We start from the raw sequence: 85,471 nt of genomic DNA, 5'->3' as shown, positions 1-85,471 counted from the left end.
ACACACGCAAGTTCTATAATGTATCAGATTTCCTTTCATACATATAGTATATCATATTGAAGTGTAATACGCAATTATTATTCGAACATATTTTCGTTTTTATTGTATGCCGGTTACGGCATTACTATCAAAGGATGAGAATTATTATACTATTTGCATTGTGCAGATATGCACACTCCTGCGCTTTCATCTCGGTAATTGAATTGCCGAGGATTCCCGCTTATTGTCCTAAAAATATTGATACCTCCTTCTCTTCGCCACCAAAAAGATAACTGACACCGTCACGGACATACATTCCGCCACGATAATTGCACCCCAGATTCCGTTCAAGCCCAGGAGCAGCGGCAGAATGATAACCGATGCACTTTCAAACACAAGAGTACGCAAAAATGCTATCAGCGCCGAGGTCAGTCCATCTCCCAGCGCCGTAAAAAAGGCGGAACTGAAAATGGAGAAACCGCAGAATAAGAACGAAACCGCATAAATGGAATACGCATGTACCGTCATGTCCAGAAGCCCGGCATCATATCCTACGAAAATAGCTGCCAACGGTGCCGCCATCACCTCGGACAGCAGCAGCATGCTCAGAGACGCCGCCGCGATCAGAAGCACACTGCGCTTTAGCAGGTTATTTAACTCCTTTTTATTTCCTGCGCCGTAGTGATAGCTGATAACCGGAGCTACGCCGGTCGCATAACCGATGAAAATCGCAAGGAAAATAAAGTCCACATACATGATGGTTCCGTAAGCTGCGACTCCGTTTTCTCCCGCGTAGCGCATCAGCTGCGCGTTATACAGCATGCCGACAATGGACATGGAAATACTGCTCATCAATTCCGATACACCGTTGGTGCAGGCACGTCTGAGCGCTCCTCCATCCCACTTTGGTCTGCGAAGGCGGAGGCTGCTGCTGTTCTTCCGCAGGAAATAAACCAGCGGTATCGTTCCTCCTATGATCTGTCCCATCGCAGTCGCCATCGCCGCTCCGGCAATTCCCCAATGGAACACTCCCATGAACAGAACATCTCCCGTCATATTAAGCACACCCGAAATGATCGTTACAATCAGCCCCAGCTTCGGCTTCTCCGCCGTCACGGAAAGGCTGCCAAACGCATACTGCAACATTAAAAACGGAAGCGCCACCAGAATGATCCGTCCATACCGGATGCAGTCCGCCAGCATCTCTCCCTTCGCGCCAAGAAAGGCAGCGATCTGCGGTAAAAACAGAATACTGATAACCGCAATTACCAGACCAGAAACAAAGGTCGCAGCGATCAGAAGGGAAAAAATCTCCTGCGCCTTCTCACGCCTGCCCTCGCCCATAATCCGGGCGATCAGGGCACTTCCACCCGTGCCGAACATAAATCCCATGGCACCTACGACCATCAGAAACGGCATAATGAAATTGACCGCCGCAAACGGCGTTTTTCCTACAAAATTCGATACAAAATATCCATCTACCACTCCGTAAATGGAGGTAAAAATCATCATTAAAATAGATGGAATTGTAAACCGGATCAATCTCCCAAAACCGAAATGATCCGATAACTGAATCCTCTGTTCCATAACATTCTCCTGTCAAATTTTTAAGTAATTCTGCCATTATATCATAATTCTTCACATCACGGAACATCACCTGCACCTCTTCTCCCTTGAGCCAAATAAATATTATTCCTACGGTTGATTTTTTCGGAATTATTCTGTATAATGAAAATAAATTTACAATTTAACGCGTTAAACCTCAACGCATTAAATTCAAAAAAGCACGACTTTCACATTAGGGAGGAACTATGTTATGAGCGAAGACAAAAAATTAAACATGCCTCAGTCGCTTCTGCTTCTGCTCCTGATCATCGGAGCGGTTGCAGTCTGCATCCGGCTGAAAACGGGCGGACCGATGATTGGACTATTTATGAGCTGGATCATCATCTATCTGTTTTGTAAGGTATTACGCATAAATTATGAGCATGTTGTAAACGGCGCTTACGACGCGATCCGGGTTGTCGTTCCTACCTTGTGCCTGCTCATGGCAATCGGCGTCATGATCGGTACCTGGCTGCAAAGCGGCACGATTGCAACCATCATTGTCGGCGGTTTAAAACTGATCAACCCGACCTGGCTGCTGCCTCTGACCCTGATTTTCTGTGCCGTATTAAGCCTTGTGACCGGAACCTCCTACGGTTCCGTCGGCAGTGCCGGTGTTGCCATGATGGCGATCGGCAACGCGATGGGCATCCATCCTGGCATGGTGGCAGGTGCTGTCATCTGCGGCGCGATGTTCGGTGACAAATTAAGCCCGCTTTCCGACACAACCAACCTGGCTCCAGCGGTTGCTGGCTCTAAATTAAACGACCACGTGCGTTCCATGCTCTGGACCACGCTTCCGACCTTTGTCATCAGCCTGGTTCTCTTTGTAATTCTTGGCATCAGCCAGACTTCAGGAAACTATGAAAATGGAAATCTTCTGACATACATCGATGCCCTGCAAGGTGAGTTTAAACTTGGCTTCATCACTCTGCTGCCAGCCATCGCAATCATTATTCTGCTTTTATGCAAAGTAAACGCGGTTGTCTCCCTTGGTCTTTCCGCCATCTGCGCCGGAGCTGTCTCTTTCTTCTATCAGGGCGCAACTTTGCAGAGTATCATCCGTGTTGCTTACAACGGATACAGTACCAGCATTGAGGAAGGTATTTTACAGACCATCTTAAACCGCGGCGGTATGAGCAGCATGCTTCAGTATGTGGCAATCATCTGCTTTGCAGTTGGTATGGGCGGTATGCTGGATCGCCTCGGCGTTCTCGGCAATCTCTTAAACGCCATCGTAAATCACATCAACAGCGATGGCAGCCTGATTGCAGCAAGCCTTTTAGTCGGCTATGTAACCAGCTTAATCAGCTGTTCCCAGCCGATGTCCCACGTCCTGACTGGAAATATGATGAAACCGCTGTTCAAATCCAGAAAAATCGCACCAGAAATCCTTTCTCGTACCCTTGAGGACGCAGGTACTTTATCCGGTCCGATGATTCCGTGGCACGGTTACTGTGTATACATGTCTGGAACCCTCGGCGTTGCCTGGTCAATATTCTTCCCATACCTGTTCTTACTGTACTTAACACCTTTGTTCAGTATTTTCTATGGATTTACGGGAATCTCCATCCGGCATACAGACGGCGCTCAAAATTAAACCTTTCTCTTGATGAAAACAAAAGGATCGAAACATATATTCAGCCTTTGACACAGTGTTTACCTGTGCAAAGGCTGAACACATCTAATTTGCCCGAACTTTTTTCATGATTTCGCGCAAAATATATTACATATGAATTTAGGAGATGAATATTTATGATGGAAACAAAGCTTGTACTTCTCGGAACCGGTACCCCGAATGCCTGCCCGAATGCCAGCGGTCCTTCTTCTGCAGTTGTCGTAGGCGACCGCGCTTATCTTGTAGATTTTGGTCCTGGCGTTGTCCGTCAGGCGGCGAAAGCATACCAACAGGGAATTGATGCCCTGCGCCCGGACCGGCTGATGATCGCATTCTGCACACATCTGCACACCGACCACACGGCCGGCTATCCGGATCTCATTTTTACCCCGTGGGTGCTGGAACGCCCGAAGCCGCTGAAAGTATTCGGTCCAAAAGGCATCCAGAACATGACCGAACATATTTTAAAAGCATATGAAACGGACATCGACTTCCGTATCCACGGCTTTGAAAAAGCCAACGAAAATGGCTACAAAGTCGAAACTACCGATATCCAGCCTGGTATCATTTATCAGGATGACCGCGTGACGGTTGAGGCATTTCCAGTCAGCCACGGTACGCTTGAAAGCTACGGATTTAAGTTTACAACACCGGATAAGGTGATCGTGATCAGCGGTGACACGGCTCCGCTTGAGATCGTGGCGCAGAAAGCGGAAGGCTGCGATATTCTCCTCCATGAGGTCGAGTACACCGCCGGACTCTCCGCCAGAGAGCCAAAATGGCAGAAATACCACCAGGAAGTTCACACTCTCAGCGTTGATCTGGCAAAGATTGCCGCCAAAGCGCACCCGCGGCTTCTGGTTACCTACCACCGTATCTATCACATGGAAATCCAGGACAACACCCGCGATGTCGAGGCTGAGATGGCGCGCAGAAACACCGCCATTTTGCAGGAAATCCGTGATGCCGGATATGAAGGTGCCGTTGTAAATGGACAGGATTTAGATGTATTCTAAGAAAAATTTAAGGGGCTGTGAAATAAGTCCCTAACCAAAATGGGGATGTAAAAACTTAATCGAATTTTTTTACATCCCCATTTCGTTTTATCTTCTACGCCAGCATCATCCGGTCATTATCAAATGCCTTCTTCTTTTTCTCCGCATAGCAGTCTAAAAGGTCATTCACCCCCATTTTCGCTCTCTCCTCACCGCCCAGATCCAGGATGATCCGCCCTTCATCGAGCATGATCGTCCGATTTCCGGTCGTGAGCGCCTGCGACAGATTGTGGGTGATCATCAGCGTCGTCAGATGGTTTTCCGACACAACCGACCGCGTGATCTCCATGACCTTATCCGCCGTCGCCGGGTCAAGCGCTGCCGTGTGCTCATCCAGAAGAAGGAGTTTTGGCATGACAAGCGTACACATGAGAAGCGTCACAACCTGTCTCTGACCACCTGACAGAAGCCCTACCTTCGTCTTCATACGATTTTCCAGATCCATATGGTACTTCTCAAGCTCTGTCCGGAATAGATCCTTTTCCTGTTTGCGGACCGCACTTCGAAATGGCTTCCGATCCTTCCGGGTATATGCCAGCGCCAGATTTTCCTCGATCGTCAGATGTGGCGCCGTTCCTTTCATCGGATCCTGGAACACGCGCCCGATCTGGCGCGCCCTACGATGCTCCGACAGAAAAGTGATATCCTGACCATCCAGGAAAATCTGTCCCTGATCCAGCCAGTAATTGCCGCAGATCGCATTAAAAAGCGTCGATTTTCCCGCTCCGTTGGAACCGATGATCGTCACAAACTCCCCATCATCCAGATGCAGGTCCAGTCCGTTCAAAGCATGGTGCTCGCTCGCCGTACCAGCGGAAAATACTTTGGTTGCCTGTTTTACATCTAACATAGTACATCTCCATCTTTTATCCCTGTTTGTAACTGCTTTCCAGGTTATTGTTCACACATATCTCTTTCTCTCGTCCGCTTCATCTTTGAAAGCCCCATCTGATAACGGATCGCCGGAAGCGCCAGCGCCGCCGCTACGATGCACGCTGATACCAGTTTTAACGCATATGCCGGAAAAATCTGGCTCTTGGTTGCCGCTGCGATGATATAACGGTAGATGATCGAACCGAAAATCGAGGAAAAAAATCCGATTTCCAGACCTCTTTTTCCAACAATCACTTCGCCAATGATGACCGATGCCAGACCTACGACCAGCATACCGGAACCGGAGTTTACATCTGCAAATCCCTGATACTGGGCAATCAGACCGCCGCTGACCGCTACCAGTGCATTGCTGAATGCCAGCGTCGTGATTTTCATCGCGTCTACATTGATGGAGGACGCGCTCACCATCGCCTCATTATCGCCCGTCGCCCGGATGCAGAGTCCCAGATGCGTCCGGAAGAAAAGAATCAGCAGCACCAGGCAGACTGCTGCTGCCGCGATCGCAATCACGAGTCTTGCCGCCTCTTTTGAAAGTCCCAGGCTTTCTGCCGCTTTAAATATGGTCGGAACATTGATGAGGGAAATATTCGGGCTGCTTCCCATCACAATCAGGTTGATGGTGTAAAGCCCGCACATTGTGAGGATGCCAGCTAATACCGCATGAATCCCCATCTTCGTCTGGAGTACGCCTGTCACACAGCCTGCCAGCGCCCCGGCCACAGCTGCTGCCACGATCCCGGCAACCGGATGCCCCGCCAGCGTGCAGACCGCCGAGGCTGCCAGTCCCAGCGTAAAGCTCCCCTCCGCCGTCAGATCCGGAATATTTAAAATGCGGAATGTGACGTATATTCCAAGCGCCAGTATTCCATATAAAAATCCCAACTGCAGGGATCCGATCACCAGTGTCATGTGTGCTTCCTCCTATTTTCAAGTTCGTTTGTAATTACTCCGCAAATTTCCACAATCAATGAATGTGCGTACCAGCCAGATTGCTATATATCTTACTCCACATCCTTTACAAAGGTTGCCTCGTTCTGCACCTCATCCGAGAATGTGATTCCCAGTGCATCCGCTGTATCCTGGTTAATTACCATATTGGAAGCCGGTACCACAACAGCTGCAATGTCCTCAATCGCAGTTCCGTTTAAGTATTCCAGCGCCATATCCGCGGTCTGTGCGCCGATCTCGGTGTCGCTGATTGCAATCGTTGCAAATGCGCCAGAATCAACCATAACAGCAGAACTTCCGTATACCGGAATCTTCGCATCTCTTGCCACTTCCGTTACCATCGGCATTGCACTCTGGATGACACTGTCATTCGGTACGAAAATCGCGTCAACCTCGCCCGCTAAAGACTGTGCCGCCTGCTGTACTTCAGATGAGTTCGTAACAACCGCCTCTTTATAGGAAAGTCCCTGATCGTCTAAATATTTTTTTGCATTCTCCACGGTGCTGACGGAATTGATCTCGCTTGTATTATACAACATTCCGTAGGTCTTACAATCTGGTGTCAGCTTATCGCTCAGTGCGAAAATATCCTCAACCGGAATCGCATTGGAAGTACCGGTTGCATTCTTATCCGGCTTTTCCATATCGGTAATGACACCCGCGCCGACCGGATTGGAAACAGCGATAAAGAATACCGGAATATCCGTCTCCAGGTTTACCATCGCTTGGGTCGCCGGAGTCGCAATCGTTGCAATCAGGTCAACACCGCTGTCTGCCATCTCCTGGCAGATGGTATTCAGCGCTGCCGCATCGCCCTGTGCATTTTTGTAAACAATATCGACTTTACCACCTGTATATTTTTCAGTCAGCTCCTCCGAGAAACCATCGCGCATATCTGCAAATGCACCGTTATCAATCATCTGGATCACGCCAACCTTGATATCGCCCTTTGCTTCGCTGGCCGCTGCCTCCGATGCATCTCCATTTTCAGAAGCCGCCTCAGAATCCGCCACTGCTGTCGTCTCTGCCGCATTCGAGCCGCCACAGCCTGCCATCGTCAGTGCCATTGCCGCTGCCATCGCTGCTGCTGTGCCTCTTTTTGCCATCATTCCAAATCCATTCATTTTTCTCATAATACTCTCCCTTTCCGCCATCCTGGCTCTCGCTGATTTTGATTCCCAACGAAATATAAAATCCCCGGCGCAGACAAACTCCTGCGCCGGGGACGAATAAACAAATATCGTGGTGCCACCCCTGTTCTCAGACCTTCAAACTTTATATATAAAAAGCAGATATTCTCACACAATGGAAAATATCTGCCATCCAGTCTGACTCATTCTACGGTACGGAAAACATAGACGTGATTGATAATGCGAAATCAGATATGCTCTCGATACCCTACCCTTTAACGCAGAGCTACGGCTGCAGCTACTCGAATCACTCTTTCACCTCGCATCTCCCAAATCCATTCCATACAGCCCTTCATACCGGTTTCCACCAAGCCCGGCTCTCTGTGATGTACCTCTGTATGTACTCGTTTTGTTCATTGACTTTATAGTGTCGTATTTAATTTTTTCATAGTTTACCACTATGTTTTTAAGTTGTCAATCCTATTTTCGAATTTTTCTTTATCATCGGCAAAATCGGGTTACTGTTCACAGGTAGGCACTTTTGGAACCGAAAGTGCCGTAAGAAAACGTGGTGGCAGCAGGAATTTGCCGTATTTAAATGCGAAGCCACGGCAAATTCCGTTACTGGGCACGTATGCGTGAACAGTAACAAAATCGGCTGCCCGCGCGTTGCTGTACGGCACTTGCAGTTTCAAACGTGCCAATTTGTGAGGATATATTAGAACAATACTTCTCCGATAATCTCCACCGCATCGCTGATGCAGTCTGGACAGGCACGCAGCACATTTCCTGTTTCCACACCCTTCAAATCCCTACAGACCACGCTCTGGTTCTTCTCAAGGAAACGCGCGATGCACTCTCTGGCATCCTTATAAGAAACCGCCTTCGAATTCGCCAGCTCCAGATCCCCGGTACTATCCTTCAGCCCCGCCAGCACAGCCGCCGCCGAAATGGCCCCACAGGTACCATTCATGCCGCCCATGCCAAGACCAAGCCCCTCCGTCACCTTAAACAGCGCCACCTTGTCCAAATCCACCTTATCCGCAAACGCACACGCCACCGACTGGGCACAATTATACCCCATTCCATGAAACTGAGCCGCCTGCTGCTGACGCGCTGAAATCTCCTCTTTTGTCATACTGATACCTCCTAAAATTTTCTTAATCTGCTAAATTTTTTATATTGTACTATTTATGCCAATTATAACATACATTTCCACCTTTTAAACACCCCAAAAAGCATACAACATACAGCGCCAGAAGCCAAATGCCCTCCGTTGCATTTGCAGGAGTCTTGGTAACTCTTGGCTCGCAGAGATTTGTGTTAGAGTTCAAAATACACCTGTCTGAGCGAAGCGAGTTTGTATTTTGGACTCTGCTTTTAACAAATCTATGCAAGCCTAGTGTTACCGGCTCCGAAACCGCAACGGAGGGCATTTGGCTTCTGGCGCGTCACCTTGCCATTTTTATGCATTTCTATATATTTCTATTTCATCAGCGTAACCATAACCGCCTTCTGGGCATGCAACCGGTTTTCCGCCTCTTCAAAGATCTCAGACGCATGTTCTTCAAAGATCTTCTCGGTAATCTCCTGTCCACGGTAAGCCGGCAGACAGTGCATTACCATCGCCCCCGGTTTTGCCGCAGCCATCAGTTCATCATTGATCTGATATCCCTGGAATGCCTGCTGGCGGATCTTCTTCTCTTCTTCCTGACCCATGGAAGTCCATGTATCTGTGATGACAACGTCTGCATTTTCCACTGCCTTGATCGGATCATTTACCAGTGTAAATGCGTCATTGCCAGCTGCGAAATCCAGCACTTCTTTCGCCGGACGGTAATTATCCGGAGTTGCGATAGATACCTGCATATCCGATTTCAGACCGCCTACGATCAGGGAGTTCGCCATGTTGTTGCCGTCGCCGATGTAACACATCTTGAGCCCTTTCAGTACGCCGTATTTCTCACGGATCGTCATCAGGTCAGCCAGTACCTGGCACGGATGGCAGAAATCAGTCAGACCGTTGATGATCGGGATAGAACCGTATTTTGCCAGATCCTCCACTTCTTTCTGCTCATAGGTACGGATCATGATGCCGTCCAGATAACGGGACAGTACGCGTGCGGTATCCTGTACCGGCTCACCGCGTCCGATCTGTAAGTCGCGGGAGGAAAGGAACAGTGCCTGTCCGCCGAGCTGGAACATACCTGTCTCAAAGGAAACTCTGGTACGGGTGGATGACTTCTGGAAAATCAGGCCGATAGATTTGCCCTCCAGAAGACGATGTGAAATGTGATGTTTTCGTTCATATTTTAACTGATCTGCCAGATCCAGGATCGAGGTAATCTCCTCCGGTGTGCAGTCTAACAGCTTTAATAAATGCTTCATGTCTAAAATACCTCCCTCATAGCAGCGATTGCCTCGTCCATCTCCTCTTTCGTGATGACAAGCGGCGGAAGCAGACGGATCGCCTCTGTACCGGCTGTCAGGACCAGGACGCCTTTTTCCATCAACTGACTGACCATCGCAGCTCTCTCATCTTTGTCCACTACGATGCCTAACATCAATCCCATGCCGCGAACAGTCTTTACCTTTGGAGAACCGATCGCTAAAATCTCCTTTTTCAGGTACTCGCCCTTTTCCTGAACCGATTTCAGGAATTCCGGCTTATTTACGATATCTAATACGGTATTGGCAGCCGCACAGCAGAGCGGATTGCCGCCGAAGGTTGTACCGTGCGTACCGGCGCCCAGTACATCCTGGCATTTCTTATCCGCCATGACAGCACCGATCGGAACACCGCCGCCGAGTCCCTTGGCCATACTGATGATGTTCGGCTGAACGCCGTACTGCTCATAGCAGAACAGGCTTCCGGTACGTCCGATGCCCGTCTGAACCTCGTCAATCAGAAGCAGGATGTCCTTCTCCTTGCAGATCTCGGCAGTTGCCTGTACAAATTTCTTATCAAGCGGAAGGACGCCGCCCTCGCCCTGAATCATCTCCATCATGACAGCGCAGGTCGTATCATCAATCTTGCGCTTCATGTCTTCGATATCATTGGCTGCCGCATAATCAAATCCTTCCGTGAATGGGAAGAAATACTGATGAAACTTGTCCTGTCCGGTTGCCTTTAATGTTGTCACGGTACGTCCGTGGAAGGACTGTTTCAGCGTGATAATCTTATTTCTTCCCTCGCCGTATTTGTCAAAGGAATACTTTCTTGCCAGCTTGATCATACCCTCGTTGGCTTCCGCACCGGAGTTTGCAAAAAAGATTTTTCCCATTCCGGCTGCATCGACCAACTTCTTTGCTGCCTGCACCATCGGCTCGGTGTAATACAGGTTGCAGGCGTGCATCAGCTTATGTGCCTGCTCCGATACCGCAGTCGTCAGCGCATCGTTGTCATGACCAAGACTGTTGACACCGATGCCGGAGGTCAGATCAATGTATTTCTTTCCCTCCGTATCCCACAGCGTCGCGCCTTTTCCGTGATCCAGCGCAATCGGAAAGCGGCCGTATGTATGCATAATATAAGTTTCTTCGCCCTGTTTGATTTCTTCAAATGTCATAAAAATCCTCCATGCATCTTTCAAACTTTGTTTACGAGAACATGGTTCCTACACCGTCATCGCTCAAAAGCTCGACCAGAATCGAGTGCGGCACACGACCATCCTGGATATTGGCACGTTCTACACCCTGGCGTACTGCCTCAACACAGCAGTCTACCTTCGGAATCATGCCGCCGGAGATCACACCCTCTTTGATAAGCGCCGGAACCTCAGAAACTTTCAGTCTCGGAATCAGTGTCGAATCGTCTTTCGGATCGCGCATCAGACCGCATACATCCGTCAGAAGAATCAGTTTTTTCGCTTTCAGTGCCACCGCCAGCTTCTCCGCTGCCGTATCTGCATTGATGTTATAGTTTGTCTCCTCGTCCATGCCTGCTGCCACGGAGGAAACAACCGGGATAAAGCCCTCATTTAAAACATCGAGAACGACTTGCTCATTGACTTCTTTAATATCTCCCACATAGCCGTATTCCGTTCCATCCGGATCGACTAACTGGATCGCCTTGAAGAGTCCGCCGTCCATGCCGCCCAGACCAACGGCATGTCCGCCTGCTTTCTCAAACAGGGAAACAAGGTTTTTGTTAACCTTGCCGCAGAGAATCATCTGGACAATATCCATCGTCTCGCGGTCTGTGTAGCGCAGACCTTTGACAAATTTAGACTCTTTTCCGGTTTTTTTGAGCATCTCCGAAATCTCCGGACCGCCGCCGTGTACCAGCACGACCTTGATTCCTACCAGATTTAAAAGGACGATATCCTCGATCACCGCCTGCTTTAAATCTTCATTAATCATGGCGTTTCCGCCGTATTTTACAACGATAATTTTACCTGCATATTCCTGAATATAAGGCAGTGCCTCTACCAGGACTTCTGCGCTCATTTTTGATCCTGTTTTCATCACGTCCGATAATCTCCATTAATCTTCACATAATCATAGGTCAAATCGCATCCCCAGCAGGTAGCTCTTCCGCTGCCTTCCTGAAGTGTTACATTGATCTCCACTTCATCCTGGCTTAAGATTTTCTTTGCCAGATCTTCATCAAAATCAAGTCCTCTGCCGTCCTCACAGACCGCAATGCTGCCCTCTTTGGAAGCAAACTCGACTAACACTTTCTCCGTGTTAAACTCAGCTCCGGAATAGCCCATCGCGCAGAGAACGCGTCCCCAGTTCGCATCGGAACCGAACATTGCTGCTTTGGTCAGGGAAGAACCGGCGATGGATTTTGCCAGTACCTCGGCTGTCTCCTCGTCCTTCGCTCCCTTCACGGTACAGGTCATCAGCTTGCTTGCGCCCTCGCCGTCTGCCGCAATCTTACGAGCCAGATCCTGCATAACCGTCTGCAATGCCTCGCGGAATGCCTCGTATGCCGGATCTTCTGCAGTAATCTCCGCATTGCCAGCCATACCATTTGCCAGAACGGTACACATATCGTTGGTGGAAGTATCGCCGTCAACAGTCACACGGTTGAAGGTACGTTTTACATTGAATAACAGCGCCTTGCGGATCATCTCGCTGCTGACTGCACAATCGGTTGTGATGAAGCACAGCATCGTTCCCATATTCGGGTGAATCATGCCGGAACCTTTGCAGATACCGCCGATGTGGCAGGTTGTTCCATCTACATCAAATTCAACAGCGATCGTCTTCACTTTTGTATCGGTCGTCATGATCGCTTCTGCAGCTACCAGGGAGTTGTCATATTTCATCTCCATCTCGCCTGCATGAGCCTCGATCGCCTCAACCGGAAGCGTCTGACCGATGACGCCGGTCGATGCTACGATTACATTTTCCTCCGAAACGCCCAGCGCTCGCGCGCCTGCCTTTGCCTGTCTTCTTGCATTCTCCATGCCAAACGGAGCGCACGCATTCGCATTACCGGAATTGACAATAACCGCCTGTGCCTTTCCGTCAGCCAGATGTTCCTTTGTCAGTAAAATCGGCGATGCCTTGACGCGGTTGGTCGTATAAACCGCCGATGCGTTGCAGACACAGTCCGAAAGGATCATCGCCAGATCCTTTTTTGTATGAGATTTGCGGATTCCACAGCGCATCGCGCCCGCTTTAAATCCTTTTGCAGCACAAACACCGCCTTCGATTATCTTCATATGACATTCCTCCTGTCATTTTTAATGTACTCTCGGAATCTTTCTGTGCTTGATTTTGTGAGATGTTTTTTTGTCAGTTGTGCCCAAATTTCTGAGGCGTACGCGGCGCGTACGTTGATGAAATTCGGGTGCGGCTGGCGGAAAATCAGCCACAAAAGCAAGTGCAGAAAGACTCCGAGAGTACATTTTTATATAACTTCGTGTCTATAGTCCCCCGCAGCTATTTTATGATTTTATCTCTCAACCCCTCTATAGTGCCAGTCCAGTTGTCTCCTCAAATCCGAGCATCAGGTTCATGTTCTGAACGGCTGCGCCTGAAGCACCCTTTCCAAGATTATCAAAGAGCGCCGTCACCATGGTCTGTTCCCCGTGACCATTGACAATCAGCTCCAGACTGTCTCGGCCTGCCATATCTGCCGCCGCGATCATACCGTCATATCCAAACGGATGTACCTTAATGAGCTTCTGTCCGTCATACCAGCCAGCCAGCTTCTCGTAGATATCTTCCGCGGTCGGCTTCCCCGGAAGCAGGCGGTTCTGAAGCTGAATCGTGACTGCCATTCCTTTATAGTAGTCATCCACGATCGGACTGAATACCGGCGGGAAGTCCAGTCCGCAGATTTTCTGCATTTCCGGCAGATGTTTATGTTTCAGAGTCAGGCCATAGATACGGGGTGCAAAATAACTCTGCGGCTTCTCTGGGGATTCATACTCGGCAATCATCTTTTTGCCGCCGCCCGAATAGCCAGTCAGCGAAAATACCGTCATCGGATAATTCTTCGGAATCACGCCCTGTGCAACCAGCGGATACGTTGAAGTGATAAATCCGGTCGCATGACAGCCTGGATTCGCTACGCGGTTCGATTTCTGAATTGCCTCGCGATGTGCATTCGAAAGCTCTGCCATACCATACGTCCATCCGGCTGCCGTCCGGTGTGCGGTAGAGGCATCGATGATACGTGCCTTGGAACCTTCTGCCAGCGCAACCGCATCGATCGCCGCCATATCCGGCAGACACAAGAATACAATATCTGCTGCGTGAATCAGTTTCCGCCGTTCTTCACTGTCTTTCCGCTTTTCTTCATCAATCAGAAGCAGTTCGATATCCTCTCTCCCGGCCAGACGATCATAAATCTGCAGTCCGGTTGTTCCTTCTTTTCCGTCTATATAAATCTTCGGTTTCGCCATTGTTCGTCCCCCGTTTCCTATCCGTCTTTCTTATGTCACATTTCCAACGCCCGTCATTGCTTACGCAGCCATCACCATCCGCATCCGGCGCTGACCAGAATGCACTAAACCGTTTCGTGCTCGCTCACAAACTTCTCAATCACCGAAATCTGGCGGGTTACTTCTTCCGGAGCCGGTCCGCCGATTACCTTACGTCCACGTACACAGGTCTTCAAATCAATCGCTTCATATACGTCATTTTCAAAGACATCGGAATGTGTCTTGTACTCTTCCAGTGTCAGATCGGCTAAGGACTTGTCCTCACGTACACACTGGGCTACCAGCTGTCCGACGGTCTTGTATGCGTCACGGAACGGCATTCCCTTCTTGGTCAGGTAATCTGCACAGTCCGTTGCGTTGATGAAGCCTTTCAGAGCCGCTTTCTTCATATTGTCTTTCAGGATCTGCATCGTGGAGAACATTGGAGTCAGCACGCGCAGGCACTGTTTTACGGTGTCAATCGCATCAAAGACTGCCTCTTTGTCTTCCTGCATATCCTTGTTGTATGCCAGCGGAATACCCTTTAACATGGTAAGAAGGGTAAACAGATCGCCGTACACGCGACCGGTCTTGCCGCGGACCAGCTCGCAGACATCCGGATTCTTCTTCTGCGGCATGATGGAGGAACCGGTTGAAAATGCGTCATCCAGCTCTACAAACTTGAACTCCCAGGAACACCAGGAAATAATTTCCTCAGAAAAACGGGACAGATGCATCATCAGGATGGATAAAGCGGCTGTCAGCTCCACGCAGTAATCGCGGTCAGAAACACCATCCAGGGAGTTATTGGTCACTCTGGCAAAACCAAGCTGCTGGCGTACAAAATCACGGTCAATCGGATATGTGGTGGAAGCCAGTGCGCCTGAGCCGAGCGGCATATCATCCATGCCCTCTAAGCAGTTTTCCAGACGGATTACATCACGGCGCATCATATTGGCATATGCCATCATATAATGTCCAAATGTAACCGGCTGTGCACGCTGCAGATGTGTATAACCCGGCATAACAGTTTCCAGATTGTTCTTTGCGCTCTCGCAGAGTGCTTCCATGAAATCGAGAATTTCCTTTTTGATCGCCACGATCTCTTTCTTCACGTAAAGACGCATATCCAGTGCAACCTGATCATTTCTGGATCTCGCCGTGTGAAGACGTTTTCCGGCATCGCCGATGCGCTCGGTCAGAATCTGCTCTACATTCATATGAATATCCTCATAATCCTGTGAGAAATGAATCTTACCTGCCTCAATATCCGCTAAGATACCTTTCAGTCCTTCGATAATCTTGTCTGATTCTTCCTTCGCAATGATGCCCTGCTTGCCCAGCATAGCCGCATGGGCCATGGAGCCTGTGATATCTTCCTTATAAAGACGACAGTCAAAGGAAATCGATGAGTTAAAATCATTTACCTCCAGATCTGTCTCTTTTCCGAATCGTCCTGCCCATAACTTTGCCATAAGTGTAAACTCCTTTTTATTCTCTGATTTAGAACCAATGCGACCATTGGAACCGGCAGATACCGGAAAACCAATGGTCACCATCGGCTGCGGGCTTGTCGCCTGCAGATTATTTATTATTTTCCTAAATTATTCTACGCTCGGAAAATGCTCGCCGGTCTTTGCTGCCAGAACTTCGTCGTTCAGGGCGCGAACCTTGATCGGAAGTCCGAACAGGTTGATGAATCCAGCGGAATCTGCCTGGTTGTAGCAGTCATCCTCATCAAATGTAGCCATGCCTGCGGAATACAGGGTGTATGGAGATGTAACAGATGCCGGAATGATGTTGCCCTTGTAAAGTTTCAGTTTTACATCACCGGTTACGGTCTCCTGTGTGGAATCAACAAACGCGCTCATTGCTTTGCGCAGCGGTGTGTACCACTGACCATTGTATACTAACTCAGCGAACTTGAGAGCCAGCTGCTGTTTGTAGTGCTGTGTCTCTTTGTCCAGAGTGATTTCTTCCAGTTTCTCATGAGCCTTGTAAAGGATAGCTCCACCAGGAGTCTCATATACACCACGGCTCTTCATGCCAACCAGACGGTTCTCTACAATATCCAGAAGTCCGCAGCCGTTCTCACCGCCTACCTTGTTCAGAACCTCGATTACCTTCTCTGCATCCATCTCCTCGCCGTTTACACTGGTCGGAACACCTTTCTCGAAGTGGATGGTTACATAAGTAGCTTTATCCGGTGCATTCTCCGGAGATACGCCTAACTCAAGGAATCCAGGTTTGTTGATCGGAGCCTCGTTTGCCGGATCCTCCAGATCCAGACCCTCATGGGACAGATGCCACAGGTTCTTATCCTTGGAGTAGTTGGTCTCTTTCGTAATCTTTAACGGAATGTTGTGAGCCTCTGCGTACTCGATCTCTTTTTCACGGGAATTCAGTTCCCAGAAACGCCACGGAGCGATAACATCCATCTGCGGAGCAAATGCCTTGATAGCCAGTTCGAAACGAACCTGATCGTTTCCTTTACCGGTACAGCCGTGGCAGATAGCGTCTGCGCCCTCTTTCTTCGCAATTTCAACGATTCTCTTAGCGATAATCGGACGAGCGAAAGAAGTACCTAACAGGTAATGCTCATAAGTAGCGCCAGCCTTCATAGTCGGGATGATGTACTCATCTACGAACTCTTTCTTCAGATCCTCGATGTACAGCTTGGAAGCACCTGTCTTTAATGCCTTCTCTTCCAGACCATCCAGCTCCGCACCCTGACCTACGTCAGCGGAAACTGCGATAACCTCACAGCCATAGTTTTCTTTCAGCCACGGGATTAAAACCGATGTGTCCAGACCGCCTGAATATGCAAGAACAATTTTATTATATTTCTTAGCCATTTTTCATTTCCTCCAATCATTTGCCTGCGTGATGCTTTTTTCTTTGTCCATCCAGTCAACTAAGACCGGCAGATTTATATGCCTCACATGAAATTACCCAGATTATACCTCCTTGATCCTAATTATGCAATACTTTTTTTGCATTTTTATGAATAATTTTTGTATAAAAACGTGTTTTATGCATTTTTCATGTGTTTTATGCATAAAAATAACATTTACGGACTTCATTTATATGCTATGCTACATGATAGGTATAAGTATTATAAATAAGTGGTACTGTGTGTGTACAGTAACATGGTACTGCCCTTCCTGCATTCTAAAATATGCATCTTGATTTAAAATGTCAAAATTGCTATTATAATGTAAGAATAAAATGAAAGCATTCGAAAGGATAAAAACCATGACGATCAATGAAAAAGCACTCGAACTTCATGAAAAATGGAACGGCAAGCTCGATACCGTCTCCAAAGTACAGGTAAAAACCAGAGAGGATCTGGCTCTGGCATACACACCGGGCGTTGCAGAACCATGTAAGGTAATTGCAAAAGATCCGGAAGCTGCATACCGCTACACCATCAAGTCCAACACTGTAGCCGTTGTCTCCGACGGAAGCGCCGTTCTGGGACTTGGCAATATCGGACCGTTAGCAGCTATGCCGGTTATGGAAGGAAAAGCCGTTCTGTTTAAAGAGTTCGGCGGCATCAATGCATTCCCGATCTGCCTCGACACACAGGACACCGAGGAGATCATCGAGACAGTTGTCCGCATTGCCCCGGCATTCGGCGGTATCAACCTGGAGGACATCTCCGCACCGCGCTGCTTTGAGATCGAGGAACGTTTAAAGAAACTGTTAAACATTCCGGTTTTCCACGATGATCAGCACGGAACCGCCATCGTCGTACTGGCAGGCATCATCAACGCCCTGAAAGTAACCGGCAAGAAGAAGGAAGACTGCCGCGTCGTTGTCAACGGCGCCGGAAGCGCAGGCGTTGCCATCACCAAACTGCTCTTAAACTACGGATTCCCGCATATCACCATGTGTGATAAGACCGGTATGCTCTGCAAGGGCATGGAAGGGCTTAACTGGATGCAGGAAAAGATGGTCGAAGTTACCAACTTAGAGCACAAGACGGGCACACTTGCCGATGCATTAAAAGGCGCTGACATCTTCGTAGGCGTGTCTGCTCCGGGCATCGTTTCCCAGGAGATGGTTGCTTCCATGAATAAGGATTCCATTCTCTTCGCAATGGCAAACCCGGTACCGGAGATCATGCCGGATCTGGCAAAAGCTGCTGGTGCAAGAGTCGTAGGAACCGGACGTTCCGATTTCCCGAACCAGGTCAACAACGTTCTCATCTTCCCAGGCATCTTCCGCGGCGCTCTGGAAGGACGCGCAACCGCTATCACCGAAGAAATGAAACTGGCTGCTGCCAACGCAATTGCTGCTCTGGTTGATGACAGCGAATTGAGCGACGAGAACATTCTTCCGGCAGCATTTGATCCGCGTGTAGCTGACGCTGTTTCCAAGGCTGTGAAGGAACACATTAAGAAATAAACGTAACAATTCAAGCGATTCTCGCATTTACCGTAAGAACCGCACAAAATTTGCACAGTTACGAAATAATAATAAAGGAGTTTTTCCATGCTGGCTGAACCGATGACACTTTACAAACTGATGAATCTCTATATGCTGCACCAGGTCAATTTTCCGCTGACCAACGCGCAGCTCTCCAATTTTTTCCTGGATCGTGAGTACACCACGTATTTCACACTCCAGCAGGCTTTGAACGAGCTTCTGGATGCAGGTCTGGTAAAAAAGGAGACGATGCGGAACAGCTCCCGCTATGAGATCACTAAGGAGGGCGAGGAAACGCTGGAATTTTTCGGCAAAAACATCTCTCCTGCCATCGTCAGCGACATGGATGAATACCTGAAACAGAACCGCTTCCGCATGCGAAACGAGGTAGGACTGATCTCCGATTTCTATAAATCGACCAATCAGGACTACATCGTTCACTGCGAGGTGCGGGAAGGAAAAGCCGTTCTTGTCAATCTCGATATCTCCGTTCCGGATAAGGAGCAGGCGGAAATCATGTGCAATCACTGGAAGGATCGAAGCCAAGAGATTTATGCTTATGTGATGAAATCTTTGATGAGTGAGCATGGAGTGGAGAGAAAAAAAGGACGATAAAAAATCGCATACGAGACGAAAAAGAGAGTCCTCCGCGTGATTGCAAAATCACACGGAGGACTCTCTTTTTCTGTTTAGTTTCAAGCAAAAAACAAGGTCTGCGTCTGACATTTTATGCCTTTTGCAAACCTTGTCTTTTCTTTCCATTTATATTACTTTTCTAGATCTATAACAACACCATAAAAAGCTCTATTACTCTACCGTAACACTCTTCGCCAGGTTTCTAGGCTTATCTACATCCAGTCCCTTCGAAACACTTACATAATATCCCAGCAGCTGCAGCGGCACAACCGCTAAGCTCGGTGTGAAGTGCTCGTCAGTCTTCGGTACATAGACTGCGAAATCGACGGTGTCTTCAATATTGTAGTTGCCTGCAGTTGTGAGTCCCATGAGGTAAGCGCCGCGGCATTTTACTTCTACCATGTTGCTGATCATCTTCTCATACAGGGCTTCCTGGGTCAGGATGCTGACTACGAGGATACCATCCTCAATCAGGCTGATGGTTCCGTGTTTTAATTCTCCAGCTGCATATGCTTCGGAATGGATGTAGCTGATCTCTTTTAATTTCAGGCTGCCTTCCATGCTGACTGCGTAGTCGATGCCGCGGCCGATGAAGAACACGTCTTTTGCATTGGCATATTTCGCTGCGAACCACTGGATGCGTTCTTTGTCATCTTCGAGCAGCTTCGCGATCTGATCCGGCAGTTCCTGCAGGGCTGCAAGGAGTTCTTCATATTTTTCTTCTGTGATCGTACCGCGCACATGGGCGAACTGTACGCCCAGAAGATATCCGGCAACCAGCTGTGTGCTATATGCCTTGGTGGTCGCCACCGCGATCTCCGGTCCTGCCAGTGTGTAGAAAATATGATCTGCCTCACGTGCAATCGTGGAACCTACCACATTGACAATCGCCATCGTAGGAACGCCCTGGCTCTTTGCCAGACGCAGGGCTGCCAGGCTGTCGGCTGTCTCGCCCGACTGGCTGATGATGATAACCAGACTGTTCTCTTCCAGAATCGGGTTCCGATAACGGAACTCGGAAGCCAGCTCGACGCGGACCGGAATACGCGCCAGATCTTCGATCACATACTGCGCTGCCACGCCTGCATGGTAAGCAGAACCACACGCTACGATATAAATACGCTTTAACGAACGAATGACGTCATCGGAAAGTCCCGCCTCGGTCAGGTCAATATGACCATCGCGGATGACTGAATTTAATGTATCCCGAACCGCACGCGGCTGTTCATGGATCTCCTTAATCATGAAATGCTCATAACCTCCCTTTTCAGCAGCTTCTGCATCCCACTCAATCGTCACAAGCTCCTTCTGAATCTCTTCCTGATCAATATTATAGAAAGTAACCTCTCCCTTATGTAAGCGTCCCAATTCCTGGTTGCCGATATAGTATACCTTGCGGGTATATGGAAGCAGGGGCGGAACATCCGACGCGATAAAGGATTCACCCTCGCCTACTCCGATGATCATCGGGTTATCCTGACGGGCTACAAAGATCTCCTCCGGATAATCCTTAAACATAACCGCCAATGCATACGTGCCACGGATACGCATCATCGCACGCGCCATCGCATCGAGCGGTCCCTCGTTGTATTTCTTATAATAATGATCGATCAGCTTTACAGCCACCTCTGTATCAGTATCTGAATAAAACGTATATCCATTTTTAATCAGTTTTTCGCGAATTTCCTGATAGTTTTCGATAATACCATTGTGAACTGCTACCACGCTGCGGTCATCCGTGCAGTGCGGATGTGCATTGTTCTCAGACGGCTCCCCGTGTGTCGCCCAGCGGGTATGACCGATACCGCAGTTGCCCCGCATTGCGCGTCCATTGTCTGTCTTCTCTGCCAGCGCGCGCAGACGTCCCTTCGCCTTTACAACCTCTGGTACACCTTCTCCGTCTCTGACTGCCAGACCTGCTGAATCGTATCCACGATATTCAAGCTTCTCCAGACCCGCTAATAAGATCGGAGCCGCCTGCTGGTCTCCTGTATATCCTACGATACCACACATATAATTATTCCTCCTTTTTTCAACCAAGCGAGCCGCTGCCATCATATCGCCTCAGACACTCCCGCCTTCGTATCTCTATCTCAAGAATATGATAAATCTATTGATTCTTCAAAATAGAATCTTCTATAAAATATGTCGTTTATCCCTAAATAGCGCCTGACCGGCACCTTCGATATAGACCTTCTTCTCAGTCATGTACATATTCTGTCTCATTATACCAAAAAAGAATCTTCTTGTCAGCATTTGCTGTAATATTTTCGTCAGTCATCATATAGACACATCTCATTTTAAAACCCTCCGCCATAAGCAGTCACATATTTCTTCTGCATATCTGCCTGTAAAATAACGATTGTCCACGACAACTATTTTTTATACAGGAGGTTTCATCATGAAAAACGAAACAATGTACTTTAACGATCTTCTTTCCATCTGGCTGGAAAAGCAGAAACAGGCGCGAGCCCTGTCTACCTATGTGAAATACCGGCATCTGGCAGACCGTTATATCTCCCCTTATTTTAGATCCATCCAGCTTTCAAAGATCGATCTGCCTATGCTTCAGACATTCCGCAATTCCCTTTTATCCCCGGATTCCCTGCATCCGCTTGGGAACGGAACTATCCGCTGTATTCTTCTGCTCGTCAACTCCATTCTGCGTCTTTCCTATGAAACCGGGCAGACAAACGGCATTCTCTATCTCCCGCCCCGTCTTCCAAAAAAGCGCCCGGAAGTACCTGTTTTTACCCTTCAGGAACAGGAACAGCTCGAACACTATCTAACTGCCCATACAGGAATCTCCGAAGCCGTCATCTATCTGGGACTCTATACAGGGCTGCGGGTTGGAGAACTCTGCGCCCTGCGTTGGGAAAATATTCATTTTTCCGATCGCTATCTCCATGTCCGACACACGGTGCAGCGCCTGACGCGCCTTGACACAACCCATAAATCAGAACTCATTTTATCCGGTCCCAAAAGCATCTCCTCCAACCGTTTGGTTCCCCTGCCCGCTTTCCTTCTGTCGATCCTACAGCCCTATTCTCATCCGGAACACCCGGATTATTTTCTGCTGTCACAATCTGCCAGCTCCCCGATGGATCCGCGAACCTTCCAGAATCACTACCAGCGCATTCTATCACAAGCCGGACTGCGCTATCTGAATTTTCATGCAATCCGGCACACGTTTGCCACCCGCTGTATCACAAATGGCATGGATCCCAAAACGCTCAGCGAAATTCTGGGACACTCCGATTTGAAAGTCACGCTTGAATACTATTTTCATTCCTCTCTGGAATTCAAGAAAGAACAGATCGACCGCCTTACTGCTCTTTCTCCGGCCGTCCATACTTCTCTTCCAGATATGCCACATAATATGACGGATTAAAATCTTCCCCCGTCATATCGCGCAGGATCTGACGGCTGTCCTTCAATTTGCCATACTGGTGAATATTTTTCCGCAGATATTCGCGGATTTCTCCCAGGTTTCCAGCCTCCAGTAGTTTTTCTACCGGCAATTCCTTCTTCATCTGGTGATAAATCTGCGCGCCAAAGGCATTTCCTAATGCATAGGACGGAAAATAGCCGATCGATCCCTGTGACCAGTGAATATCCTGCAGTACGCCCTCCCGATCCGTGGATGGGCGTACTCCCAGGTATTCTTCATACTTATCATTCCAGATCTGCGGCAGTTTCTCGACCTCCAGATCCTCCTCAATCAGCATTTTCTCAATTTCATAGCGCACCAGCACATGCAGCGGATAAGAAAGCTCATCCGCTTCCGTCCGGATCAGCCCCGGAACGGTTCTATTAACCGCCGCCAGAAAATCCTCCAGACTCGTCTCCGTCAGCGGGCTTCCAAACATCTGCGCCACTTTTCCATAAATCGGTTTCCAGAATGCATGGCTGCGCCCCACGATATTTTCAAAGAAACGGGACTGGCATTCATGCATTCCCATCGAAGTTCCCTGCCCCACCAGCGTCTGTGTCAGGTCATCCCGGATGCCAAATTCATAGATAGCATGTCCCGTCTCATGCAGCACGGAAAAAATCGAAGAATCAATTCGTTTCTGATAATGCGTCGTGATCCGTACATCATGATTGTGCAGATTCGTCGTAAACGGATGGGCGCTGAGTGCCAGTACTCCCCGGTCAAAATCAAAGCCCTCATATTCTGCTAGGAAACGCGCCGCCTCTGCCTGCGCCGCCTCCGGATAATCTGCGGATAAAAAGGCGTCCGGAACCATCTTCGAGCGCTCTGCCGATTCTTTCAAAAGCGGCACGATTTTCCCTTTCATCAGCTCAAAAAATGGATCTAACATCTCCATATTAAAACCTTTTTCGTAGGTATCCAGCATCACATCGTAAAGCTTCTGTCCCGGCTTTGCCCGGTACGCCGCAAATTTCTTCTGATAGGAAATAATCTCCTTCAAAACAGGGGCAAATGAAGCAAAATCATTTTTCTCTCGCGCACGCGTCCAGATTCCCGTCGCACGCGCCGTAAGTTCTGCATACGCACGGTATTCCTCCGGCGGAATGCAGGAAAGCCGCTCCTGCTCCTCGGCTGCTTCCCGGAGAATTGCCGACTGCACCTCATCAAATACGCCCGCATTCTCTTTTTCTGCCTTCTGGCAGACATCCAGCAGCTCCTTAAAACGCATTGACGCCAGAATCTCCTGATACTGCTCCGAAAGTGAACCTATCACCCGCGCGGTATGCTCCGCTGCACCCTTCGGCGCCAGCGTCTCATCATCCCACTCAAACAAAACCATCGACGTCTGAAGCGCCATCGCCCGCTCCAAAAGAGACTGCAGCTCCTCAAACTGTTTTTTTACATTCTGATTCTTCTGTTCTGTCTGTGCCATTTTCCTGCCTCCTGTCTTTTTTTCGTAATTCTATCATCCAAATTCTGTGTATTTTTTAGGTTCCGCTGCACATATGCCTGCATTCTTTTGTAATATGAGCCATTTCCATCTTCATCATACCAGATTTTCTTTCTTCTGTTTCTTATATCTTTCTTATGATTTTTTACAGTCCACACATTGTGCAAACTGTAACAGGATTTTCTCATGATGCCTTATGTGACTTTCCAATCTTGCATAATCATGCAAAACGCGGTATACTAAAACCAGTATAAATCATATGCATAAAGCTGGTTCCCGGCACACGGATATACGCCACGAATCAACTTCCATGCACACACCAGGACAGGAGGGATTGCAGATGATCGAAGCAACGAGCTGCGGCGGTGTGGTTATATTTCGGGGAAAATTACTCGTTCTTTACAAAAACTACCGGAACAAATACGAAGGCTGGGTTCTTCCCAAAGGAACCGTAGAACCGGGCGAAGACTTCAAGCAGACCGCCCTCCGGGAGGTTCATGAGGAGACTGGCGTCGCCGCCTCCATCATCAAGTACATTGGCAAAAGCCAGTACACCTTCAACACCCCTCAGGATACCATCGAAAAGACCGTGCACTGGTATCTGATGATGGCGGACAGCTACTACAGCAAGCCGCAGCGCGAAGAATACTTCGTCGATTCCGGCTACTACAAATTTTACGAAGCCTACCACCTTCTGAAATTTTCCAACGAAAAACAGATCCTGGAAAAAGCCTACAATGAGTATCTGGATCTGAAAAAGGCAAATTTGTGGGGGAATCGGAAATACTTTTAATCACAAGAACAAAGAGGCTGTTGCAAAATCATTATCAAAAATAGATGATTGAGCGGCAGCTTCCATTTCTCTGCAAGCTAATCTGGGTTAAAATTCGCGGTTTTCCTGTTAAAAAAGGCTTTTCGGTAATTTCCTATGAAACAAAAAAACACCCCGTCCGCTGCACAAAGCCAACGAACAGGGTATTAAAAAGGGGAGGATAAGTATTCAAAAATTTCTCTTTTGTGATACTAACAGTATGACCCGTTTCTGTTATTCTATACATCAATCTCCAAATTTTTATACGCCTTTTATCTGCTTCCGAGTATCCGGTTTTCATATTATTTATCATACATACCTTTTTCCCTTGCTTTCTTCCTCTCTTTCCGTTACAATAGATACGTTTTGAGTTGTACTTTTTAATTTATTTTTACCTCTATGAAAAATACAACTCCAGCAAATCATTTTATGTACATTTTTATATTGATTTGAAACTTTTTATATCATAAACCTTGTACTTACCTCACAAAAAGGAGATTTACCTTATGAACAAGAAAAACATCTTAGTCGGACAGTCCGGCGGACCGACCGCGGTTATCAATGGGAGCCTTTACGGCGTTATCTGCGAAGGTGCGCGCCACAGCGATGCGGTTGGCTGCGTCTACGGTATGATCAATGGAATCGAGGGCTTTCTCGCGGATTCTTATATGAACCTTTCAGAAACACTCTCCGATGACGATCTGGAACTTCTTCGCCTGACTCCGGCGGCGTATCTGGGTTCCTGCCGTTTTAAACTCCCTGAGAACCTCTCCGACAGCTTCTACCGCGTCCTCTTTGAAAAACTGGAGCGGCTGGACATCGGCTATTTCTTTTACATCGGCGGCAACGACTCGATGGACACCGTCAGCAAGCTTTCCCGCTATGCGGCGCAGATCAAAAGCCCGATCCGCTTTATCGGCATTCCCAAGACGATCGACAACGATCTCGTCCTGACCGATCACACGCCGGGATACGGCAGCGCTGCCCGCTATGTCGCTGCATCCGTCCGTGAAATTGCGCTGGACGCCTCTGTCTATCAGCAGAAATCGGTCACCATCGTTGAGATCATGGGACGCCATGCCGGATGGCTGACGGCTGCCTCTGCCTTAGCACGCAAGGAAGCCGGTGACAATCCGCTCTTAATCTATCTGCCGGAAGCTCCATTTGAGCTGGCACAATTTAATGACGACTTAAAGAAAGCGTTTGAAAAGACAGCGAATGTCATCGTCTGCGTCTCCGAGGGCATCCGCGACCACGGCGGTCGTTTTATCTGCGAATATTCAACCGAAGCCCAGGTCGACACCTTCGGTCACAAAATGTTAGCCGGATGCGGAAAAATTCTGGAAAATTATGTCCGCAACCAGTTCGGCGTCAAGGTGCGCTCGGTCGAGCTCAACGTCAACCAGCGCTGCTCCGGTCTCACCGTTTCCGCTACTGATCTGAATGAGGCCGAGATGGCAGGTCGTTTCGGCGTCCAGGCAGCCCTGGACGGTCACACTGGGCAGATGGTGGCATTTGAGCGTGAGACTGATACAGCTGCTTCTGAACCTGTTCATGCAGCTGCTGCCGTTTCAAACGCTGCAGACTTAGGCGCAGCATCCGCTTCATGCGTAAAACATCGTAACACTGTATATAAAATTCATCCAGTTCTCAAGGATGTCAATCTGATCTGCAATCAGGAAAAGAAAGTACCTGCTGAGTGGATCACGAAAAACGGTACCGATGTCAGCGATGATTTCCTGGCTTACTCGCAGCCGCTGATCCAAGGGGACGTTTCCCATATTATGGAAAACGGACTTCCAAAATATTTGTACCGCAAATAGTCCGTCACGCAGTATAACTGCTTCATCCTTGAATCCATACAAGTAGCAGAAAAAGAGACGCTTCTTTCATTTTACGGATGCGTCTCTTTTCTACTTAATTATACATAATACCTGAATTTTTTCTAATTTACCCCAATCACACACTCTTATCATTTGGGGAGGAATCCTGACCGTGCCCTTTCAGCGCAGCCATCTTCTAAATCTAATCTTCCTCACAATCCCGAATTTCAACCCCATCATAAAAGAACATCAGAATCTCTTCATAATTCTTGCCTTCGCGCGCCATCTCCTGTGCGCCGTTCTGGCTCATGCCGACTCCGTGACCGTAGCCGCCGCCCCAGATGGTAAATGTGCGGATGTCTTTTTCCTCATCCCTGGCAGTTTCATCCACCGAGAAAAAGGCACTCGGTAGCGTACTCCATCCTGTCAGTTCGGTTCCGTCATTTTTCTTATAAACGAGTGATTCCGAGCCGAGGACACTCCGGATCTGACTCTGACCTTTCAGTGTCTTGGTTCCCTCGCTTCCGACGATCTGCACCGTCTGGGCGATGCCACCCGTACCGCGGGAAGTCACAAAAATACCCTGAATCTCGCCGATGGTATCTACCTTCTGCTGCAGCTTCTTATTCGTGATCGTTGTTTTCCAGCGGTACATCGGGAACGAGGAATCATAATTCTGCTCACCCTGTCCCTGGATAAACTTGAGAAATGTGTCGTTGTCCGTCAAATCCGGAATCTTCTTCTTTTCCGTCAAACCGATCCCTTTCAGATACGGAACCTCGTCTTTGCTGGCGCCCCAGATCGTTCCATCGGTCGAATATCCGCAGGAAGTTGAAAAATAATACGTCTCCGCCGGAGTATCGTTGTAATATACAATCTTCCCGTCCGTCTCCTTGACTGCCAGATTCGTCCGCTCACTGCTCTCTGTATTATTGTACACCTGATAGTTCGTGCTGTCATCAACGTGTGCGCCGTAACGGCTGTAGGCATTCGCCTTGATCTGCCGGTAGGCATACGTCCGTGCGCAAACTGCCTGCGCCTTGAGCGCCTCCAGCTCATAATTGGATGGCATCTCGCTCGGCACTACGCGTGTCAGGTAATCTTCGACGTCCAGCTCATTGATCAGAAGCAGCCCATCCGACTCCTCGCTCAACTCGAAGCTGCCGAAATACGACGGCGTTCCCTGCGCCCGCTTGGTGCTCAGGATGCGGATCTCCTTCTGCGGATCTTCCAGCGTGATCGTCATGCGCCCTTCTTTCAGACGGTCATCGCCAGGACTCACGGACAATTTCGTTCCCGGGCTCAAAGTCTCCTCTGATTCGCCCCAGGTCACATGCATCGTGCTGTCCGACTGGAGTACCACTTTCGTGTGAAACAAGGAGGAATAATCATCATTCATGATCAGCACGCGGATGTTCGTCGCTGAAAAATCATGATTTAAGAGTGCTGCGCAAACCTTTTTGCCAGCCACGACAAATTTTCCCAGATCATAGCCGACCAGCACATCCCGCTTTTTCTGCTCCTTGACGACTCCATATGTTTTATACACTTTAAAATCATCGTCCAGTTTCAGCGTTCCGTACCCGTCAATCTCGATCGTATCATCCTTGACCGAGAGCACCTTTCCTTCGATCATGTCTTCCTTGAGCGACAGCTTGCGGATCTTGCCCTTATCCAGCTCGACATCCGCCAGCACGCCATCGGTACGATCCTTGAGCTTTTCTTCCTCTGGAAATGTCCGGACGATCGTGCCAATATACACATTCATCCCACCCGATTCTCCCGGAACGATCCAGACATTCTTATATGTAACTTTTTCAGACTGTACGCCGCACAGCTTGATGATCGAACCATCACGCTCATAGACCTCGATCTTCCGATCGATGCAGGCATCCAGCGACACGCCCTCAAAATTCATCGTTCCCTGATCCGTATATGCCGTCCATGCCGCTGCTTCCTTCACATTTTTCGGTGTTCCATAAAGCACCAGCTTCTGTTTTTTGACCGCGTTTTCCGAATCTGCCTTTTTTAAGAATGACTCATAAAACAGCCACCATTCTTCCTTCGGCATTGCCTTTTTATATTTATTTTTAGATACATTCAGGGCGCTCGAAAGCCCTTTGGAAACACAATCCGCCGCATATGCCGCTTCGCCATAGGTCAGTGCGCCCATCGCGTAGCTTTTACTTATCTTCTCGTCTCCCGGCTCCAGATAGCCTTCCTCAATCATATAGTCAATATATTTGGCATACCATTCATCCTGATCCGGCGTTCCAAAATGGCTTCCGTGTTCTCCCTGCGACGCAACGATGTCGTCCCGGTCTGCAAATGATAACGCCATAGCTTTCGATGCCATGGCGCGTGAAATATCATTATCCGAGTGATCCAAAAATACAATTGCAAAGAGCAGGAGTGCCAGAAAAGCCGGAATCGCCACTGCCCAGTAAACCAGCTTTTTAGGTTTCAGAGGCTGTACTGCCTTTCGCGATCTGCCTGTTTTCTTTTCCATATTTCTCCAGCCGCCTTTATTTTTTAACTGTCCTTTCTCATTCACAGTCACTTTTTATTTAACTCCATAAACGTTCCTGTTTTCTCATCAATGTGGTCTAACTTCCGGTATTCGTCTGTCTCCATCGGCAATTTTCGAAGCCGCAGTGACCGGTGCACCGCGCGGGAGATCAAGTCATAGATAACCGCAAATGCCGGTACAGCGATAATCATGCCGACGAAACCAAAGAGTCCGCCAAAGAAGAGAATCGAAAACAGTACCCAGAAACTCGAAAGTCCTGTCGAATTGCCCAGGATCTTCGGTCCCAGAATATTGCCGTCAAACTGCTGCAGAAGCAGAATCCAGATGAGGAAATACACACACTGGAGCGGACTGACCAAGAATACCAGGAACGCTGCCGGTATCGCACCGATGAACGGTCCAAAAAAAGGTATCACATTCGTCACACCGATAATGACGCTCAAAAGCATCGGGAACGGCATATTTAAGATCGTCACACCGATGAAACAGATAATACCGATAATGAGGGAATCCACCAGCTTGCCGATGATGAAGCCGCCGAACATCTGATTAATAAACCGGAGCTCCTCGATTACCAGATTCGCCTGTCTTAGATTCAGGCAGCCATAGACAATCTTCTTTCCCTGTGCTGCCAGTGTATCTTTGATATTTAGCAGATACACCATGACGATCAGACCGATCAGCCAGTTTTTGATAAATTCCAGGACACCCAGCACGCTGCTGGAAAGGCCTGTCACGATCTGTCCAATCCGGTGCATATCAATGTTGGTAAACGATTTCTCCGCCCAGTTCTGAAAAACTGCCAGGTTATTTTCAAAACTGCTCAGAACCATATTTTCGATCTCCGGATTATTTTTCAAAATACGCTGAATCCATTCATACACATTCTGCACATACAGCGGAAATGAATCCTGAATGCCGATCAAACTCTCGATCAGCTGCGGGATCATAAGCTGGAACATCCCTACCACAAGCACAATAACCAGCCCCAGACATGCTGTCGTCGCAAGCATCCGGGCTGCGCCACGGACGTATTTGGAATTCTTAGTGACAGAGCCAAGGGTCTTTTCCACGATCCCTGCTACCCAGTTATATGCCGGGGCGGTCAGATACGTCAGCACCGCACCGCAGAGAATCGGCGCAAGGATTTTCACAACCTTGCGGGTGCCCGCCGACACCACATCCCAGTGTTGGATGCTGAACCAGAGCAGTATGCAGACCGCAATCACCGAAACTGCCGTCATACCCATATAAATGTATTCTTTGAAATCTCTTTTTTCCATACTTATGTTCTTATCCGTTCCTCTTTTCTGATTTTACAATGTGCTTCTGGAAAATGTTACATTTTCTTTACACACTTTCTTTTACAGAGAAAGCAGCGATTGCTCGCTGCTTTTATCCTTTGTAACCCCAAAATGCCGGCTCTTACCATATTGACGCCTAGCGCTGCTAGGTGGGCAACCTCACTTAGATTTCTGTCTTCCACTCGAGAGGAGGCCTGACATCCATCTAAAAATATCGGAATCCCGTTAGTCAAAATGTAGGTTCAAAAAAAGCAAGAGTTGTCGAGCATCCCAGGAATTACAAATATTCTCTTTTGATACGGCTATTATACCGCAAGTCGGATGTTTTTTCAAGTTCCATTTTCTGATAATGCGGTCAGGTTGTTACTGTTCAGGTTATCCATCTCTCTATCTCTTTTAAGAAGCTCCTTTTTTTCTTTTATACTTCTCCCCACTTCATCAGGAAATCTCCCAGCTCTTCCACCGTCTCAATCTGGTAGTCTGCCCCATTTTCCGTAAACTCTTCCCGGGAACCATATCCATACAGCACTGCCGCACATGGGAGCTGATTTTCATGCGCCCCGATAATATCGTGTTTCCGGTCGCCCACCATGATAACCTTCGATTCCTTCGGTGTTGTTCCCAGACGGTCCATCGTGTAGGCAATCACATCGCCTTTGCGGACCCGGATCTCCTCCATATCCGCCCCGCCAACCAGGGTAAAGTAGGAAAGCAGATCAAAATGCTCCAGAATCTGAATAGCAAACGGTTCCGGCTTCGAGGTTGCCACCGCCAGCGTAAGACCGGCATCCTTTAAACGTGCCAGCATCTCCCGGATTCCCGGATAGACTTTGTTTTCAAACATTCCCTGTTTCGTAAAATATTCGTGGAAATGGTCAATCGCTTCGCGCGCCTGCGCTTCGCTGAATCCGTAATATTCTTTAAAACTGTCCGACAGCGGCGGTCCGATGAACGGACACAGTTTATCCAGATCCGGCTCATCGATCCCGTATGCCTGCAGCGCATGCTGGACAGACTTTGTGATGCCTTCCTTCGGATCTGTAAGGGTTCCGTCGAGGTCAAATAGTATGATATGGTTCATATGGTTCGTTCTCCTTATTGTAGTCCGCGGTGCATTACTCCGCAGCACACCAGCTTGAAAAAACTACGTTTTCATTGCTTACGACCATTCTAATACATTTTACGCAAAAAAGAAAGACAACTTTTCTCCAGCCATCTTTCTTTTCTGTGTTTCCGTTACTGTTCACGCATACGTGCCCAGCAACGAAATTTGCCGTGGCTTCGCATTTAAATACGGCAAATTTCTGCTGCCACCACGTTTTCTTACGGCACTTTCGGTTCCAAAAGTGCCTACCCGTGAACAGTAACGTGTTTCACTCTTTATTTGTAAAATTCATGTCCACCATGCTGCATGACATAGGTCAGCTTGCCATCGAACCAGCGTACATTGGAGGAAGCAGAGATTCCGCGGTTCATGAAGTACAGGGCGCCGCCCGAGTAATCCTCGCCTTCCAGTGCACGATTGACGCAGTCAATTGTCTGCTGCGTTACCTTACAGCTGTTGATCGTTCCATCCAGTACCGGTGAGAACTGGGATGGTTCGTACACAACGGCTTTAACGCTGTTCGGGAATTTCTTGTTTTTCACCCGGTTGATGATTACATTTGCAACCAGTATCTTTCCCCTGTCGTCGCACACACCCGCCTCCGCCTGCACAATTTTCTGCAGAACACTGTAATCTTCATCGCTGTAAGAGATGACTGCGCGTTCCCGGCGCTCCCGTTCTTCTGCTTCCTGCGCCGCCTGCTGGGTCTGCATTCGTACTTCTCGTTCGATTACCTCTACTTCCAGAGCTTCCTTCGCAAGTTCATCCTGAATCCCCTGCTCCAGTCTCTGTCCAAGTAGATGCTGACTTTCCTCGTTGGAGGCGAGAATCGTAAATTCTGATAAGCTCTCTGTCTCTGTCGTTTCTTCTGACTGCAGCATTTCTGTCAGTTCCACATCATCCGGATATTCCCGGTGTGCCGAGGCTGCATTTTTGCCAACGCCGCCAAAACTGACCGAATTAAATGCTATCACCGTCACAACCGCTGCCCCCGTCATCAATACGGCTGCGGTCCGGTACATCCTTTTTGTCACACGGACAAATAATGCCTTTATAAACTGATAAGCAGTCTGAAGAAATGTGTCAATGCTTGGCATACACTCTCCTCTTTCTATCAGTGCAGTCCTCCCAAAACCGGTCTGACTGCCATTTAACATCTGCGGCATCTTCTTTGGCTGTCTGATTTTTTCTGACAGCTACGGACAGATCGTTACTGTTCACACACGTGTGCCCAGCAACGGGATTTTGCCGATGCTGCGCATTCCAAATCGGCAAAATCTGCTGCCAGAACTGTATCGTACGGAATTTTCAGTTCAGAAAATTCCTACCTGTGAACAGTTACGACAGATCCTCTCTGCCTGTGCCGCTTCCTTCAAGTGACGGGAGACATTATATGTGGTTTCCGGCTTCAAAGTCAACGTCTTTTTTACATTTTTGTGACAAATCACGTTCTCATTTAACTTTTCCTTAATATTTATGTGAGCATTTTATAAACTTTTTTGCTTTTTCTTCCCAATTTTTATAAACTTTGGCTGGTATAAAATTTTCATTTTTTTACAATTCTGTTAAATTCTGCCCGTCAAAAAAACAGGCGAATCAAGTCGCCTGTTTTTTATGTCAACTGTAATAGAACAATTATGGTATCTGTAAAGGTGTCAGACAGACTCCTTACCACTCTAGATCAGCGCTACAAACTGTGCATCCACATATTTTGCAAGTTCCTCCGGATTCAGAATGACCTGAACACCTCTCTGACCCGCGCTGATGCTGATTTTGTCGAAAATCTGCGCTGTTTCTTCTATATAAGTAGGGAACTTCTTTTTCATGCCGATCGGGGAACAACCACCTCGCATATAGCCGGTCAGCGGAAGAAGTTCCTTCATATGGATCATCTCCACTTTCTTGTCCTTGGAAGCCTTTGCCACCTTTTTCAGGTCCAGCTCCTCATCGACCGGGATACAGCAGACCAGATAGCCGTTCTTATCGCCCTTTAAAACGAGCGTTTTGAACATCGTGTCATGGTCCATCCCCATCATATCCGCCGCATGGCTGCCGGATAAGTCGTCCTCATCTACTTCATACTCGCCTGCTTCATAATCGATTCCAGCCGCGTCTAAAAGACGCATTACGTTTGTTTTTGTCATAAGCTAAATCCTTTCTGGAGACAAATTTAGTGCACTCCTCTTATTTCTGGTTGATATAGTTTACCAGTCCACCGGCTGTGATGATCTTCTGCATGAACTCCGGGAACGCCTGCCCCTGGAAGCTCTGGCCGGTGGTTTTATCGGTAATCACACCGCTGTCAAAATCAACCTCTACCTCATCACCAGCCGCGATTGCTTTTGCAGCCTCCGGGCACTCGATGATCGGCAGACCGATATTAATAGAGTTGCGGTAGAAAATACGTGCAAACGTCTCAGCAATAACACAGCTTACTCCTGCACATTTGATTGCCAGCGGCGCATGCTCGCGGGAAGAACCGCAGCCAAAGTTCTTATTTGCTACGATGATATCACCCTTCTGTACTTTATTTACAAACTCTTTATCAATATCTTCCATACAATGTTTTGCCAGCTCGTTGCCATCCGGAGAGTTTAAGTATCTTGCCGGGATGATAACGTCTGTATCTACATTGTCTCCATATTTAAATACATGTCCATTTGCTTTCATTTCTATATCCTCCTGCGATTTATCCTGTTATTTTATTCCAATTCACGAGACAGCACCTGCGGTTGCAGGAACCCCTTCCCCGAACCGTAATATCCGTTTGTAACTGTTCAGCACCTTCACAGTCACCCGCAGATCTACTGAACAGTTACATCCGTTTTACTTATTCCTAAACTTTTATGCCTATTACAGTCCCAGTTCCGCCGGTCCGCTCACTTTTCCGGTAATGGCGCTGGCTGCTGCCACTGCCGGGCTTGCCAGATAAATCTCAGAATCCACGTGTCCCATACGTCCAACGAAGTTACGGTTGGTCGTGGATACACATCTCTCGCCTTCTGCCAGGATACCCATATAACCGCCCAGGCACGGACCGCAGGTCGGAGTGCTGACAACGGCACCAGCCTCGATGAAGGTCTCTAAAAGTCCCTCTTTCATGGACTGTAAATAGATCGCCTGTGTCGCCGGAATCACGATGCAGCGCAGACCTTTTTTCACTTTTCTGCCCTTTAAGATCTCAGCTGCGATACGCATATCCTCGATACGTCCGTTCGTACAGGAGCCAATGACAACCTGATCGATCGCAATGTCACCCACCTCATCGATCGTTCTCGTATTCTCCGGAAGGTGTGGGAAGGATACGGTCGGCTTTAACTCAGATAAGTCTATGGTGTACTCTTCGTCATACTCTGCATCCGGATCTGCCTCATATACCTTGAAATCACGTTTAGAATGCTCTTTTAAGTACTCAATGGTCTTCTCATCAACCGGAAAGATACCGTTCTTGCCGCCTGCCTCGATCGCCATGTTGCAGATCGTGAAACGGTCATCCATGGAAAGGTTCTTGATGCCCTCGCCGACAAACTCCATGGAACGGTACAGCGCGCCATCTACGCCGATCATACCGATAATGTGAAGAATGACATCTTTACCACTGACCCATTTTGCCGGTTTGCCGATCAGGTTGAACTTGATCGCGGACGGTACCTTGAACCAAGCCTTACCGGTTACCATGCCAGCTGCCATATCGGTACTGCCGACACCTGTAGAGAATGCGCCAAGTGCGCCGTATGTACAGGTATGGGAATCCGCACCGATGACTGCATCACCTGCTACAACCAGACCTTTTTCCGGAAGGAGTGCATGCTCGATTCCCATCTCTCCTACGTCAAAATAGTTGGTGATATCATGACGACAGGCAAATTCACGACAGCATTTGCAGTTTTCCGCCGACTTGATATCCTTATTCGGGATAAAATGATCCATAACCAGCGCAATTTTGTCATGATTGAATACCGTCTGGTTGTCCATCTTCTTCATCTCATTGACCGCTACCGGCGTTGTGATATCATTTCCAAGAACCAGATCCAGATCTGCTTCGATCAACTGTCCTGCTTTTACCTCTGCAAGACCCGCGTGCGCTGCCAGGATCTTCTGTGTCATTGTCATTCCCATGATTTATTTCCTCCTGCATATACATACTTGGTAACGGCTCCGATGCCCTTACTGTTATAGGAAAAAACTCTGTTCCAACGGTGCCGCTGCCATCTTTTGCTTTTTTATGTTTGTATTATAGCACCGGTTCTGTTATAATACAAATATATATTATTAATAGATACTATGAGTCGAAGTTATAGTGTCACTGTTCACGGGTAGGCACTTTTGGAACCGAAAGGGCCGTAAGAAAACGTGCCCAGTAACGTTATAGTGTCACCGATTTTTCCGATTGGAATACGAAGCATCCGCAAAATCCTGTCACATTTTGCACAACGTGTGAACTGTAGCTTTATAGATATAAAGGAGTATTATGGAACAACATTTAACCCAGTACCGTATTTTCTACGCCGTTGCACGCGCCGGTAATATTTCCCGCGCCGCCAAGGAACTTTTTATCAGCCAGCCCGCGATCAGCAAATCAATCAGCAAGCTGGAAGAAAGCCTCGGCATGGCACTTTTTATCCGCAATTCCCGCGGCGTCTCCCTGACCGCAGAGGGACAGGTCTTATTTCAGCATGTGGAAGCCGCCTTTGAAGCTCTGGAGCGCGGTGAAAATGAGCTAAAACAGATCCAGAACCTCCACATCGGACAGCTCAAGATCGGCGTTAGCAACACGCTGTGCAAATATATTCTTCTTCCTTATTTAAAAGGATTTATTGCACAGTACCCGCACGTCCGCATTTTGATTGAAAGTCAGGACACTGCACGCACAATCTCGATGCTGGAACAGCAGAAGCTCGACATCGGTCTGATCGCCGAGCCGAAAAACCGCCGCAGCCTTTCGTTTCTTCCCGTCATGCGAATCGAGGACACCTTTGTCTGCACCCGGTCTTATCTGGAAAATCTGCGGATCCGCGAAGGTGCCGACGTCGATCCGTTCGAATCCGGGACAATCCTGTTGCTCGACCGCAGCAATATGACGCGCACCCACATTGATGCGTACTTTGCAGAGCACGGAATTGAACCGAAGCAGATTTTAGAGGCGACGACGATGGATCTTCTGATTGAATTTGCCAAAACGGGGCTCGGAATCGGATGTGTGATCCGCGAGTTTGTGCAGGAAGAATTAAAGGATGGTTCGCTGATCGAACTCCCGCTGGAAGCGCCAATCCGAAACCGGACGATTGGATTTGCTTATCATCCGTCGGCGATGACGCGGACGATGAATGATTTTGTGCAATTTTGTTCGGAATGATGAAATAATTGGCAACACGGACGCCATTTCCTATGAAACGAAAAAGTCCGGCGCATGGCGGTCAAGCTGCCATATGCCGGACTTTTTCTGTTTAGTTCCTATTTTTATCAATTTTCGTAACTGTTCAGTACCTTCACAGTCACGCGCAAAAATTCATTAAAAATTGCCTGCGGCAATGGAATTTTTGCCTGCTGGCCCATGTTTTCGTACGGTCAGCGCAGTAAATGCGCAGACCTACTGAGCAGTTACCGATTTTCTTTTAAAATATTCTTCACACATTTCCACACACATGGAAATATTTTCCCATCTACCAGCCAGACATACACTTTCGAACAAATTCCTATTAAAATACAGCTCAGAACCAGATTCACCCCGATCGCCAGCTTCTCTCCCGCCTCAGAATAAATGCTGTAAAACCAACAGGAAAAGCTGGCAATCACAAGCCAGTGTGTCAGGAAGATTCCCATGCTATACTCGCCGATCCACAGAATCATTTTTTTGAGGGTCTCCGGAAGCCAGGTTTCCAGACCGCCGAGCCAGAAGAGACGGAAGCCTAAAATCATCAGGAATGCAGCAACATGACCATAGAATTCCATGGTTCCGAGTCCGCCTGGAAATCCATGCGCTCCCAATGTGGTTCCGATCCAGAAAGATTTTCGGACGAACCAGATGCTGAAAATCCAGAGGGCAGCACCAAAGATGCCATATTTTCCTTCTCCATCTTTAAGCAGATTCTCTTTTCGCTCTCTTTCTTTCATGGACTTCTCAACTGCCCGCATCAGCAGACAGATCCCATTTCCCAGAAGCAGGCAGATATAAAAGCTGTTCATTCCGATCAGCACTGCCGCGACGCCTGACAGAATCAGGATTTTCTGGCGGGTTCCTACTTCCCGGAGGGCGGATGAAAGTACAAGAGTCAGAATACTTCCCATGAAAGTGTAGGTCAGCATCCAGGACGGACCATAGTACGTTGAATCAGCCTTGAAGATTGTATCAAACCAGGCATAGCGGAGCGCCTTCAGACCGCCTGGCAGATAGCTGTAAAAGTTGCTCAGCCACTCATTTTCCAGGCGCGGCGCAACCCGCACCGTGTAGAAGAGACCGCCCCGGTAAAATAGATATGCCAGCAGAAAGGTGACCGTCAGCGGGCAGGTCAGTTTCAGATAGCGGCGCAGGATCTCTAAGCTCCACGAAGTAAACCGCCCGGAATATACCTTATCGGCTATCAGCATTCCGCTGATCATCAAAAAAAGACTAACCCCGAAGGTTCCATAGCGGAACAGGGGAAGCGGTCCTATTTCCATCAGCGCATTTACCTTATTGCTGCCCCAACTCCCGAATGTACCGAACCAATGACTTCCAAAAACCGCCAGACAGGCGTATGCCTTGATTATATTTACGTCATCATAGCGTTTCATCCGCGTTTCCTTTCCCATTCATATAAAAAGAATGTGCCTTTTTGTGTAATAGAACATTCCAAAGAATTTCCTATGAAACAAAAAAACAGGACCGCTGCAAAACTGCAGCAGCCCTGTATAAGATTTCCTATATTCGAAAAACGATTAGTTGTTGATCAGCTTATCGTTCTCGTTGTTCCAGCTGTAAAGCTTACGGATCTCTGCGCCGACTTTCTCAGACGGATGCTCGGAAGCAAGCTTTCTCATAGCCTGGAAGTGTACCTGACGACCTGCCGGAGACATATCCAGTAAGAACTCTTTTGCAAAGGTACCGTCCTGGATATCGGACAGAATTTTCTTCATAGCTTTCTTTGTCTCAGCGGTAACGATCTTCGGTCCGGTTACATAATCGCCGTACTCAGCTGTGTTGGAGATGGAGTATCTCATACCAGCGAAACCAGACTGATAAATCAGGTCTACGATCAGCTTCATCTCGTGGATACACTCGAAGTAAGCATTTCTCGGGTCATAACCAGCCTCACACAGAGTCTCGAAACCAGCCTGCATCAGAGCGCAAACACCGCCGCAAAGAACTGCCTGCTCACCGAAGAGGTCTGTCTCAGTCTCGGTACGGAATGTAGTCTCCAGAAGACCAGCTCTAGCGCCGCCAATGCCAAGACCATAAGCCAGTGCGCGGTCAAGTGCCTTGCCTGTGTAATCCTGCTCTACTGCTACCAGGCACGGTGTACCTTTACCAGCCTGATACTCACTTCTTACAGTGTGACCCGGTGCCTTCGGAGCGATCATGGTTACATCGACATTCTTCGGCGGTTTGATGCATCCGAAGTGGATGTTAAAGCCATGAGCGAACATAAGCATATTGCCCTCTTCCAGGTTTGGCTCGATGTCTTTCTTGTACATATCTGCCTGAAGCTCATCGTTGATCAGGATCATGATGATATCAGCCTGTTTTGCAGCCTCTGCTGCGGTGTATACTTTAAATCCCTGTGCCTCTGCTTTTGCCCAAGACTTGCTGCCCTTGTAAAGACCGATGATAACATCGCATCCGGACTCTTTTAAGTTCAGGGCATGTGCATGACCCTGGCTGCCGTAACCGATAATAGCAATCTTCTGTCCTTCTAATAAGGATAAATTACAATCTTCCTGATAGTAAATCTTTGCTGCCATTTTTCATTTCCTCCTTGGATCTAACAAAAATAAAATAAATTTATTATAAAGCATAGACCGGCGCCTCTCTGTGCGTCTTTGGACCAAACTTTGTAAACCTGTTGAATGCCTTGTATCCAGTCTATCGACTGATGTACTATGGCAGATAGCGGATATCATCGGCACCTCTGGAAAGACCTGTAAGACCTGTTCTGGCTAATTCCAGAATCTCATAATCTTCCAGAAGATTAATCAGCGCGTCCTGTTTGGACTGGTCGCCTGTCAGCATAACAGTGACAGAATCTTTTCCCACATCGACAATCGACGCACGGAAAATCTCGGAAATTGCATTGATCGCCATCCGCTGGTTCGCATTTGCCCTCACCTTGACGAGCATCAGCTCACGGTATACGGAATGACCTTCCCGCAGTTCCTTTATGTCGTGTACATCTTCCAGTTTTCCAAGCTGCTTCTGAATCTGCTCCAGAACCTGATGATCGCCCAGCGATACAACCGTCATACGGGAGTATCTCGGATCCGCGGTCACGCCAACTGTAAGACTTTCGATATTATATCCGCGGCGGCTGAAAAGTCCAGCCACACGGCTTAAAACGCCGGCAGTATTATCTACCAGCAGTGATAACACAATTCTGCTCATGCAATCTTCCCACCTTGATCTTCTGTCTTGTTCGTATAGCCTTAATGATAGCAACCAATTCTCAGTTTGTCAACTAATTAAAAGGAATGCCTAGCATTCCCCAGAGCTATATCATTACTGTTCACGCATATGTGCCCAGTAACGGAATTTGCCGTGGCTCCGCATTTAAATACGGCAAATTCCTGCTGCCACCACGTTTTCTTACGGCACTTTCGGTTCCAAAAGTGCCTACCTGTGTACATTAACGATATATCAACACATCATTTCTGGTGTTCCTGCCACTTTTTCTCCCAGTCCGGACCGTATTTAAAATACATCTTCATCTCGGTTCCGACACTGATGAGGCGTGCATCGTCCGGGATCTCCTCACGCGTATACCAGCCTGCCTCAGAAAGCTCGTCCTCCTGCAGCCGGATCTTATCGTCCCCATCCAGTTCTGCAAAAAATCCGATCATCTCCGTATCAGTAAATGCCCACGGCTGACTCTTGAAATAGCGGATATTTTTAACTTTCAGCCCGACTTCCTCCATCACTTCGCGGCGGACGGTCTCTTCAAATGTCTCTCCGATCTCGACAAATCCAGCGATCAGCGCATACCCACGGTAGGTACTGTGGTTGACGCGGTAGCGCGACATAAGAAGTTTGTTCCCGTTCGTGATCGCCACGATGACTGCCGGGGAGATCTTTGGATATTCCGTCTGACCGCAGACCGGGCAGACGAGTGCCCGCTCGGTCCGGCTGTCCTGCGTCTTTGCCCCACAGCGTCCGCAAAACTGACGGCTCTGTCTCCAGCGCCACAGCTGCACCGCCGTGATCGCTGCAAATGCCTGGTGCATCGGCTCCATCCCGCGGATGTCGGTTGACGTTTTCCATGCATAGCAAAGCTGCTCCGGCTCTTTTTCTGCCCCTTCCAGTGCACCAGAAGCCATCTTCCCAGCTTCCATATGATTTTTGTCTGAAACAGGCATCTGACCAGCACCTTCTTTTAGCTTTGCCAGAATCTCTTCCGCTTCTTTCTCCGGCACACTGACCAGAAAATACGGCTTCTCATCAACCGAAAAGAGATAAACCGCCCGATCCATCAGTTCCGGAACTGCCTCCTCAATCTCCTCCCGGCGCGGGATAGTAAGCACATGTTCCTCCACGGTCTCACGCAGAAGAATCCGGCTTTTCTGGATGCAGAAGACGTAGTCCTGTGCTCCAGGTTTCTGAATGTGGTATGTATTGTCATAGCGATGTGGTGCGATATCCTGTATCATAACTTTATCTCTCTATCCTTTTATTCTCTAAAACTTGTGTAACCGTTATTCCCATACTGTGTAACAATGTATAACGGCTGTCCTCGCAGACATTCTTTGTAATCTTTCTGCAAGTCATTTCATTTTACTCTTTTTAATAAAAAAATACAATCCCCGATTCGCCCCAAGCTTACAACCGTCCCACAAAATTCTCATATCCAAACGCCCGCACCACTTCCGCTGTCCCATCTTCATGCCGGTATACGATCGACGGAAGCGGCATTCCATTAAAGGTATTATTTTTGACCATCGTATAGAGTGCCATATCGCCAAACACCAGCCGCCCGCCCTCTTTTAGCGGTGCATCAAACGAATAATCCCCGATACAGTCTCCCGAAAGACAGGTTGGTCCGCCCAGGCGGAACGTATACGGCTTTTCGCCCGCTTCTCCCGCTCCGATAAGCGGCGGACGGTACGGCATTTCCAGCACATCCGGCATATGGCAGGCCGCCGAGGTATCCAGAATTGCAATCTGCATGCCGTTTTCCATCGTCTCCAGCACGGAAGTCACAAGAAATCCCGCGTTTAAGACAACTGCCTCGCCCGGTTCCAGGTATACTTCTACCCCATATTTTTCGCGCAGCCCGCGCACCAGGCGGATCAGGCGTTCCCGGTCATAATCTTCTCTCGTAATGTGGTGTCCGCCGCCCAGGTTCAGCCATTTTACCTTTGAAAACCAGGCTCCAAACTTCTCCTCCGCTGCCCGCAGCGTCGTCTCCAGGTCATCTGAATTCTGCTCGCAGAGCGTATGCATATGGAATCCATCCAGATACGGAAGGATAGTTTCTTCAAAGCTTCCAGCCTCCGAAAGCATCGAAAGAGTCGTCCCCATGCGGGATCCCGGCACACACGGATCATAGATCGCGTGCCCCTCCTGCGTGGAACACTCCGGGTTCAGCCGGAGTCCCGCCTGTTTTCCGGCTTTTTTTACTTTTTCACCGAATTTCAGCACCTGCCCCGGCGTGTTAAAAACGATGTGGTCGGCATAATTTAAAATCTCATCAAACTCATCCCGACGGTAGGCGGCAGAAAACACATGGGTCTCCCCGCCAAACTCCGTTTTTCCAAGCCGTGCCTCATAAAGCCCGCTCGCCGCGGTTCCCGACAGATACTGGCGAATCAGCGGGTAGACCGAATACATGGAAAATGCTTTCTGTGCCAGCAGAATCCGGCATCCAGCCCGCTCTGCCGTATCCTTCAAAATTTCCAGATTTTTCTTTAAAAGCGTCTCATCCACCACATAAAATGGTGTGCGGATCGCCGCCGTGTCCCGGAGAACCCCAGCCGCCTCCCGTTCCTGCATCTGTTTTCCTTCCTTTCTTTCTTCCATCTTCCGTGTCCGTTCTCTTCCTGCGCCTAAAAAAACGCAAAATAAAACCATTTTCTTAATGGAAGCATTTTTACCTTAATCCACCAGTGCCGGATCCCAGGATTCCTTCCACGGAAGTCCCCATTTATTTAACGCATCCATAAATGGATCCGGATCAAATTCTTCAATATTATAAACGCCCGGTTTCTGCCAGGTTCCATTCATCACCAGCATCGCGCCGATCATCGCCGGTACACCGGTTGTGTAGGAGATCGCCTGAGAACCAACCTCTTTGTAGCACTCCTGATGATCGCAGATATTATATAAGTAATACTTCTTCTCTTTTCCATCCTTCTTACCCTGGAAAATGCATCCGATATTTGTTTTTCCAACGGTACGCGGACCAAGGGATGCCGGATCCGGAAGCACTGCCTTTAAGAACTGCAGCGGTACGATCTCTTTTCCTTCGTACATAATCGGCTCGATCGAGGTCATGCCGACATTCTCCAGGCACTTTAAATGGGTCAGGTAGCTCTGACCGAAGGTCATGAAGAAGCGGATCCGCTTGATTCCCGGCATATTGAGCGCCAACGATTCGATCTCCTCATGATGAAGCAGATACATATCCTTCATGCCGACGCCGTCAAAATCATACTCTCTCTTGATCTCCATCGGTTTCGTCTCTACCCAGTGTCCATCTTCCCAGTAAGAACCGTTTGCCGACACCTCCCGGATATTGATCTCCGGGTTAAAATTGGTTGCAAACGGATAGCCGTGGTCGCCGCCGTTGCAATCCAGAATGTCGATGTAGTTGATCTCGTCAAACTCATGTTTCAGCGCATACGCCGAAAATACGCCAGTTACACCCGGATCAAAGCCGCTTCCCAGCAGTGCGGTAATGCCCGCCTCTTTAAATTTCTCACGGTATGCCCACTGCCATTTGTATTCAAATTTTGCCGTGTCCTCCGGCTCATAGTTCGCAGTATCGATATAATGGGTCTTCGTCGCCAGGCAGGCATCCATGATTGTCAGATCCTGGTACGGAAGCGCCAGGTTCAGCACCACATCCGGGTTAAATTTCTCAATCAGGGCAATCAGCTCGTCCACGTTGTTTGCATCCACCTGTGCGGTCTGGATCTTCGTCTTGGTGGTTCCCTCTAATTTTTCTTTCAGCGCATCGCATTTGGACTTTGTCCGGCTTGCAATGCAGATCTCCTCAAATGCCTCGCTGTTCTGGCAGCACTTGTGAATTGCTACGGAAGCTACGCCTCCACATCCGATAATTAACGCTTTTCCCATCTTTTTTCCTCCTGTATTCTGAAATGTACTCTGTTTTTGTTCCATTTTATAATCCTAATTTCACATTTGCTTTTGTTCAAACACTTTTCAGTTCATGTCTCAAACACACACTTTTATTTGATGATACCAGGGTCAAAAGGTCAGAAGTTCGACGCAAGCTTGCTTGCAGGAGAATTTTTGACCTTGGGACCCGCCAAAAACATTTCTTACTTAATCTTTGGATTTCCTAACAGCGCCAGCAGCATCTCCCTTACAATCTTGCACGCCACCGCCGTCGATGCACCGGACGCATCCAGCGCCGGGGATAATTCATTCACATCACATCCAACAATCCGAGCTACGCTGCAGATCTGCGTGACTGCCCGTCGAAGTTCCTCAAAACTGATTCCGCCCGGTTCCGGCGTTCCTGTTCCCGGAAACACACTCGGATCCAGCACATCCAGATCCAGGGTAAAATACACCGGTTTTCCTTCCAGTTTCCGAAGCGTTTCCTGAAGGACTTCCATATCCACAATAAATGGATGCGTCGTCACGTGTTCTTTTCCCCAGCGCCATTCCTCCCGGTCGCCGGAGCGGATACCAAACTGCGTGATCCTGCCGTCTCCCAGGACTTCCCAGCAGCGGCGCAGCACACAGGCGTGCGAAAGTTTCGCACCCAGATAATCGTCCCGCAGATCAGCATGTGCATCAAAATGGATGATATGCAGATCCGGATATTTCTCTGCCAGTGCCTGCACCGGTGCCAGAGTCACCAGGTGCTCGCCGCCCAGCATAAATGGGATCTTGCCATCTCCGGCAATCTGTGCCGCCCGCTCCCGCAGCTCCTTTAACGCTAACGATGCATCGCCAAAGCAGAGCTCCTGATCGCCCGCGTCAAACACGGCGTAATCGGTCAGATCACGGTCCTGGTACGGCGAATACGATTCCAGCCCATAGGATTCCGAGCGGATCGCCCGTGAGCCGAACCGGGTGCCCGGGCGGTACGAAGTGGTTGAGTCAAACGGCGCGCCGTAGAGCACGATCCCCGCCTCCTCATAGCTGGCGTCACACGCCAGAAACGTCTCAATATTTGCCTTCAACATCTTCTAACATCTCCTCCACATATGCCGGCAGGTAAAATGCCCCTTTATGCAGGGTCGTCGTATAATACCGGCAGTCCAGTCCCCGCAGGTTCCATCTTGTCTCATCCAAATCCTTTAACGGATGGTATTTCTTCGACGCAAATCCAAACAGCCAGTGCCCGGACGGGTAGGTCGGAATATGCGCCTGATAGACGCGGCTGATGGGAAACGACTCTACGATCCGCTTATGTGCCCGCTTGCACGCCTCCGCGTCCTCGGCATAAAACGGGCTTTCATGCTGATTGACCATGATGCCGTCCTCTTTTAACGCCTTATAGCAGTTCCCGTAAAATTCCCGGGTAAAAAGCCCCTCGCCCGGTCCAAACGGGTCGGTCGAATCCACGATGATCAGATCGTATTCATTTTCCTTAAAGCGGACATATTTCAGCCCATCCTCATAGTGGATCGAGAGTCTCGGATCATCGAGACGGCACGCTGTCTTCGGCAGATATTTCCGACAGACCTCCACCACCAGCGGATCGATCTCCACCATGTCGACGTGCTCGATCTCCGGATAGCGGGTCAGCTCCCGGATCACGCCTCCATCCCCGGCTCCAATTACCAGTACCTTTTTGACCAACGGATGCACTGCCATCGGCACATGCGTGATCATTTCGTGATAGATAAATTCATCCTTTTCCGTCAGCATCATATATCCATCCAAAGTCAAAAAACGCCCAAATTCCGGCGAATCAAAGACATCGATCCGCTGAAACTCGCTCTTTCCGCTGTAAAGCTGGCGATCCACCCGGATGGAAATTTTCACATTTGGCGTATGATTCTCTGAAAACCAGAAATTCATAATTTTCCCCTTTCTATCTACTGCTTATCTATTTCAGCACATTCAGGCGCTCAATCCCCGGATCCTCCGGTCCAGTCATTGAACATCCTTTTTCCAGCGCATACGCAATGTAGTCAATGATCTCTTCCGTGATCTGCTCGCCCGGCGTCAGAATCGGGATGCCCGGCGGGTAGCACATGACAAACTCACTGCACACACGCCCGGCTGTCTCGCGGATCGGAAGAGATTCTTTTTCTCCGTAAAATGCCTCCTGCGGCGACATCGCCACGATCGGGTCAATATAGTCAAAATCCATCAGCGTCGATTTATCCCGGCTGAACCGGCGCTTGATCTCCGCCAGTGCGCTGACCAGGCGCTCTACCTCCCGCTGCCGGTCACCGATGGACAGATATGCCAGAATATTTCCCAGATCACCAAATTCCGCCTGGATATCGTACTCGTCCCGGAGAAGATCATAAACCTCGATCCCCGCCAGCCCGATATCGCGCGTGTGAATTGAAAGTTTGGTCACATCGAAATCATAAATGCTGTCGCCGTTTATCAACTCCTTCGAATAGGCATAATAACCGCCAATCCGGTTGATTTCTGTTCTCGCATACTCCGCCAGCTCCACCACCTGCTTAAATGCCTCACGCCCGCGAAGCGCCAGGTTCCGTCTGGAGATATCGAGGCTGGAAAGGAGCAGGTAGGAACCGCTCGTCGTCTGCGTCAGATTGATAATCTGGCGGACATACCCGGCGGACATACCCGGACCCGTCAGAAGAATCGAGCTCTGCGTCAGGCTTCCGCCCGATTTGTGCATCGAAACCGCCGCCATATCCGCCCCAGCTGCCATCGCGGAAATCGGCATATTTTCCCCGAAATAAAAATGGGTTCCATGTGCCTCATCAGCTAAACACAACATCCCATGCTCATGTGCCAGCTTTACGATCGAGCGCAGATCCGAACAAATGCCGTAATACGTCGGATTATTCACAAACACCGCCTTAGCATCTGGATTTTCCTTGATCGCCCGGCGCACATCTTCCACACGCATTCCAAGAGGAATCCCCAGTCTCTTATCACCCGCCGGATTCACATAGACCGGAACCGCGCCTCCAAGCACCATGGCGCCCATGACGCTGCGGTGGACATTTCGCGGCAATATAATCTTCTCGCCCCGCTTGACTGCCGTCAGCACCATGCTCTGAACTGCCGATGTCGTACCGCCGACCATCAGGAATGCGTGTGCCGCCCCGAATGCCTCAGCCGCCAGCTGCTCCGCATCCGCGATGACGGACACCGGATGGCAGAGGTTATCGAGCGGCTTCATGGAATTGACGTCCAGCCGCATGCAGGTCTCTCCTAAAAGTTTCGTCAGCTCCGGGTTGCCGCGCCCCCTCTTGTGCCCCGGCACATCAAACGGCACCACGCGCATCTTCTGAAATGCTTCCAGCGCCTCATAGATCGGCGCGCGCTCCTGGGTCAGCGCGTCATCTCTTCGACTGCCTCCCCCCGTTTCTTTCGGTCCTGAAGCTTCCTTTCTGCGCCGTGCACTCCGTCCGACGCCCGGCTCCAGATTTCTTCTCTCTTCTTCCATCTGCCGTCCCTCCTGAAAATCACTCATTCGTTTCTTCTATCGAATTTCCCTGGTTTTCGCGGTATTTTCCAGTCAAACTCTTCTCTTTCCTCTCAAAAAGCATTTCTTTTAAAACACATTTCTTCCGCTGAAAATTTCAATCATCTCCCGCCGCAGGCTCTCCATAATACTGAGTCTGGTGGTCGGCGGAAGTTCATAGACATCTGTCTTAAACAGATAATTCTGCAGATCGATCTCTTTCAGCATCATCTTGGTATGGAACAGATTCGCCTCGTACACATTGATATCGACCACATCGTAGCGCCGCAGCGTTTCCTTGGAGATATAATCCTGAATCGAGCGGATCTCACGATCCATAAACAGCTTTTTTCCGTCCACATCCCGCGTGAACCCGCGCACCCGGTAGTCCATCGTGATGATGTCCGAATCAAACGAACCGATCAGGTAATCGAGAGTCGAAAGCGGCGTGATCTCCCCGCAGGTCGCCACATCGATATCCACCCGGAAGGTCGCCAGACAGGTCTCCGGATGGTATTCCGGATAGGTATGGACGGTCACATGGCTCTTATCCAGATGCGCCACCTGCGTCTCCCCCTGCACCGGCACCATAGAGCCTTCCGCAATCAGAAGTGTGACCGAAGCCCCCTGCGGATCGTAGTCCTGCTGGGAAATACTCAATACCCGTGCCCCGATCATATCCGTCAGCGATGTTAGGATCCGGGTCAGGCGTTCCGAATTGTACTGCTGATCGATGTAGGCAATATAATCCTTCTGCTCCCTCGGTGTCTTGGCATAACAGACATCATAGATATTAAAGCTAAGCGCCTTTGTCAGGTTATTAAAGCCGTATAATTTTAATTTTTCGCTGTGATCCATATCTTCCTTCTCCTGAAATATAAATGGTGTTGATCATGTAATAGGAAATTCCAAGGAATTTCCTATTACACATAAAAAAGAATGTGCCTTGGCACATTCTCGCGCCGAGCGCGGTCGCTTGCGACATGTTTCTGCTTCGCGCGAGTGCGCATCCTCGCGGAGCGTTTTTTTCATAGGACGTAATTTCCTATGAAAAAAAGCGGATGACGTGTCTCCACATCATCCGCAAAACGTTCTTTTTCTGCTTCACTCTATTTTTACAAATCTGCCGTATAGCTACGAAATCTTCCCTTGTCTCTATTTACCGCATATACTGCAAAACCTTTTTATCCACAGAAATCTCACATTCAGAGTCTATATAGCAAATATCTACTTTTACCACTCTTATTGACCGTTTTACAAGTTGATGTGCATGAGCACTGGTTGTAAAGTAACCAACTTATAAAATTGAGCTTTTAACTCAATCAATAGGGCAGCTCGCACTGCCAATCGGCATTTGACCCGGCTGTCCGTATGGCCATTCCCTGTTTCACAGGTGGTCAGGTATATTTGCATGGATGACTCTTAAAATGTTAAGATTTTCCATATCAGAGGTATCATACAGCAATTTTGGCAAAATGTCAAGAATGATTTTTATTTGGGTTGACATTTGGGTTGGACATTTTTTGTCACAGCCTCCAGAGACTCACATGAAGTGGATCCGCGCCTTCTTCTTTTAACCATTCAGCCCAGAGTTTCAACGTCTCTTCATCCGCATACCACACCGTATGTTTCGTCCCGCTTTTCGTATACTCAAAGTGCAGCGCACCGCTGGCTACGTCCCGCACCGGCTTGGCTTCGTATCTTTCTGCCATTTCTGCCGCCTCTGATGCCCGCAGCTGCTTTGCTTTCTGTGAATCTCCCTCCCAGTCAAATCCGCCGTCTGCAAATGCATAGGAGATATCCGACAGCATTCCAAACCGTTCCTTTAGTTCCTTCAGAAAATCCCGATCCGCCTTAGGGCCCGGTTCCGTACCACCCCCATACAGATTGTAGCACATGACAACATATTCCGCCCCCTCCGGGAAAGTAAGGTCCTCAACCGGCGTGGACGGTTCCAGCACAATCCGCACTTTCAGATCCTTCTCTGACGCTGCTTCCAGAAGGAAATCCTCAAACCTCAGAAAATCATCCCAGAGTTCCATGTCCGAACGGATCTTCTCATAATCAATCTCGACTCCGTCATATCCTCCCTCTGAGGCGATCTCCACCAGATGTTCCGCGTGTGCCTGCGCCGCCGCCTCACTTCCAATGTGCTTTTTCAAAATATCTGTATCCTTCTGGACAATCGTTCCATTCTGATCCACATCATTGACAAACGAAAGAAACACCGTCATATCCCGCATCGTTTCCCGATTCCGAATCTGGTTCAATATCTTCTCGGTTGCCTCCGGGATCACAATCTCATCATCCTTAAAATATGCCTCAAACAGACTGACTGCCTGGATGTACTCTTTCTCTGAGCGAAGCACGCGCAGGGTATCGGCACAATCCCAGTACGCACTCCAGACCGTCGTTTCATCCGCTGTTTCTGCTAACGTGCGTACTTCTTCTTTCGAATACGAATCATCCATCTCCTGTGCCGGTCCAGCCTCCGCTTTCTTCCCAGGAATGGCACATCCTATCACTGCCGCCGCCATCACCAGGCAGCATGCCGCGCATAAACCATCTATCCAAAATCTCTTTTTTCTCATGTTCTCTTCCTATCTGCCCTCATTCATTTCGTTATCGTTTACGCACATGTTCATCAGTGAATTTTTCGTTTAGAAAATTTCAGTCCGCAAACCATATTATAAATTCTTAATAAACCAGTTCAGCACTGCATTCCATTTGTCATTCAGCGCATCCGCTAGTTTCTCAACTTCCGGAAGACGCCCGTCGTACACTGTTTTATCTCCGTCCGTAATCAGCAGCTTGCTGAATACGCCGTCATACACATCATCGGCCACATTTCTCTGACTGTAGCCAAAGCCGCCCCAGCTCGCCCCAAGGCGGACCATACCCGCCCCGGAAACAGACACTTTGATCGTGCCTGTCACATCCGTGCCGTTGACCCATACCTGAAGTTTCTCTCCCTCCAGGCGGATCTTGAGATCCGTATCTCCCAGATCATTGATCTGAAGCTCCGGTATGTACTCATCTGCCCCGTCGGCGACCGATCGTGCCTTGACCTTTCCGGCTTCTCCTGCCTCTCTGTAAAATACCAGGCTGTCCGCCGCACTGTCAGCAAAGCGTCCCCGCATTTTATATTCGGCTACCAGCGAATCTTTTTTATCTTCTTCCACCGAAATCCGATCTGAAACATCCACTAAATCATGCAGATCCTTGTCCATCATGGTTGTGCTGGTGGAATTCGCTCCTTTTTCAGACAGGATCAGATGGTTATTCTGGACAGATACCGCAATATACCGGGAATGATCCTCCGAATCCCGCAGATAGATCGTCTGACCACCGATTTTATTTCCCTGAAGCTTAACCGATATCTCCGCATTTTCAACCGAAACATTCTTTAACGAGATCAGTCCCTCTCCCTGCGGCTCACTCGTCACGACCAGACTGTCTTTCTTAAACTCGTCCGCTCCACTTTTTAAGGACCATTTTCCCGCTCTCTCCTTATCCCGCTTTGTTTTTCCCGTCACAAACACAATCTTCTGTTTCTGGTTTTCCGGAAGATCCGCTTTCACACGCATCAGAAGATGGTTTGTACTCCAGTACGCCTGCGGCTGGAGACGCGTCAGATCATAGATGGACGACTTGACCGTATTTAGCGCATAACCATCCCGGTTAAAGTTCATTTCAAACAGTTCCTCGATATTATCCCCATTTACCTGGCTGACACTGGTCGTATTGCCATAGCGTCCCGTGTTGGAATGCATCAGGCAGTAAAGCTCCGGCACCGTCCCTACTTCTTCACTGTAAATCTGTTCCATAAAGTGGTAATCCTGCGTGATGCGGCTCTCCATCGCCTTGTCGCTCTCGACCGGAATCCGGTTTTCATCCCGTATATAGTCCATCAGATAATGGTTATAATCCCGCCCCAGATACTGATTCACACTGACAAATTCATCACTCGTCATCTGCCCTAAAAAACGGTCATACCGGTCATAACTGTTGATGTAAGAAAGCCGGTATCCATTTGTTCCAAGCTCCCAATAGCCATTGTCCTGAAGTTTTTTCAGATCCTTGGCGGATAAAAACTTCGGATCCTTCTCAGTAAATTTGTCCGCATAGCTCAGGATGGTCGCCTTATAATTATATTTTTCCAGAATCTTTTCAGAAAACAGCGCGGTATCCCGGCGTCCGTCCTCAAACATCAGAAACAATGCCTTATCCGGAAGCGGCTGCTTTTTCTGATAGTACGCCTCGATGTCCGCCTGACTGATCGTCACATACCCCAGATCATACAGTGTCTTTAACTGCTCATCCAGCTCCTTCGTTGAGATCAGCGTATCCGTTCCCTGGCGGTCCACGCCAAAATAGGACACGGCCAGAAAGCCGCATTCTTCGCCGCTTACCACACTCTTATCCTGCGGATCATATGGCATATAGACACTGTTGACATTCAGCGTGCGTACAATCGCAAACACCAGAGTTAAAAGAACCGCGCTCTCCAGGATGGTACGGATGATTTTTATTTTATCTTTTCGCGTCTCTATCTTATACATCCGCCGTTCCCCCTTGTTTTTTCTGCTTTTTCTTCTCTTTCTTTTCCTTTTCTTTCACATCACTCGGTGTCATGCGGGTCCCCCAGGTCGATTTCCAGAATGTCACCCATGCTACCGGCATCTGCCACAAGAGAACAATCTCGTAGTAGAGGCAGAATAAGAATCCAAAATACCACGTTGTACTCTTCCGGAAGAAAAGCTGTGCAATACTCATCATCAGAGACATCAAAAGCAGGCCGACCAGAAAGGTCGTCGGAAAAATATGCTGTGTAAACGGCACATAAAAAAGGTTATACACCACCACAACCGGTGCCAGAATCGGCACCAGCAGACCGATAAAAAAGTTGACCGCCGCAAACGGTTCTTTTCTCCACATAAATTCTCCTGCCATCAGCGACTCACGAAGCCAGGAACGTTTCCAGCGCATCTGCTGCTTTAAAAATACTTTCTGCTGATTCGGCACGATCGTCGAACAGATCGCCGTATCCTGATAATAGGTCCGGTGGTTCTTCAAAACGAAATTCGTCATCGCCCGATCATCTCCAAACGTCGCCTTGTGTCCTAGAAAACGCTGATTTAACCAGTCCTCTTCATGTTTCTTCACAATTTCCTTCCGGTAGCAGGACAGCGGTCCCGACAGACAGGTAACCGTGTCAAACAGGGCCTCCGACGCTTTCATCACACGAAATGCGATATAATAGCGAACGGCCTGCATTTTGGTCAGGCTGTTGGTATAGGTATTTGCCACATCCGTTCTTCCTGCTACACCACCCATCTTCGGATCCTGGAACGGCTGAACCAGGTTAATAACCGCATATGGATCCAGGAAACTGTCGGAATCAACGAAAATAACCAGTTCCCCCTTTGCCACATCCACGCCCCGGCAGAGCGCCGCCCGTTTTCCCGCATTTTTCTCCTGGACAATATAGGAGAGGCGGTTATTGACGCGCAGACGTTCCCCTACGGAAGATTTTATCTCCTCGATCGTCTCTTTTATTACTTCAACGGAGCGGTCCGAAGAACAGTCATCCACCACAATGACCTCCAGCTTATCCGACGGATAATACTGGTTCATGCAGGAGAGAATCGTTCTCCGAATCCATGTCTCCTCGTTGAAACACGGAATGATGATCGTCACGCTCGGTTTAAAATCCGGATTGATTTTCACCGGACGGTACAGTGCGCCGAACGCATAGCGGCTTAAAAGAAACAGCGCCGCCACCAGACTGTATGAGTACAGGAGCGCATTGTATTTGAAATAAATAACACTCTCTGCGCGCATCAGTGCAATCATCAGGCTGATTCCAAATAAGAGGAGCAGACTGCCAAGATAAAGATACCGATCCTTATGTCTGTGCATATACGTCCTGAGATCTTCCACAAATTCGAATCCGGCGTAGAATTCACCGTCTTTTTCAAACATTCTGACACAGGATGCCGCCATGTGGACCTTCATCTCCCGCCCCTCCGGCATACTGCCCGGCGGGATCTCAAATTTCAGCCACATCCCGTGTCCTTTTCTTAAGCGTTCCACGCTTGCAAGATCCGGGAAACGGAGCGATATACCCGTTTCCGATATATCGCCGCTGACCGCCGAAATGGTCTTCCTCTTTCCCGCCATATCCCGAAATGAAACTTCCACCGGAAATCCGGCAACAAAGCGGATTCCTGACTTGCGGTTCAAAATGACGGATTCGACACTGTCATTATCCGCCGATACACCGCGCCGGTCAAACTGGGAGCGGATTCCCTCCGGATCCGGCACATCCGGCAGAACTCTTCGATCCGCCCGTTCATTTAACAGAATATCTCCGTCAAATGTTTTTAAATCCCATTCTTTTTTCTTAAAAAGCTTTTTACCCATAATTTATCCTATCTGCCAAGATAATCATCAATCCGCGCAAATGTATACCCCTGTTCCTTCCAAATCGGTATCATCGCATCCAGGGCCTGCGCCGTGTATTTGGCATTTTCCTGCATATGCATAACCAGGACCGTTCCGTCGTGTACCCGCATATATTCATTTTGTGAAATTCTTCTGCGCTGCAGACGTTCCAGCATGTCCTCATAACTGCTTGCCTCATAATCTCCTGTCGAAATTTCTCCCGAAACAGAATAGTCAAATCCGACATCGAACACCTGGCTGATGCCGATCTTGCTGACTGCCAGTGTCGGCGGACGGAACATCTTTGATAACGCCGGTTTTCCATCTACCTCTACGTTTCCGGTATATTTGTACAGTTTATTATAAGAAGTCACAATGTCCTTCCGAAGATTCAGTGCCTCCTCGTCCGTCAGAGTCAGATCGACACTTTCATTTTCATCCAATGGATTCGCCAGCGGTATATGTCCATCCGTATGGCAGGCAATCTGATGCCCTTTTACCGCGATCGTGCGAAGCAGGTTCGGGTTTGCATCCACATACTCTGTTTTGATAAAGAAAGTAGCCTTGACATTCTGCTTTTCCAGCACATACAGAAGCTCATTTAAGGACTGTTCCGTTCCCCAGTCATCAAAGGAGAAGAAAATCACTTTATCATTCGTGAAGACACCGCTCTTGTCCAGACTTTTGACTTCGCTCGCAGAAAATCCCGGAAGCTTCTTTCCCGTGTCGATAAACCGGGTTCCGATGTAGTGATCCCGAATCCAGTTAAAGCGGTCCTGATCGGTCGCCATATTCGTCAGGATGTTTTTATCCAGCGTGATATCCGTCTGTTTCTGATTGCTCAGCGTATATTTTTCCGGTGAATCCAGCATTCGGCTGACTGTATGTATTTCAAATCGGCTCGCATCTTCAATTTCTCCTGTGTCATGTGAGCGGTACGCCAAGGTGTCCACATGTGCATTCATAAAGCCATCCAGCATGACACCAAAAATGGTGGATCCCCGCTGCGTATAGCGGTCATTCTCATAATATCCCATATTAAAGCTGACAAATGCACCTCTCGTCAGACGGATACGCTCCAGTTTTCCAATCACTTCCGGAATGTTATCCAGAACGATCTCCTTATCTTCGGTTTTTACGATACGGAAAGTACTCTCTATCAGGCTACATCCCGCCGTATGCAGCGCTTCCTTCGTCTCATTCTCCGCCTTGCCATTCGGCATAAAAACAATCTCTGAATCGATTCCATAACGCCATTTTGCGTAGGTTTCCCATGCATTCAGATATTGTGTCACCGCATCAAATGTCTGCGGATATTTCTTCGTTGCCTTATACGCAATATCCACCTCGTGACCATCTGCCAGAATTGCCTCAATCAGAGAAGGCTTTGACATCAGTTCATTCAATGTGACAAAAAAGGTAACGTTTCCATTTCTCGCTTTCATCGCGTCCAGCGTATCCAGGACGGCATTTTCATGTCCCAGATCATAAAATGAAAAACTGAACGCACGCTCCGTCGTGTAGACCATGTTCTGCGCTTCTACCTGTTTTTGTTGATTATTCCGGCGCATTTCATTGACCTTTTCCGGTGCCAGAACCGGGATCGTGCCGGAATTCTGAATCAGCGTCTGTATATCCGAAAGTGCCAGACCTGCCCCTTCCGCTTTCTGTTTCAGTTCTTCTACCGCTTTCCGGTTCTTCGGATCCAGAATATAGAACGCTCCCGCCTGCATGGAATTCTCCGCTTCCGTCTGCACTACCTTCACATTTAAAAGCTTCGCAGCGATCCGGACCGAATCCAGATTTTCTTCACTCTGTACATAGTACAGCCGTGCCGGATCTTCTGTATACTGATACAGCGCATGGAGTCCCGACTGCATGGAGTCAAATGCGGCTCCCGCCGTCTCCACCTTTTCCCCGCCATCCGTCAATCCAATGCTATATCCGGCTTCTGCAATTTCCCGGATCTCCTCGCCGCGCGTCTCAAGTTCTTTCGGACTGACAAAAAAGGTAGCTGATGCCGCATTTTTTTCCAGTTCTGCCAGAAGGGAACGAAGCAGGCTCTTCTCCGGAAGGCTGATAATTCCCACTCCGATTTTTGCTTCTTTCGTCAGGCAATAATGATATACGGCTGCCCGTTCGGCATCCGGCGCATCCGCCTGCTGCCGAAGTACCTGTATGCCCGGGGTTCTTTCCATTCCTCCGACGGGACCGGTTGGAATTTCTTTCTCCTCCAGCACCTCCGTCAGCCACTGAAATTCTTCCTGCACCGAAATGGTTTCTTTTTCCGTCTCTTCCGGCGTTTCTTTCAGATCTTCCTGTTTATCGATCACTGGCGCTTGTGCATAAACCGCCTCTTCCTGCGCCGGCTGCCATTTCCCCCGCAGATCAAACACGAGGATCGTCTGACCCTGCAGCGAATCGATTTCTTTTTCTATCTCTTCCCGGCTGGAAAATGTATCATCCGTGATGACACGATCCTCGTTCGGATCCACCAGTGCCTCATAACCGCTGATCGCCGCCGCATTCAGAAGCTCTGCTGTCACCTCACTGTCACAGTATAAAAGCGGCACTGCCACATCGGCGCCGGTCGAAATTGCCTCCCGGGATGTAAGCATATCCTCGATCATTTCTCTGACTTCCCGGCTCTGCAGGTTTCCGCTTCCATCCGTTCCATTGCTTACCAGCTCCTGACCGGCTTTTAACATTCTGGCAACATAGTCCTTATTTTCCAGCGTTTCTGCCGCAGACAAGGCAAACGATGCCTTGATTCCTGTCTCCTCCAGGCGTTTTAACACCGCTTCATTGACGTTCACATCCTCATTTAAGCCCCGGAACAAAATTCGGATGGTTTTCTCCGGATTTTCTTCCTGATCCTGGATAATCTCCGCTGGTTCTGATAAAAAGAACTTCTCATACGCCTTATCTATCTCCGAATCTCCTGTCTCAATTCTTCCATCCACATAGGCTTTCGCATTCGGTGAATAGCTTTTATTCATAAAAAAGATGCCCCAGATGCCGGCAGACATCACTAACACACCGGCAGCCAGTCCCAGAAAAATCCAGCTTTTTTTCCGTTTGTTTTTTACATTCTCCACCAGATAACCCCCGATTTATTCAGCGCATCGACTGACCATTCGCCCTTGATATCCAACAGTATTTTCTTACTCCGCTCCGTTCCCATCAGCGAAACAACTCCTTCTAGTCCGCGGTCGCGAAATTCTCCATGTGCAACCGCATGAATCACGCAATCTGCATTCTGGATCTCGCTCCATTCTTTTAATTCGACGCTGTATTCCTGTTTTACCAATTCTTTATCCGCCCATGGATCGACTACCTGCGGCTCGATCCCGTATTCGCGCAGATAATTGATGATATCGAGCACCTTGGTGTTCCGGATATCCGGGCAATTTTCCTTAAAGGTAATTCCCAGAATCACTATCTTCGCCTTAGACGGATCAATTCCTGCACAAATCATCTTTTTCAATGCCATATCTGCCACAAAAATTCCCATATGGTCATTGATTCGGCGCCCGGATGCTACAATCTGGCTGGTATATCCAAGCCGCTCTGCCTCGTAAATAAAATAGTACGGATCCACGCCGATACAGTGCCCTCCGACCAGTCCCGGGCGGAATCCCAGCGCATTCCACTTCGTGTTCATGCCATCCACGACCTCATTGGTATCGATTCCCATCCGCTCAAATACCATTGCCATCTCATTCATAAATGCGATGTTGATGTCCCGCTGGCTGTTTTCCACTACCTTGACTGCCTCCGCCGTCTTAATAGAGGATACCGGAAACGTTCCTGCTTCAATAATTGCATCATATATCTGCCCGATCCGGTCCCGTGTTTCCGGATCCATTCCCGATACGATCTTCCGGATCGATTTGAGCGTGTGAACCCGGTCGCCCGGATTGATTCGCTCCGGTGAATATCCAATCCTGAAATCCACGCCACACTTTAATCCACTTTCTTTTTCAAGGATCGGGGCACAGATCTCCTCCGTCACGCCAGGATACACCGTACTCTCATACACAACGATCGCTCCGCTTCTCAAGTTTCGTCCTACCGTCTCACTCGCCCGGATCACCGGCGACAAATCCGGTGTCTTATCTCCATTGATCGGAGTCGGGACTGCCACCACTACAAACGATGCCTCTCTAAGCTTTGCTTCTTCATCTGTAAATTCAACACTACAGCTGGAAATAACCTCATCCCCCACTTCCAGTGTCTCATCAATTCCCTTTTTATACTGTGCAATCTTCCGGCTGTTTACATCAAAACCGATAACTGGAAATTGTTCCGAAAATGCGACTGCCAGCGGCATTCCAACGTATCCAAGTCCCACTATGGCAATTTTAAATTCGCTGTCCTCTTTCTTTTCCATATATTTTTCTCCTTCCATGCTTTTTTGTTTCATAGAACGCAGCTTCCTAGGAAATAAAAAAGCTGCAATCAATATCTGATTGCAGCCGAACCACCTTAATGTAATATATCTGACATTCATTTTTCATATCACATGTTAGGCTTCTATGCTTTGCGTCCCTGTATTTCTACAGGTTTGCCAAACGAATCTATCCTGTTTTTCAAGATGTAATATACACTCATGACGTCTTTTCTCTATATTACACCCTTTATTTCTACATTTCAAGCATTATCTGCCGATACACATTGCTCTGTCATCATAGCAATATGGTGTTCCATACATGACCTCTATAAATAGCTTTTATTTTTCCTGACTCACTGTCTCCTCTTTTAGCGAAACTGCCTGCGCTTTCTTCCCACAAACCACAAACATCGCCACGCCCGCCGCAAAGATAAACAGTGAGATAAACTGTGAAGTTGATAGGGATCCGACCGATCCCCGGTTCAAATCCCCCCGGAAGAATTCCAGCACGAAGCGTCCCAGACTGTAGCAGATCAGATACAGGGATACCACCTGCCCCTGTTTTTTGCACTTTTTCGCCGCATAAAGAAGCAGCAGGCAGTGCAGAAAATCCAGACCGCTTGAGATGAGCTGGGTCGGAACCAGAGGAATGTTATTCGGGGCAAAGTCCGAATTGTGGAACACGATCGCAAAATGGCTGTGGGTCGGCATACCGTAGCAGCAGCCAGCCAGGAAACAGCCGATCCGTCCAAAGCCCTGTGCGAGCGCAACCGACGGCATGACCAGATCCGCATACTGAAAAAAGGAAATATGCTTGATCCGGCTCAGCACATAGCCGCCCAGCACACCGCCGATGATGCCGCCATATACGACAAATCCATCGCTGATATCTAACAATTTCTTCGGGTTTTCTACAATCTCATCCAGAATTGTGACATAGTACAGAATTTTTGCACCTAAAATTCCACATACGACACCGCAGATCGCGATGGAGAGGATCATATCGACGTCCATCCCCCGCTTGTTTGCCCGGTACTCTGCCATGTAATACGCAGCGATAATGCCGATGCCGATCATCAGACCATAGCCATGAATCGTGATGCTGCCGATTGTGAATAAGTCATTTTTCATGAAAGGTTTATCCTCCGTTTTAGTTTAATGTACGCTCTCTGATGCTTTTCGATTATAGCATTATTTATATGAAAAAACAAATGTTAATAGATAGCAGAAAAACAGATGTAAAACAGGCTTTTTTCTTCCCATTCTACATCTGTTTCACTGTACTTATTTTATAATTGAGAATACAATCAAGCTAATCAAGCCAGTATCCGGACTCCTTACGCCTCTTCCCGCTCTTCCTCCGGCAGCAGGTTCGTCATGCTCTTTAAGCTGATCGCCAGTGTCGAGCTGTTGTGCAGCAGCGCCGACATCGATGGTGTGATGATACCAGCCACACCTAAGAGAATCAGACCTAGGTTGAAGCTGATGACGAAACGATAGTTTCCATGGACACGTTTCATCAGATCCATGCTCAGATGACGCAGAAGCACAACTTCATCCAGAGAATCTTTTTTGATCGTGATGTCCGCGATCTCTCTGGCAATCTCCGCACCCTCGCTGACTGCGATGCCCGCGTCTGCCGCTGACAGGGCCGGTGAATCGTTGATGCCGTCACCGATCATGATAACTTTGTGACCTTTCGCCTTCTCCTCCTCAACAAAGCGCGCCTTATCCTCCGGAAGTACCTCGGAGAAATAATCATCCACACCGACCCTCTTCGCGATCGCCGCTGCTGTCCGCTCGCTGTCGCCGGTCATCATGACGATGCGCTTAAATCCTGCCTCTTTTAACTGGCGGATGACAGACGGTGCTTCTTCACGCAGCGGATCCTCAATGCAGATAACGGCTGCAAGCTGTCCGCCGATTGCCATGTAAAGATGGGAACAATTTTCCGGAAGGTTCTCAAACTTCTCTTTTCCATCCTCCGGAAGTATACATTTCTCATCTTCAAATACGAAATGATGGCTTCCAATCACGACGCGTTCTTCGCCCACATAGGTAGCGATACCGTGCGCTACGATGTAATCTACTCTCGAGTGCATCTCCTCATGTACCAGATAACGTTTTTTTGCTTCCTGTACGACCGCGTTTGCCATCGAATGCGGGAAATGTTCTTCCAGACAAGCTGCGATACGAAGCAGTTCGTCCTTCTCCATGCCGTTGAAAGATACCACATCGGATACAACCGGTTTTGCCTTGGTCAGTGTTCCGGTCTTGTCAAATACGATCGTCTCCGCCTCGGCAACAGCCTCCAGGAACTTGCCGCCCTTGACCGTAATGTGATGCTGGCTTGCCTCACGCATCGCAGACAGGACTGCAAGCGGCATTGCCAGTTTCAGTGCACAGGAGAAATCAACCATCAGGATCGACAGTGCTTTCGTCGCGTTGCGGGTCAGCAGATAGGTAAGCGCTGTACCGCCCAGACTCCACGGAACGAGTGCATCTGCCAGGTTCGATGCCTTGCCCTCAACAGAGGATTTAAGCTTCTCCGAATCCTCGATCATCTGTACGATACGCTCATAACGGGTGGAGCCAGCAGATTTTTCTACCTTGAAAGTAATCTCGCCCTCTTCCAGCGCGGTTCCTGCGTAAACATAGCTGCCCGGTTCTTTTCTGACCGGCTGTGATTCGCCGGTCATCGAAGCCTGGTTTACCATCGCCTCGCCGTTCACTACGACACCATCCAGTGGAATCACTGTACCCATATGGACGGTCAGCTCGTCGCCTGCAGTAACATCCGAAAGCGGTACAAGGACTTCGGTTCCGTCCACTTTCTTCCAGACCTTTTCCACGTTCAAGGACATGCTCCGCGCCAGATCCCCAACGGATTTCTTATGTGTCCACTCCTCCAGAAGCTCACCGACGCCGAGCAGGAACATAACGGAGCCAGCCGTATTGAAATCGCGGCGCAGAAGGGAAACACTGATCGCCGTCGCATCCAGCACCTCCACATGCAGCTTGCGCTTAAATACGAGGCAGTGGATACCTTTCACGATATAACGGATCGCCTGCACGGACGTGTATACCGCACGGACCGGCGCCGGGAGAAATGTCTTCGTCGCAAAGCGGGTCAGTACCTTCTGAATCAGCTTTTCTTTGTACTCCTGATTCAGGGCGCGTCCGCTGCTTTTAACTGCCATCTCCTGTTTTTCGGTAATCTGACCATCAAACGCCGCTACCTGTACGAGTACCGCCTCCCGATCCTCCTTATAATAGATAACCGCATCTGCTGTCCGCTCATACACCTTAGCCGCCGTCACGCCGTCCAGGCCAAGCAGATACTGTTCCAAAACGTCCGCTTCGCGCACGGTATGGAATTTCCGGGCAAGGCTGATACGGATTCTTCCTTTGATTTCATGCTTTATAATGAATTTCATGATTCATCTTCCTCCGGTTATAGAAGAGCTGCCGCGAGACAGCATCCCATGCTATCTTGCGGCAGCCCCCCTGTTATTTAGATTCATGTATTCTTGGAGTTGCTATTACTGCTCTGCCTTCTCAGCCTCCGGTGCGGCCTCGGTTGCCTCAGCAGTCTCGTTGAAATCCTCATCCTCACCAAAGCTCTCATAGCCGCGAGCCTCGTTGATCTGCTTTGCCTCAGCCAGGATGTCCTCAGCGTTCTCCTGAATATTGGTAGCGGTGGTCATCACACAATCACGTGCACGAAGTCCGGCTGCTACGCAGTTTACGTAAAATTTCTTTGCATCCTCGCTGCCAAGAATCTTAACACCTGCTGTTCCGAACAAAACGCCGCCTGCAAATAAACCTAATTTTTTTAATTTGAAAATGTCCATCATGATTACTCCTCCTCTGATATTATCTAAATTATATTCACATATGATTTTTGAAAACTATTTATTCCATTTCAAATGCGAATATAGCTGCGTTTAATGACTCATTTCTGAGGTACAAGTAGATGGTAACAGCTTACCCCCATGATAGTCAAACCTAACTTTCCTTATTGAGATTTTTTATCAACTGGCATCCGAAGTTATACTTGACAGCTCATCCTCATTCCGCAGAGAATACTGGCGGCAACGGTTTAAAACGCCGATTTCTTCCAGCACTGCAATCATCCGGTACACCGTTGCCTTGCCGATCCCCGGGTCGCGCTTGGATGCCTCGTAGTAGATCTCCTTACAACTGCTCCATCTTCCCTCCAGGATCACATCCAACATGATCTTTCTTTGATCGGTCATCCGTTTCCCCCGTCTCTTCAGTTCGCTGATAATCTGCTCTCTCTGCTGCATCGTATCATCTCTCTTTCCATATCTTCTAAATTATTTTTCCGCACATCTGCCGTTTCCGTCCACAACCCGGCTTTTTATTAGCGCAGACTAACTGTTCGTTTAAAATATATAGCATACTCTGCTTGCCACTCTTTTTGCAAGTACTAAATTCCGCTTTTGCCTCTGGCTCAGCCTCATTAAGTCCTTAGATACGACTCGCACTAAGTGCTCATATTATATTGTGTTTCATCAAAAACAAAACATAATTAGCATGAACAAACTCAGGTTAGAATGCCGCAACTCAAGTTAGATGTCTCTAACCTTAATTTAAAGACTACCTCTTTTTTTCTCATCTGTCAATGAATTTTCGAAAATATATTTGATTTTCTTCTCTGATAATGGTAAGGTACTCACAGAATAATCAATTCAGACAGGAAAGGAAGGATTTTTCGATGAGCTTCAAAGAAATAAAGCCAGAAGAATTAAATTTTAACCCGTTTACCCGCATCGGTTCCGACTGGATGCTTTTAACCGCCGGCACCGAGGATAAATTCAACACCATGACTGCCAGCTGGGGCGGCGCAGGCGTATTCTGGGGCAAACCGGCTGTTACCTGCTATATCCGTCCCCAGCGCTACACCAAAGAATTTATAGACAAAGAAGAACTCTTCTCCGTCAGCTTTTTAAAAGACGGACACCGCGATGCCCTCAAACTCTGCGGCTCCGTATCCGGCCGTGACCACGACAAAATCAAGGAAGCCGACCTGACCCCGGTCTTCATCGACGGCGTACCGGCATTTGAAGAAGCTGACACCATCCTCATCTGCCGCAAAATGTACCGCACATCCATGAATCCGGCAGATTTTATCGATAAGGACGCTGACAGCAAGTTCTATCCGGAGAAGGACTATCATGATATGTATATTGCGGAGATTGTGAAAGCGGTTGTGGCTGAATAAGCAGAGCCGCTCCATTTAAAATTTAAATCCCACAGGAAATGCCGCTGTCTGGTCTCTAGCTGTGATTGTATGTTTTCCTGACAGGCAATCACAGCCGGAAACGCTGATTTGCAGCATTTTCTGTGGGAATCCTTTGAATGATCCTTTTGGGTCTATTTGTTTATATTGTGTCTTTATTTATTCCTTTATTTTGCCAATTCCAGCATCCGCGCCAGCGGACCAACCGCCCTCTGCCGCATCGCCTCATCCATCTCCACTTCCTCCTCTGGATTTTCCAGCGCCCGCAGTACGCTGTCCAGATGAATCTTCTTCATATTCGGGCAAAACTGACGGTGACCTACGGAGAAAAACTTCTTCTCCGGGTTCTTCTGCAGCAGTTCATAGAACACGCCCATCTCGGTGCAGATCAGGAAGACTTTCTCATCCGAATTCGTCGCATAATCAATAATCTGGGAGGTACTTCCGACAAAATCTGCCAGCTCCAGCACATCGCCGGTACACTCCGGATGCGCCAGCACAACTGCCTCCGGATGCAGCTCTTTTGCTTTCTTTACATCTTCCGCATGAATACTCTTATGTACATGGCAGAAACCGTCATTGAAAATAAAATGTTTCTCCGGCACCTTTTTTGCAATAAAACGTCCCAGATTCTCATCCGGAATAAAGAAAATATCCTTGTTCGGCAGTTTTTTCACGATTTTGAGTGCATTCGATGAGGTAACACAGACATCCGATTCTGCCTTGATCTCCGCCATCGAGTTCACATAACAGACAACGGCTACATCCGGATACTCTTTGCGTACTTCGCGGATCTTCTCCACCTCAACCATGTGAGCCATCGGACAGTCCGCGCTCCGATCTGCCATGATAACCGTCTTCTCCGGGCTTAAAATCTTCGCACTCTCGCCCATAAATGACACGCCACAGAAAATGATCGTCTTCTGCGGCACCGTCGTCGCCAGCTCCGCCAGATAATACGAATCGCCCACATAATCGGCAATCTCCTGCACTTCTCCATCTACGTAATAATGTGCCAGAATCACGGCATCCTTCTCTTTTTTTAATGTCTCGATCCGCTGCTTTATCTCCTGATCCATCTCTTTTTCCTCTCCTTTTTTCACCGCTCTGTTCACGCTTCCGAATCCCCATCGATTGACAGAAACCATACCATTTTTCCGACAGCTGCGGTTCATTTTCTTCTTTACTATGTATCCGACATCTTTGCCACGCCATATTTCTCTGTCCATATAGCTTCCACACGGTAAACTTCTGTGATTATACCTCTAAGAGAAAAGCTGTGTCAATGAAATTTTGACACTTTTTATTACATATGTCTTGTCATATAGCGATTCACAAATATTCAAACTGAAAGTTGGCTTTGCCTGTAAAAAAAGAATGTGCCTTGGCACATTCTCAAACTGTAGACAAAGTGGTGTTTGATCGTTAGGTCAGGCACCACTTTTCTGTTGCGTTCATTTCATTCAGTAAAATTTCAACTTTAAACATAAATGACATCGATTTTCTATTTCCCATAGCCAGTATCTTAGCTAGTTTTTTCAGATTCATGCATGCAAAAGTAAGCCTGGCTTTCATTTCCATCCGTGCCTTTCCTATGTACTGAGTATATCGAAAACCATGATGGTCTTTCGCTGTTCCAAAGATTCGTTCTATCGTTTCTTGTCGTTTTTGATAAATCTCTTTGTTTCCCAGTGTATGACGGATATCTTCTGCTTTCTCTATGTATCTTTCCCATACATGTTGTGTTACCAGCTTCACATGATCTTTGCTTTCTGTGCATTTAGATTTCTGAGGACAATTACAGCAAATATATCCACGGCTTTTGTATTCACGATAGCCATCCCGATTTGTTGTGCTATAAGAAAGCACCTGATTTTCAGGGCAAAGATAGCAGTCGTAATACTCGTCATAAACGTATTCATGCTTTCTGAAATAGCCTTCTTTTGTCATCGGGCGCTTATACGGAAACAAAGGTTCAATTCCATCTAATAGCAGCCTTCTGGCAATCGCCGGTGTCCGGTATCCTGCATCTGCAATAATCATAGAAGGATCAAATGACTTTACTTTTTCATACAGTGCCTTAAACGTTCTACTGTCATGCTCATTTCCAGGATGAACTCTATATCCCAAAATCCATCCATGCTGATCACACGCGGTTTCGACTGCATACGCGAAAACATGTTTATGTTCCCCTTTTCGAAACCAGCCACTTTCTGGATCAGTGATACTGCTTTTTTTGTGTTTTGACATCGGACGGAATTTCTACTGAAGTCTCTGAGTCTTCTGAACTGGTTTCTCCAGATGTTGGCGGCTGATGCTTATCTTTTTCTTTCAATGGCTTTTTCCCATGAGCCAGACGATCCTGCTCAATTTCCTTTTTTAACTCATCTTCATACCAAAGGGCTTGTTCATGAGCAATCCTTTTTCTCATTTTTTTACTATTAGCACAAGCTTTTACATGCGTTGAATCAACAAATATCTGGCTGGTGTCTACAAGCTTGTACTTCATACATTCTTCGAGAATTCTGGAAAAGATTTGTTCAAAAAGATCCGTATCTTTAAAACGGCGTGTATAGTTTTTTCCAAATGTAGAGAAATGTGGAACCGAATCCATCATATCCAGGCCAAGAAACCAGCGGTAGGCAACATTTACCTCAATCTCTTTCATTGCTTGCCGCATGCTTTTTATTCCATAGAGGTACTGAATAAACGGAATTTTTATGAGCATAACAGGGTCCATACTCGGCCGGCCATTATCAGGGCAGTATTTTTCTTCCACTAAGTCATAAATAAAGTTCCAATCAATGGCTTTATCGATTAACCGTAGCATGTGATTCTGGGGTACCATGTCATCCATGCAGAACATAAGCATCTGTTCTCTTTTTTTATCCGCATTTTTCGTCATCATAAAAAACACCGCCCTTTCTGATATCATTATATCAGAAAAGCGGTTCTAACAATAGCAAAACCCCGCAAAAGCGGGGCTTTGTCTACAGTCTGAAGCGTCCTCTGCTTTTATACAGGGACGCTTTTCTATTACCAGTCATCTATTTTTCTAGCGAGTCCTGTTGGTATAAACCACCACATAACTAATAAAATTATAAGTATTACATCCGCTACCTTCCCTAAAAATTGCAAAGGAATCATAGCAAATCCTATAATAGGTAACGTTAATACTTGGATTATATATTGTACTAATTCCCCCAATGAGAAAGAGCCAAAAAACTTCGGCGGCGGATCGTCATAAGGAAATTTTTCACGAAAATCATAAGGATAGAGTAAATGTTTAATATACAATACGACTGCAGTAATTATAACACATTCCGGGTAAAACATTATATATTTCATATTCCGTTATATCCCCGCATAGTCAGAAAAGCGCAGTGCGTACCTGCCACTATAGCCGTACTGTAACGATAACCACGCCACATAATTAAAAAAATCTGTATATGTTTCGATGTCTTCATAGACATTCATAATTTGTCCGGTTGTACTTTTTACTTCAAAAATTTTGTCCATACCTGTCCTCCCACATATAATACTCATATTCCTTATTTTATTATAACATTATTTGTTATAGTTGCAATGGTGGTGCCTACTATATGCAAGGAATATCTAATCATACTTATCAGGATCTGATTCAGGATCTATCGTTCATCATCAGAAAAACCGAAGATAAGTGCAATTTTCACGTCATCAGAGTTGGAGCATCTACTATACATTATACGTACTGTTTTAAATCTCAAAAAAGTGCTGCCGCACTATTTTAGTGCGACAGCTCCATTACACAAAAAATCGGACGGTTTTTCGCTGTTCAAACCGTCCGCTCCACATGACACATTTATAAATTTATCGTTTTATACACATCAGCCATTACTGCTGAAACAGCACCAATCTCGATACCTTTCCTTCCGCATCCGCCCAGATCGCGCATTTCTTTCCCGCTTCCAGATCGTCTGCGGTCACGATGTTCCGGGTTAAATACGGCAGAATATGTGTCTCAGCGCTGATAGTATAAGTCACGCCATCCTCTGCTTTCACATAGACGGTATCATCATTCTCTACACTCTTTTTCACCGACTCGATCTCTGTGTAAACCGGCACGGCGCTCACATCGGTTACATGGACGAAGAAGAGCTGTCCGTTCGTGATCGGCGGCTCGCTCATCGTCATCGCCTCCCCGATGTAGGCATATACAACGGTTCCCGTCTCCGCCTCGGTCATATCGACCGGATTGCCTGTCTCTGCGTCAAAAATCGGCGTTTCCGGTGAAAATGTGATCACCATCTCGCCTGCACTGCTGATTCCCGACTGATTGTCAATCGTGACGGAATCGCTGGTAACCTCCGAAACCGGACCATAAACACAAATAAATTCGGATGAAACCTTCTTTCCTGTACCGGATGCCGGACCAGACGAGGCGTTTTTCTCGATAACCGTATTACTCTCGCTGGTTTCCGCTGCAGTAGTCTCCCCAGCTGCCTTCGTATCTTCGACAGCCGGCTTTGTCTCCTCATCGCCCGCTTTTGCACTGGAAGCGCACCCAAGCGCACCTACCGACAGTGCTGCACAAATTCCTGCAATATATAACGATTTTTTTTTCATAATTTGAATCTCCTTCCGACTGTTCTTATGCCTGCTCCCTGTCTGTTCCCAGGGACTTCTCTGAAATTTTTCAAAACTTCCCAGGCACTTTTTAGTTTCTAAAACCAGTGAAATATTTTTCTTTATACTCTGTATTCAGCTCTTCTATCTGGTTTTCTCTGTTCTAACAGTCTACCCTATTTCACCCAAAAGTAAAAGTGCTTTTTTCTTACGGATTTCTGATATTTTATTACTGTTCATGCATACGTGCCCAGTAACGGAATTTGCCGTGGCTTCGCATTTAAATACGGCAAATTCCTGCTGCCACCGCGTTTTCTTACGGCACTTTCGGTTCCAAAAGTGCCTACCCGTAAACAGTAACGATATTTTCCTTTGCCGTTCAGGACGTCCATACACAGCTTCAGCAACTGTGCTGCCATGTAACATTTCACTCCACTTCCTCTTCTATCAGCTCTACACGGCAGATCTGTGGGAAATTTACCGCAATCTCCCCGCCTATGTTTTCAGTTCCAGGCTGATTTCCACTCTTTATTTCCGCCAACCGCAAAACTTGCCGGTAATGGTCGATTTTCTTCAAGCGTCCTGTTGCCGTTCGATAAGTACCGCCCTCCTTGTGCACGTCCGGCTGAAACCAGGTCACAGAAAGCCGAACTGTCTCGCCACGCATCAGCTGCTCCTCCGCTTCCACAATTGTCTGGTTGATTGTCTCCCGCACGCTGTCATCCAGATCGATTTCCCTCTCGGTCAGACGTGCTTCCTCCTCTACCGCCTCCTCATAGCCATTCAGTGCCGCAAACGAGGCGAACTGCGCCGCCCGGTCCTCCACCGGCATCCGTGCATGGCGCAAGGGAAATGGGTAAGAATGACCAAGGATATCGCCGTAGCGGCGCTGAACGTCACTTTCCTGCCCTTTTGGAATTTGGCTTCGTCCACTTTTTAAGTTTTCAAATTCATTCTCTCTATATTGATCTCCCATTTTTCCTTTTCCACCGCAATTTCTTTTTTTGTCGAACATCACCCAATGATTCTTTTCACAGGCATACAGCTCAGCAAGCACATCTTCCATCTATGCCTGATGCCCCCCGATCTGCCCGTTCCGCTCCTTGGCGGTCGCGCCTTCCTCAAAGTTCATCCCGCGCAGCACCGCATTTTTTCCATATTTTTTCTTGATCGTCAGAAGCGCTTCCTGCATCCGGCGCTCCCGCTCGCGTTTTTTCTGTTCTTCCTTCTCTTTTGCTTCCTTTTTTGCGTAATCGGTAAACAAATCAAGCTGTTCAAATGTTTCCTTCTGTTCACGCTCTTTCGCCATTTTCTCATTTACCACATGGCATGCCGAGAGCGACATCCGGCGGATGAGAAGCGCCGGGTTGACAATCTTATCATACAGAGCCGCCATCGCCTCCAGAAGCTCGCTTGAGGACGAAGTCGCACGCGGCAGATTCCACGTTCCATGTGCATGCTTCGGCACACGCCGCCCGTAGCGATCGGTTGTTACCGGTCCCTTGTATACTTTCCGTATCTCCGAGCGGGTCAGGTTTTCGATGTCATATCCGACCGTTAGAACGAGCTGATCGGTCACTAGCCGTTTTTCCACCAGCTCCAGCGAGATCCCGTCAATCATCTCCTGAACCACGATCCGCGCCTTGTCCGCCGTGTACGGACAGTGAAGCACCTGTCCGCAGCCCAGGCTGCTACTCTGCGGCTTGTACGCCCGTATCTGTGCGATCGTGCACGACTCATAGCCCCACGCATGGTCAATCAGAAGCTCGGCGTTGATGCCGAACATCTGGTACAGCAGTTCCTCGCTGTAAAACTCGCCCGGTTTTCCCAGTGAACAACGCGCAATATCGCCCATTGTCCGAAGTCCCGCCTGCCAGAGTTTCTTCTGATAGCCCGGTCCAACCCGCCAGAAATCAGTCAGCGGCTCATGCGTCCACAAAAGCTCCCGATAACTCTGCTCATCCAGCTCGGCAATCCGCACGCCGTCCTTGTCCGCTTCCACGTGCTTCGCCACAATATCCATCGCCACCTTGCACAGATACAGATTCGTCCCGATCCCCGCCGTCGCCGTGATGCCTGTTTCCTTTAACACCGTGCGGATGATGCGCTTTGCCAGCTCGCGCGGCGAAACCTTGTAAATTCCCAAATATTCCGTAACATCCATGAATACCTCGTCGATCGAATACACATGGATGTCCTCCGGTGCCACATACCGGAGATAAATCTGGTAGATCTGCGTGCTCCATTTCATATAGTGCGCCATTCTCGGCGGCGCAACCAGATAGCTGACCGCCAGCGACGGATCCGCCTTTAATTCATCATTTCTCCACGATTTATCCCGGAACTGGCGTCCCGGCGCCCGTCTGCGGCGTTCCTCATTGACTTCCCTAATCCGCTGAATCACCTCAAATAACCTGGGACGCCCCGGCACACCATAGGATTTCAGCGGCGGCGATACCGCCAGACAGATCGTTTTCTCCGTCCGCGATGGATTCGCCACGACCAGATTCGTCGTCAACGGATCCAGACCTCGCTCGACGCACTCGACCGATGCGTAGAACGATTTTAAATCAATGGCAATGTACGCGCGCCTGGAAACTGTTTTCTGCATGGCAGGATCCTCCCTTCTCTATGAATTTAAAATTTGAGCGCCACTGGTAAAAAATCATCTCACAAAATCAAGCACAGAAAGATTCCGAGCGTACACATGAAAATCCAGTTAAAAACTCACTAAGTGCTTCTATTATAGCATAACCATCAGCTTCACGAAATACTCAAATCCAAACATGTGTTTTGCAGCAGCAATAAAAAATGTGCCTTGGCACATCCGGGCGTCTCGCGCGGTCGCTTGCGACATGTTTCTGCTTCGCGCGGGTGTGCATCCTCGCGGAGCGTTTTTTGTTTCATAGGACGTAATTTCCTATGAAACAAAAAACCTCCAGTCCATTCAAATGAGAATCACATTTCTCATCCAAACAAACTGGAGGTTTTCTATCTCACCAAGTTTACCTCTTGGATTTATTTACCATTTATTTCTGGCATTATAACTGCGGACCAGCCTTTACCAGAGCCTTGCCAGCTTCGTTTCCTTCGTATTTAGCGAAGTTCTTGATGAAACGGCTTGCCAGATCTTTTGCTTTCTCTTCCCACTCAGCCTCGTTTGCATAGGTATCGCGGGTATCCAGGATAGCCGGATCTACGCCCGGAAGCTCGGTCGGTACTTCGAAGTTGAAGTACGGGATCTTCTTGGTCGGAGCTTTCTGGATATCGCCGTTTAAGATAGCATCGATGATACCACGGGTATCTTTGATGGAGATACGTTTGCCGGTTCCGTTCCAGCCTGTATTTACGAGGTAAGCTTTTGCTCCGCTCTTCTCCATTCTCTTAACCAGCTCTTCTGCGTATTTGGTCGGATGCAGCTCCAGGAAAGCCTGTCCGAAGCAAGCGGAGAAGGTCGGGGTCGGCTCGGTAATGCCGCGCTCGGTACCAGCCAGTTTTGCTGTAAATCCGGATAAGAAGTAGTACTGTGTCTGCTCCGGTGTCAGGATAGATACCGGCGGAAGTACTCCGAATGCGTCTGCAGACAGGAAGATAACGTTCTTAGCTGCCGGTGCAGAGGATACCGGACGTACAATATTCTGAATATGATCGATCGGGTAGGATACACGGGTGTTCTCGGTTACGCTCTTATCAGCGAAATCGATCTTGCCGTTCTCATCCAGGGTAACGTTCTCAAGCAGTGCATCACGTCTGATAGCGTTGTAGATATCCGGCTCAGACTCTTTATCCAGGTTGATAACCTTCGCGTAGCAGCCGCCCTCGAAGTTGAATACACCGTTGTCATCCCAGCCGTGCTCGTCATCACCGATGAGAAGACGTTTCGGGTCGGTAGAAAGGGTAGTCTTGCCGGTTCCGGAAAGTCCGAAGAAGATAGCGGTGTTCTCGCCATTTAAGTCGGTGTTAGCAGAGCAGTGCATAGCAGCGATGCCCTTTAACGGAAGGTAGTAGTTCATCATGGAGAACATACCTTTCTTCATCTCTCCACCGTACCAGGTGTTGATGATAACCTGCTCGCGGCTTGTGATATTGAAGACAACAGCTGTCTCAGAGTTTAATCCAAGCTCTTTGTAGTTCTCAACTTTAGCCTTGGAAGCGTTGTATACTACGAAGTCCGGTTCGAAATTAGCCAGTTCTTCGTCGGTCGGAACGATGAACATATTCTTTACGAAATGAGCCTGCCAAGCAACCTCCACAATAAAACGGATCGCCATACGGGTGTCTTTATTTGCGCCACAGAAAGCATCTACTACAAACAGTCTCTTGTTGGAGAGCTCATTTAAAGCAATATCCTTTACTGCGTTCCAGGTCTCTTTGGATGCTACATGGTTGTCGTTCTTGTACTCGTCTGAAGTCCACCATACTGTGTCCTTAGAGTTCTCATCCATAACGATGAATTTGTCTTTCGGGGAACGTCCGGTATAAATACCTGTCATAACGTTTACTGCACCAAGCTCGCTGACCTGACCTTTTTCATAGCCCTCCAGCTCCGGTTTGGTTTCTTCTTCAAACAGCATCTCATAAGAAGGGTTGTAAACAATCTCCGTTGTTCCTGTGATTCCGTACTTGCTTAAATCGATCTTAGCCATCTTAATACCCCTTTCCTGTTATCCGGCAGCTCCCGTCTGTGTGAAATTGTCAGCTTCGCTGACCAAAATCATGCGCCAAGTCTCACGGACGTTCGACTTGAATTTTGTCTGACATTTCTCACCGAACCGGGGATTTCAGTGTCCCCCACTGTACATGTGTATAGTTTGCAACCGCTTTACCTTTTCACGGTTCTTATATTTTGTACAATGCGAAAGCTCGCCTTTTCTTCTCTTTATCTATTTTTACCAAAAGAGATTACTTCATCATTCTAATGCATTCATGGTAAAAAATCAAGCGAAATCGCGAAATGATTGATATTTTTTTATCAATTTCATTATTTCAAATATATCTGTCGCTCACAGCGTCTAAATCGTTTAAGTTTTAAAATCACACGTACCACACCGCTTCATTCGTCGCTGAAATGGCATCCGTACCCGCCTCAAAGGCCGCCATCACATCTTTTTTGTCAGACAGCAATCCCCCGGCGATCAGCGGAATATCGGTGTACTCGCGCATGATCTTAAGAATCTTCGGCATCACCCCTGGCATGATCTCGACTGCATCCGGTCGGAACATTTCGATCTGTTTTTTCAACGTATCAAGTGCGATCGAATCCACAACAAAGGTTCTCTGGATCGCATAAAGTCCCATCTCCTTCGCGTGTTCCACCAGTGTGTTTTTTGTGCTGATAATACCGTCCGCCCGCGTATTGTGGGCGATAAAATCGACCGCCACCCTCTTGGTGCTCAGTCCCTGGATCATATCCACGTGGACGATCGCCACCTTCCCGGCGTCCTTGATGCGCGCTACAATCTGATCAATATCACAGATCGTGCCAAACAGCACAAATACTACCTTACATTCAGATTTAAGACTTTTTTCCAGCCCTTCCCAGCTCTTAATCGCTGCGATTATCGGAGATTCCTCCAGTAATTCAAGCATTGTCATTCTATGCTTCCTCTTCTCTCATAGTCTTGAGTATTTCTCCCATCTCTTTCAGCCCTGTGAAAATCGCATCCGGCACGACATCCGCCTTCGGTACATCCTCCAGCTTCGTCTCGCCGGTCAGCACCAGGATTCCGTGTGCCCCATTTACCACGCCGGTTTTCACATCCGTGTAGATCCGGTCGCCGACAAACGACATTGCCGCGCGCTTTGCCCCGGTCATCTCCAGAACCATATCCACGGTCTCCTTGAATGGTTTTCCGACATACTTCGGCTCCTTTCCGGTCGATAAGGCGATTGCCGCGCACATTGCGCCGCAGTCCGGGATAAAACCATCCTTCGTCGGGCAGTTGATATCCAGATGCGTTGCCAGGAACACAGCGCCGTTGCGGATATACGTGCAGGCACGCTCCAGCTTCTCATAGGTCAATGTCATATCAAAGCCAATCACGACCACATCCGGCATCTCCCCTGTCAGAAGAATGCCATTTTCACGGAAATTCTCCTCCAGATCCGGCGTTCCCACCAGATAGACTTTCTTTTCAGGATAATACTCTTTCAGATACTGAATCATCACATCCCCGGATGTAATGATCTGATTCCTTTTAATATAACACCCCATTTTTGCCAGTTTGTCAATATATGTTTTCGGAGATTTCGACGAATTATTCGTAAAAAATACATATCTCTTCCCTGCTTTCTTCACTTCCTCCAGGAAATCCAACGCCCCGTCGAGCACATCCGTATCCAGATAAAACGTCCCGTCCATATCGAGGACAAACAGTTCTGTCTCCTTTAAAATTTCACGTTTTTCCATGCCTCTCTCCTTGTAATTTTTATCTCTGTAAATATGTAAACACTAAATTTTTTTCCAAAACAACTTTATCCAATCCTGCACAAATATGCAAGCACGTTTTTCATAAATCTTAATTTCAAAAATGGGAAGCCGTACAAATCTCTTCTATGAGTCTGTACAACCTCCCATCTCTCATCTTTATATTCTGCGACAGGCTGGCGGCGTCACTTTTACGTTTTTTTACGCCCGCTCTACATTCTTGCTCGCCACAACTGCAACCCCGGTTCCAGCGCAGTCTGCGATAATCACATCCCCGATATGCACCGGAGCAGCCACCTTCACGGCGCGGATCTCCTTCATGCAATCAAAGATTTTGCCCTTCGGGATATCCGAAGCCGTCTTGACCGCTGCTCTCTCGATCGTGCCGCCCTCGACGCGTACCGTTGAGGTAACGATTCTCGTCGGATTGGTTACCTCTTTCTTTGCATACGCCTCGCCCCGCGGGCATGTATTTCCTTCTACCTTGATCTCGTCATTTCCCATCGTCACAGTGAGCTGACAGCCCAGCGGACATCCGATACAGGTCAGTTCTCTTACTTCCATCACTCATCCACCTCCGTGCAAATGGTTATTTCTTTCAGATCCGGATATTTCTCCAGACTTTCCTTCGTCAGGATTACCTGCTCCATCTCACCCGGTGCCAGCACGCGTTTTTTGCGGCTGCTCACACGCTCTCCGTCAAAATAAACGGAAATGCTGCGGTTTTTATAAACATCTGCCACACGGAAACGAACCGTCAGCTTGTCTGCCATCGCCTCGGTATCGATCGACTGCGGTACCGTGTAGCGGACGCCATTTTCTGCCTTGAGTGTCACGCTGTGACCTTTCTTCGTCTCGCCGGATTTCACATATTTCGCTGCGTTCTGTCCTGCCAGCGCTGCCTCCTCGGATACATAGTCAACCAGATCATGTACATGAAGCACGTTGCCGCAGGCAAATACACCCTCGATGCCTGTTTCCAGACGGTCATTGACCATTGGGCCGGAGGTAACCGGGTTCATCGCCACGCCCATATTTCTCGTCAGCTCATTCTCCGGAATCAGACCACAGGATAACAGAAGCGTATCACAGTCATAGTGCTCTTCGGTACCCGGAATCGGTTTGCGGTCCGGTCCGACCTGTGCCAGCGTAATGCCTTTCACGCGCTCTTTTCCCTCGATATTCACAACCGTATGGCTTAACTTCAACGGAATATCAAAGTCATTTAAGCACTGTACGATATTTCTCTTCAGACCGCCCGAATACGGCATCAGCTCCGCTACAACCTTAACCTTTGCGCCCTCCAGTGTCATACGTCTCGCCATGATCAGTCCGATATCGCCAGAACCGAGGATGACAACCTCTTTACCGACCATATGTCCCTCGATGTTCATGAGACGCTGTGCCGTACCAGCAGTGTAGATACCTGCCGGACGATACCCCGGAATGTTCAGGGCGCCTCTCGGACGTTCGCGGCATCCCATCGCCAGGATAATCGCTTTTGCCTTGATGAGCTCCAGTCCCTCGCTCCGGCTTACGACTGTGATCTCTTTGTCTTTATTGATATCCAGTACCATGCTGTTTAAGCGGTACGGAATTTCCAGCTTTTTCACTTCTTCCTCATAACGTGCCGCATACTCCGGTCCGGTCAGTTCTTCTTTAAAGGTATGAAGACCAAAACCATTGTGGATACACTGATTTAAGATACCGCCCAGCACGCTGTCGCGCTCCAGAATCAGAATATCCTCTGCGCCGCTTTTCTTTGCCGCTGCTGCCGCTGCCAGTCCAGCCGGACCTCCGCCGATAATTACAATGTCATGCTGAATCATGGTTATGCCTCCTCACCTTTTATCATTTCGGAACCTTTGCGGTTTTTGCAGATCTCTGTGATCGGGATTCCCGTCTCACGGGAGAGAATTTCCATCGCTCTCGGAGTGCAGAAGCCTGCCTGACACCGTCCCATACCCTGACGGACGCGCCGTTTGATGCCATCCATCGAGCGTGCGCCGAGTGTACGGGTGATCGCATCCACGATCTCCCCCTCGCTGATTGTCTCGCAGCGGCAGACGATTGCGCCGTATGCCGGGTTCTTGCGGATCAGTTCTGCGCGTTCTTCCGTATTTAAACGTGCTGCTTTCACGATGCCCTTGCGGATCGGATTGAAATTCGGATTCTTGCCAAATCCAGCTTTTTCCTCGATCATCCCAGCCAGATATTCACCGATCGCCGGTGCGCAGGAAAGTCCCGGAGACTCGATTCCGGCTGCATCAAAGAAGCCCGGTGCGTCCTCCGCCTCACCGATGATGAAATCATCGCCGTCCTCATGGGCACGCAGGCCGGAGAAGGAAGTGATGACCTGACGGAACGGAATGTTGTTGACACTCTTGGCTGCCTTCTCACATGCCTCTGCCAGTCCCTCGGCGGTCGTGTAGGTTCCGTCCTTATCTTCCTGATCCACCGCGGTCGGTCCGACTAAGAGATTTCCGTGAATCGTCGGGCTGACGAGGATTCCCTTGCCATACTTGCCCGGAAGCTGGAAGACAGTCGCTGATACGTGGTTGCCTGCCTCTTTATCGAGCAGGCAGTACTCGCCGCGGCGCGGCACAATGTGAAGCTTCTTTTCCGAAACCATGTTGTGGATCTCATCAGAATACACGCCGGCTGCGTTCACGACATATTTTGTCTCGAAGACACCGTTGTTGGTTATCACACGGTATCCTTCTGTCGTTTTTTCAACTTTTTCTGCTTTTGTGTTGAATACAAATTCAACGCCGTTATCACAGGCATTCTCTGCCAGCGCGATCGTCAGACCAAATGGACATACGATGCCGCCAGTCGGTGCATAGAGCGCTGCCACAACCTCCCCGCTGACGTTCGGCTCCATCTTGCGGACCTCATCGCCGGTCAGAATGGAAATATCCGGCACACCGTTTGCCACGCCTCTCTCATAGAGTGCCTGCAGCGCCGGGAGGTCCTCCTGCGCGAAGCAGAGTACCAGGGAGGAATTCCGCTTGAAATCAAAATCGAGTTCTTTGGATAAATCTCCCATCATGGCGTTGCCTTTTACATTGAGCTTTGCTTTTAAAGAACCTGTCTTTGCGTCATAGCCCGCATGGACGATAGCACTGTTTGCCTTCGATGTGCCGGAGCAGACATCCTCTTCTTTTTCCAGAAGCACGGTGCGGCACTCATATTTCGAAAGCGCTCTGGCGATGCTGCTGCCGATGACGCCACCTCCGATAATCACTACGTCGTATGTATTTCCGTTCATACTGTGATCCTCCATTATTTATACTAAATGTTTTCTTGTTCTCGTTTCAACTATCCTGTTTGTTTAGACAATTTATCCTATTTCTGCTGCATTTCGTGCGTAAGCCCATCTGAACCCTTTAGCTGCTACAGCTCCTCTGCAAACCGGATCTCCTCCATCGCCTGAATATCGCTCAGAAGTGTTTTTCGAAGCGACTTGTCCTGCACTTCCACCGACATCGTCGCGGAGGGACCCTCGCCCTTTAACTTATTCTTGGCAATATCAAAAGACACGATTTTCACATTCTTAGAACGCATGGTATCCATGAACGCCCCAACACACCGGCTGCTGGTAAATTCCAGATAGAAATCGAACACCTTTGCATGCTCATGAATCATTGTATCCACACGTGTCAGGAGCTTCAAGGTAACCGCAATCAGAATCAGACCGTAAACCGCACCGTCCACAAATCCGATACCGGCTGCCAGTCCTTCACAGGCGCAGACCCAGAGACACGCCGCTGTAGTCAATCCACGCACCTGATTACGCCCGGTTACCATGATCGTGCCAACCCCTAAAAATCCGACACCGCTGATAACCTGCGCGCCCATCCGCGCCATGTCCGCTTTTGCAGATGGAAATGTCCGGAACATATATTCACTCGTCAACATGACAAGCGCTGAACCCAGGCAGACCAGCACATGCGTCTTGATGCCCGCACCGCGCCGTTTCAGGCCACGGTCAATTCCAATGAACATTCCCACCGCCAGCGAAAACAGCAGGCGAATCCAGATGCCGACCGCTGTCCAGGTCGCCGCCGTCTCCACAATCCATTTCCAAACTGCCATTTTTTCTCCCTCTGCAAGCCCGTAAAGCTTCTAGAACACAGCTCTTTTTCGCTCCACAAGACTCTTCCATGACCGATACCGGTATCTTTTATGGAACAAAAAAGAGCAGAAAGCATCCGTATTTCTACGTTTGCCTTTCTGCTCTTAATCTCACAGGCTTTATTATATCCAATTTATTAACGTTTTGTCAATCTGTTTCTATGCTGCGCCGTACAGAAGATCCGGTACACATGTAATTAAGAACGGGCAGAAGGTCAGAAGCAGAAGAACAACCAGAAGGGACACGATAAATGGCCATACTTCCTTCAGGAACTCACTGATCGGACATCCCGTGATACCACAGGTCGTGAACATCATCGAACCGAACGGAGGTGTAATACCACCGATCATGATGTTAACGATCGCTACCAGTCCAAAGTGGTAATCATTGATTCCAAGCTGTCTTGCAACCGGAAGCAGCAGAGGTGTAATAATCATCAGCGCCGCGCCGCCTTCCAGGAACATACCCATAATCAGAAGAATTACGTTGCATGCCATAAGGAACAGCCACTTGTTGGTTGTCAGGCTTAACATACCAGTTGCCACGACTCTCGGCAGGTTAATCCAGGTCATGTAGTAACCGAATACATTCGCTGCAACCATGATCAGGACAACGCTGGAAGTACCGGCGATACTGTCAAGCAGGATCGGAACCAGATGCTCTTTCAGGGATAGTTTCTTGTAAACGAAACGTCCGATAATAATACAGTAAAGAACGGCTACCGCACCGCCCTCAGACGGGGTAAACATGCCAAAACGCATTCCCAGGATGATACCAAATGGGAAGAACAGACCCCAGAAAGAGGTAATACCCTGTTTCACGATCTCTTTCAGAGACGGGAATTTTTCACGGGTGGTCGGGTAGTTTCTCTTATGTGCAATAATCGAAACAACGATCATCATCGAGATTGCCATCAGAATACCCGGAATATAACCAGCCGCAAACGTACGACCCAGGGAAATCTGTGCAATCAGTGTAAAAACGATCAGGTTTACTCCCGGCGGAATAACCGGTGTAGCAGCCGAGGAAGCCGCTGTGATCGCTGCGGAGAACGCCTTGGAGTAACCTCTCTTCTCCATCTCCGGAACCAGCATCTTGGACTGCATCGCACAATCTGCGTTGGCCGAACCGGAGCATCCGCCCATCAGCATACTAAGTACTACGTTTACCTGTGCCAGACCGCCTTTCATATGACCGGTCAGCACTTCCGCGAAATCCATCATCTTGTCACTGATGCCGCCGTAGTTCATGACGGAACCAGCCATAACGAAAAATGGAATCGCTAACATCGAGAACGACTGTGTAGAGGTCATAACCTTCTGTAAGATCAGCCAGTTTTTACTGGTTGTATCAATAAATGTAAAATAAAAGAAGGTTGAACCAAACAGTGCATATACAATCGGCATTCCCAGGAAATAGAGAATAAATACCATAAAAATCGGAACGAGTTCAATTAATTCGAGTCCCATCAGTTATTTCCCCCTTTCCCTTTAAATACCTTGATAATATCCTTAACCAAAAAGTAAATACAGAAAATCAGTGAAAGCCCAAATCCGATCGGAACCGCGCCGGAAATATACCAGCTCGGAACACGCAGCGTATTCGTCAGCTTATCCATCGTGTTCATCACATACTGGACGCTTGTTCTGGTCAGCATAATCAGAGTAACAAGCTCCAGAAGATCCATAATAACCTTAACAACTTTTCTTATCTTCTCCGGAAGAATGTTGATCAGGATGTCTACGCCCAGATGTGCGTGCTTACGGTACGCATATGCGCTTCCAATAAAGACGGTCCAGACGAAGAGCCCCGTAGCAACCTCTTCCGACCAATACAACGGTCTTTTCAGGAAATAGCGCATAAGGACGTTTGCGTTTACAACGATTGTACAGAGTGTCAGTGTCACGCAGGTAATAATTGCATCCAGGTTTACCAGCACCGACCCCAGTGTGATTTTTTTCTTTTCCATAGTATATCCTCATGCATTCATAATGGCAGTCAGTTTTGCATAACCGACGACTGTTCTGTCATACAGCCATCTTTCCAGCAGTTGTAACTGTTCAGTACCTTCACAGTCACGCGCAAAAATCCATTAAAAATTGCCTACGGCAATGGGATTTTTGCCTGCTGGCCCATGTTTTCGTACGGTCAGCGCAGTAAATGCGCAGACCTACTGAACAGTTACCAGCAGTTTCATATTTCCGGCACTATACGTTTGTCGGAAGTCTGCCCGGACCTCAGACAATCTTCTTTGTTCTGACAGCCCGGGCAGATATACTTTCTTCTCCGCAGCGGTTCTGATAACCGTTACGTTTTACCATTTCATAATTGCTTTAAAATACTGTATTTGTTCGGAACAATCTACATTATTCGTTCTTTGCACGGTAGTCATTCAGGAAATCAACCAGTTTCTGATGAAGTTCCGGATCTGCGCCGTACTCGTCTACGATCCAGTCATAAACCGGAGCACAAGCCTCTGTGAATGCGTCAATATCTACATCGTTCCACTCAACGCCTTTGTCTTTCAGGAACTCGATCATGGAAGCTTCGTCGTTCTCAGCATTTTCCTGCTCCCACTTACCAGCTTCTACACAGCACTCATCCAGGATGTTTCTCCATTTTTCCGGGATGGACTGATATACGTCCTCAGCCATGAATAACCAACGGGTTGCGATGAAGTGGTTCGTGTTTGCAACTTTCTTGGTGTACTCATAAGCACCTGTATCCTTCAGGGTGGAGATGGAACCTTCGAAACCATCAACAACACCACTGGACATAGCAGATAAGCACTCCGTAAAGCTCATTGCAGACGGGGTAGCACCCAGACAGGTAATCGTCTTAACAAACAGCGGAGACTCGGTCGAACGCATGATCAGACCATTTAAGTCAGCCGGTTTCTCAACTACCTTGTTCGTACATACGCTTCTGAATCCGAACGAATAATGTGTATCCAGAACGTGGATGTTGTGCTCGCTTGCCAGTTTTGCATTCAGATCTTTTACAATATCAGAATCCATCACTGCATTGTACTCTGCATTGTTCTTGTAAAGCATCGGTCCAACTAATACGTTGTAATCGCCGATGTAATCAGCAAAGTAGGACGGCTCCTCCAGACCCATCCAGACAGCGCCGTTGTGTGCCTGTGCTACAGACTCCGCGTAGCAGTCAAGCTGGTTCTGTCCGTAATACTCCAGAGTGATATGACCATCGGTCTTCTCTTTTACCAGGTCTGCCAGATATTCGCTGGCTTTGTAGTTCCACTCTGCCGGCTGAAATACGTTGGAAAACTTGATGGTGATGTAGTAATCATCTGCAGATGCCTCGTCACCTGCTGCCGTTCCTGCGTCTGCTGCCTTTGTGTCAGTCTTTGTGTCAGTCTTTGCGCCGCTGCCGCCGCAGGCCGCCAGGCTCATCGCCATCGTCGCTGCCAGTACTACTGATAATACTTTTCTCATACGTTTTCTCTCCTTCTTCTTAACCTCCCCCAGTCATCTTTCTGACCGGTTCATCAACAGTTTCTACTACTTTCTAAATAAATTACCATTTCAGCATTTAGGCAAAAAAATAGCACCATTTTTAAAAAACAGTCTTTTCCAGCTGTTTCTAACCATGGCGCATCTCTTCGTCTCTGCTTTTGGTCCTTTATTCATCTTTTACCTAATTTTAACACTTATTTTACGATTAGGCAAGCTATTTTGTCGAAATTATATAATTTTTTCTCGATTTTAGTCGATTTTTGTGTGATATTTTTGTAACAATCTTGTTTATTTTTTATCAACATTACAGATTTAACAGATCCAGTTGCGGAAACAGGGAAGAAACAGTATACTACTTCTTAAGATATTTTCTATGCTTCTATATACTGTTTTTATATAGGTGATGATTGATTTTTTATATGAAAGGGCTTACCATGATTTACTATAAGATAGAAATGCACCACAACGAAAAAACCTTCGAATCCCTGTCCCGGATGCAGTACGATCTCTTCTGCGCTTCCAACCGGATCACGCGGACAATTTTAAGCATCCTGTTCATCGCCGGAGGTATCATCAATCTAAGCGAGTGGTGGGGCATCCTCTTAGCCGCCTACGGCTGCTATCTGACGACCAGCACCTACAGCTCCGCCAACCACACCGCCCACAAGCTCGCCGAACAGATCAAAAAAAGCGGCATGCCGTTCCCGGCGTCCCGCTATGAATTCCGTGAAAATCATCTGGAAGTCTATTCTCTTCCGAAAAACACCCGCGAAAGCACACTGGCTTACAATGAATTTGAAAAGCTGGGTGAGGACCGCGATTATTTCTATCTGTTCCGCGATTCCTACGGCGGGTATATGGTGCCGAAAAAGGGGATTGACGCAAGCGCGGGGTCCCGTTCAAATTCGGATGAGAGCCAGAATTTGAAAGCAATTGGCGCGTTTCGGGAATTTTTGGAAAATAAGAGTGGGAAACGGATTTACAGGAAGACGATTCCGCTGGTTCGGGTGATGCAGGCGTTGAAGAAGAAAAGATAGGTCGATAGATATAAACTATAAAATAGTTCAACAACTATAAAAAGCCACGATTTGAACTCTTTGATTCAGATCGTGGCTTTCTCAAAAACCTGCTGTTCTATTCTGTTTTTCTGCCAAAAATCTTCTGCAGTTCCTAGAATCAGCCTTACCGCGTGGTGCTCAAACGTTTTTGCAACACTTGTGGCTAAAAAATATCAATGCAGTTATTTTCTTCTATCTCTGCGCCACCTTATGCGGATTCAGAATATTCTTCGGATCAAACACTTTCTTGATTCCGTTCATCAGATCCAGGTTCTTCTCCGGCAGGGATTCTCTTAAATACGGCTTTTTCGCATATCCGATGCCGTGCTCGCCGGACACCTGACCTTCGAGTTCATGGGCTTTCTGATAGATCTTCTCCATTGCAGCAGACATCCGTTTTTCCCACTCTTCATCACTCAAATCGTCTTTCAGGATGTACGCGTGCAGATTTCCGTCGCCCGCATGACCGAAGCTCTTGATACGGATATCAATCTCATTGTGGAGATCGTGCAGATACGTTACCATCTCATTGACGCGACTTCTCGGAACAACCATATCGACCTCATCCATGTAAGTCGTGGATCCCTTGATTGCCTCCAGGAAAGCGCCTCTGGCTTTCCAGATGGATTCCTCACGCTCCTGGGTATCGGAAATCAGCACGTCCAGTGCGCCCTGTTCCAGGCAGAGTTTGGCCACCTTGTCATACGCTTCTTCGATCTCCTGGGTGGAATTACCATCAAATTTCAAAAGCAGATACGCATCCGACTGTTTATCCGGGAACGCTTTTCCTAAATACTCCTCGGCGTCTTCAATCACTTCCCGCTGCATGAACTCGATCGCGGTCGGGATCGTCTTAGATTTGATGATAACCGGGACGGTGTCGATCGCCTGTTTCAGTGTTGGGAACGGGATCAGAAGGCTGATGACACGCTTCGGAAGCGGCAGAAGCTTTAAGATCGCCTTGGTAATAAAGCCAAGAGTTCCCTCGGAACCAATAATCAGATCTTTCAAGTCATAGCCTGAACTATTCTTTACGACTTTGCCTCCAAACTGAGTGATCGTGCCATCCGGCAGAACCACTTCCAGCCCCATGACATAGTCTCTCGTCACACCGTATTTGACCGCACGCATACCGCCCGCATTCGTGCTGATGTTGCCGCCGATGGTCGCTGATTTCTCACCCGGATCCGGCGGGTAGAAGAAATCGTGATCTTCTACATAGGCGGACAATTCCATCAAAAGGACGCCCGGTTCCACCGTGACCGTCAGGTTTTCCTCGTCCAATTCGAGAATCTGGTTCATCAGGGTGGTATCGATCATGATGCCATGTTCCATCGGAACCGAAGAACCAACCAGACCCGTTCCGGCGCCCCTCGGTGTCACCGGAATCGTATTTTCGTATGCATATTTCATGATCGCCGCGATCTCTTCGGCTGATTTTGCCTTTACCACCACATCCGGATAACTGCTGGTGCCGCTCAGCTCATCGTGGCTGTACTCTTCATTGATATTTTCACCTACGAGGACACGCTCGTCATCCTGAATTGTGTTTTTTATATATAAAATATCATCTTTATCTATTTTCTTGTAATTTCCCATGATATCCTGCTCTCCTTCCTGTGAATCTTTATCTTCCCATCTCAATCTTCTCAATCAGTCTCGGGAGAATCTCATAGAGATCACCAGTCAGGCAGTAATGTGCCGTCTTGAAAATCGGCGCTTTCGGATCTTTATTGATCGCGACGATCGTCTCCGCGTGATTCATGCCGGCAGTAAACTGGACCGCACCGGACACGCCGCAGGTGATGATGAGTTTTGGGCGGACCGTACGGCCACTCAGACCGATCTGGCACTTGGCATCCAGCCATCCGGCTTCCACCATTGGACGGGTGCAGGCAAGCTGACCTCCCAGCAGATCTGCCAGTTTTTCCAGCATTTTCAAATCTTCCGGCTTCTTCACGCCTCGTCCGGCTACCACCAGGACATCAGCATTTTCGATAAAGGTTTCCTTCGGCTTTTCT

68 protein-coding genes, 1 other RNA gene, 1 pseudogene, 1 riboswitch and 1 other annotated feature (1 of these 72 running past the window's edge) are annotated in these 85,471 nt (G+C 48.3%); of the genes and pseudogenes, 10 read left to right on the top strand and 60 right to left on the bottom strand.

Going from position 1 to position 85,471, the window contains the following annotated elements; genetic code table 11:
* Positions 1-228: 228 nt before the first annotated feature.
* Entirely contained in the window at positions 229-1,566 is a 1,338-nt protein-coding gene (locus tag DWX68_RS04510; protein ID WP_118468077.1) for an MATE family efflux transporter, read from the bottom strand.
* Between the two features lie 229 nt (positions 1,567-1,795).
* On the opposite strand from DWX68_RS04510, the gene nhaC reads away from it, so the two are divergent.
* Together nhaC and DWX68_RS04500 are read left to right on the top strand one after the other, a co-directional pair.
* The gene (gene nhaC, locus DWX68_RS04505) at positions 1,796-3,184 is read left to right on the top strand and encodes a Na+/H+ antiporter NhaC (RefSeq protein ID WP_118628707.1); all 1,389 of its coding nucleotides are present in this window, start codon (positions 1,796-1,798) and stop codon (positions 3,182-3,184) included.
* 155 nt (positions 3,185-3,339) lie between these two features.
* On the top strand, positions 3,340-4,218 hold the full coding sequence (locus DWX68_RS04500; RefSeq protein WP_022358555.1) for an MBL fold metallo-hydrolase: 879 nt from the start codon (positions 3,340-3,342) through the stop codon (positions 4,216-4,218).
* A 94-nt stretch (positions 4,219-4,312) separates the two neighbouring features.
* Here DWX68_RS04500 and DWX68_RS04495 read toward each other — a convergent pair whose 3' ends face one another.
* The 11 genes from DWX68_RS04495 to DWX68_RS04445 all read right to left on the bottom strand — a co-directional run bounded on the left by DWX68_RS04495 (position 4,313) and on the right by DWX68_RS04445 (position 16,965).
* On the bottom strand, positions 4,313-5,107 hold the full coding sequence (locus tag DWX68_RS04495; protein ID WP_118628706.1) for an ATP-binding cassette domain-containing protein: 795 nt from the start codon (positions 5,105-5,107) through the stop codon (positions 4,313-4,315).
* 44 nt (positions 5,108-5,151) lie between these two features.
* On the bottom strand, positions 5,152-6,060 hold the full coding sequence (locus DWX68_RS04490; protein WP_118628705.1) for an ABC transporter permease: 909 nt from the start codon (positions 6,058-6,060) through the stop codon (positions 5,152-5,154).
* Positions 6,061-6,152: 92 nt separating this feature from the next.
* Positions 6,153-7,232 carry an ABC transporter substrate-binding protein gene (locus tag DWX68_RS04485; protein WP_243027540.1) on the bottom strand — a complete coding sequence of 360 codons (1,080 nt, stop codon included), beginning with the start codon at positions 7,230-7,232 and terminating at the stop codon, positions 6,153-6,155.
* Between the two features lie 85 nt (positions 7,233-7,317).
* Positions 7,318-7,655: a binding site (T-box leader), on the bottom strand.
* A gap of 292 nt (positions 7,656-7,947) precedes the next feature.
* Entirely contained in the window at positions 7,948-8,367 is a 420-nt protein-coding gene (locus tag DWX68_RS04480) for a C-GCAxxG-C-C family protein (protein WP_118628704.1), read from the bottom strand.
* Between the two features lie 347 nt (positions 8,368-8,714).
* The gene (gene argF, locus DWX68_RS04475) at positions 8,715-9,617 is read right to left on the bottom strand and encodes an ornithine carbamoyltransferase (RefSeq protein ID WP_022358782.1); all 903 of its coding nucleotides are present in this window, start codon (positions 9,615-9,617) and stop codon (positions 8,715-8,717) included.
* A gap of 2 nt (positions 9,618-9,619) precedes the next feature.
* On the bottom strand, positions 9,620-10,798 hold the full coding sequence (locus DWX68_RS04470) for an aspartate aminotransferase family protein (RefSeq protein ID WP_118628703.1): 1,179 nt from the start codon (positions 10,796-10,798) through the stop codon (positions 9,620-9,622).
* Between the two features lie 31 nt (positions 10,799-10,829).
* Complete coding sequence (gene argB / locus DWX68_RS04465; protein ID WP_243027530.1) at positions 10,830-11,678, bottom strand: acetylglutamate kinase; 849 nt, start codon at positions 11,676-11,678, stop codon at positions 10,830-10,832.
* Positions 11,679-11,695: 17 nt separating this feature from the next.
* Positions 11,696-12,904: a bifunctional ornithine acetyltransferase/N-acetylglutamate synthase gene (argJ, locus tag DWX68_RS04460; protein ID WP_118482043.1), complete on the bottom strand. Its 1,209-nt coding sequence runs from the start codon at positions 12,902-12,904 to the stop codon at positions 11,696-11,698.
* A gap of 249 nt (positions 12,905-13,153) precedes the next feature.
* Positions 13,154-14,092 (bottom strand): N-acetyl-gamma-glutamyl-phosphate reductase, encoded by a 939-nt coding sequence (gene argC / locus DWX68_RS04455; protein WP_118628701.1) that lies wholly within the window; start codon positions 14,090-14,092, stop codon positions 13,154-13,156.
* A 104-nt stretch (positions 14,093-14,196) separates the two neighbouring features.
* Complete coding sequence (gene argH, locus DWX68_RS04450; RefSeq protein WP_118628721.1) at positions 14,197-15,585, bottom strand: argininosuccinate lyase; 1,389 nt, start codon at positions 15,583-15,585, stop codon at positions 14,197-14,199.
* A 129-nt stretch (positions 15,586-15,714) separates the two neighbouring features.
* Complete coding sequence (locus DWX68_RS04445; protein WP_022358444.1) at positions 15,715-16,965, bottom strand: argininosuccinate synthase; 1,251 nt, start codon at positions 16,963-16,965, stop codon at positions 15,715-15,717.
* Positions 16,966-17,365: 400 nt separating this feature from the next.
* On the opposite strand from DWX68_RS04445, the gene DWX68_RS04440 reads away from it, so the two are divergent.
* Complete coding sequence (locus DWX68_RS04440; protein ID WP_118490588.1) at positions 17,366-18,520, top strand: NADP-dependent malic enzyme; 1,155 nt, start codon at positions 17,366-17,368, stop codon at positions 18,518-18,520.
* Between the two features lie 87 nt (positions 18,521-18,607).
* Positions 18,608-19,156 carry a DUF4364 family protein gene (locus DWX68_RS04435; RefSeq protein ID WP_118628700.1) on the top strand — a complete coding sequence of 183 codons (549 nt, stop codon included), beginning with the start codon at positions 18,608-18,610 and terminating at the stop codon, positions 19,154-19,156.
* 192 nt (positions 19,157-19,348) lie between these two features.
* On the opposite strand, the gene glmS is transcribed toward DWX68_RS04435, so the two are convergent.
* Positions 19,349-21,190 carry a glutamine--fructose-6-phosphate transaminase (isomerizing) gene (glmS, locus tag DWX68_RS04430; protein ID WP_118628699.1) on the bottom strand — a complete coding sequence of 614 codons (1,842 nt, stop codon included), beginning with the start codon at positions 21,188-21,190 and terminating at the stop codon, positions 19,349-19,351.
* Positions 21,191-21,578: 388 nt separating this feature from the next.
* Between glmS and DWX68_RS04425 the strand changes: the two genes are divergently transcribed.
* Positions 21,579-22,568, top strand: a complete 990-nt coding sequence (locus DWX68_RS04425; protein WP_118628698.1) for a site-specific integrase — start codon at positions 21,579-21,581, stop codon at positions 22,566-22,568.
* On the opposite strand, the gene DWX68_RS04420 is transcribed toward DWX68_RS04425, so the two are convergent.
* Entirely contained in the window at positions 22,504-24,045 is a 1,542-nt protein-coding gene (locus DWX68_RS04420; protein ID WP_118628697.1) for a carboxypeptidase M32, read from the bottom strand. The genes DWX68_RS04425 and DWX68_RS04420 overlap by 65 nt on opposite strands.
* A gap of 358 nt (positions 24,046-24,403) precedes the next feature.
* On the opposite strand from DWX68_RS04420, the gene DWX68_RS04410 reads away from it, so the two are divergent.
* Both DWX68_RS04410 and DWX68_RS04405 read left to right on the top strand, forming a co-directional pair.
* Positions 24,404-24,856 carry an NUDIX hydrolase gene (locus DWX68_RS04410; RefSeq protein WP_022358438.1) on the top strand — a complete coding sequence of 151 codons (453 nt, stop codon included), beginning with the start codon at positions 24,404-24,406 and terminating at the stop codon, positions 24,854-24,856.
* A 524-nt stretch (positions 24,857-25,380) separates the two neighbouring features.
* Positions 25,381-26,697 (top strand): 6-phosphofructokinase, encoded by a 1,317-nt coding sequence (locus tag DWX68_RS04405; RefSeq protein WP_117796454.1) that lies wholly within the window; start codon positions 25,381-25,383, stop codon positions 26,695-26,697.
* Between the two features lie 202 nt (positions 26,698-26,899).
* Here the strand turns inward: DWX68_RS04405 and DWX68_RS04400 are convergent, their stop codons facing one another.
* The 8 genes from DWX68_RS04400 to leuC form a co-directional block, all read right to left on the bottom strand.
* Entirely contained in the window at positions 26,900-29,206 is a 2,307-nt protein-coding gene (locus DWX68_RS04400) for a SpoIID/LytB domain-containing protein (RefSeq protein WP_243027528.1), read from the bottom strand.
* A gap of 47 nt (positions 29,207-29,253) precedes the next feature.
* The gene (locus DWX68_RS04395) at positions 29,254-30,510 is read right to left on the bottom strand and encodes an AI-2E family transporter (protein ID WP_118628695.1); all 1,257 of its coding nucleotides are present in this window, start codon (positions 30,508-30,510) and stop codon (positions 29,254-29,256) included.
* Between the two features lie 120 nt (positions 30,511-30,630).
* A non-coding RNA gene (gene ssrS / locus DWX68_RS04390) (6S RNA) lies at positions 30,631-30,811 on the bottom strand.
* 138 nt (positions 30,812-30,949) lie between these two features.
* Complete coding sequence (locus tag DWX68_RS04385) at positions 30,950-31,612, bottom strand: HAD family hydrolase (protein WP_118628694.1); 663 nt, start codon at positions 31,610-31,612, stop codon at positions 30,950-30,952.
* Positions 31,613-31,911: 299 nt separating this feature from the next.
* Positions 31,912-32,733: a cell wall hydrolase gene (locus DWX68_RS04380; protein WP_022359395.1), complete on the bottom strand. Its 822-nt coding sequence runs from the start codon at positions 32,731-32,733 to the stop codon at positions 31,912-31,914.
* Positions 32,734-33,312: 579 nt separating this feature from the next.
* Positions 33,313-33,780 (bottom strand): Cys-tRNA(Pro) deacylase, encoded by a 468-nt coding sequence (ybaK, locus tag DWX68_RS04375; protein WP_117796452.1) that lies wholly within the window; start codon positions 33,778-33,780, stop codon positions 33,313-33,315.
* A 40-nt stretch (positions 33,781-33,820) separates the two neighbouring features.
* Positions 33,821-34,306 carry a 3-isopropylmalate dehydratase small subunit gene (leuD, locus tag DWX68_RS04370; RefSeq protein ID WP_022359393.1) on the bottom strand — a complete coding sequence of 162 codons (486 nt, stop codon included), beginning with the start codon at positions 34,304-34,306 and terminating at the stop codon, positions 33,821-33,823.
* A 183-nt stretch (positions 34,307-34,489) separates the two neighbouring features.
* The gene (gene leuC / locus DWX68_RS04365; RefSeq protein WP_022359392.1) at positions 34,490-35,755 is read right to left on the bottom strand and encodes a 3-isopropylmalate dehydratase large subunit; all 1,266 of its coding nucleotides are present in this window, start codon (positions 35,753-35,755) and stop codon (positions 34,490-34,492) included.
* A gap of 352 nt (positions 35,756-36,107) precedes the next feature.
* Here leuC and DWX68_RS04360 point away from each other — a divergent pair, with 352 nt between their 5' ends.
* Positions 36,108-36,992 (top strand): LysR family transcriptional regulator, encoded by an 885-nt coding sequence (locus DWX68_RS04360; protein ID WP_118628693.1) that lies wholly within the window; start codon positions 36,108-36,110, stop codon positions 36,990-36,992.
* A 245-nt stretch (positions 36,993-37,237) separates the two neighbouring features.
* Here DWX68_RS04360 and DWX68_RS04355 read toward each other — a convergent pair whose 3' ends face one another.
* From DWX68_RS04355 to DWX68_RS04265, 19 genes are all read right to left on the bottom strand, one after another.
* Positions 37,238-38,428, bottom strand: coding sequence for an acyltransferase family protein (locus tag DWX68_RS04355; protein ID WP_118628692.1), 1,191 nt, complete (start codon positions 38,426-38,428; stop codon positions 37,238-37,240).
* 126 nt (positions 38,429-38,554) lie between these two features.
* Positions 38,555-39,577, bottom strand: a complete 1,023-nt coding sequence (gene ilvC / locus DWX68_RS04350) for a ketol-acid reductoisomerase (RefSeq protein WP_118482033.1) — start codon at positions 39,575-39,577, stop codon at positions 38,555-38,557.
* Between the two features lie 136 nt (positions 39,578-39,713).
* Complete coding sequence (ilvN, locus tag DWX68_RS04345; protein ID WP_022360536.1) at positions 39,714-40,214, bottom strand: acetolactate synthase small subunit; 501 nt, start codon at positions 40,212-40,214, stop codon at positions 39,714-39,716.
* A 260-nt stretch (positions 40,215-40,474) separates the two neighbouring features.
* Entirely contained in the window at positions 40,475-41,473 is a 999-nt protein-coding gene (gene nudC, locus DWX68_RS04340) for an NAD(+) diphosphatase (RefSeq protein ID WP_118628691.1), read from the bottom strand.
* Positions 41,474-41,642: 169 nt separating this feature from the next.
* Positions 41,643-42,815: a carboxynorspermidine decarboxylase gene (nspC, locus tag DWX68_RS04335; protein WP_118628719.1), complete on the bottom strand. Its 1,173-nt coding sequence runs from the start codon at positions 42,813-42,815 to the stop codon at positions 41,643-41,645.
* A 102-nt stretch (positions 42,816-42,917) separates the two neighbouring features.
* Positions 42,918-44,120, bottom strand: a complete 1,203-nt coding sequence (locus DWX68_RS04330) for a saccharopine dehydrogenase family protein (protein ID WP_022360539.1) — start codon at positions 44,118-44,120, stop codon at positions 42,918-42,920.
* Positions 44,121-44,326: 206 nt separating this feature from the next.
* The gene (speB, locus tag DWX68_RS04325; protein WP_118628690.1) at positions 44,327-45,202 is read right to left on the bottom strand and encodes an agmatinase; all 876 of its coding nucleotides are present in this window, start codon (positions 45,200-45,202) and stop codon (positions 44,327-44,329) included.
* The gene (gene speE, locus DWX68_RS04320) at positions 45,183-46,043 is read right to left on the bottom strand and encodes a polyamine aminopropyltransferase (RefSeq protein WP_118628689.1); all 861 of its coding nucleotides are present in this window, start codon (positions 46,041-46,043) and stop codon (positions 45,183-45,185) included. Before speE ends, speB begins: the two co-directional genes overlap by 20 nt.
* A gap of 28 nt (positions 46,044-46,071) precedes the next feature.
* Positions 46,072-47,649 (bottom strand): aminotransferase class I/II-fold pyridoxal phosphate-dependent enzyme, encoded by a 1,578-nt coding sequence (locus tag DWX68_RS04315; RefSeq protein ID WP_279220401.1) that lies wholly within the window; start codon positions 47,647-47,649, stop codon positions 46,072-46,074.
* 81 nt (positions 47,650-47,730) lie between these two features.
* Positions 47,731-48,498, bottom strand: a complete 768-nt coding sequence (gene speD / locus DWX68_RS04310; protein ID WP_118468053.1) for an adenosylmethionine decarboxylase — start codon at positions 48,496-48,498, stop codon at positions 47,731-47,733.
* A gap of 668 nt (positions 48,499-49,166) precedes the next feature.
* Positions 49,167-50,231, bottom strand: a complete 1,065-nt coding sequence (locus DWX68_RS04305) for a glycosyl hydrolase family 18 protein (protein WP_118628687.1) — start codon at positions 50,229-50,231, stop codon at positions 49,167-49,169.
* Positions 50,232-50,327: 96 nt separating this feature from the next.
* A complete protein-coding gene (locus DWX68_RS04300) occupies positions 50,328-52,202 on the bottom strand; it encodes a hypothetical protein (protein ID WP_118628686.1) in 1,875 nt (624 codons plus the stop codon).
* Complete coding sequence (locus tag DWX68_RS04295) at positions 52,195-54,066, bottom strand: glycosyltransferase (protein ID WP_118628685.1); 1,872 nt, start codon at positions 54,064-54,066, stop codon at positions 52,195-52,197. The genes DWX68_RS04300 and DWX68_RS04295 overlap by 8 nt, the downstream gene beginning before the upstream one ends.
* 8 nt (positions 54,067-54,074) lie before the next feature.
* The gene (locus DWX68_RS04290) at positions 54,075-57,185 is read right to left on the bottom strand and encodes a polysaccharide deacetylase family protein (protein ID WP_118628684.1); all 3,111 of its coding nucleotides are present in this window, start codon (positions 57,183-57,185) and stop codon (positions 54,075-54,077) included.
* Positions 57,173-58,480 (bottom strand): nucleotide sugar dehydrogenase, encoded by a 1,308-nt coding sequence (locus DWX68_RS04285; protein ID WP_118628718.1) that lies wholly within the window; start codon positions 58,478-58,480, stop codon positions 57,173-57,175. Before DWX68_RS04285 ends, DWX68_RS04290 begins: the two co-directional genes overlap by 13 nt.
* A 77-nt stretch (positions 58,481-58,557) precedes the next feature.
* A riboswitch (cyclic di-GMP riboswitch) is annotated at positions 58,558-58,669 on the bottom strand.
* Between the two features lie 150 nt (positions 58,670-58,819).
* Positions 58,820-59,611 (bottom strand): prolipoprotein diacylglyceryl transferase, encoded by a 792-nt coding sequence (locus DWX68_RS04280; protein ID WP_118628683.1) that lies wholly within the window; start codon positions 59,609-59,611, stop codon positions 58,820-58,822.
* Between the two features lie 206 nt (positions 59,612-59,817).
* The gene (locus tag DWX68_RS04275) at positions 59,818-61,917 is read right to left on the bottom strand and encodes a heavy metal translocating P-type ATPase (RefSeq protein WP_118628682.1); all 2,100 of its coding nucleotides are present in this window, start codon (positions 61,915-61,917) and stop codon (positions 59,818-59,820) included.
* A 105-nt stretch (positions 61,918-62,022) separates the two neighbouring features.
* Positions 62,023-62,337, bottom strand: a complete 315-nt coding sequence (locus tag DWX68_RS04270; protein ID WP_022359851.1) for a DUF6110 family protein — start codon at positions 62,335-62,337, stop codon at positions 62,023-62,025.
* A gap of 177 nt (positions 62,338-62,514) precedes the next feature.
* Positions 62,515-62,790 carry a transcriptional repressor gene (locus DWX68_RS04265; RefSeq protein WP_107000128.1) on the bottom strand — a complete coding sequence of 92 codons (276 nt, stop codon included), beginning with the start codon at positions 62,788-62,790 and terminating at the stop codon, positions 62,515-62,517.
* Positions 62,791-63,221: 431 nt separating this feature from the next.
* Here DWX68_RS04265 and DWX68_RS04260 point away from each other — a divergent pair, with 431 nt between their 5' ends.
* Positions 63,222-63,728 carry a flavin reductase gene (locus DWX68_RS04260; RefSeq protein ID WP_118628681.1) on the top strand — a complete coding sequence of 169 codons (507 nt, stop codon included), beginning with the start codon at positions 63,222-63,224 and terminating at the stop codon, positions 63,726-63,728.
* 185 nt (positions 63,729-63,913) lie between these two features.
* Here the strand turns inward: DWX68_RS04260 and nadA are convergent, their stop codons facing one another.
* The 17 genes and pseudogenes from nadA to dctP all read right to left on the bottom strand — a co-directional run bounded on the left by nadA (position 63,914) and on the right by dctP (position 82,371).
* Positions 63,914-64,825, bottom strand: coding sequence for a quinolinate synthase NadA (gene nadA, locus DWX68_RS04255; protein WP_117796479.1), 912 nt, complete (start codon positions 64,823-64,825; stop codon positions 63,914-63,916).
* Positions 64,826-65,209: 384 nt separating this feature from the next.
* Positions 65,210-66,654 (bottom strand): annotated as a pseudogene (locus DWX68_RS04250) (IS1182 family transposase).
* A gap of 128 nt (positions 66,655-66,782) precedes the next feature.
* Positions 66,783-67,094: a hypothetical protein gene (locus DWX68_RS04245; protein WP_118468855.1), complete on the bottom strand. Its 312-nt coding sequence runs from the start codon at positions 67,092-67,094 to the stop codon at positions 66,783-66,785.
* A gap of 6 nt (positions 67,095-67,100) precedes the next feature.
* Positions 67,101-67,265 carry a hypothetical protein gene (locus DWX68_RS14620; RefSeq protein ID WP_154106756.1) on the bottom strand — a complete coding sequence of 55 codons (165 nt, stop codon included), beginning with the start codon at positions 67,263-67,265 and terminating at the stop codon, positions 67,101-67,103.
* A 354-nt stretch (positions 67,266-67,619) separates the two neighbouring features.
* The gene (locus tag DWX68_RS04240; RefSeq protein ID WP_118628680.1) at positions 67,620-68,351 is read right to left on the bottom strand and encodes a hypothetical protein; all 732 of its coding nucleotides are present in this window, start codon (positions 68,349-68,351) and stop codon (positions 67,620-67,622) included.
* A gap of 427 nt (positions 68,352-68,778) precedes the next feature.
* Positions 68,779-69,327 (bottom strand): hypothetical protein, encoded by a 549-nt coding sequence (locus tag DWX68_RS04230; protein WP_147354940.1) that lies wholly within the window; start codon positions 69,325-69,327, stop codon positions 68,779-68,781.
* Positions 69,328-69,417: 90 nt separating this feature from the next.
* The gene (locus DWX68_RS04225; RefSeq protein ID WP_118628677.1) at positions 69,418-70,962 is read right to left on the bottom strand and encodes a DNA methylase; all 1,545 of its coding nucleotides are present in this window, start codon (positions 70,960-70,962) and stop codon (positions 69,418-69,420) included.
* Positions 70,963-71,392: 430 nt separating this feature from the next.
* Positions 71,393-72,997 (bottom strand): phosphoenolpyruvate carboxykinase (ATP), encoded by a 1,605-nt coding sequence (gene pckA, locus DWX68_RS04220; protein ID WP_118523506.1) that lies wholly within the window; start codon positions 72,995-72,997, stop codon positions 71,393-71,395.
* Between the two features lie 388 nt (positions 72,998-73,385).
* On the bottom strand, positions 73,386-73,946 hold the full coding sequence (locus DWX68_RS04215; protein WP_118472036.1) for a glycerol-3-phosphate responsive antiterminator: 561 nt from the start codon (positions 73,944-73,946) through the stop codon (positions 73,386-73,388).
* A 1-nt stretch (position 73,947) separates the two neighbouring features.
* Positions 73,948-74,760, bottom strand: a complete 813-nt coding sequence (locus DWX68_RS04210) for an HAD-IIA family hydrolase (protein WP_118628676.1) — start codon at positions 74,758-74,760, stop codon at positions 73,948-73,950.
* 219 nt (positions 74,761-74,979) lie between these two features.
* Positions 74,980-75,342 carry a DUF1667 domain-containing protein gene (locus DWX68_RS04205; protein ID WP_118628675.1) on the bottom strand — a complete coding sequence of 121 codons (363 nt, stop codon included), beginning with the start codon at positions 75,340-75,342 and terminating at the stop codon, positions 74,980-74,982.
* Positions 75,342-76,607, bottom strand: coding sequence for an FAD-dependent oxidoreductase (locus tag DWX68_RS04200; RefSeq protein ID WP_022359839.1), 1,266 nt, complete (start codon positions 76,605-76,607; stop codon positions 75,342-75,344). The genes DWX68_RS04205 and DWX68_RS04200 overlap by 1 nt, the downstream gene beginning before the upstream one ends.
* Positions 76,608-76,609: 2 nt before the next feature.
* Positions 76,610-78,049, bottom strand: coding sequence for an NAD(P)/FAD-dependent oxidoreductase (locus DWX68_RS04195; RefSeq protein WP_117796434.1), 1,440 nt, complete (start codon positions 78,047-78,049; stop codon positions 76,610-76,612).
* Between the two features lie 125 nt (positions 78,050-78,174).
* Positions 78,175-78,876 carry an MgtC/SapB family protein gene (locus tag DWX68_RS04190; protein WP_107000139.1) on the bottom strand — a complete coding sequence of 234 codons (702 nt, stop codon included), beginning with the start codon at positions 78,874-78,876 and terminating at the stop codon, positions 78,175-78,177.
* Positions 78,877-79,074: 198 nt separating this feature from the next.
* On the bottom strand, positions 79,075-80,385 hold the full coding sequence (locus DWX68_RS04185) for a TRAP transporter large permease (protein WP_181357154.1): 1,311 nt from the start codon (positions 80,383-80,385) through the stop codon (positions 79,075-79,077).
* Positions 80,385-80,885, bottom strand: coding sequence for a TRAP transporter small permease (locus tag DWX68_RS04180; RefSeq protein ID WP_107000140.1), 501 nt, complete (start codon positions 80,883-80,885; stop codon positions 80,385-80,387). The genes DWX68_RS04185 and DWX68_RS04180 overlap by 1 nt, the downstream gene beginning before the upstream one ends.
* A gap of 397 nt (positions 80,886-81,282) precedes the next feature.
* Positions 81,283-82,371 (bottom strand): TRAP transporter substrate-binding protein DctP, encoded by a 1,089-nt coding sequence (gene dctP, locus DWX68_RS04175; RefSeq protein ID WP_118524592.1) that lies wholly within the window; start codon positions 82,369-82,371, stop codon positions 81,283-81,285.
* A 455-nt stretch (positions 82,372-82,826) separates the two neighbouring features.
* Between dctP and DWX68_RS04170 the strand changes: the two genes are divergently transcribed.
* Positions 82,827-83,429 (top strand): YcxB family protein, encoded by a 603-nt coding sequence (locus DWX68_RS04170; RefSeq protein ID WP_182427276.1) that lies wholly within the window; start codon positions 82,827-82,829, stop codon positions 83,427-83,429.
* A gap of 213 nt (positions 83,430-83,642) precedes the next feature.
* Here the strand turns inward: DWX68_RS04170 and DWX68_RS04165 are convergent, their stop codons facing one another.
* Both DWX68_RS04165 and DWX68_RS04160 read right to left on the bottom strand, forming a co-directional pair.
* A complete protein-coding gene (locus DWX68_RS04165) occupies positions 83,643-85,049 on the bottom strand; it encodes an FAD-linked oxidase C-terminal domain-containing protein (protein WP_107000143.1) in 1,407 nt (468 codons plus the stop codon).
* 28 nt (positions 85,050-85,077) lie between these two features.
* A protein-coding gene (locus DWX68_RS04160; protein ID WP_118491963.1) for an electron transfer flavoprotein subunit alpha/FixB family protein crosses the window boundary here: on the bottom strand, positions 85,078-85,471 show its 3' end. It continues 794 nt past the right edge of the window; 394 of the gene's 1,188 nt are visible here — the last part of the coding sequence; the start codon falls outside the window, past its right edge; its stop codon occupies positions 85,078-85,080.

Source organism: Clostridium sp. AF20-7, assembly GCF_003479275.1.
Lineage (GTDB): Bacteria > Bacillota > Clostridia > Lachnospirales > Lachnospiraceae > Otoolea > Otoolea fessa.
The sequence above is the reverse complement of the archived record's forward strand: the minus strand, read 5'-3'. Positions and strand labels throughout refer to the sequence as shown.

Coding starts and splice junctions, on each gene's coding strand:
- DWX68_RS04195 (WP_117796434.1), bottom strand. CDS start 78,049: ATGAACGGAAATACATACGACGTAGTGATTATCGGAGGTGGCGTCATC.
- speE (WP_118628689.1), bottom strand. CDS start 46,043: ATGAATTTCTGGTTTTCAGAGAATCATACGCCAAATGTGAAAATTTCC.
- DWX68_RS14620 (WP_154106756.1), bottom strand. CDS start 67,265: ATGGACAAAATTTTTGAAGTAAAAAGTACAACCGGACAAATTATGAAT.
- DWX68_RS04435 (WP_118628700.1), top strand. CDS start 18,608: ATGCTGGCTGAACCGATGACACTTTACAAACTGATGAATCTCTATATG.
- DWX68_RS04360 (WP_118628693.1), top strand. CDS start 36,108: ATGGAACAACATTTAACCCAGTACCGTATTTTCTACGCCGTTGCACGC.
- nspC (WP_118628719.1), bottom strand. CDS start 42,815: ATGCAGGAACGGGAGGCGGCTGGGGTTCTCCGGGACACGGCGGCGATC.
- ilvC (WP_118482033.1), bottom strand. CDS start 39,577: ATGGCAGCAAAGATTTACTATCAGGAAGATTGTAATTTATCCTTATTA.
- DWX68_RS04215 (WP_118472036.1), bottom strand. CDS start 73,946: ATGACAATGCTTGAATTACTGGAGGAATCTCCGATAATCGCAGCGATT.
- argJ (WP_118482043.1), bottom strand. CDS start 12,904: ATGAAGATAATCGAAGGCGGTGTTTGTGCTGCAAAAGGATTTAAAGCG.
- DWX68_RS04300 (WP_118628686.1), bottom strand. CDS start 52,202: ATGTATAAGATAGAGACGCGAAAAGATAAAATAAAAATCATCCGTACC.
- nudC (WP_118628691.1), bottom strand. CDS start 41,473: ATGATACAGGATATCGCACCACATCGCTATGACAATACATACCACATT.
- DWX68_RS04210 (WP_118628676.1), bottom strand. CDS start 74,760: ATGGAAAAACGTGAAATTTTAAAGGAGACAGAACTGTTTGTCCTCGAT.
- DWX68_RS04305 (WP_118628687.1), bottom strand. CDS start 50,231: ATGAGAAAAAAGAGATTTTGGATAGATGGTTTATGCGCGGCATGCTGC.
- DWX68_RS04495 (WP_118628706.1), bottom strand. CDS start 5,107: ATGTTAGATGTAAAACAGGCAACCAAAGTATTTTCCGCTGGTACGGCG.
- DWX68_RS04510 (WP_118468077.1), bottom strand. CDS start 1,566: ATGGAACAGAGGATTCAGTTATCGGATCATTTCGGTTTTGGGAGATTG.
- DWX68_RS04230 (WP_147354940.1), bottom strand. CDS start 69,327: ATGGGAGATCAATATAGAGAGAATGAATTTGAAAACTTAAAAAGTGGA.
- speD (WP_118468053.1), bottom strand. CDS start 48,498: ATGGATCACAGCGAAAAATTAAAATTATACGGCTTTAATAACCTGACA.
- DWX68_RS04245 (WP_118468855.1), bottom strand. CDS start 67,094: ATGAAATATATAATGTTTTACCCGGAATGTGTTATAATTACTGCAGTC.
- DWX68_RS04410 (WP_022358438.1), top strand. CDS start 24,404: ATGATCGAAGCAACGAGCTGCGGCGGTGTGGTTATATTTCGGGGAAAA.
- nhaC (WP_118628707.1), top strand. CDS start 1,796: ATGAGCGAAGACAAAAAATTAAACATGCCTCAGTCGCTTCTGCTTCTG.
- DWX68_RS04165 (WP_107000143.1), bottom strand. CDS start 85,049: ATGGGAAATTACAAGAAAATAGATAAAGATGATATTTTATATATAAAA.
- DWX68_RS04285 (WP_118628718.1), bottom strand. CDS start 58,480: ATGGAAAAGAAAGAGGACAGCGAATTTAAAATTGCCATAGTGGGACTT.
- DWX68_RS04190 (WP_107000139.1), bottom strand. CDS start 78,876: ATGGCAGTTTGGAAATGGATTGTGGAGACGGCGGCGACCTGGACAGCG.
- leuD (WP_022359393.1), bottom strand. CDS start 34,306: ATGAAAGCAAATGGACATGTATTTAAATATGGAGACAATGTAGATACA.
- DWX68_RS04225 (WP_118628677.1), bottom strand. CDS start 70,962: ATGCAGAAAACAGTTTCCAGGCGCGCGTACATTGCCATTGATTTAAAA.
- DWX68_RS04405 (WP_117796454.1), top strand. CDS start 25,381: ATGAACAAGAAAAACATCTTAGTCGGACAGTCCGGCGGACCGACCGCG.
- DWX68_RS04480 (WP_118628704.1), bottom strand. CDS start 8,367: ATGACAAAAGAGGAGATTTCAGCGCGTCAGCAGCAGGCGGCTCAGTTT.
- DWX68_RS04240 (WP_118628680.1), bottom strand. CDS start 68,351: ATGAAAAAAAAATCGTTATATATTGCAGGAATTTGTGCAGCACTGTCG.
- DWX68_RS04395 (WP_118628695.1), bottom strand. CDS start 30,510: ATGGAAAAAAGAGATTTCAAAGAATACATTTATATGGGTATGACGGCA.
- DWX68_RS04440 (WP_118490588.1), top strand. CDS start 17,366: ATGACGATCAATGAAAAAGCACTCGAACTTCATGAAAAATGGAACGGC.
- DWX68_RS04445 (WP_022358444.1), bottom strand. CDS start 16,965: ATGGCTAAGAAATATAATAAAATTGTTCTTGCATATTCAGGCGGTCTG.
- DWX68_RS04260 (WP_118628681.1), top strand. CDS start 63,222: ATGAGCTTCAAAGAAATAAAGCCAGAAGAATTAAATTTTAACCCGTTT.
- DWX68_RS04500 (WP_022358555.1), top strand. CDS start 3,340: ATGATGGAAACAAAGCTTGTACTTCTCGGAACCGGTACCCCGAATGCC.
- DWX68_RS04490 (WP_118628705.1), bottom strand. CDS start 6,060: ATGACACTGGTGATCGGATCCCTGCAGTTGGGATTTTTATATGGAATA.
- DWX68_RS04185 (WP_181357154.1), bottom strand. CDS start 80,385: ATGGGACTCGAATTAATTGAACTCGTTCCGATTTTTATGGTATTTATT.
- DWX68_RS04485 (WP_243027540.1), bottom strand. CDS start 7,232: ATGAGAAAAATGAATGGATTTGGAATGATGGCAAAAAGAGGCACAGCA.
- nadA (WP_117796479.1), bottom strand. CDS start 64,825: ATGGATCAGGAGATAAAGCAGCGGATCGAGACATTAAAAAAAGAGAAG.
- argC (WP_118628701.1), bottom strand. CDS start 14,092: ATGGCGAAACCGAAGATTTATATAGACGGAAAAGAAGGAACAACCGGA.
- argF (WP_022358782.1), bottom strand. CDS start 9,617: ATGAAGCATTTATTAAAGCTGTTAGACTGCACACCGGAGGAGATTACC.
- DWX68_RS04265 (WP_107000128.1), bottom strand. CDS start 62,790: ATGCAGCAGAGAGAGCAGATTATCAGCGAACTGAAGAGACGGGGGAAA.
- DWX68_RS04180 (WP_107000140.1), bottom strand. CDS start 80,885: ATGGAAAAGAAAAAAATCACACTGGGGTCGGTGCTGGTAAACCTGGAT.
- DWX68_RS04315 (WP_279220401.1), bottom strand. CDS start 47,649: ATGAGTGATTTTCAGGAGGGACGGCAGATGGAAGAAGAGAGAAGAAAT.
- pckA (WP_118523506.1), bottom strand. CDS start 72,997: ATGGCTAAGATCGATTTAAGCAAGTACGGAATCACAGGAACAACGGAG.
- DWX68_RS04270 (WP_022359851.1), bottom strand. CDS start 62,337: ATGATGGACATTTTCAAATTAAAAAAATTAGGTTTATTTGCAGGCGGC.
- leuC (WP_022359392.1), bottom strand. CDS start 35,755: ATGGGAATGACAATGACACAGAAGATCCTGGCAGCGCACGCGGGTCTT.
- DWX68_RS04275 (WP_118628682.1), bottom strand. CDS start 61,917: ATGAAATTCATTATAAAGCATGAAATCAAAGGAAGAATCCGTATCAGC.
- ybaK (WP_117796452.1), bottom strand. CDS start 33,780: ATGACAAAAACAAACGTAATGCGTCTTTTAGACGCGGCTGGAATCGAT.
- DWX68_RS04330 (WP_022360539.1), bottom strand. CDS start 44,120: ATGGGAAAAGCGTTAATTATCGGATGTGGAGGCGTAGCTTCCGTAGCA.
- argH (WP_118628721.1), bottom strand. CDS start 15,585: ATGGCAAAGTTATGGGCAGGACGATTCGGAAAAGAGACAGATCTGGAG.
- DWX68_RS04420 (WP_118628697.1), bottom strand. CDS start 24,045: ATGGCACAGACAGAACAGAAGAATCAGAATGTAAAAAAACAGTTTGAG.
- dctP (WP_118524592.1), bottom strand. CDS start 82,371: ATGAGAAAAGTATTATCAGTAGTACTGGCAGCGACGATGGCGATGAGC.
- ilvN (WP_022360536.1), bottom strand. CDS start 40,214: ATGAGCAGAATTGTGTTATCACTGCTGGTAGATAATACTGCCGGCGTT.
- argB (WP_243027530.1), bottom strand. CDS start 11,678: ATGAGCGCAGAAGTCCTGGTAGAGGCACTGCCTTATATTCAGGAATAT.
- DWX68_RS04205 (WP_118628675.1), bottom strand. CDS start 75,342: ATGGAAGTAAGAGAACTGACCTGTATCGGATGTCCGCTGGGCTGTCAG.
- DWX68_RS04400 (WP_243027528.1), bottom strand. CDS start 29,206: ATGGAAAAGAAAACAGGCAGATCGCGAAAGGCAGTACAGCCTCTGAAA.
- DWX68_RS04355 (WP_118628692.1), bottom strand. CDS start 38,428: ATGGGAAAGGAAACGCGGATGAAACGCTATGATGACGTAAATATAATC.
- DWX68_RS04470 (WP_118628703.1), bottom strand. CDS start 10,798: ATGACATTTGAAGAAATCAAACAGGGCGAAGAAACTTATATTATGCAT.
- DWX68_RS04380 (WP_022359395.1), bottom strand. CDS start 32,733: ATGCCAAGCATTGACACATTTCTTCAGACTGCTTATCAGTTTATAAAG.
- DWX68_RS04295 (WP_118628685.1), bottom strand. CDS start 54,066: ATGGGTAAAAAGCTTTTTAAGAAAAAAGAATGGGATTTAAAAACATTT.
- DWX68_RS04170 (WP_182427276.1), top strand. CDS start 82,827: ATGATTTACTATAAGATAGAAATGCACCACAACGAAAAAACCTTCGAA.
- glmS (WP_118628699.1), bottom strand. CDS start 21,190: ATGTGTGGTATCGTAGGATATACAGGAGACCAGCAGGCGGCTCCGATC.
- DWX68_RS04200 (WP_022359839.1), bottom strand. CDS start 76,607: ATGATTCAGCATGACATTGTAATTATCGGCGGAGGTCCGGCTGGACTG.
- DWX68_RS04385 (WP_118628694.1), bottom strand. CDS start 31,612: ATGAACCATATCATACTATTTGACCTCGACGGAACCCTTACAGATCCG.
- speB (WP_118628690.1), bottom strand. CDS start 45,202: ATGTTGAAGGCAAATATTGAGACGTTTCTGGCGTGTGACGCCAGCTAT.
- DWX68_RS04280 (WP_118628683.1), bottom strand. CDS start 59,611: ATGAAAAATGACTTATTCACAATCGGCAGCATCACGATTCATGGCTAT.
- DWX68_RS04425 (WP_118628698.1), top strand. CDS start 21,579: ATGAAAAACGAAACAATGTACTTTAACGATCTTCTTTCCATCTGGCTG.